Consider the following 81,335-nt stretch of genomic DNA (forward strand, 5'->3'; position numbering starts at 1 on the left):
CCGCAGCTGCAGGGCTGGTAGCGGTGAGCTGCTGGGCAAGGGCGTCGAGGGCGGTGGCGACGGCAGTGGGGTACTCGGCAGGAAGAGGGAACTCCTGGAGTTTCGTACCAGTGAACTCATACCTGTCAGACCATGGGTGGACACTGACACGCGCACCCTCATCACCAACCGGGTCTCCCCCCTTGGGATAGCTCACCATGCGAAGCCAGAACCCAGCCGTAGAGCTGTTCAGCAGCCCGAGCAACTGCAGGTGCTCCTCCTCACTCGCCCCCTCCCGCAACTTGATCACCGGCGCGGTCTGCTTGAAGACTTTGCCGCCGCGATCCAATACGAAATGATTATGCGTTGATACAAACGGAAAAGCCAGACCAAACGGGGCGGCGTAACGCTTCGGGAAGAACATACTGTGATCAAACCAGCGCAAACCACGCTCAGCGGGCGTCTGCCCGAAATCCATACGGCGACGAAGGCCAGTTCGGTTTCCCCACAGAAAACGCTGCTCTCGAACATTGAGCTGACGTGCATTTCCCTGCGGATCATAAGGAAAGAAGGTGCAAATCGGCGCGTCGATCCCATAGTCTCGAACGCCGTCTCCGAGCACAACAGGTACACAGGAAGAACCCAGCGAAAGCGTCTGTGCCGCTACCTCGGGTAGGTAGAAGGCGTCATCCATACCGGTGTGTGTAGTCCGCCCGATAGCATCACTGTGAGAACCAAGTACGCGGGTAGACGTTTTCCCCAATTGCTCAACCATCTCAAGACCGCCATCGGCCAAGATCCATGGCTGCTTGCCGAAATAACGACCACGCTCCAGGTCATCCACCGAAACCCACTGGCTCAGCGAGCCTGGCTTGTCGATCTGGTCCATGATGGCCTTCCAGACAAGCCCGTCCTCGGCGTTCTCCGGCGCAGCAGGCTCTCCCTGCACACTGCGTACGGTCCGAATCACCGGCGATCGGCCGCCTCCACCCCTCTGCTTGCCGATGAGGATTACCGTCGGCGTGCCATGCCCGGGGATGTAGGCGCCGGATGTGTCGATGACTTCAGTCAACTCAACCGCATGTCCAAAGAAGCCCTCAATGAGCTTCGTGCCGAACTCACGCTTCATAAATGAGTTAGCAGTGATCTGCCCGACCGCGCCGTATCCCCTACCTTCAGCATCTCCGCGCTTGGCCAATTCGAAGAACCGCTGAGCGAACGGAACCGACAGCGCGTATGCACCCGCGCATGCCGGATAAAGCTCTCGATACAAATCGTTGAGCTTCTTGTCCTTCACGGTGATGTAAGGCGGGTTCCCCACCACTACGTGATACCGCCCCGGCCGCAGGATGTCCGGGTACTCGTGCACGTCCTCCGTGGCGTACTTGAACTCGGCCAACTCGTCCACGAAGTCCTCTTCCACTCCACCAAACAGGTTGCCCTGCTGGGAGCGGCGGGACTTGATCAGCGAGTCTCCTACCGCCAGATTCACCGGCCAGTCGTACTGCGCCGCCCCCGCCAGCGTCCGGACACCACTCACAGCCATAGCCGCGACCAGCAAACGGAACCGAGCAATGGCCACAGCGAACGGGTTGACATCGACCCCGTGCACCGATTTCAGCGCAGCCGCTACCCGCTCATGCACGTCCTTGCCCGGCTGTCCCTCCCCCCACAGCCGCACCAGCCGCCGGAACGCCCCCAGCACAAAGTGCCCCGACCCACACGTAGGGTCGATCATCTTCAGGCCCTCGTACCCGAACTCCCGCACCGCAGGATTCATCGTGCGGTCGAGGATGAACTCCTCCACGAACTCCGGCGTCTGCAACAGCGCGTACGTCTTCCGGGCAGCCTCGCTCAGATCCTGGTACAGGTCGCCCAGGAACCGCGTGTCCCAGCCCTCCGTGCCGTCCTCGTTCAGCGGATCGGTGAAGTCGTGGACCAGGACGCCCGCCTCGTCCCGCTGCCGCCAGAACTCGACCAGCTCGCGCGCACCGTCGTGCGACAGCGGAATCTGGTACAGCGGGTTGTGCCGCTTGTCGAAGAGCAGGCGGCCGGCCTGGCCCTGGCCCAGCTCGTCGAACGCCTTCTCCAGCCAGCCGCGGTAGGTCGGGTTGTCGTCCGACTCCACGTACGCGTCGTACCGCGACTCCGCCAGCTCGCGCCGGTCCCCGTCCGGCCCCGTCAGGTACGGCTCCGGGATTAGCCGGTTGTCCTCGCAGAAGCGGACGAACACCGTGCCCAGCACCCACGCCACCGCGACCTGCGTGACCCGCTCGTCCAGCCACGAGGTCCACGTCGCCGCCGTACGCCCCAGCTTGCGCGCCTGGTCGTACTCGGCCCGCAGCCGCGCGCCGACCTCATCGAGGGCCTTCACCTGCTTACCGAGGTCGGCCTCGACCGCCTTGACCTGCTGCTTCAGGTCGTCCAACAGAGCCTTGCGGTCGATCACTTCGCGTCTCCCTCGACACCACTTGCCACAACCTCGCCGGACCCGCGGTGGGCGTTGCCCACCCACGTGTCCGGAAGCTGGATCCACTCCCCCAGGCCGGCCTGGTACGGCACGGCCACCTGCCCGAGCCGGGGCTCGCGCGAGGGGTCACTCTGCGGGACCAGGAGCCACAGCCCCCGCCCACCCCGCCGGGCCGCCGACGCCAGCCGGTCCAGGACGCCCATCGCGTCGTACCGGGCGAACACCCCGGCCTCCGTCAGCAGGACAGGCCCCGCCCCACCGCCGCCACCGTTGCCCAGCAGCTCGACGATCCGGGGCTCGACCGAGCCCCACGCCGTGCGCGCGTACTCCGCGAACCGCACCGCGCCCTTGGAGCCCGGCTCGGCGGCGTCCGCCTTGAGCAGCGTCTCCCAGGTCGGCTTGGTGCCCGGCGTGACCTGTCCGTGCAAGGCTTCCAGGAACAGCTCGGTCACCGACAGGGCCTGTGCGCCCAGCCGTTCGGCACTCAGTTCCCGCACCGCGTCCCGCACGAGCTGCTGCCGTACGGTCAGCACCCGGTACCCGTCCCGGCGGGCCGAGGCGAGCAGCCGTTCCTCCGCGCGCACCGCGCCGGCGAGCTGCGGGTCGTCCGCGTACCGCGTCACCGTGCCCGTGCGCGTCGACTGCCGCCACGCGCCCGTCGTGAGGTAGCTGGATGCGTCGTCCACCCGCGTCGGCAGGTAGCGCAGGGTGCCCGTGTCCTCGCGCATGCTGAGCGACAGCTCGAAGCCGGCGTCGCGCAGTGCCTTGGTGAGCGGGCCGCCGGTCGGCAGTTCGTGCGTCGTGCCGCCGCGTCCGTCCGGGACGACCAGCTCGGGGAAGCGGGCGCGGACCCGCTCGTGCACGTCCTCGCCGGTCAGACCGGGCTGCCGACCCTCCGGAACGCCCGGGATCCAACGGACGAGGCCGGCCTGGGTGAGGCGCAGTGCCCGGACGAGCGACAGGTCGCGTGGGTAGATTTCCAGGCGCGGAGTGGCGGCGGCGTTCACCGACGCGGCGGCGGCCAGCTCCACCATGCGCCGCTCGTCCCAGTCGACGGCGCCGGGCGGGACCGTCAGGGCGCCCAGTTCGGCCAGGACAGTCGCGGCCGTCGGCAGGGTGTCCAGCCGGGCGAGCCGGTCGGCCGTCTTGCCGAGGCGGGTCGCGTAGTCGAGCAGGCCGGGCGCGGTGGGGGTGTCCGGGGCGTCGTTCTCGCGCACGTCGAGGGCGAGCAGGCCGGCGCCCAGCGACTCGTCGGTCGCCTTGCGGTTGGGCTGGTGCTGGAACTCGGCCTCCTGCGGCACCAGTTGCTCGATCTCGACGACGGCCCGTACGGCCGCCAGGGCCATCGCGCGCCGCTGCTCGCGTCCAGCGAGGTGCGTGCCGCGGCGGACGGCGAGGGCGTCGGCGATCTCCACGGCGGAGGCGACGCGCCCCATGCTCACGAGCAGGTCGATGATCTCGTCGCGCAGTGCCTGGACGGCGGGCTCCGCCTTCCAGCGCCTGCGCTCCTCCTTGAGCATCTGCGGGATGCGGCCGTGGCTGAGGCCGAGCGCGTCGGCGACGTCCTTCTGCTTCGGCCAGACGCCGATGCCGGGCAGGACGCCGTGCTCGTCGGGCAGGCGCAGCAGCAGCCGCACCATCTCCGCCTTGTTGCGGTTGGAGCCGTTGTTGTTGACGGCCGGCACGAAGACGGTGGCGAGGGTGTCGAGGCTGACGGAGCGCAGGGTGCGGGCGGACAGCGCGCCCGCCGACTCGCCCGTCGCGAGCTTGCCGACGAGGGCGGACTCGGCGGCGGTGAGCTGCTCCAGCTCCTCCTTGGCCTCCGCCCGGCCCTTCGGCGTGAGCGGGGAGACGGGGATCTCGCGCAGCCGCTCGCCCCACCCCCTCTGCCGCTGCTGGACCTCGTTGCGGGTCTTGGCGCCGAGGCCGGGGGCGTTGACGAGCTTGCGGCGGCTGTAGTCGAGGAGTTCGCCGACCGTCGTGATGCCCAGGCCGTAGAGGAAGGACTGGGCGGCGGGCGTGAGGCCGGAGACGGTCAGCGGGGTGTCGCGGGTGACCTCGGCGGCGAGCCGGTCGCGCTGCTGCTCGGCGGTCTCCGGCTCGGCGTCCGCGATCCCCGCGGCGACGCCCTCGGCGGGTGCGGTCCCGTCGGTGGGGGCCGCGTGGCGGGTGCGGTGGCTGGAGGGGACGGTCTGCGAGGCGTCGAGGAAGACCTTGCGCCAGGCGTCCCGCATCGGCTTCAGCTCGAGGAACCGCTTGCCCGCGTCGCGGTGCAGGGCCTTCTGGAAGAAGGCGACGAGCCCGTCGCGCACTGCCGGGTCGAAGGCCTCGGCCGCGATGGTCGGGTACGGCCACTCCTTCGGGTCGGTCATGCGCGGCAGGACGCTGCCGTCGCCCCACTTGGGCAGCTCGCCGGAGGCCATCTGGTGCAGGGTGACGGCGACGGCGTACCGCTCGGCGTGCGAGTCGTACGAGCCGCGCGTGATGACGTCGACGAAGGGGTCGAGGTAACCCTCGGTGCCCGCGTCGGTGTTCTTCGCCGGGTAGCCGGCCAGCGAGAAGTCGATGAGGACCAGCTCGCGGGTGCGGTTGGGGCGGATGCGGACGGCGATGTTGTCGGGCTTGATGTCGCGGTGCCAGACGCCCTCGCCCTCGAGGAAGTCGACGGCGCCGAAGAGGTAGTCGCCGTACGCCTCCAACTGGTCGACCTGGAGGCGGCCGTGCTCGCGGAGCTGGCGGGCGACGGTCTCCTCGCGGCGGCGCGGGCGTGCCGCGCCCTCGGCTTCCTGGCCGCCGTCGTCGCGCTCGTCGCCGACGTACTCCAGCGCCAGGACGGTGCGGCCGCCGATCTGCAGCGGCTCGGGCTCGACGAGGCGGATGATGCCGGAGTGGGGGCGCAGGTGGCGCATGGCCTCGGCCTCGCGGACGAGGATCTCGCCGCGGCTGTCGGAGAGGGCGACCTTCAGCACGGCCAGCGGACGCGTCCTGCGGGTCTCCGCCTCCAGGTCGCGCACGAGGAAGGCGCGGCTGGTGGAGCCGGTGCCGAGGCGGCGGCGGACCTCCCACCGGCCGGCGAGCACGTCGCCGGCGACGGCCTCCAGCGGGTCCTTGTCGACGGTCGCTCCGGTCTCCTCCTCGGCGTGCCCGTCGAGGGCCGCGGCGGGGGTGGTGAGGGAGTCCTCGACGACCTCCAGCAGTTCCAGGAACTCGTCGACGCTGGAGAGGCGCTGGCCGGGGCGGTAGGCGGTGGCGGCCTGCACCAGGAAGTCCACGTCCTCGGAGAGCCCGTCCACCAGGGAGCTGGGGCGCAGGCCCTCACCCGCCTCCAGACGGGCCAGCAGCTCGGCCTGGCTGGCGGCCGGGGCCTTGCCGGTGACCAGCAGGTAGGTGAGGACGCCGAGCCCGTACACGTCGAGGTAGACCGGGTCGGGGTTGAGGGCGGTGAGTTCCGGCGCGAGGTAGGCGTCGGCGTCGTCGGACAGGTGCATGGCGGACAGGGCGGTCGGCGCGAACCGGGTCATGCCCTGGCCCTGGGAGGAGTCGCCGCTGCGCTGGGTGGCGATCTGCCAGTCGGAGATCTGCAGCTGCGGAGTGAGCCAGGCGGCCTCTTCCCCGACCGCCTGCCCCTTGCGGCCTCGCGGCCGGGGGACGACGTGGACGGAACGGGCGGCGAGCGCGCGGTGGTGGATGCGGCTGGCGTGCGCGGAGCGCATCGTCTCGGCGAGCTGGCGCACCAGTGCCATCCGGCCGAGGATGTTCAGCTTCTCGCCGTACTGGACCAGGTACTCGTCCAGCTTCAGGGTGTCCGGGTGGTAGTCGAAGACCAGCGCGGGGCCGGCGGCGTGCCCGGAGGGGAAGTACTGCTTGAGCTGGACGACGCCCGGGTGCTTGAACCGGCCCAGCACCGCGGCCTCGCGTCGGGCGGCGTTCTCGACGGACTGGCGCAGGGATGCGTCGGAGCCGCGCTCGCTGAGGTAGATGCGCACGCGCGCGGCCTCGGGCAGGTCGCTGTGGCGTGCGAGGTAGTCCGCCCAGGTGGGCCCGGAGTCGAAGGACTTCCGCTCCAGCTCGTAGGGGCCGACCTTGTACTGCGCGTCGCTCTTGCGGATGCCGATGCTCTTCAGGGCCGCCGCGACCTCGCGCGAGCCGATCGCGGTGATGCGGCGGCGCTCGTCGCGCGGGGGCTGCTTGAGCATCTCGACCAGCTCGTCGACGGTGTAGACGCCGTTCTGGTCGTGGGCGGGCAGCCGCACGCGGAGGCTGTTGTCGGTGAAGCAGACGGCCTCGGCGACCCAGACCCGCCTGGCGCCGGTCTGGGCGAGCAGGCCGGCCAGCTCCTTGGCCTTGCGGTTGACCAGGTGCAGCGGGTTGCCGTGCGTGCGGCGGTAGCCGCCGGGCGTGGTCTGCACCCAGGTGCCGTTCTCGGAGGTGACCGAGCCGTGCCAGTCCTTCAGCTCGATCATGCACAGGCCGCCGGGGGCGACGACCAGCAGGTCGACCTCGCGGACGTGGCCGGTGTTCGCGGTGAAGGTGAAGTTCGACCAGGCACGCCAGGGGTCGGAGTCCGGCAGCTTCTGGCGGATCGCCTCCAGGCCGCGGCGTTCGTGTTCGAACTCTGACTCGGTGACCGTGACCCACCGGCCTTCCCGCATGCCTGTTCCCCGCTCCTCGTGTCCCTCAAGGGCCGCCGTTACCCATGGTCAGACCCTCGCTGCGCATCCTAGTGGTTGCATGTGACATGAGAAGAGGCGGTGAAGGACGGGACTACAGGACATACGGCCCGCATGATCACAATGGGATGTCGCGCTTCATACAGACGTATGGCGATGACGAGAGTCCAGTTCTTCGCATACCTGATGAAACCACCCCAAGATGACCTGGCCGCGCGAGTCGAGGACCATCCCGCTCCCCACTGTCGTGCACGCGCATGACTCGGAGAGCATGCGAGACCTCCGCACAGTCGTCACTCCCGGGCTCCTGGCAGTCGCCCCTGCACCGCGGAAACTCGTTGACGCCCCGACGTGTACGAGTTCCGTCATCCGCCCTTCCTCTCCACCTGAGGAAGACTAGGGTCACCGTCAGGCACATCGGCAAGGGGAGCCGATGCGGGCAGCGCCAATGGGGGAACAATGGCGAACGACACCAGGACCGACGTAAACGTCCGCGGACTGTTCGACGACTTCGGTGCCTTCCGCACTCCGACGAGCGCGGACTTCGGCTCGGTGCTGACGAACGGCATCGTCACCCCTGACGCCAACGTTCTGCTCAATCTCTACCGTTACACCGAACAGGCGCGTGCCGACCTCTTGGCAGCGCTCGGCGCCCTGGGTGATCGCTTATGGATTCCCCACCAGGTTCTGGTGGAGTTCTGGCGGAACCGGGAGACCACGATCTCCGACGCACGGTCGACCAGCGCCAAGGCCGCCCAGGAGATGAGCGGCCACTCGGTGCAGGCGGTGCAGACACTGCGCACCTGGGCCAACCGGGTCGCCTTGAGCGACGACGACTTCGACGACCTCCGCGATCGGTTGAGCGAGGTCTTCGAGGAAGTCCGAAAGAAGATCAACGAGGTCGGCGAGGGCGAGTGGCAGCACATCGAGCATGACACGAGCACCGATCCGGTGATCGCCAAGCTGGAGCCGTCACTGACCGGCAGGGTAGGGGCTCCCTTCTCTCCGGAAGACCACACCTCGTTGACCGCGTTGGGTCAGAAGCGTGTCGCCCAGCGCGTTCCACCCGGTTACATGGACGCCAAGAAGGACGGCGACGGAGCGGTCGGGGACTTCTTCGTGTGGGAACAGCTGCTGCGCGAGGCATCCCGTCGTCAGTGCGACGTCCTGTTCGTGACCCCGGACGCCAAGGAAGACTGGTGGCGCAAGGAGCGGGGCCACAACCGCGGCCCGCGCCCGGAGTTGACGGCGGAGCTCCGGGCCCGTGGCGGAGGCCGACTCTTCCTTCTGTCACCGAAGCAGTTCCTGGAAGTCGCCGCCCCCGTTCTGCGGCTCAGTCTTCAGGCCGGTTCCGTCGAGGACATCGAGCGGGTCGAGCGCATCGAAGCAGGGGCCACTTACGGCGGATGGACCTCCGAGGCCCTTGAGGCTCTTTTCCGCGGGTTGGCGTACGAGGGGTACACCAACCGCGTTGACGTCATCCGCTACGCGGCAGAATCAGGCGGCCACGTGGAAGCCGACTTGGTCTACGAAATCTGCGACTACGACGAAGATCGAACTCTGAGAGGCTTCACCAAGCCGATCACCCGGATCAGCCGCAAGCTGCAAAATCAGGGGTTGATTCCGGACTCGGCGGTGCCCGTCCTCAAGACTGAATACAGGAACGGCCCGGGGCCTGCATCGGGCTTCACAGTCCACCCGCTCCTCGTCCCCCTCATCAACCATGCAGGGGACGACGAGGAGTCGTGACGCGACGCCGACGCTCGGTGTGAGCATGCCGTCCCCTGCGCCCGTTCTCGCGCCGCCGCGTCCGCAGCCGGCCCGAGAACCGCTCTCGCACACACCCCAGCAGTGGCCGAAAAGCATGAGCGCGAAACAGTGGTGCACTACCGTCGCTTCCGCTGCGCACCCTCCCGGAGGGTACGTCTGCGGTGTTCGGATGCCGGTTCCCGGCTGTGACTGACGAGTGGTTTCCGCCGCGTGTCGCACGCGGCGTGATGCGGATGCCCGGAAGGGCGGTCCCGCCATTCCCAGCTCACGCCGAGGAGTGGACATCCATGAACCCCGTCGAGTACACGCCTGCACGTCGTCACCTGCTTCGCGAGATCCTGGTCAATGTCGCCGCGGTTGTCGTCACCCAGCTCGTGGTGACGGCCCTGGTGGCGGCAGCGCGCCTGCTCTTCTGACGCAGGCCAGTGGCGGGCCCGGAGAGCCCGCCACTTCGCGTCCGTCCGCATGCCTCAGAACAGACGCAGATCGGGTGAGTGCGGGCCCACGTTCTGGCTTCTCCTGCGGGAGCGCCGCCCCCGGCGGGGCCGGGGCAGGTGCGGCACGCGTGCTTCCTCCGGCAGGTTCTCCCAGGTGGGGCGCAGCCCGTGCACCTGGAGCCCGCCAACCATGTCCTTCAGGTAGCTCCGGGTCTCCTCGTCCGTGGAGTAGAGCACCGTTGCCCGGCTCGCCCGGGTCATCAGCACGTGGTAGGCGTGGCGGACCAGCCGGGCGAACTCCTGCTCACCGACGCTGCCCGCCTTCACCTTGGGGTCGAACGAGCCCGGTACGGCGACCCGCTTGACGCCGGACTCCGGGTCCTTGCGCTCCTTGCCCCGTCGGAACACCCACCGGCCGTCCCGACGCACCATGTCCTCACCCAGGATCACACCGCACCAGTCCCACTCAAGACCCTGAGCCGTGTACACACAACCGATCTGATCAAGCCCTCTCTCGTGCACGGACCAGATCTTGGACGGCGGCGCCCCGTTCTCGCAGACCGCGTCGCTGTCCGCGTTCCACGGTCTGTGCCAGTCGCCGATCCGCACGTCGGCCTCCAGCCGTCTCTCCTTGCCGATCGGCTTCGTCCAGGGCCAGCAATACCCCGCGACGAGACGGGCGGACGCCCCGGCCAGCGCTTCGGTGCGGATGATCCGTTCGAGTTCCTCCGGGCTGTCCGCCACCTCCACGTGCATCAGTCCGTCCGGCGTCCACTGCTCCGGTTCCTCGTCCGCCACCCCGAGTACGGCGCGCACCCAGCGGATGTAGGCGTCGCTGCCACCGCAGCGGAACTGTTCCCGGAGTTGGTACCGGACAAGACCGGCGCCGTACCGTTGCGCCGCGTTCTCGATCAGCTCGACGGTGCCGACCTCGTTCGGCCGCACGGACTGCCCCTCGTCGAGGACGAACACCGTCATACGGGACGCGTCGAGAAGCTCGTCGACCTGGGGTTTGGTTCCCTGGTGCTCGGGCTTCCAGAAGCGGTTGGTCGAGCGGTCCCGCAGGCGGTGTGCCTCGTCGCAGATCAACACGTCCAGCGGCGGATCCGGCGGGGTGACGAAGTTGCTGAAGTAGGTGAAGGTCTCCTTGAACTCCCGGTCCCCGTAACCGACGTGCTCCTGGATCGCCCCGTTGAAGGCTCTGCTGCCGCTGGCGTACTTGACCGTGTGGCCGCCTGCCTCCAACTCCGCCTTGATCTGGAGGCCGATGGCGCTCTTCCCCGTACCGGCACCACCGGTGACCAGGAAGACCACGCGCCGCTCGTCCGGCACGAGGGCGGGGCGCTGCGGATCCGGGAGGACTTTGGCCGCGGTGTCCAGGATCTGGTCGGCGACCTTCTTCTGCCGGCCGCGCAGGGTGAAGACGGTGTCCTCTCCACGGGAACGGATCATGGCGTCGAGCAGAGGTGTGTTGCGTAAGCCCATGTTCTGCAGCAGTAACTCGGCCGCGGACGCGCAGCCTTCGTCGGCGAAGTGCTTACGGAGGTCGGAGATCAACTGCTCGCGTCGGTCGTTCGTGTAGACGCGGGCGTAGGCACCGGTCGGAGCGTCCACGTCGACCAGGGGCCGGACCGAGGCGTCGGTGGCGTTGTGCAGGTAGGCGAAACCGCCGCATTCGAAGTCCAGCCCGTGCAACGGTCCCCTGTCGCCCGTGAACGCCTCGTAGTACTCGCGCAACTGCAGGGCGGGGTGCTTCTTCCTGCCCATTCCCGGTACGTGCACCAGTTCCGCTGTGGCTCGTTCCACTCTGGTCACCATCGACCAGCGCTTCAACTCGACCAGTTGAACGGACAGGCCACTCTCCTCCGGGTGGTGGCCCACGAGGACGACGTCGATGAGCCTGGGGTCGCCGGGGCGGTCGGCCTCGTCGAGGGTGGCAGCGCAGTCGACGATCATTTCCACGTTTCCGCGCCCGGCGGCGACCAGGTCTTGCGCGAGGCTCACGAGGCTCTCGGCCCACGCGGAACGTTCCGACAGCGAGGCGTCGGCGCCTCGGAAGTGCCGCCATCTGGCTGCCAGGTGGGGCACCATACGACGCCTTGAGTTCAGGGTCAGCAGATCCTGTGCTGCCAACCTCATGAGGAGCATGGACACGAGGTGGATCCCCCAGGGCACGAGTGACTCGTGCGGGTGGGGGCGTGTCCTCGTGGGAAGCCCGTCGGGCCGCAATCAGTACCCGGGATCTTAGGGAGACCAGCCGCCTACGGACGACGACGACACCGTGGTCGACGCGAAGCGTAGCCATCATGGCCGGATCGTGTGCTCCGTGGCGAGGGGTCCCCCCGTCACACCACGGAAACCCGCTGCTCCCTTCGGCCACCGACCAGTTCCCGCAGCTTCTCTCGCGTCTCCGGGTCCGTCGAGTACACGATCGAGGACGTCCTCCAGCACGTCTGGGTCGCCGGCCCCGGCGCCGCCAACCCCGGCGAGCTCCTCTCCAGCCCGCTGACCCCGCTCGATCGTCGCCAGGCCCAGGCCCTCGCGATCGACCTCGCCCGCCTCAGCACCCCCACCGAGGGCGGCTTCTGCACCTTCCAGCCCGTCGTTGAGGGCGGTTCCTGCCCGTTCAACCTCGACTGCGAGAACTGCGACAAGTTCGTCATGTCCGGCGCTGACCTGCTCTACTGGCGCCGCAAACGCGAACAATGGCACTCCATCGCCGAACGCGCCCCCGACGACGCCACTGCCGACTACCTCCACGAGGCCTTCGCCCCCACCTCCCGCGCCATCGACGGCCTGGAGAAAGCCCTGGCCGGACTCGGTCTGCTGGACGATGCCCTCGCGCTGGATCTGCGGCGTCCCCAGGACTACTTCCAGCGCCTGTGGAGCATCGGCTTCCGCGCGACCGAGCTGGCCCGCGCCGCCGATGACGACGACAACCTCGACGAGGACGAGGAGATCCCGGCATGAGTGAGCAGATCCCGCCGCCCCGGACGGCCGCCGCGCTCCAGGCCCGCCGCCAGCGAACCCACGCCAAGGTCGATCAAGTCCGCACTGCTATCGCAGAGTTGAGGCGACAGGAGAGCCCGTCACGGTCGCTGCAGTCGTCCGCCGGACGGGAGTTTCCCGCACCTTCCTCTATGAGAACTCCGACGCCCGCGCACTCGTCGCCGACGCCGTCAACCAAGGCAGCATCACCCGGAGCCGAACCGGCAACTGCCCCAACCCTCAGGACCAAACCCCTTGGCGAGAGCGGACTTTGAACGCCGAGGACGCCCTCAAGGCCGCGTACGCGGAGATCCGCAGCCAGCGAAGCTGGATCGCCCACCTCATGGGTCAGGTCCGCGACCTCGAAACCAACTGGAGCGACGAATCGATCGAGCGGATCACCACCGAGAACACGAACCTCAAGCAGCGAGTCCGCCAACTTATCCAGGACAAGCGCACGCTCGAAGAACGCCTCCAGGCAGCCCGTTCCAACGGCCGCTTCCAGGACCGCCGCATCTCCCAGCTCGAAGCCCCTCAATGCCGGACAGGCACCATGAGCCGACATGGTGGCTGCGTAGGTGAGATGCAGGAACGAATGTTGGCGAGTGTTGGCAGCGGTTCCTGGCGCAGGGGGCAAGGAATGTCGGCCGGAAGCAGAAACAGTCGAAAGGTCGCACACCGATGCGACGCATCCATCCGGGGAGTCCGGGTCTGCAACGTCCGCCCCACCGGCACCGTGGGCCCTCAGATCGAACTGAAAGCCGCCATCGAGGCACCGGCGTCCTCGTCGCGACCACCTGAGCCGAGCGGGCCGGGCTCAGCAGTCGTAGCGGTGGGTGTACGGGGTCTCCGGGCAGATGCGGCAAATAAAAAAGTACATGCCGCCGAGGTCGCCGAGGGCCATGCCGTGCCCGAACGCGTCGAGGGCGCCGGGGTCCGCCTCGGCCCGCCAGGACGGGATCGCGTCCTCGTCCTGGCGGGGGTCCCGGTCGTCCAGGGGGAGCCAACGGCCCACGCCCGGTTCGGTCGCGGTGATGCTGAGCAGGTGTTTCATGCGGGTGCCGCAGCATGCGCAGTCGGGCCAGTCGGGCGGCTGAGTCCACCCCGGGTAGCCGCCGACCTTGCTCTGCTGCGTGGTGGCCACCTCGAAGTAGTCGTAGCCCCGTTCATCCTTCAGGGCCTCGAACCGCTCGTCGAGCAGTTCGCCGAGCTCTTCCGGCAGGTCCCAGTTCGGGTACTCCACAGCTGGTGTGGGGGACACCGTGCAGGGACGCGGCCGGTAGTCTTCCTCCACGGTGTGCGGGCGAGGCGGTTCGCCGGCAGCGGCGCCGGCGGCTGTCAGCGCCGAGTTGCGCCAGTAGAGCCGGGGGTTGGCCGCGTACTGGTCGTCCTCGTGAACGAGCGGGCACCACAGGAGCTGCAACAGGTCGGTGCCGGCGGGAAAGACGAGGTCGGGCACGTGCCGTGCGTACAGCTGGACCACCGGGACCATCGCGACCGGCTCGGGCCCGACGGGCGCGCTGAGCGGCTTGTAGTGGCCTGGTTCGGCGCACATCGGCCAGGGTTCGTCGGCCGGCCACAGCAGCGGCCCGCCGATGGAACTGTCATCCGGGCCCGGCTGCCCGGCCCGGGGGTAGAGGAGGATGACCTCGCGGACCGTACCGGTCAGCTCTGGAAAGGCTGCCTCGACCTCGAAAGGGATGGGCGCCAACGGCCGCGGCCCGGTCCGCCGGGCTTGAGCACTGTCCTGCTGCGTGTGCCCGGATGGCATGGGTGCCTCCTGCTACTGGTGGTCGAACACCACCGACCCTAGCCTGCGTCACCAACAGCCGACGGTCCCGCCCTTACCCCCGGTGCACCGCCTCCAGCCCGTCGGCGAGGGCTGACCAAACATTGGGCTTCGGCAGCACCCGGTCCCCCTAATCGTGTAGAGCACATTCATGGTCCCGAAGCAAGAACCCAGGTGCTCTCGTAACTCGGCGACATCGCTTTCCCGGGGAACGGAACGTCCTCACCGCTGAGAGACAGCTGCTCTCAATACTCGGATCTGGCACAGATCTTGGGGAGCCGTCACGGCGAGTCACCGATGCGGCATCTTCCACGCCCTGGACGACGTGCTCGGCCTGTATCTGCCCTGCAGGCGGTCCGGGAGGAGACGGTGAGGGACACCTGGGGGCACGCTAGGCTGCGGTTCTTCGGCGGATGGGGGCATGGCATGTGGCAGCGGGGGATATGGGTGGTCGTACTCGGCGCGGCCCTGGTGGTCCTCGCCGGCTGCGGTTCCAAGACCGCCGAGACCGATGCGGAGGCGACAGATGTGGCCACGGCCGCCGCCTGGACGCTCGCCGCTCCGATTCGCATCGACGGCGTCCGTGCCGCCGACGGCGGCCGGTCTCTGGTAGTCAATGCCGAAGTGCCCGACGGGGCACGCGACTGCGTGCGCAGCCTGCGCGGTGAGCTCGACACCGTCGAGCACGGCACGGTATACGTGAAGGTCACGTACGAGACCCGTTCCCAGGACCAGGACTCCGGCTGTACCGGCACGCGGCGGGTCAAAGCAACGGTGAAGCTGGGCGAGCCCCTGGGCTCCCGCAGGGTCATGGTGAACAGCATGGACGTGTACACCCCCGTAGGTGCCACGCCACCCGCCCTGCGGCAGTGCGGTGAGAACGGCTGCGACCCCACGCCGCCGCGTTGCACCTCGTCCTCGTACCGACAGGCGGTCAACGACACGGACATCCCCAAGCACACGAGCTGGGAGGAACGCGGCTGCGACGACACGTGGCTGGTGCTGGACCTGTCGACCCGGATGGGGCCGGCGTGCGGTGACGCCGGTGACGGATGCTCCTCCTCTGGTGTCTCCCAGCGCTGGTTCTACCAGGCCGAGTCCTCGGGCTGGCGGCCGGTCGCCACGAACGGCGATGCGGGGTGCGGCGGGATCCACAAAGTCCTGCCGGAATTGCCCGAGCACCTCTGTGCGTCGCTGCCGCGTCTCGACCGCGGCTGATCCCCCGAACCTGCGGCTGCTTGGTTACTGGAGCAGGATCAGATCATTTTGCGGAGTAGTTCGAATCCGGCCCGCCCGTAGAGCTGCCTTTTGATCTTTTTCGTCCGACGGCTCTCGGTTCGAACGACCAGTGACCCGCCGTGACGGCTCCCCAAGATCTGTGCCAGATCGCAATACTCACCTACAAAGTCAGACATGGCGAACATGCACGCCACGTGAAACACCAGGTCGAGGCTGCAAAACTCGCTGATGAGGTCGGAAAAGTCGAGTGCAACCCCTCCGGGCAATGGGCGTGGCTGGAACCGGAGACCGGGCTGCCGATGGTGGCGGCGATGGCGGATCTCCTGGAGAGGAAGACGGCGTGAACGAACAGGAGCTGAGGTCACGGCTCGTCGAGCGACTGACCGACAGCGGACATCTGCGAACCGGGCCCTGGCGGGAGGCCGTGTCCGCGGTTCCGCGCCACGAGTTCCTGCGTGGCGGCTTCTTCCAGCAGGTCGACGGCTCGACGCCGACCGCCTGGGCCCCGGTCATGCCGGACGACCTGCGGTGGCTGGAGGCGTGTTACGACGATGCCTCCCTGGTGACGCAGGTCGCCGGAACGATCGTGCCCGGGGACGTCCACGGGGAGATCATGCGCGCCCCCACGTCGTCCAGCACCATGCCCGGCCTGGTGGTGCGCATGCTCGAAGACCTCCAGGTCGACGCCGGCCACCGTGTGCTCGAGATCGGCACGGGCACCGGCTACTCCACGGCTCTGATGTGTCACCGACTCGGCGACGATTCGGTGACCTCCGTCGAGGTCGACGAGGGCGTTTCCGCCCGCGCCCGCATCGCGCTGGGCCAGTGCGGGTTCGCACCGAACCTGATCGTCGGCGACGGTCTTGCCGGGTACGAGAACGGGGCCCCCTACGACCGGGTGATCGCCACCTGCGGGCTCCTCACCGTCCCACGCGAACTGATCGAGCAGACCCGTCCCGGTGGGACCATGCTCGTCACCCTCGGCGGTTGGCTGTACTCCTCCGAACTGGCCAGGCTCACGGTGCACGAGGACGGCACGGCATCCGGCCGCTTCCTCGGCGGACACATCTCCTTCATGCTCGCCAGGCCACAACTGCCGCCGCCCCTGGGGCTGCTCCCCGATCTCGACGAGGGCGAGGAGCGACATGCGGTCCTCGGCGCCGACGTGATCGACGACTGGAGCACCCGGTTCGTCGCCCAGCTCGCCGCGCCACGCGCTCAGTGCGTCCGCCTCACCCGCGAAGGCCGCACGGAACACCTGTTCCTCGACGTCGACACCGGCGCCTGGGCAGTGCTCCGGGAGTACGACGGTCGGTGGACGGTCCGGCAGGGCGGGCCGTCCCGCATCTGGGACGCCGTCGAGGCGCACGTCACCCGGTGGCGCGGCGCCGGGGCGCCGCCGTTGGAGGAGTTCGAGATCACCATCAGGTCCGGACAGCCGGCGGTCACCTGGCCGGGCCGCTGACCCCTGTCCCACGCATGCGCTCCGCCTCACGAGCACCGCGGGGCGGAGCGCCTCGCTGTGCCGGCCACGGCCTCGGCCGAAGGTCGCGCTCTCACCACATCGGAACCGGTCGGGCTCGGCGTCCGGCAAGAACTGCGAAGCGGCGGTGCGCTGTTCTCCGTCCCGCGTCTCTCGCCCGTACTGCCGCGTACACGGCCGCGCGCCGCCACGGACGACTGTCCGGCGTCGGCGCGTCACCACTGGTCACGGTGTGCCACAGGGCGCCACCGTGAGTGCATGACCGCAACTCAACCACCCCTCACCGCCCACCTTTTCGCGATGCGCTTCAGCTCCACCCCGCGCGGCGCCCGCCTGGCCCGGCGACTGTGCGGACACCGGCTCGACGCCTGGGGCATCCCCTACGGCAGTGACGCGCACGACGTCGTCACGCTCGTCGCGGCGGAGCTGTGCGCGAACGCTGTACGCCATGGGCATGTCTCCGGCCGGGACTTCCACGTCCTGCTCACCGCGGACCCGGCCACGGCGACCGTACGGATCGAGGTCAGCGACACCCGGGGTGAACGACTCCCCGCCGTCCCGCCGGACAACGGCTCCACCACCGACGCCCTCGAGGACTGCGGACGCGGCCTGCTCCTCGTCGAGGCGCTCGCCGACCGCTGGGGCTGCTCCCCACGCGCTGGAGGCGGGCCGGGCAAGACCGTATGGGCCGAGTGCACCGCCCCGGTCTGACCTCGACGACATAGACCGTCCAGTTCACGGCGTCCGGCTGGACGCACCGAATCCGTACCGGCGAGACTGATCCCGAACCACATCGAAGACGACTTCGGACGCTCGACGGGGCGAGGGCGAGAGCCAGGTGCCGGACGTACGACGGATCGCGGAAGTAGCGCACGCAGCGGGGTGCGGTGCAGGCGCGTGCTCGCGCTGCAGGCCGCTCAGGAAGTCGATGGCGGCGCGCGCCAGGGTCGCCACGAGGCGTACCTTCGGGTCGTTCTCCGCCGACAGCAGCCGGGCCGTGGGGGCACCTCCCGGCGGCCAATCCATCTGCGGGACGACCGGTTCACGGGCGGCAGCCGTGTTGAGGCAGGCCAACGCCTGGTCCACCCGTACATCGTTCTCGGGTTCCTGGTGGCGCTCCTTCCCCTGGTCGCCACCGCCGGACCCAGTCCGGCCCTTCTGAAGCGCCCCGCCGAGCCGCTCCTGGCAAGCGGCACCCCGGGACGCTCAGGAGCCCGCTCCGAACACCTCGATCTCGCAGCGTGCCGCACCGCTCCGGGCGATCCTGGCATCGCACGTCAGTAGCGGTACGCCCAGGGTTTCGGCCAGCGCGACGTACTGCGCGTCGTACGCGGACAGGTTGTTCGAGAGGTCTTTGGCGCGCTCCCAGAGGATCAGCGTCTCGTGTCGGTCGATGGCGAGGTCACGGTAGGTGGCCAAGGCCTTGCTCAATTGCCTTTCGGTCAGCTTCGGCTCGCCGCCGCGCCGACCGCGCGCCAGGCCGAGCAGGGCGGACATGATCTCGTAGTCGATCAGGTGAGGGGCGGCGAGCCGGTCTTCCTTCGCCACGCGCTCCCGAACCTGGTGCCCGGTCGGCCCCGCATCGGTGAGGAAGAACACCAGCGCGGAGCAGTCGGTGACGATCAACGGCCGGACCTCGCGTCGTCGATCGCCCCGAAAACGTCCGAGGGGCTCAGAACGGCGCCTGCCTGTGCTTCGGCACGGGCGGCGGCTTCGGCCAGTGTGGGCCTCTCCGCCTCACCGACGAGCAGATCAAGCGCGTACGCCTGGAGAGATTTGCCCGTGCGGGCCGCGCGCGCCTTCAGTATGGCCAGCGTGTCGTCCGGAACGTCGCGGATCGTCAAAGCAGTCATGCAGGCATTTTAGCTGCATCAGCTGCATTGTGCAGCACGAAGGTGAAGCGCGAGCAGAACAGTCGAGTGATCAGCACCTGCCCAGGAGAGCGGCCGTGCAGGTGATCCGACCGGTCGGCCGGCTGCACGGGGTGGCGAACGGAACGGGGGCGTCATGTGCTGCGCCGGTACTGAGCCGGTCGGCAGAGGGCCATGACGTCCCGAGCCATCCGGCACCCGACCACCGAACGGTCCCGGGCTCACCGCCGAGGTGGCTGCTGCTGATGTCTCCATGGCAAGGACGCCGAGCCATGGGCCCGGTCACCGGTCCGAGGGTCTCGCCCCGGAGTCCCCGGGCCGGACCAGCCCCGTCTCGTAGGCGAGTACGACCGCCTGAGCCCGGTCCCGGAGGGTCAGCTTGGCGAAGATGCGGGCCACGTGGGACTTCACCGTGGCTTCGCTCAGGGTCAGTTCGGTGGCCAGTTCGGCGTTGGACAGGCCGCGGCCCAGCAGGGTGAGGACTTCCAGTTCGCGCGGGGTCAGCGCGGCCAGGTCGGTGGGTACGGCGGGTGTGCGGGCGGGCTGCGAGGCGAAGCGTTCGACCAGTCGGCGGGTGATCGACGGGGCCAGCAGGGCGTCGCCGGTGTCGACGAGGCGTACGGCCGCCGCCAGGTGCTCCGGGGTGACGTCCTTCAGCAGGAAGCCGCTGGCCCCGGCGGACAGCGCGGTGTAGACGTAGTGGTCCAGGTCGAAGGTGGTGAGGATGAGCACCCGGCAGTCGGGGAGCCGTTCCAGGATGCGGCGGGTCGCTTCGAGGCCGTCCATGTTCGGCATGCGGATGTCCATCAGGACGACGTCCGGTTTGAGTTCGCTCGCTGCCGCCAGCGCTTCCTCGCCGTCCGCCGCCTCCCCTACGACCTCGATTCCGCGGGCGTTCAGGATCAGCCGGAAACCGGTTCTGATGAGGGTCTGGTCGTCGGCGACGAGGACGCGGGGAGCGGGCCCCGCGGCGGCCGCCGTCATGGGCGGTCCAGGGGGATGCGTGCCCGCACCCGGTAGCCGCCGCCCAGTCGGCGGCGGGCGTCCAGGTCTCCTCCGTACACCGCGACCCGCTCCCGCAGACCGAGAAGTCCGCGGCCCGTGCCGTCACCGTGTCGCGGGGCGGCCGGGGTCGAGACGGGCCGCGCGGGCGCGGTGCCGGTCAGCACGCTCGGGCCGGTGTTCAGCACCTCCACCCGCAGGGCGTGGTCCGCGAACCGCACGGTCACCTCGGCCTTGCCGCCGTCACCGTGTTTGAGGGCGTTGGTCAGCGCCTCCTGGACGATGCGGTAGGCGGTCACGTCGACGCCCTCGGGCAGCGGGCGCGGCTCGCCGGAGATCCGTACCTCCACGCGCAGTCCGGCGAACGAGATCCGGTCGACGAGCGCGCCGAGCCGGTCGAGGCCGGGCTGCGGCGCCGGCCCTGTGCCGTCCTCGTCGCCTCCCACTCCCTGGACCAGGTCCTCGTAGTCCGTGTCCTCGCCGCTCTGCGACGGCGCCAGCAGGCCCAGCAGGTGCCGCAGGTCGGTCATCGCCCCGCGCCCCGCGTCCTCCACGGCCCTCAACGCCGCCGCGGCCTCGTCCGGCATGGTGCCCAGCACCTCCCTCGCAGCCCCGGCCTGAACCACCATGAGGCTGACATTGTGGCTGACGATGTCGTGCAACTCACGGGCGATACGGTCGCGTTCGGCCGCCACCGCGGTACGGGCGGCGCTCTCCCGTTCCCGCTCCAGCAGCCAGCCGCGTTCTCCCACGACGGTCCGACACCGGCGCCTGGTGCGCACGAGCGCCACCGCCAGCCATCCGGCGGCCGCGCACGTCACTGCCAGCGCCGCCACCAGGGCGTCCGGCTCCCACTCCCACACGACGGTCACCTTCGCAGAACGGCGTCCGATCCGCATCAGCCTGTGGATCCATGGCGCTGCATCCGGAGGATGAGGTGCGCCTCCGAGTGCCGTCCGGAGGGCGATGTCCACGCACGCGTCTTCGCCTAGCGTCCCGTGCATGGTCACTGAGGACAGCAGCGGAGAGGCCGTCGTACGACTCGACGGTGTACGCAAGGAGTACGGCGGGACGACGGCTCTGGACGGGGTGTCGCTCGAGATCCGGGCCGGGGAGGCGGTCGCGGTGATGGGGCCCTCGGGATGCGGCAAGTCCACGCTGCTCAACATGATTTCCGGCCTGGACCGTCCGACGGGCGGCACGGTCCTCGTACATGAAGAGAACGTCGGGGCGCTGAGCGAGAAGGGCCTCGCCCTGTACCGGCGGCGGCGGATCGGCATGGTCTTCCAGTTCTTCAACCTCATCGACGACCTGTCCGCCCTGGACAACGTCACCCTGGCCGCGCAACTGACCGGCACCCCGGCCCGGCAGGCCCGCCGCCGCGCCCTGGAACTCTTCGAGGAGCTCGGCATCGCCGACCGGCGGAACGCCTATCCAGCCGTACTCAGCGGCGGCGAACGGCAACGCGTCGCCGTGGCCCGGGCCTTGATGAACCGCCCCGCCCTGCTGCTGGCCGACGAGCCGACCGGCGCCCTCGACAGCCGCTCCGGCGAGCAGGTGATGGACCTGCTGCTCGACCTCAACCAGATCGGCCAGACGCTCATCCTGGTCACGCACGACGAGCACCTCGCGCGGCGCTGCGCCAGCAGGCTGGTCCTCCTCGCCGACGGCCGGGTGGCCGGCGAGCACACCCTGGAGGCGTCCGCATGAGGGCGGTGTGGCGGGCCGCGCAGGCGGCCGTACGGCGGCGCAGGCTGCAGACGTTCGTCATCTGGCTGGTCACGTTGACCTCGACCGGGGCGATCGTGGTCGCGCTCGGCCTCGTCGACTCGGCGTCCGCCCCGTTCGACAAGGCGTTCGCCGAGCAGCGCGGCCCGCACGTCGTCGCCGCGTTCGATCCGGGGAAGGTCTCGGACGCGCGGTTGGCGCGGGCAGCTCGCGGGCCCGGGGTGGACGCCGTTGCCGGGCCCTTCGCGCAGGCCGCGCTCGACCTGCCGAGGGACGGCGTCCACGGCCTTCCCGGCGCGGTCACGGTCGTGGGCCGCCCCGGTCCCGGAGGCCCGGTGGACCGGGTTGACCTGTGGGCGGGCCGCTGGGCCACCCGGCCCGGTGAGATCGTCGTGAACCGGCAGTCGGACTGGACGCCGCACGACCTCGGTGAGCGGATCAAGGTGCCCTCCGGGCCGACGCTGACCATCGTCGGGTTCGGCTTCGAGATGAGCCGCACCGCGGACGCCTGGGTCGCGCCCGGGCAGATGCCGGCCCTGCACCCGACGGCCACCCAGATGCTGTTCCGCTTCACAGACGCGTCCTCGGAGAGCCGGCTCCGCGCGAACCTCTCCACGGTGACCGCGGAGTTGCCCGAGGACGCCCTCACCGCCTCCCAGTCGTATCTCACGCTCAAGAGCCAGGTGGGGAGTTCGGCGCGGGCCTACGCCCCGTACCTGATGGCGTTCGGGGTTCTCGGCATCGTGGTGGCGGTGCTCATCGTCGGCAACGTGGTGAGCGGCGCGGTGATCTCCGGCTTCCGGCACATCGGCATCCTCAAGGCCCTGGGGTTCACGCCGGGGCAGGTCGTCGCCGTCTACCTCACGATGGTCTCCGTTCCCGCGGTCGCGGGCTGCGTGGTCGGCACCGTCGTCGGGAATCTGCTGGCGCGTCCCCTTCTGCAGTTCGTGTTCATGGGGCCGGACGCGGGCATGTTCCACCACAGCGTCGGCATCGCGCCCTGGGTGAACGTGGTCGCGCTGCTCGGCATGCCCGCCGTCTGCGTGCTCGCCGCGCTGGTTCCGGCGGCGCGCGCCCACCGGCTGTCCGCGGCGCGGGCGATCAGCGCCGGCAGCGCCCCGCGCGCCGGGCGGGCGCTGGGCATTCAGCGCCGGCTGGCGGGCAGCCGGCTGCCGAGGTCGGTGAGCCTGGGGGTGGGCCTGCCGTTCGCCCGGCCGGGCCGCAGCGGCCTCACGCTCGCCGCCGTCGTCCTCGGGGTGGCCACCGTGACGTTCGCGACCGGCCTGGGAACGACGATGACCAGGTTCGGGAACGCGGGGCGGGACGACTTCCAGGTCACGGTGTACGCGGGCAGGGCCGGCCACGGCAAGGTGATCGAGCCGGAACACGGGGACCTCGCGCTGCAGTCGCTGCTGCGCTCGCTGCCCGGTGCGAGCGGTGTCACCGCGAGGGGGGTCGCGGAGGCCCGTATCGCCGGCTCGGTGCGGTCGGTGTTGCTCGAGGGACGCCGCGGTGACCGGCCGCAGTCGGGCACCGTGCTTGTCAGGGGCCGGTGGACGAGCCGTACCGGCGAGGTCGTGGCCACCTCGGCCTTCCTGCACCGGCACGGCCTGCGGGTCGGTGACCGTCTCGTCCTGGAGAAGGGAGACCGCCGGGAGAACGCGGTCGTGGTCGGTGAATGCATGGAGACCAACGGCCAGTTGGTCTTCGCCGAGTGGTCGACGTTGACGGCGCTGTCCCCGGGTGAGAAGCCCATCGCCTACCTGATCTCGTTGCGCGGCGGCGCGGACGCGAGCGCCTACGCGCGTGCCGCCAGGACCGTCGATTCCGGGGTCGACCCGGTGCCACAAGGCCCGAACACCACCACCCAGACCATCGTCGGCTCCGCGGCGCTGCTCACCGCGATGCTCACCGTGGTGGCCTCACTCGGCGTCCTCAACACGGTCGTCCTCAACACCCGCGACCGTCGCCGCGACCTCGGCATGCTGAAGTCGATCGGCATGACGCCACGGCAGGTGACCGTGATGGTCGTGACGTCGATGGCGCTGCTCGGCGCGGTCGGCGCCCTACTCGGTGTTCCCCTGGGCATCGCGGGCTACGGCCTGGTGGTGCCGCGGATGGCGGACGCCGTGGACATCGTCCTGCCCGCCTTCATGACGGACGTCTGGCGGGCCGGCACCCTGGCTCTCCTGGCCGTGTCGGGCGTCGCGATCGCGGTTCTGGGCTCCTTCGTCCCGGCACGGGGCGCGGCACGTCTCACGGTCGCGGAGGCGTTGCGCAACGAGTAGGACTCCTGCGGTGGGCTGAGCCGTGTGCACCGGACCTCGGAAGAGGGGACGCGGGAAGCTGCCGAAGAGTCTCCGCGGCCTGAGCTGAGGGGGTGGCCCGTGAGGCGATGCAGCCGCCCGGCGACACGGCCCCCGCTGCGGCTACTTCAGCTTCCACTCGCCCGTCTGGTCGGCGAAGCCGGAGTCCATGGTGAACTGGACGGCGTCGAGCTTGGAGCCCTTGGGGACTTCGAAGACGATCCAGCCGAGGCCCTTGGCGCCGGGCTTGAGCTTCAGGCTGGAGGACATGGACGGGCCGGCCGTGATGTCCGCGAAGGTGGAGTCGAACTGCTGGCCCTCGCTGTCGGCGACCTGGGCACCGTTGGACGGGCTGTCGCTGTAGACCGCCTTGCCGGTGTTGACGAGCTGGAACTGCACGCCGACGAAGCGCTTGCCGGCGTCGGGCTCGGTGAACTCGTCGGCCGGCTTGCCGGGGTCGGCGATCTTGACGACCGTGACGTCGAGTTGGCTGCCCTTCTCGAAGCCCTTCAGGGTGAGGGTGTCGCCGACCTTGGCGGCCTCCGAAGACTTCCCCTTCTTGGCGTCCTTGCCGTCCTTGCCGCCGTCCGCCTTGGCGGCGGCGTGGTCCTTCGGCTTGTCGACGACGGTGCTGCCGGTGTCGCAGGCGCTGATGGTGAGCGCGCCGACGGCGACGGCGACGAGGGCGGCGGCGATTCTGGTACGGGCGTGCATGGTCCCCCCAAGGACAGAGCTGTGTGGATCACGGCGCACCCCCACCGGCTGTCAGCGAGCGGAGGCTCACGGATGACAGTACGAGCACCGCGTTGATCGTGTCAACAGATTGACCAGTCGAGGGCTGCGTTTACGTGGGCACGGTCATGGTGATGGTGAACTCCGTGAACACCGGCAGTGCGGAGCCGTTCTCGCGGCACGCCGAAGCACCGCTCCTGTCGGCTGCGGGAGCGGTGCCTGCGTAGAGGGGCCGAGGGGCCGTGAGCCCGTTCGTGTCGGTGCGCTGAGGGGGCTCAGCCGTTTGGCTCCAGGGCGCCGTTGGCGAGGCCGTCGCGGGCCAGGGCGGCGGCGTCGCGGCTCAGCTCGGCGATCCTCCTCGCCCGCTCCTCGAACTCCTGGAGGGCACGGAACGCCGCCCCGTAGCGGCGCTGTTCCGCGATGTCCATCTGGGGGACGCGGGCGCCCTTGCCGTCGAGGCGGAAGGTTCCGCTGGCGCTGGTGGACCGGCGCGTGTTGGCTGCGCTGCGCAGGAACCCCTGGAGGAAGTCGGTGTCGAGCTGATCGCTGATCGACACCGGCTCGGCGCCGCCGTACTCGACGAGACCGGCGCGGGCGAGGTCGGCGACGCCGACGGAGGGGCCGTCAGGGGCACTCAGGCGTCCCCCGGCGCCCAGGGCCGGGAGAAGTTCGGCGAGTATGCCGACCTGTTCCGCCAGCTCGCTCCGCAGCTGCTGGTACTCGGCCACGTAGTCGCGGTGGGACTCGCGCACATAGCGGCCGGGGGTCAGATCCACGACGTCGTCGAGCAGTTCGATGAGAGCGACGTCCGTCGTCTGGTCCGGCCGTGGGTCCAGGGGGCCGTCCGGATCGTTCCGGGTCAGGTCCACCATACGGACGCTGGTGGCCGCGTCGCCGAGGGAGAGCGGCCGGTGCAGTTGCCAGATGTGCACCGGCAGGGCGTGCGAGACGGCCGAGCCGGGCGGCAGGGCCGTGACCTGGGTGAGGATGCCTCGGCGTACGAGTTCGGCGCGGATGCGGCGGCCGGCCTTGCGGTAGGCCACCGAGGCGGGCATGACCATGATGACGCGGCCGCCCGGAGCGGTGTGCGCGTACGCGTGCTGCAGCCAGGCGAGTTCGCCTTCCGCCCGGGACGGGATGCCGAGTTCCCACCTTGGGTCGAGCAGGAGCTCCTCACGCCCCCAGTCGGTGTCGCCCACCGGAGGGTCGCAGACGACCAGATCGGCTTTGACCTCGCTCCACCGGTCCTCACGGAGAGAGTCCCCGGCGGTGATGTCGGCGCCCGTCCGTCCGGTGAGGTCGGCGCGCAGTTGCGCGAAACGGGCGCTGCGGGCGTCCACCTCCTGTCCGATCCGCCGCGGTCCCCGCTCGGGTCCGACGGCGAGCAGCAGGGTGCCGATGCCGCAGGCCGGATCGAGGACGGTCGTGTCGTCCGCCACCTCGCCGGCCAGGTGCCGAACGGCACGGACGATGCGAGGAGAGGTGACCTGGTCCGAACCGGCCCTGCGCACGGAGTCGGTGAAGCGTTCGGCGAGGGCGTCGACCACCTCGCCGGGCGAGCCGCTGTCCGCCAGGCGCCGGGCCAGGGTGACGGCGTCCTTCGGCAGGGCTTCCGGCCGCTTCGTACGGGCGCCGGCGAGTACCGTGGCGACGTCGGCGAGCGCGGTGACCATGTCGTCGCCGTACGCTCCGCGCAGCACCTGCCAGAGTTGCACTTCCTCCGAGAGGTCCTGGCCCTTGCGCTGCTTGTCCAGCCAGGCCTTGACCTCGGCGAGATCGAAGAGCGGACTGTTGGCGCTTCCGCCCGTCGGTGCGGGGAAGTCGTCGTACCGCCGACGCCAGTTGGAGACCGCTGCCCGGGTGACACCCGCGAGCCGCGCGATCTCGGAGCCGGTGACGAGAGGACCGGCTGGTGGGGCGGCGTTGTCCGTCATGCAGCCACCGTACACGGCGCCTGTTTTTCGCATCAACGGAAAAGTGGTTGACATGGTACACATAGGGCAAAGATGTCCTCACGTGTACCTCAACGGCTCCCCGGAGGAGCTGTCGTACGGCGGCCGTTCTCACCTCACCGCGTGCTCAGGAGGGCCTCTCTCAGCTGGTCGGCGTCCATCGCCACCAGGCGCGGCACGCGGTCGTTCCATTGTGCGGCCAGGTCGTCGACGGATCGTACGACGGCTCGGCGTATCCGGCGGGCGGCGACGGTGAGGACGATGGCAGCCAGCGGTCGCAGGAGTCGGCGGCCGCGCAGGGAGACCGTGATCTGTATGTCCCATCTGCCGTCGTGCCGGGACGGCCGGGGTACCGCCCGCACGTCCGCCCGGACCCAGCGGTGGTCGAGCCTGGCCGAGGCCGGGGCCGAGGGTGGGATGCGGTCGCTGTCCGCGGCGGGCCACCAGTCGTCCAGCCGCACCCGGGCGCGGCCCGCCATCTCGAACAGCTTGAGTGGTGCCGCGCCGCCTCGTGTCCGGCCGGCGATCTCGACCAGGGCCGGACGGTCCGGACTCTTCAGCGTCACGTCCAGTTCCGTGGCCATGTCGTCCTCGGCGACGGTGAGTTCGAGGTGAACTGCCCGGCGGTGGTCCCATTCCCCGACGGTGATCCGTGCGGTGCCGCTCGGGTCGGCGGCCTTGTCCTTCCTGGTGCCTTCCGCGTCCGCTGCCGCCTTCCCCTCGCCGGCCCCGTTCTCGATCACGTAGACCGAGCCGGGCCGCAGGTGCCGCCCCTGGATCAGCCGGATGTCCCGTAGCACCTGGCCGTCGGACAGTACGAACCCTTGTTCGTCCACCCGGCACTCCTCCACCAGGGTGCGGATCACGGTGACGGCGTCGACGAGCCAGGGGTAGGGGACCGGTTCGACGACCACCGTGTGCTTGACGGAAAGCATGTCAGCCACCGACGCGCAGGGCGCCCAGCAGCATCGGAAGGAAGATTCGAAGGGTCATCGCGGCTCCCTGTGGCTGGTCGCGGCTCGAGCGTTCTTCGACCGGGCGGGGTCAACTCCTGTGGGGCAGGATCAGCAAGGCGTCTCCGACGGGGCGTTCGCCGGTGGCGTCGGACGGCTGGTTGAGCACCTTGCCGCCGATCACCATGGTGGTGGATCCGCCGCCGTCCAGGTTGATCGCGTCGCGCAGTCCGAGTGACCTGGCGATCTCGGCGCTCTCGGTGATGCTGAGCCCGAGCGCGCCGGTGCTGCGTCCGTCGGCGGTGACGAGCACGGTCCGTCCGGCGGTGTCCACTCCGGCGAGCGTGCGCGGGTTTCGCTTGTGTACCCAGCCGTAGTAGAAGCTCGGGTCGCCCGGACGCACCATGCCGTCGGTGGCCGGTGTGACGTGGAGCCGTCCGTCGCGGACCAGTTCGGGGCCGCCGTTCACGATGTCGGTCCTGGGTGAGGGCGTGACCGGGTGTCCGCGTCCGTCCAGCAGCGTGGCCTTGATGTTCAGGTGGTCACCGACCCGTGCGAGGGCGGTCAGCTCGGCGACGCGCCGGCCGGTCGCCTGCACGGACCTGCCGCCGGCCGGCAGCGGTCCACCGCGTGGCGTGCGCAGTTCCACGACCCGGTCGTGGGCGTCCAGGACGGCTTCGAGTCCCTCGCCTGCGGGGGTGCGCTGCCCGAAGTCGGGGGTGAAGGCGACGAGTTCGTCGGTGCTGGTGCAGGTCACGTCGTGCAGCGGGAGCGCGGTCGGGATGTCGTGTGCGCCGCCGCCGCAGTTCCTGATCAGGCCTGGTACGCGGTTGACGCCGCTCAGGCTCAGCGAGGTGCCCCGGCCGGTGACGCGTCCTTGCCAGGTGAAGCGGGTGATCTCGGTCCGGCGGCCGTTGGTGTGCGTGACGAGGCCGGGGCGTCCGCTGACCGGTTCGCTCAGCAGGCGGCCGTCGTAGACACCGACGCCCGCCGGGTCGCCCGGTGCGCCCGCGAGGGGGTCGAGGACGAAGAACCCGGCGTTGACCGCCGCGGTCGCGCCGGCCGTGTTCGCCAGCTCGCTGGTCCTCTCGCGGTGCTCCAGGTCGGGGCCGTACGACGCCTCCAGGCTTCCGTGGAACCGGCGCGGGTCGACGGTGAGCACGTCGACGCGCCAGGGCCCCCTGTCCGTGCGGTCGCCGTCCCAGCCGGTGTACACCGCCGATCCCGCGTACCCGGCTGCCTTCAGCCGTGCTTGTTCGGAGGCCGCGTCGGACTGCGCGCCGAACGAACCGACCCGGACCCGCCATCCGAGGGTGCCGCCGGCGTAGTCGGCCGTCTTCGATGTCGTCACCTGCTCGACCCGGGCCTGGAAGCCGTCGCGCTGGAGGCCGGCGGCCAGTTCGTCGGCGCTCGCCCTGTCCTTGAGGGCGGTCGGCGGTGCGTCGGGGTCCGGTGAGGTCTCACCGCCCGGAATGGACACCTCGACCGTCCAGCGCAGTGCCGAGTCGGGGGCACCGCGCACGATGCGGGTGAGGGTGACACCCGGCTGGAGGGTTGTCGTCGTGCGGGTCTCGGAGAGGTCGGACGGTCCCAGTGGCAGGGCCCGGGCCTGCCGAAGCGGCTGTGTGGCCGGGGACGCCTGCGCCGGGAGTGCCCCCATGGTGACGAGGACGCCGAGGGCGACACCGGCACCGCACAGTCTCTTCTTCATCCGCAACCGCCTGGAAGCCTGGGCCCCACCGACTCGAAGGACCGACTGACTCGAACATGACATTCGCACCCGTCGGCGGATCATGTTGCCAGCCGTGCGGGCGACACGAAAGCCCGCCGCTCGCGCCCGGGGCGACGGCCCGGGCCGGAGCGCGCCGGGCCGGGCGGTCCGGTGCGCTGCCGGGAAGCCGGCGGATGGGTCGAGACATGGGCGGGCTCCTGAAGAACAGCGTGAGGAACGGTGGGGGGTACGACGGGAACAAGGGGCGATCCGTCCGCTGAAACCGCAGATCAGTATGGCATTAGGGGCAAATACCCCAACATCCCCGGGTGCGCGGGACGTTGGGGCCTGGACAGGACCGGCGTCGTCCTCTCCAACCGTGCCGACCCGGGGCTCAGGTCTCCCTCTCCGGCACGTAGTCGGCCTCCTCGAGACCGAAGGTCCAGGCGACTCCCTGCCGGGCGGTCCGGGTGCTCGGCGGTACCCGCAGCCAGTAGGTGCGGCGGGTGCCGTCGGGCTCCGGGGTGGAGTTGACCACCTCGACCATCACCAGGGGCTCGTCCCCCTCCAGTTCGATGCGCCACAGCACGCCCGCCTTGTCGCGCTGGACGGGTTCGGCGCCGGAATCCTCCAGGTAGCGCTCGTAGCCGTAGTGCTCCAGCATCACGCGGCGCAGCTCGGCGTTCTCCTCCTCGCGTATGCGCGCCGGGGTCAACTCTCCGAGCTCGACAAGGAATTCAGCGGGGATCGGCATACCGCGCCAGGCGTGCAGCGCGAACCCGTCGGGGAAGGCGAGCGCCGGTCCGTCCCCGCGGTCGAGCCGGCCGGCCTCGTCCCGGTGCAGCTCCACGGGGCGTTCGCAGACGACCGCGGCCCTCTCGTACGGCCACCACCAGCCCGCGGCGCGGGCGACCGCGGCGAGTCCGCCGAGTGCCTCCGCGCCGACCTGGCCGTCGAAGGCCGCCAGCCAGGCCGCGTCGTGCTGGCCGAGGACCGCGTCGAGCAGGACGAGCCGGACGACCTGCTCGTCCTCGAGCGCGGTGGTCGAGGCCTCGACCACGCCGGTGCGTATGCGTTCGGTCAGCGCTACCGTGCCGTCCCACAGTTGGGCGCCCGTCAGGGCCCAGTGCGCGGCCCAGCCGGCCGGTCCGAGCCGGTCGAGGACGCGCTTCCGCGCGGCCGCCCAGGGCCGGGTGCGCACCGCGTCGCGGACGGTGCGGCCGGCCGTGCCCTCCGCCGTGAGCCGCGCGGCCACGGCCACGCCCTCGCTGGGCGAGCCCGCCCAGATGATGTGCTCCGGCTCCGGCAGACCCGCCAGCCGGTAGGCCAGGCGCACGCCCTCCTCGGCCGCCGGGCGGTCGGCGGGGCCGGTCGCCGCCGCCACCTCGCGCCACATCGCCGTCGTGTCCACCTGCACGGTCGTCCCGCGCGCGGTGTCGAGAACAGTCTCGTGCGCGGTGTCGTGCGCGGTCTCGCTCACGGTTTTCGTCGGTGTCGTCATCGTTCCGCTCTTCGCTGTCCCAGTCCGGCCGTCTCACGGCGCCGTCCGAACGCGCCGCCTCAATCCGCTGTCTGTACGTGCCGCTTCAGCGCGCCGCTTCAGCGCGCTGCCTCAGTCAGCCACGACGCGCACCGCGCCGGGCGCGTACTCCCGCTGCCGCACCACGCGGTACCAGCCCTTGGGCAGCGGTATCGCCGCGTGTTCCTCGTGCACCACCCGTCCGCCGTCCGGGAGATGGAGGTAGGACGCGCCGAACGGTCCCGCCTCCCTGACCAGCGTCCCCGGTCCGATCACCGCGTGAGCGTGTCCGGTGACCTCGCCGAGAGCCAGGACGAGCCTCCCCCGCGCGTCCCTCGGCTGGTGCGGCAGCCGCTCCGTGCCCGGCGGCACGGCCGCCTCCGCCACGGGCACGATCAGGACATCCCCCTGCCGGTACATACAGGTCTCCCTTCCCCGTCGGCACCTCACCGACCGATGTCCACGACGCTACGCGGGGGGTCTGACAACGCCTCACAGCACAGCTCCCGGCCCGGCCCGGGACCGCCGATGTCAGAGCCGCTTGGTACAACTCTTCGCGAACAACGCAATGCGTGAGAGCCCCAGGAGGCCAGCGTCATGTCCAACGTCGAGCATCTGAAGGAACTGCACGGCCTCCCGGCCTTCGACTTCGCGCAGTTCGCGGGGAAGCGGGAGCTGCCGGAGGCGGGCGACGCGGCCTGGTGGCTGGCCGTCGAGCCGTACGCGGACCCGCCGGGGGAGAGCTTCGGTGAGCTGTGGGACCGCTTCCTCGGCTCCGTCGACCCCGCCGGGGTGCGGGCCATCATCGTGGGCCAGTGGGGTGAGGCGTACGAGGACGACTCCAGCAGCATCGTGCGGCGTCTCGTGGACGCCCGTGACCGGCTGACCGCGCTCCGGGCCGTGTTCATCGGGGACCTGGAGATGGAGGAGTCGGAGATCTCCTGGATCGAGCAGTCCGATGTCACTCCGGTCCTCGACGCGTATCCGCTGCTGGAGGAGTTCGGCATCCGCGGCGGCACCGGGCTGCGTTTCCCGGCGGTCCGCCACGAGCACCTGCGCAGGCTCCGCTTCGAGGCCGGCGGTCTGCCCGGCGAGGTCGTGCGCGGTGTCGCGGCCGGCGAGTTCCCCGCCCTGGAGCACCTCGACATGTGGCTCGGCGTGGAGGCGTACGGCGGCGACTCGGGGGTCGCCGACCTCGCCCCGATCCTGGCCGGGGGACGTTTCCCGGCGCTGCGCCATCTCGGCCTGCGCAACAGCGAGATCCAGGACGAGATCGCCGCCGCCGTCGCCGGGGCTCCCGTCGTCGCCCAGTTGACGTCGCTCGACCTGTCCCTGGGCGTGCTCACCGACGACGGCGCGACCGCGCTGCTCGGCGGTCAGCCGCTCACCCATCTGACCCGGCTCGACCTCCACCACCACTTCCTGAGCGAGTCCATGGCCGATCGGATCCGCGAGGCCGTCGGCTCCAGCGGTACCGAGGTGGACGTCTCGGACCAGCAGACGCCCGACAGCTGGGGGGACCAGGAGTGGCGGTATGTCGCGGTCTCCGAGTAGTCCGGCACCCGCCGCCGGCCTGCGGTTCGCCGTCGTCGGCAATCCCGGCAACAGGCGGACGACGATGTTCGCCGACGCCGTTCGCGCGGCCGGCCACCCGGCACCCCGCGTGCTGGCGTGGCGGGACGTGCTGCATGGACGGTACGCCTTCTCGCCGGGTGAGCTGGTGCGGATCGACTCCCCCGGCGAGGACGCCGAGGTCGACCGGTTGCTGCGGGACACCGACGACCCCACCCGGGTCGAGGGGACGGCTCTGTGGCACCGCCGGTTCACCGCCGCGGTCCGGGAGCTGACCGCCGCGGCGCGGCAGGCGGGCGCGGTGACTGCCGCCGACCCGGAGGACGTCGCGGTCATGTTCGACAAGCGGCGCTGCCATGCCCGGCTCGCCGCCGCGGGCGTGCCGGTGCCCCCGGCCCTGACGGGTCCGGTCGGCGGCTGGTCCGGGCCGGACGGTCTCCGGGAGCGGCTGAAGGCGGCGCGGATCTCACGCGCGTTCGTGAAGCCGGCGCACGGGTCGTCGGCCTCCGGTGTCGTGGCGCTGACGCTGGCGGGTCCGGGCCGGGTCAGGGCGACGACCTCCGTGGAGACCACGGCCGACGGCCGCCTCCACAACTCCCTCCGGGTGCGCCACTACACCACGGAGCCGGAGGTCGCCGCCCTCGTCGACGCGCTGGCCCCGGACGGGCTCCATGTCGAGCGGTGGCTGCCGAAGGCCTCACAGGGCGGCCGGGCCACCGACCTGCGGGTGGTCGTGGTGGCAGGGCGCGCCACGCATGCGGTGGTACGGACCAGCCCGCATCCCATGACGAATCTGCACCTCGGTGGCGCCCGCGGCGACCTGGACGCGGTGCGCGCGGCGATCCGGACCGCGGGAGGCCGTTTCACGGACGTGCTGGACATGGCCGAACGGGCGGCCGCGTGCTTCCCGGGCACCCTGTGCGTCGGCGTGGACATCCTGCCGGCGACGGCCTGGCGCCGCTTCACGGTCGGCGAGGTGAACGCCTTCGGGGACCTCCTGCCCCGCCTCACCGGCCTGCCGGGCAGTGGCGCCGAGGGCCTGGACACCTACGCCGCACAGGTCGCGGCCGCACCGGCCGTCGTGCGGGCGGCCGCACGGACCGAGGCACCGACCACACGGACCTCGGCGACGGCCCCCGCGCCGGCCGTCATACGGGACGCCGCACGGACCGACGCGCCAGACGCCGCCCAGGCCGCCGGACGGACGCCCGCACCGGCCGCCGCCCCGGCCCTCGCCCCGGCCCCGGCCGCGGCCCCCGCACGGCGAGCACGACGCAAGGAGCACCACCATGACCGCAGCGCTTGACATGAACGACATCGTGGGGGGCCACGACATCCTGTTCGTCACGCTCGACACCCTCCGCTACGACGTGGCACAGGAGCTGGCGGCGGCCGGACGCACTCCGCATCTGGCCCGGCACCTGCCCGGCGGAGCCTGGGAGCGTCGGCACGCCCCCGGCAGCTTCACCTACGCCTCCCACCAGGCGATGTTCGCGGGCTTCCTGCCGACGCCGGCCGCGCCGGGTCCGCATCCTCGGCTCTTCGCGGCCCGTTTCGCGGGCAGTGAGACCACCGCGAACGGCACCTTCGTCTACGACACCCCCGACCTGGTCTCGGGCCTGGCCTCGGTGGGCTACCGCACCGTGTGCATAGGCGGCGTGGGCTTCTTCAACAAGCAGGGGCCGCTGGGCTCCGTCCTGCCGGGGATGTTCCAGGAGAGCCACTGGCGGCCGGAGTTCGGGGTGACCTCATCCACGTCGTTCGAGGCCCAGGTGGACTGCGCGGAGCGAGTCGTAGCGGAACTCCCCGAGGATCAGCGGCTGTTCCTGTTCATGAACGTGTCGGCCCTGCACCAGCCCAACTGGTTCCACCTCCCAGGGGCCGGCCGCGAGGCGGGTGACACGCGGGCCACCCACGCCGCGGCGCTCGAGTACGTCGACCGGCACATGGGACGGCTGCTGGCCGCCGTCGCCGGCCGCCGTCCGTGCTTCGCCGTCGTCTGCTCCGACCACGGCACGGCGTACGGCGAGGACGGCTACAGCGGCCACCGCATCGGCCATGACGTCGTATGGACCGTGCCCTACGCCCACTTCCTCGTCGACGGAGACCGATGACCATGACCGTCACCAGCGCCGAAGCGGTGATCGCGCCCAGCGCCGTCCGCCCGTACCAGCAGTACGTCTACGCGTATCCGCACAAGACCGCGTACCGCCCCCTCGCCCGGGAGCGGGCGTCTCTGCGCGCGCTGTGGGCGGACGAGCCCAAGGACGCGCTCTCGCTCTACTTCCACATCCCGTTCTGCGAGGTCCGCTGCGGCTTCTGCAATCTCTTCACCCGGATCGGGGCGCCGGACGGCCTGACCACGGCCTACCTGGACGCGATGGAACGGCAGGCGGCCGCGGTGCGCGAGGCGCTGGGCGAGGGGGCGCGGTACGCCAACGCGGCCTTCGGCGGCGGCACTCCGACGTTCCTCAAGGCGGCCGAGCTGGAGCGGCTGTGCGATCTGGCCGAGCACGGTCTGGGCGCCGACCTCGCCGCGATCCCGCTGTCGGTGGAGGCCTCGCCCGCCACCGCGACCGCCGACCGGCTGGCGGTGCTGGCCGCCCGCGGCACCACGCGGCTGAGTCTGGGCGTGCAGAGCTTCACCGACTCCGAGGCGCGGGCGGCCGTACGCCCCCAGCGCCGGGCGGACGTCGAAGCGGCCCTCGCCCGGATCCGCGACGCCGGCATCCCCGTCCTCAACATCGACCTGATCTACGGCATCGACGGCCAGACCGAGCAGTCCTGGACCCGTTCCCTCGACGCCGCCCTCGCCTGGCGGCCGGAGGAGCTGTACCTCTACCCCCTCTACGTGCGGCCGCTCACCGGTCTCGGCCGGCACCGCGGCTCGGCGCCCGGCGGCGACGCCGACTGGGACGAGCAGCGGCTGCGGCTGTACCGCCACGGCCGCGACCACCTGCTCGCGCGGGGCTACCAGCAGGTGTCGATGCGCATGTTCCGCCGCGCGGACGCCCCCGCCACCGGCGGCGAGGACTACGCGTGCCAGAGCGACGGCATGGTCGGCCTCGGCTGCGGCTCCCGCTCGTACACCTCCGCACTGCACTACTCCTTCGACTACGCCGTCGACATGCACCGCATACGCGGGATCATCGACGACTACACGGCACGCCCCGCCGACGGCTTCCGGCACGCGGACTTCGGCTGGGAGATGACCGCGGACGAGTCCCGGCGCCGCCATCTGCTCCAGTCACTGCTGCAGGCCGAGGGCATGCCCGTCGCGGACTACCGGGCCCGTTTCGGCAGCGAGCCCGGCGACGACTTCGCCACCGAGCTGGACCGTTTCCGCGAGCGGGGCTGGCTGGACGGCTCCGCGGGCCCGGAGCTGCTGCGGCTGTCCCCGGAGGGACTTGCCCACTCCGACGCGCTGGGGCCCGAGTTGTTCTCCACCGCGGTGCGCGAACGCATGGCCGCGTACGAACCGAAGTGACGGAGCGCGCATGGACCTGACGATCCTCTACCGCGGCCCGCTGGCGTCGTGCGACTACGACTGCCCCTACTGCCCCTTCGCCAAACGCCGGGACAGCCGCGGCCAGCTCACCGCGGACCGCGCCGCGCTGGAGCGTTTCGCCGCCTGGGCGGGGGCGCAGCGCGACGACCGGCTCTCCCTGCTGTTCACTCCGTGGGGCGAGGGCCTGGTGCGGTCCTGGTACCGGCGTACGCTCGCGGAGTTGAGCCGGCTCCCGCACATCCGGCGGGTGGCGATCCAGACCAATCTCAGTTGCCGCACCGACTGGCTGGACACCGCCGACCTGGACTCCCTCGCCCTGTGGTGCACCTTCCACCCCGGGCAGACGCCCTACGACCGCTTCCTTGCCAAGTGCCACGACCTGGCCGCGCGCGGTGTCCGGCACAGCGTCGGCGTCGTCGGCCTTCCCGAGCACCTGGAGCAGGCGCGCCGGCTGCGCGACGACCTTCCCGGCCACGTGTACCTGTGGGTCAACGCCGCCGAGGGCCACACCTACACCGACGCCGAGGCCGACCGGTGGACGGCCCTGGACCCGCTCTTCCCGTACAGCCGCCACCCGCACCGCAGCGCGGGCCTGCCCTGCCGTACGGGAGAGTCGGTCATATCGGTGGACGGCGAGGGCACGGTGCGCCGCTGCCACTTCGTCCGCTCGGAGCTGGGCAACCTGTACGACGGCTCCTACCGGCGGGCCCTGCGCCCCCGCCCGTGCCCGCTGGCCGTGTGCGACTGCCACATCGGCTACGTGCACCTGGAGACGCTGCCCCTGTACGACGTGTTCGCGGGCGGCGTCCTGGAACGGATCCCCGCAACGCCGCCCGCGGTGCAGCGCCTGACACCGACGCCCCGGTAGCGGGCGGCCCCCGAGGCCTTGTCAGGCAGGGCGGCCGGGTGCCCGGTCGAAGTCGTCGTCGCTCATGCGCAGGAGTGCCCAGCCGGCCCCGGCGAAGCCGGCCGCGGCGACGAGCAGGCCGATGCCGGCCGCGACGTGCCCCGGCATGAAGGGATGGGTGAAGCCGCCCAGGGCCAGGGCGATGCCCGCCCAGGCCGGCGCGGCGCCGCTGCGCCACAGGGCGAGGCCGAGCAGCAGCAGGCCGACGACGATGCCGATGATGAACAGCAGGCCGCCCGTCAGGGCCAACGGGTCCTCCTCCAGGGCCTTCTGCAGCGCGGCCACGGTCGGCACGTCGAGGCCGCGCTTCGCCGTCATGTAGGCGAGCAGGTCGCCGCCCTGGTTGAGGGGGAAACCCGCCAGCTGACCGAGGAGCGCGAGGAGCGCGCCGGCGGTGGTGAGCCGGGGCGCGCCCCGGCGGGACACCCAGATCACGGCCAACGTCGCCGGGATCAGCAGGACCAGGAACGGCACACCGAGGTACTGGGTGACGCGGGCCTGGTCGAGGTGGCCGGTGTAGGCGGTCACGGTGTCCTCGAAGGACGTGCCTCCGTCGACGGGGCTGAGGATGTAGCCGAGCCCCATGCCGGTCATCGGCAGCGGGGCGACGACGGCGAGCAGGACGCGCCAGAACCCTCGCATGTCTTTCCGCGGCTTCGGCGGCCGTGTCGGGGTCGGCCGGCTGCCGGTGTCGGGGGCGGTGTCGGGCTGCATGGTGGAACCTCCGGTCGGTACGGGAAGGGTGAGGGTGGGTCAGCTCGCCTGCGGTGTCTTCGCCGACCGGCCCGCCACGAGGTACGCGAGGGCCAGGCCGGTGCCGGCGGCGCTGAGGACGAGGCCGATGAGAGCGCCGTCCCAGCTCCGGACGAGGGCGACGACCGCGCCGACCAGGTTGAGCGCGCCGACGGTGAGCACGGCGGGCGCGGCCCAGGCGGCGGAGCGGAGCAGGGCGATCGCGGTGACGACGCCGACGACGCCGAGCAGGCTGATCAGCCAGGCGGCCGGGGCGGGGATGCCGTTTCCCCCGTCGTCGAGGGCGATCGGCAGATTGAGCAGCGACATGGCGAGGGTCGCGACGGCGGCGGAGCAGCGGACGGTCCTCATGACGGCCTCCTGGATGCGGCGTTGGCCGGACCAGCGTCCGGCTCGCCCAGATCCCCGGCCCAGGGTTCGCCTTCCCGCGTCGGCGCGGTCGCGTCCGCCGCCTGACGCCCCGATTCCCGGGCGGATCGGGAAGGTTTCCCGCGCCTCCGGGAAACACGGCCGTTGATGACGGCGGGCGCGGATCGGGATACTCGACGCATCGACACTTCGCGCGGACACCGGACCCGGGACGGCAGCCGATGGGCCGCCGCGTCACTGGCGGCTGTCCTCGTCGGGGTGGGCTTCCTGCTGTGGTGGGCGAGCACGGGGCGTCCGATGCCGGACTCAGGTGGGTCCCCGGCCTGGGTGGAGCCGCTGGTCACGATGATCGCCTACGGGGTGGCGGGGGCCCTGCTCATCGACCGCCGTCCGGACCTGCCGTTCGGGTGGCTGCTCGCCGGGGCGGCCGTGCTGGTCGTCGTGCGGGTGCTGGTCCTGCCGCCGGCGTACGCGGCCGTCCTGGACGGCGACCGCGGTGTCCCGGCGCGCTGGGGACTGACGGCCGGGACCCTCGCCTTCGCGCCGGTCGCCGTGCAGGGTCTGATCAACATCCGGTTCCCGTCAGGGCGACCGGCCGGGCGGTGGAGCGCGGTCCTCGAGAAGGTGCTCGTCGCCTGCACCGTGCTGGTGATGGTGGGCGGGCTGCTCGGCGGCACGACCCTGCGGGACGCCGAGAACGGGGTGACCGGGCTGTCCCACCCGCTCACCGGCGGGAGCGCGGCCGGCCGGATCGCCGACGCGGCGACTCTCCTGGCGCCCGTGGTGGTGCTGCTCGGCCTGATCGCGGGCATCGGTGTCGTGGTCCGGTTCGCCCGGGCCGAGGGGGTCGCCCGCCAGCAGCTCAAGTGGCGGGCGGTCGGCGTGGTCGTGGCACTGGCGCTGTTTCCGCTCGCCGTCACCGAGCAACTGCCTTCGCTCACGGACAGCGTGGACACGGTCGTGTTCGTCCTGACCCTGGCGGTCCCCGTGCTGCGCTACCGGCTGTGGTCCATCGACACGGTCCTGCGCCGCTCCCTGGTGTACGGGGCGATCACCGCCGCCCTGGTCATCGGGTTCGCCGTGCTGACGGGGCTGGCCACCCGCGTGGTCTCCCGGCAGGTGGCGGCCCCGGTCGCCGCCGCGGCCGTGGCACTGTCCTTCGTGCCGCTGCGCGACCGCACGCAGCACCTGGTGGACCACCTCTTCTACGGCGGCCGCCAGGATCCGTACCGGACGCTGCGGGACCTCGGGCAGCGGCTGAACGCCGTCCCGGGCGGCGACGCGCTCGGCTCGTTCGCTCACGCGGCGGCGTCCGCGCTGCGGCTGCCGTACGTGGCCGTCGAACGCGCCGACGGTACCCGCGTCGCGTCCTACGGGACACCCGTCGAGCCGATGGAACGCCGGCCTCTGCCGTACGAAGGCCAGGTCGAGGGCTTCCTGGTGGCGTCGGCGCGGCGCGGCGAGGAGGGCTTCGACGACCGCGACCGCGCCCTGCTCTCCGACCTCGCCGGTCAGCTCGGTCTGGCCCTGCACACCTGGACCCTCACCGCCGAGCTGCTGCGGTCGCAGCAGCGCCTGGTCGCCGCGCGGGAGGAGGAGCGGCGGCGACTGCGCCGCGAACTGCACGACGGCCTGGGTCCGGTGCTCACCGCCGTCGGCCTCACCCTGGACGCCGCCCGCGCACGGCTGGAGACCGACCCGGCCGCGGCCGACACCCACATCGCCGAGGCCCGCGAGGCCGCCGCCCAGGCGCTGGCGGACCTGCGCAAGGTGGTGCACGGGCTGCGCCCGCCCAGCCTCGACGACCTCGGGCTGGCCGGGGCGCTGCGCTCGCAGGCAGACCGGCTCACGGCGGGCTCGCCGCTGCGGGTCACCGTCGAGGCGGGCGAACTGCCCGGCCTGCCGGCGGCGGTGGAGGTCGCCGTCTACCGCACCGCCGTCGAGGCGATCACGAACGCGGTGCGCCACAGCGACGGACGGCGGTGTCGCGTACACCTGGACGTCTCCGCGCGCGAGTTGGTGTTGCGGGTGGGCGACGACGGTACGTCCGGCGGTCCGTGGCTGCCCGGGGTCGGCGTCACCGCGATGCGCGAACGCGCCGCGGAACTGGGCGGACGCTGTCAGGCCGGCCCCGGTCCCGAGGGCGGCGCCGTCACCGCCTGGTTCCCGCTCCCGGAGACGCCATGATCCGTGTACTGCTCGCCGACGACCATCCCCTGGTGCGCCAGGGGATGCGCGCGGTCCTCGACGCCGTCGGCGGCATCGAGGTGGCCGGTGAGGCCGGGGACGGCCTCGAAGCTGTCCGCGGGGCCGTCGAGCTGCTGCCCGACGTCGTCGTGATGGATCTGCAACTGCCGGGACTGCACGGCATCGAGGCCACCCGGCAGATCCGGACCCGGGTGCCGGACGCGGCCGTGCTGGTCCTGACGATGTTCGAGGACGACGCGACGGTCTTCGCCGCCGTCCAGGCCGGTGCGCTCGGCTATCTCGTCAAGGGGGCCGACGGAGCGGACATCGTCGCCGCGATCCACGCCGCCGCGGCAGGGCAGCCGGTCTTCGGCGCCGCGCTGGCGGGGCGGCTGCGTACGTGGTTCGTGTCGCCGCCGCCGCAGGACGGCCCGTTCCCCGAACTCACCGCACGGGAGCGGGAGATCCTCGACCAGCTCGCGGCCGGGCTGTCCAACGCCGAGATCGGGCGGCGCCTGCATCTGTCCGGCAAGACCGTGGCGAACAACGTCTCGGCGATCCTCGCCAAACTGCACCTCACCCAACGCAGCCAGGCCATCGTCCGGGCACGCGACGCCGGTCTGGGCCGCCCACGCTGAGAACTCCCCCTCCTCCAGTCCGGTTCAGCCCTGTTCCGCGGCGCTCGCGCCGCGTCGCGCCAACGGGCGTGTCCCGCCCAGCCGCAGTCTCGCCCCGGCCGCCTCGGCGCGGCCCCGGTCGGCGAGACGGTCGGCACCGCACTCCTCCGCCAGTTCGACGCCCTCGTGCAGAAGCCCGGTCGCCCGGTCCGTGGCGCCGACGCGGCCGAGTTCCGCGCCGAGGTCGATCAGGGCCTCCGCGTACGCGTGCCGGCTGGGCGATCGGCGCAGTATCTCCACCGCGCGCTCGCGCAGGGACAGCGACTGCCCGTCCTCGGCCACCGCCGCGCTGAAGCTCAGCGCCTCACCGATGGCGGTGGGTGTGCCGTAGCGCTCGGCCCGCCGCAGCATCTTCGCCGTGAGGGCGCGGGCGCGCGCGGGGTCCTCGTCGGCGACGGCGAGGGCGAGATGTCCCGCCCAGGGGCACCAGGTCGGGTTGACGATGCCCTTGGCATCCAGCCGCGCCCCGGCGGCGGTGAGTTGTGCCTCTGCCTCCTTGCGCAGGCCACGGGCGAGAAGCAGCCGTCCGTAGACCGTCTGGGAGTCCGGGAAGACCACGGCGTTCAGGTACGGGGGCGCGAAGTCGTACGTTCTGGCGACCCGCAGCGCCTCCTCCACGCGGCCCCGGGACAGCAGGACGTCCACGAGAAGCCCCACCGCGTACCACCGGGCGGGCACCCGGTCGCCGACCCGCTCGGCCAGGCGCACTCCCTCACGGGCGCACTCCTCCGCCTTGACGAGCATCCCGCGCCGGAGCCGGACCAGGCCGAGGAGGGTGAAGCCGAAGGAGAGGTGGGCGCCGCTCCAGCCGACCTGCTCGCACTCGGCGATGGCCGAACTGAACAGTTCCTCCGCGCGGTCGCACTCGTCGGCGTACATGTAGCTGAGCGCGGCCACGCTCGGCAGTTCGAAGCCCCAGTCCGGGTCGGTGTAGCTGAGGCCCATGGCGCGCCGGGCGACGTCCAGGGTGTCCGTGGCCGGCTCCCCGCGCAGCGTGGCGTCCCAGGTGCGGATGCACAGCAGGGCCCGCTCCTCGATGGCCTCGCCGGGCAGCTGCTCGACGAGCCGTGCGAGTCGGCGGGAGCGGTCGGACGCCTGCTTCTCGTGGGCGTCGAAGACGAGCCACAGGTAGTGCGCGACCTGCATGCGCAGCCGTGCCCGCGGGGACGCGGACCGGGCCACCTCGGCGCCCGCGACGGCGGCCGCCTTGGCGAGTTCGTCGTTGTGCGCGAAGACCTGGGCCAGCCGGAAGGTGGCGTTCTCCCGCAACTCGGGGTCCAGGAAGGGTTGTTCCAGGGCGGCGGTGAGGTGGTTGACCGTGGTGGCGGGGGCGGTGAGCAGGGCGGAGCAGCCGAGTTCGTGGAGGACGCCCGCGCGGTCCTCGGGCGCGGGAGGTTCGCGCAGCGCGCGTTCCAGGCAGCGCCGGGCCGCGTCGGGCGCGCCCAGACGGAGGTTCTCGCGGGCGGCGGCGCGCAGTTGCCGGACGGTGTTCGGGTCGCCCTCGGGGTGGGTCTCCAGCAGGTGCCGTGCGGCGGCGGTGATGCCCAGGCCTGCGTCGGCGACCGCCCAGGCGGCCTGACCGTGCAGCGCGGTGCGCGTGGTGGGCGGGATGGCCTGGTACACGGCGGTGGCGATGAGCGGGTGGATGAACTCGAGGGTGCGGGTGCCGGTGAGGATGCGGGCGACCCGCAGCCGGTCCACGGCGGCCTGCGCCTCGGCCGGGGGCAGTCCGGCCACGGTGGCGGCCAACTCCGCGGAGATCTCGGTGCCGAGCACCGCGGCGGCCCAGGCGAGCCGGACGGCGGCGTGGCCGAGCCTCTCCAGGCGCTTGACCAGACCGGTGCCCCGTGCGCTCGCGGCGAGTTCGCCGAGCAGGGAGGCCGATTCCGCGTCCGGGGCGAGGCCACGGTCCTGGACCCTGGCGATCAGCTCGACGGCCTCGTAGGGGTTGCCGCCGGTGACCAGCCAGCACTCACGGCAGAAGACGTCGTCGGCCTCCGCTCCGAGCGAGCGCCGCACCAGTCCGGCCACCGCCTCCGGGCTGAGGGCGTGCAGCGGGATCGGGCGTGCGCTGCGGCCGTCGACCAGTTCGCGGAACGTCTGCGCCTCGGCGGGCACCTCGTCGGGGCGGTAGCCGATGACCACCAGGATGGGAAGTTCCCGTGCCCGCACCGCGAAGGCGGCGAGCCAGGCGAGGGACTCCAGGTCGCCCCAGTGGGCGTCGTCGAGGACCATCACGACCGGTGCGCGGCGCACGGCCACCTGGGTGACGACCCAGTCGAGTCCGTCCCGGACGCCCTGCGGGTCCGGGCCGGCGGTATCGGTCTTCTGGGCGAACAGGCCGACTGCCGGTCCGGCGATCTCGTACCAGCCGCCGAAGATGTCGCGGCGCTCGGTCTCGGTGCAGGCCGCGAGGACGGGCTGGAGCAACTGGCGTACGACGTGGAAGGGGACGGTGTGCTCCTGCTCGCTGCCCCGGGCGGACAGCACGGTGCAGCCGCGGGCCGCGGCCATGCGGCGGATCTCGGCCAGTACGGTCGTCTTTCCCAGTCCGGCGGCGGCGCTGAAGAACAGCAGCCCGCCCCGCCTGCCTTCGCCGTTCCCCTCGCCCGCACAGATCCCGTCCACCGCTTTCCGAGCGGCGGTCACCTCGTTCTCGCGCTCGTACAGGGGCTTCCCCAGCCGATCGCGTCCGTCCACGATGGTGGTCCTCTCGGTGCGCTGGCGTTCCGACACTCCGTTACCCCTGATCTGCCGGTATGCCGGGAAGCCTAGCGAAACGCACACGCAGACTGCACAGTTGCGTGCGAATTGGTTGCGGGCGGCGGCGAAAGGGTACTCACGCCAGGAACTGACGCTTCGTCATGCGTCCGGGCGTCCGGAAACAGCGCGTCCACGGGGGCCGCCACGTCAGCGGCCGAGGCCGCGGGTGCCTTGTCGGCCGAGGTCCTGGCGGTCGAGTGCGGGTCTGCCGGTGTCCGAAAGTGCTGGGGGCGAGCGGGAACGCAGCCGCCCGTGCCGGCCGGGGGCCCGGCTCAGCGGGCCGGAGCCTCGGCCGGGCAGGGCTCGGTGGGGCCGGTCCCGGCCGGGGCGAGGGCGGGGGCGGTCCGCCGGGAGGAGGTGGTGATCACCGTGAGGCTGGTCAGGGCGAGGAGGGTGAGGACCGCGAGCATCACGGTGTACGACGCCAGCGCGGACAGGGCCGCCAGGACGGCGGGCAGCAGGAAGCCCGAGTAGCACAGGGCGTAGTAGACGCCGGTGATGCCGGCCATGTCGTCCGGGGTGACGATCCGCTGGATCTCCAGCAGGCCCGAGACGACCCCGATACCGTAGGCGGCCCCCAGCAGGACGGCTCCGCCGAGGCCGAGCCAGGGCGAGCGGACGGCCGCGTCCGCCGCGCAGACGGCCATGCCGCAGGCCATGAGGATCATCGACACGATGATGCCCCGCGCCGAGTCGAGCGAGTCCAGGCGCTTGGCGAAGGGCTGGACCAGCGCCCCGGTGCCGAGGGTGCAGACGGTCAGCAGGGTGGCGTAGGCCAGGGCCCAGTTCCCGATCCGGTCGCCGACCAGCTGGGGGGTGACCGCGTAGGCGACGGCGGCCGAGCCGAAGACCCACGGGGCCATCGGAAGCACCACGCGCAGGAAGCGGCGGTGTCCGGCGGCGGGGACCTTGAGGTCGGCCCACAGGCTGCGGACGACGGCCGGCCGGGTACGGGTCTCCACGGGGCGCGCCAGCAGGAACAGCGTGGGCACGGTGACCAGGACGTGCACCAGGTACGGCGTGATCATCGGCCAGGGGCCCCACTGGGCCAGCGCGCCGGCCACCCCGGCGCCGAGGCCGAAGCCGAGGGTCAGCGAGAGGGAGGCGCGCCGCGCCCCCGCGCCGGCGTCGGCCGCCGGGTCGTGCGGCGCCTGGGAGAGCTCCTTGACCCAGCTGGTCCCGACCGCCATCGCGATGCCGACGGCCAGGCCGCTGAGGAAGCGGCCGACGTAGACGGGGACCTGTCCGGCCACTCCCCCGCACAGGACGGCGCTGGCCGCGAGCGACGCCGCGGTCGCGGCGGTCATCAGCGGACGGCGGCCGTGGCGGTCCGAGGCGGCTCCGCCCACCAGCAGTCCGGGCACGAGTCCGAGGACGTAGGCGGCGAGAAAGGCGTCGACCGTGACCGCGGAGTAGCCGCCGAGGCGGCGGTACATCAGCAGCAGCGGGGTGAACTGGTTGCCGCCCCATCCGGAGCAGAACATGGCAGCCGCCGCCGGCAGCCACGGCCTGCCCCTGCCGGACGGTACGGCGGGACGGCCGGTCGGCCACCGGGTGGTACTCATGGCGGTGCTGCTCCTTGCTTGCTCACGTGCTGTCCCCCGGGGATGCAGGGGGTACTGCCGGAACACCTTCCGGCGACTTGTCCCGGACTTCGCAGGTTTCTCCTCCCGAGGCCGGTCCCGGGCGGCTCAGCGGCCGGTCGCGCCGCGGTGGGCGTCCAGATGGGCCCGCAGGGCGCCGGCGAACCCCGCGTCGTCGCGGTCGGCGATCCGCTCCACGAGCAGGGCGTGCTCGCCGATCAGCGGGGCCAGGCGGCCCGGCTGCGGCTGGAGGAGCTGCACGGCCATCCGCCGCTGGCGGTCGCGCAACGTCCCGTAGAAGCGCTCGGCGAGGTCGTTGCCGGAGGCCGCCACGATGGCGTGGTGGAACGCCTCGTCCGCCTCCGCGAAGCCCGCGACGTCGGCCCGGCCGGCGTGCTCCCGCTGGACGTCGATCAGGCCGGACAGCCGGCTCACCAGGTCGGTGAGCGGTTCGGCGCGGCGGGCGATGCGGCGCACCGCGCTGCTTTCCAGCGCCTCGCGCAGTTCCAGGACGTCCTCGGCCTCGCCCGGTCCGACCGGTACCACCACGGCTCCGCGCTTGGGGAAGAGCTGCAGCAGCCCCTCGGCCTGGAGGCGGAGGAACGCCTCGCGGACCGGGGTCCGGCTGAGCGAGGCGCGTTCGGCGATCTCACCCTCGCTGATGAGGCTCCCGCCGGGGAGCTGCCCGCCGATGATGAGCTCTTTGGTCAGGTCGTACGCACGCTCCGCGGCCGGTACACGGGCGGCGGAGGAGGTGGCGGGTGCGGTGGGCATACCTCAACCGTAGCAGACATAGATACAAGCTTGGATACAAGACAGCGATCCGGCCGCGGCACGAAAGCCGACGGCCTCCGGGGCAGAAGCACCCCGGAGGCCGTCACGATGTCGTCCCGATGTCGTCCTCGTGTCCTTACGCGGCCGTGCTCAGCTCCGGCCGGCCGGCCACACCTCGGCCCTCCGGGCGCAGCACCGTCGTCCCGGCGCTACGGCGACGGCGGAGCACCATGCCCGCCCCGATCGAACCGGCGATGATCAGGCCACCGGAGACGAGGGCTCCGCGCGCCCCGGCGAGCTGCATGAGCAGCCCCAGGGCGGGCGGACCGCCGAGGCCCCAGGCCGTGCTGATCGTGCTCCACACCCCGAGCACGCGTCCGCGCAGGTGGGCGGGCGGATCGGTCTGCAGGACGGTCGTGCCGGCGGTGTCGGAGACGGACTCCACCACAGCCATGGGCAGGACCAGGACCAGCAGCACGGCCAGCGAGGGTGAGAGCGCCGCCACTACCTGGAGGAGACCGCCCGCGGCGGCCAGGGTGCCGACGATCCGGACCGAGGGGCGGCGCAGCCTGGCCCCGAGGACCGCGCCGAGGATTCCGCCGACGGCCAGCACGGTGGAGACCGTGCCGAACGCCCCGGCGCCGCCGGCCAGCGGGCCGGTGACCAGCACGGCCAGGGTGAGACCGTAGTTCCGGCCGAACACCGCGCTGACGCCGGTCACGCCGGCCAGCGCGATCAGCTGTGGGCGGCGCAGGAAGAAGGCCACGCCCTGCCGGACGGTCATGTCCTGATCCGCCGCCGGGCTGCCCCGCCGGGCGGGTCGGCCTTCTCCCGTGCCGCCCGCCACCCGGCGGGTGGCGTTCCTGACCGGGCGCAGGAACGGGATGACCGCGGCGACGAAGAGGAAGGACAGGGCATTGGCGCCGTAGGCTGCCGCGGTGCCGAGGAAGGCGACCGTCACACCGGCGAGCGCGGTGCCCGCCAGCCGGCCCGCGCTGTGCACGAGCGAGCCCACTCCGATGGCGGACGGCACGTCCTCCGTGGGCACGAGGTCGTTGCCGAGCAGGGCGCAGGCGGGAGCGTCGATCGTGGCGATGAGGCCGGTGACGGCGGCCAGCACCATCAGGATGGGCAGGTTCAGATGCCCGAAGGCTACGAGGACGGCCGTCACGAGGGCGACACAGCCGAGCAGCGCCTGACTGACGGCGGCGGTCAGCTTGCGCGGCAGGCGGTCCACGGCGGCGCCGCCCAGGAGGCTCACGAGGAGCGCGGGGGCGGCCTGGACGGAGATCGACAGGCCCGTGGCCGCGGCGGACCCGGTGATCTTGAGGACCAGCAGGTTCTGCACCGTGAGCTGCATCCACGTGCCGGCGTTGGAGACGAAGTTCGCCAAGGACCACCAGCGCATGCTGCGGTACCTCAGTGATCGCCACGGCGAGGTGGACGCGGGCGCCGGCGGACCGGCGGCGGGCTCGGCAGGAGGGGGCACGGAGACAGCGGAGGAAGAAGGCACAGAAGAAGAAGGCACAGTGCTACTCGAGGACGAGCCCCACGGACTCGTGGGGGGATCGGCAGGAGCACGGGAACACCGTGCTGCGCTGCGCGGTCGCTCCGTCGGCTCAGGCGGGCTGCCGTACCCACGGGTAGCGCCCGGGGAGTCCCCGGGCGGGTCGTGGTGCGGCGCGAACCATCGTGGCAGACGGGCTTCCCGGCCGCTGTGGCGCAGCTCGCTCCCGGTCCACCAGGGAGTACAACGCCGCCCTGCCCGGGCGGACTTGCCCCACCTGTGCCCTTGCTCACAGCACCCGTGGCCGGCCGCTCCGGCCCAGCCGCGACAGGGGCGGCACCCTGGCCCGGTACGGGGTACCCGGGAGGCGGCGCTTTGCGAAGCGCCCAACCGGAGACAGTCTCATGGCCTTGGAGGAGCCATGGCGAACATCAGCCCCACGGACCTGCAGAAAGCGCTGTCCGGCGCGGAGTATCCGGCCGACACGAAGCAACTCGAGAAGGTCGCCCGGGACAACCACGCGTCCAAGGACATCACGGAACGCATCTCGCACCTCGGGAGGAAGAAGTTCGAGAACCCGGCCGAGGTGAGCAAGGCCGTCTTCGAGAACGAGTGACCGACCGGAGCGCGGCGGCCGAGCATCTGCCCGGCCGCCGCGTCGTGCGCCCGGCGCCCTTCCCGGCCCCGGATTCCGGCGTGCGGTGAGCGCCGCGCAAGAGGGTCGACTCCCGGTCACGTCACCGTTTCGTATGACATGCGCATGACATAAGCGCACTGGCGAGCGCCCACGTGCCGCCGGACCGGTCCGTGTCACATCCGCAACACGCAGAACGCGCGGACCCGTTGACTCGTTTCAATGATGATCATAGAGTCCGACGCCGACGGCCTCGGCCCGCTCCCGCGATCCGGGTCTCCGTATGGATGCGTCCGCCCTTCGCCGCTCTGACGGCGGGTCAGAGGCCGTGCTCGACCGCACCACCTGCACCGCCCCGTACCTGACACTCCGGGAGCAGCAAGTGAACAGACGTCGCACGGCCGTCGCGGCCGCCTCGGCACTCGTCACCACCTTCGCGCTGACCACCGCGCTCGCCGGCCCCGCCACCGCGGTGCCCGGCTCCGCGGCCCAGCCGGCCGCGGAGCAGAACCGGACGGGGGCGGTCGCCACCGCGACCGACCCCGTCAGCCATGAGGAGAACGACCGCGTCCCGAAGGGCTCGCTCTGGACGCAGCACTACTTCCCGTCCTCGGACGGCTCGGACACCGAGCTGCACGCCGACGTCCTGCTGCCCGAGGGACTGGCCCCGGGCAAGAAGGTGCCCGTCATCCTGTCGGTCGGCCCCTACTTCGGGCACTCCGGGCAGACCGATCCCGAGGGCTGGAAGCACACCGGCCCCTCGTCCCGCTTCCAGGACTTCATAGAGGGCACCGACCTGTTCGCCCAGGGTTACGCCTTCGTCATGGTGGACCTGCGCGGCTTCGGCGGCTCCACCGGCTGCCTGGACTGGGGCGGTCCCGGCGAGCAGGCCGACGTCAAGGCGGCCATCGACTGGGCGGCGAAGCAGCCGTGGAGCACGGGCGCGGTCGGCATGTACGGGAAGTCGTACGACGCCGTCACAGGCCTGATCGGCAACAACCTGAGCCAGAAGGCCCTCAAGGCCGTCGTCGCCCAGGAGCCGGTGTGGGACATGTACCAGTACATCTACTCCAACGGAGTGCCCCGCCCGAACGTCACCGGCACCGCCAACGCCTACAACTCCATCGCCACGCTTCCCCAGATGGCGGACGACGACCCGCGCTACCTGGCCAACGCCCAGTGGGAGAAGGCCCATCCGGAGTGCCTCACCCAGAACTCGGCCGGATACAAGATCGCGGACCAGTGGGACAAGCACTGGACCGACCGTGACCTGGCGAAGATGGCCAAGGGCACCAAGACCCCGCTGTTCGTCACCCAGGGCTTCATCGAGAACAACACCAAGCCCGAGGAGATGCAGGAGTACCTCGACAACCACGTGGGCCCGGAGCGCGGTTGGCTCGGCCAGTGGGAGCACGTGCGCGGCGGCGACCGCACCAAGGACGGGCGCCTGTCCATGGGCCGCGAGGGCTGGTACGACGAGACCCTCTCCTACTACGACGAGTACCTCAAGGGCATCAAGCCGAAGGTCAAGTACCCGGCCTACGTCGTGGAGGACTCCACGGCTGCCTGGCGCGCCCAGAACACCTGGCCGGTCGTGAAGCGGTCCGTCACGCTCCCGCTCGGCAACGGCTCGTACCTGGACGACGGCGGCGCCTCCGGCCGCGCGGCCCTGGCCGCGTCCGGCGAGACGACGCCGCAGACTCTCGGCAAGCCGTCCGACGGCAAGTGGGACATGGAGAACGCGCCCGCGACCGAGCAGGCCGCTCCCCAGGGCCTCGCGCGTGGTCTTGCGAAGCAGCAGAAGGACGGCAAGGTCACGTCGAGCTTCTTCGTGTGGTCGCAGCCGGTCGGACAGCCGGTGCGCCTCACCGGTACTCCGCAGCTCTCCCTGACCGCCAAGGGTGAGGGCAACGTCATGCTCAAGCTGTACGACGTCGCCCCGAACGGCAAGGCCGTCATGTTCGACGAGCAGGTCTCCGTGCTGCGTTCGGGCCGGATGACCGTCGATCTGAAGGCGACCGACTGGACCCTGGCCGCGGATCACGTCCTGGCCGTGGAGATCGGCTCCATCCAGACCGGCTCATGGCGTGCCACGCCGTCCGGCCAGACGATCGAGGTCAAGGGCGCGCAGCTCAGGCTGGCCCTGGACGACCCGGCCCGTGACACCGCCACCGCCGGTGCCCGTTCCCCGTTCCTGGACACCTACCTGCGCCAGTACACGGTGAACCTGCCCGCCGGCCCCGCGTCGTTCACGGTGACCCCCGGCAACCACCTCTGAGCCGAGCCGCGACACCTGACGAGGGCCCCAACCACTATGGTCGGGGCCCTCGTTGGCGTGTCGAGACACGCGTACGTCAGTCGCGCGGCGGTGTGGGAAACAGATGGGGACGCCAGTGGTCGTGCTGGGTGCCTGGCGTGACGCCATCCGGCCGGCACCCAGCGGAACACCGTGCCGGTGCCGCAGGACAGCGACCACCCGGAAGGCACCCGGGACGGCCTGGGCCTGTTCTTCACACCCCTGTCCTGCGGCGGCGGCTACCTCGGGCGCGGAGGAAGCGGCTTCGGATATGTCATCCGAGCAGCGACGACCGTGGACGGTCGACGCACTGTCACCGTCTCCGCGCACAGCCGCTCCGCGGACCCGCGGACCGCCGCCCGTCAGGAAGACGCACTGCGCGACCTCGTCGACCACGCCCTGTGCCGCACCACCTGAAGGCCGGCGGTGGGGCGTGTCAGCCCAGGCCGTGCAGCCGCTTGTACTCCAGCGTGTAGGCGAGCTTGCCGGGCTTGGCGTCGGAGTACGGCTTGCTCAGCTTGTTGAACTCGCCCTTGGTGGCCGCGCTGCCGTCGTTCCACCGGTCCAGCGCGCCGAGTTCGGCGGCGGTGAAGCCGCTGTCGACGACCGTGCCCTTGGGCAGCGCCGCCATCGCCCCGGTCAGGGACCTGACGGTGGCGAGGTAGTTGTCGAGGTCGTTCGGGTTCCAGCCGGCCAGGTCGATCGGCTTGGCGTCGCGGACCCAGCTGCCCCAGTAGAACTCCTGGAACGGCAGTCCGTTCTGCGCGTAGCCGATGTCGCGGCCGAAGTAGAGCAGGCTGCGGTACCTGTCGTCGGTGAAGTTGGCCAGGCCCACGCCGGTGGGCAGCTTGTTCACCGCGACCTGCTTGCCCTCGGGGTCGCGCAGGTACACCCACTTGTGCGCCTTCATCTCGTCCCAGAAGGCCTGGCGGGGCAGGTTGCTCAGGTTGGCCTGCACCCGCAGCCGGACGTGCAGGTCGGGCCCGCCGTCGGGGGTCTCGTAGAAGGAGGTGAGCGTGTGGTGCCCGTCGGTGAGGAACGGTTCGCCGCCGGGTCCGATGACGACGGTCTTCATGGCGGCGACGCTGTCCGCCGTCTCCGCCCCTACGGGGAGTTCGCACGTGAACGACGACGGGTCGTCAAGTCGAGCTCGGGAGGGGACGTTTGCCGAGGCCGACCGGCCGTCGGCCTCGCACCAGTCGTCGAACTTCTTGTTGACCGCGTCCTTGCCGAGGGTGTAGCGGCCCAGCTTGTAGTACACCTCGTCGAAGCCGAGCGACGGCTGGGTCGGGTGCACGTCGCCGATGCGGACGTCGAGCAGGTCACCGGGCCGGGCACAGAGGTACCGCGAGAACGGCGTGCTCCGGTTGTCGTGGCCGCAGAACGACGGACGGGTGCCCGGAGCGCCGGGTGCGGCCGCGGCGGCAGGCGCCAGTGCGGCGACGCCGGCCCCGGAGACGGCGAGGGCCACTCCGAGGGCCGAGGCCCGGCGGGACGGAGATCCGAAGCGCATCACACCTGCTCCTTGCGGTATGGGGAATGTCGACGGCCAGCGTGTGGCCGATCGCCCAATGCACCGGATCGTCCCGGTGACGTCCGGTCGAGCCACAGGTGAACAATTCACCGCCAACCGGCTTCCGCACCGCACTTCCTGGCCGGTTTCCACGCACGCCACTCAAGATCCGCCGTACCTGGTTCAAATTTTCCCCACCACGAAGATGTTGCGAGCATGTCAACACATCCCTTACGTTTACGCGCGTCAACCCAACCCGCACGCCGAGGAGTTGACGGAGCGTGCCCGGTCCTACTGACCCCCCACCGCGACCGGCGCCCGCCCACCGCCGCCCACAGCTCCGACGCCCCACCCCGACCGTCGTCGGCCGAAACCACGGCCACCCCGGCCCGAGCGCATCGCAGTGTCCCTCCACACCTCTGGGAGCACCATGCCTTCAGCCACCCCCTCGCGGTTCAGACCCGGCATCACCCCCACCGGCCCCCGCCGGACGTTCGCCCGTGCGGCCGCACTCCTGGCCGCCGCCCTGACCCTGCTGGTCCTGCCGGGCACCGCCTCGGCGACGGCCGCCGGCACCGCCGGGACCTCGTCCGGGACCCCGGTACGGATGACGCACCCGGACCAGGACCACGCCGGATCCGGACTCCAGCGCCTGGGCGCGGGGTCCCTGGCGGCCGCCGCCCCGCTCGCCGTCAGCACGGGTCCGGCCGGACTCGACGTCAGCGGTCACCAGGGCAACGTCGACTGGACGTCCGTCAAGAACAAGGGCGCGGCCTTCGCCTACGTCAAGGCCACCGAAGGCACCACGTACACGAGCCCCTACTTCTCCCAGCAGTACACCGGCTCGTCGAACGTCGGACTGATCCGCGGCGCCTACCACTTCGCGCTGCCCGGCAACTCCAGCGGTGCCGTGCAGGCGGACTGGTTCGTGAGCCACGGCGGCGGCTGGTCCGCCGACGGCAAGACGCTGCCGCCCGCGCTGGACATCGAGTACAACCCCTACGGGGCCACCTGCTACGGGCTGAGCCAGAGCGCGATGGTCACCTGGATCCGCGACTTCAGCAACCAGGTGCGTGCCAAGGTCGGGCGCTACCCGACGATCTACACCACCACCGACTGGTGGACCACCTGCACGGGCAACAACAGCAGCTTCGGGGCCACCAACCCGCTGTGGATCGCCCGTTACTCCTCCAGCCCCGGTACGCTGCCCGCCGGCTGGTCGGCCCAGACGATCTGGCAGTACGCCGACTCCGGAACATTCCCCGGCGACCAGGACACCTTCAACGGCACCCTCGCCGACCTCCAGGCCTTCGCCAAGGGAGGCGGCTACAACCCTCCGCCGACGGCCGGTTGGCCCACGGTGAAGCAGGGCGCCTCGGGTGAGCGGGTCAAGTCCGTCCAGTACCTGCTCAACGCGCACGGTTCCGCGCTGACGGTGGACGGCGCGTTCGGGGCCGGGACCGACTCCGCGGTGCGCTCGTTCCAGTCCTCGCACGGCCTCGCCGTGGACGGCGTCGTCGGACCCGCCACCTGGCAGGCCCTCATCGTCACCGTGCAGCAGGGTTCGTCGGGAGCCGCGGTCCAGGCGGTGCAGAGCCAGCTCAAGGCTCATGGTGCCTCGTTGACGGTCGACGGCGCGTTCGGCCCCGGGACCGACTCCGCGGTGCGTTCCTTCCAGTCCTCGCACGGCCTCGCCGTGGACGGCATCGTCGGCTCCAACACCTGGCAGGCCCTGGTCGCCTGACCTTCGGGCGTCGTCACCACCAGTCACCCGTAGTCACCCAAGGAGGAGACCTCCATGAACCCGGCACGACACCCGCAGCGAAGCATCGACCGCCGCACCCTGTTCCGGAGCGCGGCGGGCGTGACGGCCGCGCTCGGCGTGGCCGCGGTCACCGGCGTCGCCACGGCGGGCACGGCCTCGGCCTACGGCTGGAGCCGCACCCTCCAGCAGGGCGCCTCCGGCTCCGACGTGGTGGAGCTCCAGATCCGCGTCGGCGGCTGGGCCGCGAACAGCGCCTCCCAGACGTACGTCGCCTGGGACGGCTCCTTCGGCCCGGGCACGGCCGCCGCCGTCCAGCGCTTCCAGTCCGCCTACGGCCTGAGCGCGGACGGCGTCGTCGGCCCGCAGACCCAGAGCGTCCTCAACAGCCTGGAGACGAGCGACGGTTCGACCGCGCACTTCAACTTCAGCGAGTTCTACTCCAAGGACGGCGCCGGCTTCAACAACGGCAAGGTCGCCGCCGCGACCGTCAAGGAGAACGTACGCCGGCTGATGTACAAGCTGGAGGCGGTGCGCAAGAAGGCCGGCAACAGCGCGATCACCATCAACTCGGGCTTCCGCAGCATCGCGCACAACGCGGCCTCGGGCGGCGCGTCCAACAGCATGCACCTGTACGGCGTCGCCGCCGACATCGTGGTCTCCGGGCACAGCACCCTGCAGACCTACCGGATCGCCGAGACCTGCGGCTTCTCCGGCCTGGAGGCGTACACGAACTCGTGGCAGCACTGTGACAGCCGCGTCCAGTACCCCTCGTACGGCTCCGGCTCCTGGTGGTGGGAGAGCGGCGTGGCGTGACCCGCCCGCGCCCACCGCACCGGGCCCGCCCGCGCCGTCATGGCACGGGCGGGCCCGTCCGGTCGTGGCCGGTGTCCGGTGAGCCGCCCATCATGCGCAGCATGTCCGGCCCGCCGGTCCGCCGGAACCGGAGCAGAAGCAGCGCGGCGAGGAGGAGGAAGGCGATGTTGAGCCAGGTGGTGTAGTTCCAGCTGACGCCTTCCATGGGGAGCCTCGCGCCGGCCTGGTCGGGGATCAGGCCGAGTCCGCCGAAGACGAATTCCACGACATAGCCGGCGACGGCCATCGCGAGGTAGAAGGTGCCCAGCAGGAAGACCGCCATCCGGGCGCCGTAGTACTTCCGGTAGATACTGAGGATCGGCAGGATCAGCAGGTCGGCGAAGATGAACGCCACCACGCCGCCGAAGCTGATGCCTCCCTTCCACAGCACCACCGCCAGCGGCACGTTGCCGATCGAGCACACGAACGAGGCGATCGCCACCAGTGGGCCGATGGCGGGGCCCCACAGTTCGGCGGCGAGCGGGTGGCCGTGGAAGAAGAAGGCGCGCCAGAAGGAGTCCGGGACCCAGGCGGCGACGGCGCCGGCGATGAGCAGGCCGACGACCAGGTCGCGCAGGATCGCCGCCCACTCCATGACGAAGACGTGGCTGACGGCGGTGAGGCCCTCGCGGGAGACCAGGCGCCGGGTGAAGGACCCCTCGCGCCGCACGGACATGTCCATCGCCGCGTGCCCCTCCATGGACCCGGCAAGGCCCCGTTCCGCCTGTTCACGGGCCTGGCCGAGCAGCCTCTCGCGCAGGAACAGCCGGAAGAGGACGGCCAGCAGCACGATCATGACGGCGCCGCCGGCGAACTCGGCCGCGGTGAACTGCCAGCCCATCAGCAGCGCGAGGATGACGCCGAGCTCGACGACGAGGTTGGTGGAGGCGATCTCGAAGGCCATCGCCGCGGTGAAGTCGGCGCCCTTGCGGAACAGGGAGCGGGCCAGGGCCACGGCGGCGTAGGAGCAGGACGAGGACGCCACGCCCAGCCCGGCGGCGACGGCGAGGGTGCGGGGCCGGTCGTCGCCGAGCAGTGCGACGACGGTGGACTTGCGGACCACGGCCTGGACGACCGCTGAGAGGGCGAAGCCCAGGATCAGGGCCCAGGTGATCTCCCAGGTCATGGACCCGGTGATCGACAGTGCGTGCAGTACGGCGTGCATCTGTGCAGCTTCCCCGCACGGCGTGGCGGTCGGCCGGGGGACACGCCCGCCGTCGGGGCCGGGCTATGGAGCGTTCGTCACCGGCGGTGGACGCTGACGGCGTAGCCGCCGCCCTCGTAGGGGTCGGCGTCCCAGGTGGCGAAACGGTCGACGAGGGTGAGGCCGGCCGCGGCGCAGCAGTCGTCGTACTCGGCGAGCGTGATGCCGGGCGGCACGGGCAGGTGGGCCTCGTCCAGGCCGAAACCGGCGACCAGCAGGCCGCCCGGACGCAGGACGACGGCCAGGCGCTGGATCACCGCGGCCTCGGTGCCGGCCGCGAGCAACGGGAGGATGTTGCCCGCGGCGACCACGAGGTCGAAGTCCGCCGCGATGCCGAGCCGGTCCGGCTCGAACGCGGCGAGGTCGGCCTGGAACCAGGGCAGCTCGGGCGCCTGCTTCCGGGCCACCGCCAGCATCGACGCGTCGAGGTCCACCCCGACGCAGTCGTACCCGAGCTCCGCGAGCCGGATCATGACCCGCCCGGTACCGCACCCGGCATCCAGCACCCGCGCCCCGGCAGGCACAAGAGCGGTGCAGAACCGCGCCTCACCGTGGACGTCCTTGCCACTGCGGGCCAGGTCCGCGAACCGCGCGGCGTAGTCGCCACCGGACGTCCCCCCGGTCAAGTCCCTCCAACGGCTCATGCGGCCCACTATAGGTCGCCCGCGCCTCGCGGAAGTCCTGGTGGGGGTCGGATCGCCCGGCGGCCGGCGGAACGGCGGCGCGGTGAGGCGCCGCCGTGTGATGCCGCCGGGTGGTGCCGTGGTCGTTGCCCGTGGTCAGGTGTATACGCCCAGCTCGTACAGTGAGTAGCCCCAACCGGTGCCGCGTTGTGTGCAGTTGATGCGTACGTAGCGGCCGGTGCCGGTGAGGTCGAGGTCGTCGACGCCGCCGTTGCCGTCGGTGATCTGGCGCAGGGTCTGCCAGTTCTGGCCGTCGTTGGACGTCTGGATGGCGTACGCCTTGGCGTAGGCGGTTTCCCAGACGAGTTGGATGTGCCGGAAGGTGGTGGGGGCGCCCAGGTCGACCTGAATCCACTGGGGGTCGCTCCAGTCGCTGGCCCAGCGGGTGTCCGCGCGGCCGTCGACGGCGTTGGCGGCCGTGCAGGGGCAGTCCCCGCCGGACGGCTGGAACGAGGAGGCGGTGGCCGTCCTGCGCAGGGCGACGTTCGTGCCGTCGATCACCGGTGGGACCACCCTGATCGAGCGCGACTGGACGCCGACGTTCCCGTGGCCGTCCGTCGCCTTGACGTAGATCTTCCAGACGCCGGGGCGGTCGGGTGCCGTGAACTTCAGCCGGCCCGAGCCCGCGCTGCTGAAGCGGAGGGAGTTCAGCTGGCCGCTGCCGTCGAGGTACATGCTGTTGTCCAGGACCTCGTACGTGATCGCGTCGCCGTCGGGGTCGGTGGCCTGGACGTCGAGTGTCACGTCCCGTCCTGCCTGCACCGCGGCCGGGTCGCCCTGCACGCCGATGTCGGACAGCACGGGCGGGGTGTTGTCGCGGGAGGTGTCGCCGCCGTAGGCCTTCTTCACGGCGTAGTAGGAGAGCCGTTTCTGTCCGGCGGGCAGCAGGTTGAACCAGATGCCGCCGAAGTCGTACTCCGTGCCGTAGTGGAAGAGGGTGGCGCCGAGCGCGACGCCGCTGTGGCCGGTGACGCAGTTCCACGCCTTGGTGTAGCCCGCGGCCTTGGCCTGGTCGTTGGGCTCCGCCGGGACTCCGTTGGCGTCGTTCGGCACCTCCCACTCGCCGGCCGGGCCGGACTCGGTCACGATGTACGGCTTGTCGTAACCGCCCTGCTGCCAGGCGGACCTGATGTCGCAGACACCGTTGTAGGAGTTGACGGCGTACAGGTCGAGGTCGGGTGCGTTGCGCTTGAAGTAGGGCCAGGCGCCGACCCACGCGTCGGTGGAGGTGACCGGGTGGTTCGGGTCGATGCCGTGGATTCTGCGGGCGACCTCGTTGACGAAGCTCGTATAGGCGTCCCGCTGCCGTTCCAGCTGGTCGCCGCCGTAGCAGTTCTGCAGGCCGAGGACCGACTCGTTGCCCACGTCCCACATGAGCACGCCCGCGTTGTCCTTGTAGGTCCGCACCCAGTTCGTGAACTCGTTGAGCATGTTGTTCTTGTACGTGGTGTCGGTGACGTAGTCGACGCAGCCGCCGCTGCCCGGACCTCCGCCGGGCTGGAGCCAGAATCCTGCGACGACCTTGATGCCGTGCGCGGCCGCGGAGTCGAACAGCGGCTTGCTGCTCGCGTCCGTGCCCCAGGTGCGGATGGTGTTGACGCCCATGGACCTCAGGTCCGGCAGATAGGTGTCGGCGGAGGCGGCGGACGGGCCCCAGGTCAGGCCCTTGATCTGGTACGGCTTCCCGTCCACGGTGAGCTGCCAGTTGCCCTTGGCTCCGGTCACCTTGACGACGCTGCCGGCCGCGTGGGCCTGCGTGGCGGGCAGGGCGGTGAGGGCGCCGAGGGTGAGGAGGCCCGCGGTGAGCGGTGCGGTCAGACGGCGGACGCGACTTCGTGACATGGGGGGGTCTCCGATGCGCGGGTGGTGGGGGGAGGTCGGGTGGCCCGGCCGTGTGGGGGTCCGGCCGGGCCACCCTGCTTCGGGGTGGCGCCTTCAGGGTGCGGTTCAGGGAAGCCGGTAGTCCCCGTTCAGCGCGGCTCCCGCCTCGGGGTGCGTCTCGTCGTAGCCGCGTGCGTCGCACTGGAGGCCGCCGACGATGCAGTGGCCGACCATGGCCGCCTGCGTGGGCGCGTCCCAGGCGTTGAAGAAGTCGTAGTGGTAGGACCAGGCGGCCCCGCTCGACAGCCTCACGCGGGACATGTCGCCGTTGACCGGGAACGCCATCTTGAACTCGATCATCGGCAGCGCGACCGGGTGGTCGGCCGGGCACATGTTGTCGTTGGTGCCGGGCTTGACCACCGGGTAGGCCATGTGGCTGCGGTGGTCAGGGGTGTCGAGGTACTTGCCGTCCCAGCAACTGGGCGCCTGGAAGCGGATGTTGAGCTGTACGTCGGGCCTGTTGGGACAGCTCGCCGGGAAGTCGACGTTGAAGTAGCTGTCGCCGCATTCCCAGCCCTCGACGAAACCGGGGCTGTTGCGGAACTCCTGAGCGCTCTGCAACGGGTTGCCCACCACGAAGCGCAGCCCCTTGGGGAAGGGCCGCACGCTGGTGTAGTCGGTGACTCCCGCCTTGTAGTAGATCGTCTGCGGGCCGACCGGCAGTACCGCCTTGTCGCCGTTGTAGACGGTCGGCACCCAGTAGCCCGACCGATCGCCGGGCGCCTTGCAGGCGGTGCCGCCCGCGTCCAGTGACGCGGCGGTGCTGTACGCGTCGGTCGTGGTGTTGCCCATGAAGGTGTGGTCGTGCGACTTGCCCGGCTGCTGCGGATAGACGATGGGGTCGTCGGGCCTGGTCCGGGTGACGGAGCAGTTGGCCTGGAACTCGTGGAAGTAGCGGTGCGGCGGGTTCGCGGTGGACGGGGTGACGCCGGTGACCGGCGGGACCGCCGGGATGTAGCCGTCGCCGTTCGCGTCCTCGGCCGAGAAGGCGGTCGACGCGGCCATGGCGTGCCCGGAGTGGCCGGCCGCGAACGACGTCGCCGCCTCGCTGCCGGGGGCGGGCGGCCCGGCACTGGTGGCGACGCCGGCCACACCGAGCGACGTCATCAGCAGGGCTCCGGCGATCAGCATTCCTGACAGGGCTTTCGATCTCCGTGGCATGGAGACCTCCTGAAGGCAGGGGGTGAGAAGTGGGGGGTGAAGAAGGGCGAGCAGGCACGGCCTGACGAGATGTCACGAACGTCGTCAGCGGCGGGCAAGCGCTCTCCTGCCCTGGGAGTGTTGAGTGCTTGACGCGCGGGTGTCAAGGCATGCCGCAGAAGGATCAGCGCCGCCCCGCCCGTCCTCATTTCCTGAACACCACCCCACCTGCGGCGGGCACCCGTCCCGTCAACGCTTGAAAAGATTCCCGCGTCCGGGGACTTGCCGACCCCTCTGCCTCATTAGTTAAATCAAGATGTGAACTAAGCAATGCAGGCGTGTAGTTGAGCTTTCGCACGCCGTGACACAGCCCCGCCCTCCTCGCGAACACTCACCCCACATCGCATCCGCAGGGACCCGTATGAGACTCAGATCCCTGGGTGTCGCGCTCGCCGCAGTGGCAGCGCTCGTCGCCCTTCCCGCCACCGACCTTCCGGCCGCCGCCGCGGCCGGCACCCCGCTGCCCCAGGGCAAGGCCGCCGCGCCGTCGGCCGACCGGAGCGCCGGCCTCGCGGCCGCCTGCGGCACCGGCAACGCCGCCCTGGGCAAGCCCGCGACAGCCTCCTCCACCGAGAACGCGGGCACCCCGGCCTCCGCCGCCTTCGACGGCGACCCGGGCACCCGCTGGTCCAGCGCCTTCTCGGACCCGCAGTGGGTGCAGGTCGACCTCGGATCGGTCCAGAACCTGTGCAAGGTGGACCTGACCTGGGAGACCGCCTACGCCAAGGAGTTCCAGATCCAGGCCTCGGCCAACGGCCAGAGCTGGACCACGCTGAAGAGCGTCACCGGCGCGACCGGTGGCAGCGCCTCCTACGACGTCAGCGGTTCGGGCCGTTACCTGCGCATCCACGGAACGGTCCGCTCGACCGGCTACGGCTACTCGCTCTGGGAGGTCGCCGTCCACACCGAGTCGTCCGGCGGCGGCACCCCGCCCGTCCAGGGCGGCGGCGACCTGGGGCCGAACGTCATCGTCGTCGACCCCTCCACCCCCAACCTCCAGCAGAGGTTCGACCAGGTCTTCGCCCAGCAGGAGTCCAACCAGTTCGGCAACGGCCGCTACCAGTTCCTGCTCAAGCCGGGCACCTACAACGGGATCAACGCCCAGATCGGCTTCTACACCTCGATCTCCGGCCTCGGCCTCAACCCCGACGACACCCAGATCAACGGTGACATCACCGTCGACGCGGGCTGGTTCAACGGCAACGCCACCCAGAACTTCTGGCGTTCGGCGGAGAACCTCGCCATCAGGCCGTCGCACGGTGACGACCGGTGGGCCGTCGCGCAGGCGGCGCCGTTCCGCCGCATCCACGTCCAGGGCGGCCTCAACCTCGCCCCGAACGGATACGGCTGGGCATCCGGCGGGTACATCGCCGACTCGAAGATCGACGGCACCGTCGGCCCGTACTCGCAGCAGCAGTGGTACACCCGCGACAGCTCGGTGGGCGGCTGGACCAACGGCGTGTGGAACATGACGTTCACCGGGGTGCAGGGCGCGCCGGCGACCGACTTCGCCACCGGCTCGTACACCACGCTCGACACCACGCCGATCTCGCGCGAGAAGCCGTTCCTGTACCTGGACGGCAACACCTACAAGGTCTTCGTACCCGCCAAGCGGACGAACGCCCGCGGTGTGTCCTGGCCGGCCAACGCGGGCACCTCGCTCCCGCTCGACCAGTTCTACGTGGTCAAGCCGGGTGCGACCGCAGCCACCATCAACCAGGCGCTGTCCCAGGGCCTCAACCTGCTGTTCACGCCCGGTGTCTACCACCTCGACCGGACCATCGACGTGACCCGCGCGAACACCGTGGTATTGGGACTGGGTCTCGCCACCCTCGTGCCCGACAACGGCGTCGACGCGATGCACGTGGCCGACGTCGACGGCGTCCGGCTCGCCGGATTCCTGATCGACGCGGGCGCCGCCAACTCGGACACGCTCCTGCGGGTCGGCCAGCCCGGCTCCTCCGCGGACCACTCCGCCAACCCGACCACGGTGCAGGACGTGTTCGTCCGGATCGGCGGCGCGGGCCCCGGTCTCGCGACCAACTCGATCGTGGTCAACAGCAACAACGTCGTCATCGACCACACCTGGCTCTGGCGCGCGGACCACGGCAGCGGCGTCGGCTGGAACACCAACCGGGCCGACTACGGCCTGTGGGTCAACGGCAACGACGTCCTCGCGACCGGCCTGTTCGTCGAGCACTACAACAAGTACGACGTGTACTGGAACGGAGAACGCGGCCGGACGATCTTCTTCCAGAACGAGAAGGCCTACGACGTCCCGAACGCCGCCGCCATCACCCACGACGGCATCGTCGGCTACGCGGCCTACAAGGTCGCCGACTCGGTCAACACGCACGAGGCCTGGGGTCTGGGCAGCTACTGCAACTTCACTGCCGACCCTTCGATCGTCCAGGCCCACGGGTTCCAGGTGCCGGTCAAGTCCGGCGTCAAGCTGCACGACATCCTGGTGATCTCCCTCGGCGGCCAGGGCCAGTACGCCCACGTCGTCAACAACACGGGCGCGCCCACCTCGGGTACGAGCACGGTGCCGTCCAAGGTGGTCCAGTTCCCCTGACCGGGACGGATGATCGGCCCGGACCGGCGCCGGCGTGCGGCGAGTCACCCACGGGTGGCTCGCCGCACGCGTGAGCGGAAATGCTGTAGCCGCCGTCACCGCCGGGCCGGGGCCTCACAACAGCCGGACCCGCCAGGCCAGTACGCCGCCGGAGACGCCGGGTCGCAGCTGCACACGCACGCGCAGGGCGGTGGCGGTCACCGGGTCGAAGGAGACGTCGTTGAACGTGCCGGTGGCCGTGCCGTACGCGGATGCCCCGCTCACCGGCTGCCAGGCACCCGCGGGAGTCCGGTACTCCAGCCGCCAGGACCGCGGTACCCGGCAGGCGCCGTGGCCCGTGTCGTCGTACCAGTACACCGACACCCCGCTCGCGCGGACCGGCTCGGCGTACTCGTACCGCACCCACTCCTCCGTACCGGTCCGGTCCCACCAGGTGAAGCGGGGAATGGATTGGTCGTAGGAGTCCCGGGGCGCGGCCGTGGCGTTGATGATCAGGGCCTGTGGGCTGTCCACGCCGCTGAAGGACGCGGTGCACGCGACCCACTCATGGGCCCGCCGGCCCGATCCCGCCGTGGGAAAGGCGGTGATGCGCAGCCGTGCGGCGGCGGACGGGATCAGCGTGATGTGCTCGACCGGCTCGGTGGTGCGCGCCGGGCCCTGCTGGAGCGGCGCCGCCACGTTCTCGTCGTCGGCCTGCCAGGTGGGTACGCGGCGTGCCCTGGCCTTCATGCGGACGGGGGTGCCGGTGTGGGTGAACGGGTTGGCGGCGCGGGCGCGGGTGCGCTCCAGGGTGAGGGAGCGGGCGGGGTCCTTCTCGTCCAGTACCAGGGCGTAGTTCCACGGCGAGGCCGGGCGCACCTCGTACTCGGGCCAGTCCTCGGTACCGGCCAACCGCGACCAGTCCTCCTCGATCTGCAGGGAGTAGGTGAGCGGACCGTGGTCGACGGAGACCGAGTCGCGGTTCGCGCCCCAGGTCCGCACGTTGGTGCGCATGGGCAGGTACAGCTCCACGGTGTCGCGGTGCTGCCAGGAGCGGTCGAGGACCAGGTAACCGCCGCTGCCGCGGGCCTGCGCGGGCCGGCCGTTCACCCGCACCGAGGGGGCCCGGCACCAGCCCGGTACGCGCAGGTACAGCGGGAAGCGCACCGTCCGGGGAGTAGACAGGGTGAAGGTGACGGTCTCGTCGAACGGGTAGTCGGTGCGCTCGGCGATGGTGACCGTGGTGCCGTCGGCGACGTCGGCGCGCACCGAGGACTCCGCGTACAGCGAGGCGCACAGGCCGCCGTCGGCGCTGGCCAGCCAGAGTTCCTCGGCGTAGTAGGGCCAGCCCATGCCGTAGTTGTGCGGGCAGCAGCGGTACTGGTGGATGCCGCGCAGGTACGCCTGCATGGCGAAGCGGTTGTCGAACTGGCCGTGTGTCTTGGGGACGTTGTCGAGCTGGACGCCGTTGGCTGAGGTCGCGTAGTGGATGGCCTTCTGCAGCGGGTCGAGGGCGGCCGGCAGCATGTTCAGGGCCAGTTCCTCGCAGCGGTCGGCCCACACCGCGTCGCCGGTGATGCGGGTGAGCATCTGGTGGCTGTGCATGAACTCGACGATGCCGCAGGTCTCGAAGCCCTGGCGGGGGTCGTGGTAGCCGTCGCGGGCGTTCTCGTCCCCGGCGAAGCCGCCGCCGGGGAACTGCCCGTACCGGCGCATCACGGTGTCGTAGACGCGGTAGGTGGCGTCGCGGAAGGCCGAACCGCCCGCCAGGACGCCGTACTGGGCCGGTTCGCGGAAGCCCTGGGCCAGGTTGACGTTGTGCCAGGTCGGTATCGAGGTGGTGTAGTCGGCGCTGTGGGCGTGCAGGGTGTGCACCAGGTCGAGGAGCCAGGAGTCGCCGGTGCGGTTGTACAGCCAGTAGGCCGTGTCGATGGTGTCGCCGCAGCGTGCGGAGCCCCAGCCCTGCCCGAACAGCGTGCCCGGCTGGGTGTGGAGGTACTTCAGCCAGCCCTGCAGGGCGGGGACGACCCGGTCGTCGCCGCTGTACTCGTGCCAGGTGCGCAGCGCGTCAAGCACCGGCATGTACGGCCAGAAGTCCGGGCCGCCGTTCAGCGCCGTGCGCAGGGCGGCGGGGCCGAAGAAGCCGTCCGGCTGCCGGGTGGCCAGAATGCGGTCCATCCAGGCGCGGGTCAGCTCCAGCGTCCCGGCGTCGCCGGTGACGTAGGCGAGGTCGCCGAAGCCGCGCAGCCAGTACGGCAGTTCCTCCCAGCCGTCCCGCTCGGGCACGGCCCAGCCGCTGGTGGCCGGGGACAGGTACTCGGAGATCTCCGGCATGCGCCCGCCCAGGCCGCCCAGCTGGAGGTCGAGCTGTTCGCGCAGCCAGCCCTTGGGGGTGATGCTGCCCGGGGGAAGGCGCAGGAAGGGCTCCTGCCGTAACGGGGCCCGGTTGGCCGGGTACCGGCTGAGGGCACGGGCGGGGCCGACGAGGTGCACCGGCGGCCGGGGCGCGCCGGCCTGCGCGGGCAGAGCCGCCGTTCCCGCCAGCGCGGCGCCACCGACGACGGCCAGTGAGCGGTTGAGGAACGTACGACGTTCCATGCGGACGTCCTTCCTGAACTGTCGAAGGTGGGACAGGGCGGTGGGACGACGTCCGGGAGCGCCGGCCGGCGACGTTGGCGGAGGGACGGGGGACGACCGGCGCGCGCGGAACGCCCGAGGCGCCGCACGGACATGACGTCAGCGCGCCTTATAACGTTGCAGAGATTTCCGCCGACAGGAATGACAGCACGCGCGAGCAGTCGTGTCCAGACCTTGAACGGCCTGCGATCACCGCTGACTTGGCGGTCTTCCCACCCGCACGAGGTCGGCCCGCATCCGTTGGGCCCGGGGTCTGGACAGGGTTGTGAGGGCCCTGCTTTCATGCTCCCGCGCCGACTTTTCCAACGTTATACAAGAACGCCTCCGACGCGCTTCCCCCTGTGCCGCCCGGCGCGGGGGGTCCCCTTCGGCGCAGGTTCAGGCGTGGAGAATTTCCGTTACGGAAAGGGTGAGCATGAGCCCAGGCAGACTCCGAGTACCCTTCCTCGGCCGACTCGCTGCGTTGCTGCCGCTGTTGCTGGGCGCCGCGTTGCTGGTGCCGGCCCAGGTCAGTGCCGCACCGGCCGCGGCGTCCGCTCCCTCCGCCGAGGCCGACGACCTCGGTCTGCGAGGCGACTACTACCGGATGTCCAGCATCTCGGCGCTGGACTTCGCGTCGTACACCGGCACCCGGATCGACAACTCCCTCTACGTCGACGACCTGCTGCCCACGCTGCGCGCCTACGCCGGCACCACGGACAACGTCGCGGTGCGCTGGACGGGCCGGCTCCAGGTGCCCGCGGACGGCGCCTACACCTTCTACATCAAGGGCGACAACGGCTTCCGGATGTCCCTCGACGGGGCCAGTGTCATCGACCACTGGACCACCGACTGGGACGTCCAGACCACGTCCGAGGCGATCACGCTGAAGGCCGGTCTGCACGACCTGGCCGTCGACTACAACCAGGGCAACGGCGGCGCCTACCTGCACACCGAGTGGTCGGGTCCGGGCTTCTCCCGCCGGCCGCTCCCCGACTCGGCGCTGCACCTGCCGGCCGGGTTCTCCCCCGCCGACGCCAAGGGCACCGTCGCCTCGACCGGCAGGACCGCGACGATCGAACTGCCCTCCGCCGTCAAGGCCGTTCCGGCCGACGCGGCCAAGCACCTCGCGCTGGTCTCCGGAGGCACCCTGTGGTCCGGCACGGTGGCCAAGGACCCCAAGAACGCCTCCAGGCTCGTCATCACCGCAGGCAAGGACGACACCCCCGTCTCGCTCAACGCCGATGTGCGGATCAGCTATGACGGAAAGGGCGGCATCACGACCGCCGGTGGCGGACCGGGGCCGTTCTCCGTGGTGGCGCGGAACGACTCCACCTGGTACTTCGCCACCAAGTGGGCCAAGGACGTCTCCGCCAGGAACGCCCTGCCCGAGTACCCGCGGCCGCAGTTGACCCGCAGGAACTGGCAGAACCTCAACGGCACCTGGCAGTTCCAGGCGACCGAGCAGGGCGCCGCGCTGCCCACCGGGAAGCTCTCCGGGAAGATCCTGGTGCCGTACCCGATGGAGTCGGGCCTGTCCGGCGTCGCCAAGCACCACGACTGGTCGCTGTACCAGCGCACCTTCACCGTGCCGAACGGCTGGAAGGTGGGCTCCGGCAACCGGCTGCGCCTGAACTTCGGCGCGGTGGACCACGAGGCCTGGGTCTACGTCAACGGCAGGCAGGTCGCCCACCACACCGGCGGATACGAGGAGTTCGGCGCCGACGTCACCGACGCGCTCGCCGGACGCGGGGCGCAGACCCTGCTGGTGAAGGTCAAGGACACCACGGACGACAGGTACGCGCTCGGCAAGCAGTCCGCCGACCCGAGCGGCATCTGGTACACACCGACCTCCGGCATCTGGCAGACCGTCTGGATGGAGCCGGTCCCCGAGACGAGCGTCGACTCACTGGTGCTCACCCCGGACCTGGCGGACAAGTCGCTCTCCGTCACCGTGCGTCCCACCGCCGGGACCTCGCCGACGGCGAAGGTCACCGCCACCGCCTACGCCGGCAACAAGGCCGTGGCCTCGGTCACCGGCCGGGCCGGTACCCCGCTGCGCCTCCCGGTCGCCAAGCCGCACCTGTGGAGCCCGGACGACCCGTACCTGTACAACCTCAAGGTGACCCTGGACGGCGGACGGGCCGGAAAGGACGAGGTCGGCTCCTACTTCGGCATGCGCTCGATCGAGGTCGCCCCGGTCGGCGGCGTCAACAAGATCGTGCTCAACGGCAGGCCCACCTTCGTGATGGCCACCCTGGACCAGGGGTTCTGGCCGGACGGCCTGTACACCGCGCCGACCGACGAGGCCCTGAAGTACGACCTGGTGGAGCACAAGAACCTCGGCTTCAACGCGGTGCGCAAGCACATCAAGGTGGAGCCCGCCCGCTGGTACTACTGGGCCGACCGGCTCGGTCTGATGGTGTGGCAGGACATGCCGAGCCGGATGACGGCCGCGGCCGGCACGCCGGAGACCCAGACGTTCATCGACCAGGTGCACACGATCGTCGACCAGCACATCAGCAGCCCGTCGATCGTCATGTGGACGATGATGAACGAGGGCTGGGGCGAATGGAGCAAGGCCGCCACCGGTGAGCTCGCGGACGCGGTCAAGAAGCAGGACCCGTCCCGTCTGGTGGACGCCCACTCCGGCGTCAACTGCTGTGCCTCGAAGGGCGATTCGGGTCGCGGTGACATCATCGACTTCCACGACTACCACGGCCCGGCGAACCCCGCCCCCGACGCCGGCCGGGCCTCCGTGGACGGGGAGCACGGCGGCTACTCGTACGTCGTTCCCGGCCACATCCTCGGGACCGCCGGCGGTCAGGACTACGGTGACGCCGCCACCAGCACCGAGGAGCTGACCAAGGCGTACGTGGAGAACACCAGGAAACTGGTCCAGCGTGCCTCCTGCGGCCTCTCCGGCTCGGTCTACACCCAGGTCACGGACGTGGAGGGCGAGCTCAACGGCCTGCTCACCTACGACCGCAAGGTGGTCAAGGTCCAGCCCGGACCGGTGCGGGAGATCAACCAGCAGGTGATCGCGGCCGGTTCCGCCGCGGGCGGGGCGAACGTCCCGAAGGGCACCCCCGGACTGGCCGGGGTGTCCTGGTGGCCGCTGCACCAGCAGTCCGGCACGACCGCCACGGACGTCGCGGGGCGCCACGACGGCACCCTCAAGGGCGGGGCGGCCTGGACCACCGGCCCGAACGGCGGCGCGGTGCTGCTGAACGGCAGCACCGGTCACGTCGACGCCGGCGCGCCCGTCCTGGACACCGAGAAGGGCGACTACTCGGTGGCCGCCTGGGTCCGCCTCGACGACAAGGGGCACTTCAGCACCGCGGTGTCCGTCGACGGCGACCGGAGCAGCGTCTTCTACCTGCAGTACTCCCAGGCCGACAAGCGGTTCGCGTTCAGTTTCTCCGGCGCCCGGGCGCTGGCGAACAGCATCGGCGAGCCCGAGGCCGGGAAGTGGTACCACCTGGCCGGCAGCTACAGCCACCAGGACGGCGCGCTGCGGATCTACGTGGACGGCACCCAGGCCGGTTCCACCCGCGCCTGCAACGGCGAGGTGCCCACCGGAAACCTGGTGATCGGCCGTGGCAAGTACAACGGCGGCCCGGTCGACCACTGGGCCGGCGCCATCGCCGACGTCCACGCCTACGACCGCGCCCTGAGCGGCGCCGAGGTGGCCTCGCTGGCGGCCGGCGAACCCACCGCGCCCGCCAGGCGGTGACGGCGGCGGGAGGCTCCCGGTCCACCCCGGGGGCCTCCCGCCCCGGCCCGCTCCCTCACCGATGACGCGCCCCATTCCACCCGCGGCCCCGGCGGCGACCGGACGACCTCGTCGTCCGCGCCGTGCCAGAGCAGTCGCCCCACCACGCAAGGAGTGCAACGACCATGACCAGCCCTCGCAGATCCCGTCTCGTGGCCGCCGTGTGCCTCGCCGCCGCGGCGGCCCTCTCCGCCGGCTGCTCCAAGGAGGAGGGCACCGGCGCGGCCTCATCCGACACCAGTCAGGGCGCCCAGGTGGTGCAGTCGCCGTCCGCCGGCTCCTCGGGCTCTGGCTGCACCTTGGATGCCTACGGCGCCACCAAGATCGACCTGAAGGACGCGGTCGTCGGCTTCTCGCAGTCCGAGAAGGAGGCCAACCCCTTCCGGATCGCCGAGACCCAGTCCATCAAGGACGAGGCCGCCAAGCTGGGCGTCAGGAAGCTGCTCACCACCAACGCCCAGTCCCAGCTCTCCAAGCAGATCAGCGACATCAAGGACATGCTGGCCCAGGGCGCGCAGCTGCTCATCGTGGCGCCGCTGAACTCCGACGGCCTGGAACCGGCGCTGCAGGCCGCCGCCGCCAAGCACGTGCCCGTGATCACCGTCGACCGCAAGCTCAACGCCACCGCCTGCAAGGATTACGTGGCCTTCCTCGGCTCGGACTTCGTCGAGCAGGGCAAGCGTGCGGCGGACGCGATGATCCAGGTGACCGGCGGCAAGGGGAAGGTCGCGATCCTGCTGGGCGCGTCCGGGAACAACGTCACCACCGACCGCACCAAGGGCTTCGTCGACCAGCTCAAGGCCAAGGCCCCCGGCCTGGAGATCGTGGCCCAGCAGACCGGCGAGTTCGCCCGCGACAAGGGCCAGCAGGTGATGGAGCAGCTCATCCAGTCCAAGCCGGACATCACCGCCGTGTACGCGGAGAACGACGAGATGGGCCTGGGCGCCGTCACCGCGCTCAAGGGAGCCGGCAAGAAGCCCGGCAAGGACGTCAAGATCATCTCTATCGACGGCACCCGCAACGCGGTGCAGGCACTCGCCGACGGCCAGTACAACGGGGTCATCGAGTCCAACCCGCGGTTCGGCCCGCTGGCCTTCGCCACCGCGCAGAAGTTCTTCGGCGGCGAGTCCATCCCGGAGAACGTGATCATCTCCGACCGCGCCTACGACGCGTCGAACGCCAAGGACTCCCTGTCCGGAGCCTACTGAGACGCCCTCGGGCCGCCCGGGCCGCCCCAGGAACTGCCGTCACAGGCCCTGGACCGGGCGGCCCGCTCCCCGCTCACCGACCCACGGAAGGCCTGAGCCCATGGCACCCCCCGAAGCGGCAGTCGCCGCACCGCACCCGGACGCGGACGGCGCCGCGCCCCCGACGGTGCTGGAGGCCGTCGGCGTCGGCAAGCGCTTCGCCGGCGTGGTGGCGCTCGACGACGTCTCCCTGACCCTGCGCCGCGGTGAGATCCACGCCCTGGTCGGCGAGAACGGCGCCGGCAAGTCCACCCTGATCAAGGTCCTCACCGGTGTGCACCGCCCCGACTCCGGGGAGCTGCGCCTGGGCGGGCGGCCGGTCTCGTTCGCCCGGCCGCACGAGGCCCAGCGGGCCGGCGTGTCCACCATCTACCAGGAGGTCAACCTCGTCCCGATGATGAGCGTGGCGCGGAACATCTTCCTGGGCCGCGAGCCCAAGAACCGCCTGCGCCTGATCGACTTCCCCCGGATGCACCGGGAGGCGGCCGAACTGCTGGCCGGCTTCGGGGTCACGGCCGACGTGCGCCGCCCTCTCAACAGCCTGGGCGTGGGCACCCAGCAGATGGTGGCGCTGGCCCGCGCGGTCTCGGTGCGGGCCCAGGTGGTGGTGATGGACGAGCCGACCTCCGCACTGGAGCCGCGCGAGGTGGAGACGCTCTTCCGGGTCATCGAGGAACTGCACAGCCGCGACATCGCCATCCTCTACGTCAGCCACCGGATGGACGAGCTGTACCGCATCTGCGACCGGGTCACCGTGCTCCGCGACGGACGGCTGGTGCACACCGGCCCGCTCGCGGACACGGACCGGATGCGGTTGGTCTCGATGATGCTCGGCCGGGAGGTCGCCGAGGTCCGCCGGCACGGCGTCACCGGCTTCGGCGGCGAGCACGACGCCGCCCGCGAACCGGTGCTCACCGCCGAGAAGCTGAGCCGCCGCCACCTGCTGGAAGAGGTGTCACTGGAACTGCGTCCGGGGGAGGTTCTGGGCCTGGGCGGCCTGCTGGGTTCCGGGCGCACCGAGACCGCCAAGGCCCTGGTCGGCGCGCTGCCACTGGACTCCGGCACGGTCTCGGTGGCGGGCAGGCCGCTGCGCCGCCTGTCCCCCGCCGCGGCGATCCGGGCCGGCGTCAGCCTGCTCTCCGAGGACCGCAAGGCCGAGGGCATCGTGCCCGGTCTGTCGGTGCGGGAGAACATCGTCCTGGCCGCCATGCCCCGCCTGTCCCGGGCCGGTGTCGTCTCCCGCAAGCAGCAGGACCGCATCGTGGAGATCTTCATGAAGCGGCTGCGGATCAAGGCGTCGGGGCCCGAGCAGAAGGTCGAGGAGCTCTCCGGCGGCAACCAGCAGAAGGTGCTGCTGGCGCGCTGGCTGTGCCTGGAGCCCAAGGTGCTGCTGCTGGACGAGCCCACCCGAGGGATCGACGTCGGCGCCAAGGCCGAGGTGCAGACCCTCATCGACGAACTGGCGCAGGAGGGGCTCGCGGTGCTGCTGATCTCCTCCGACGTCGAGGAGCTGGTGGAGGGCGCGGACCGGCTGGTGGTGCTGCGCGGCGGCGCGGTGGCCGGTGAGCTGGCCGGCGACCTGGTCGGCGAGGCCGAGCTGCTGGACGCGCTGGCCGCGCACACCCCCGAACCCGAGCCCGGGCCCGAACCCGAGCCCGCCGCCGAAACGCCGCACACGTCATCGCACATGGACGAGGAGCAGGAATGACCCAGCTGTCGCCGGCACTGGGACGGAGCACGGTCCGGCTCGCCGCACCGGCCTGGTTCCAGAAGTACGGCGTCTACACGGCGGTGCTGGTGCTGCTCGCCTTCAACGCCGCGTTCACCGAGCACTTCCTGACCGTGGCCAACCTGCGGACCCAGCTCGTGCAGGTCTCCCCCGTCGTCATCGTGGCGCTCGGCATGGCGCTCGTCATCGGCACCGAGGGCGTGGACCTGTCCGTGGGGTCCGCGATGGCACTGGCCGCCGCGCTGCTGCCGCTCTACCTCGGCTACGGGCTGGTCCCGGCGCTGCTCGTGGCACTGCTGGCCGGGGTCTTCGTGGGCGCGGTCAACGGCACCCTGGTCGCCGTGGTGGGCCTGCAGCCCATCGTGGCCACCCTGGCCCTGTTCGTCGGCGGCCGGGGCCTGGCCCTGGTGATGGCCGACGGGCAGCTCAAGCAGATCGCCAACCCGGACCTGCTGGCACTGGGCAGCGGGGAGGTGTTGGGCATCCCCGTGGTGGTACTGACCGCGGGCGTCCTGGCACTGGCGGTGGCCGGGGTCGTGCACCGCACCACCTTCGGCCGGCAACTGGTCGCGGTGGGCGGCAACCGGGCCGCCGCCGGACTCTCCGGGCTGCCGGTCAAGCGGGTCCTGATCGGCGTCTACGTCCTGTGCGGCGTCCTGGCGGCACTCGCCGGCGTACTGGCCACCGCCCGGCTGACCGCCAGCGACCCCTCCGCGCTCGGCAACCTCATGGAACTGTCCGCGATCACCGCGGTGGTCGTCGGCGGCACACCGCTGACCGGCGGCTCGGTGCGGGTGCTCGGAACCGTCACCGGGGCGCTGCTGATGCAGCTCCTGCGGGCCACCCTGGTCAAGCACGACCTGCCGGACTCCACCGCGCAGATCGCCCAGGCCGCCATCATCCTCGTCGCCGTCTACGTCGCACGGGAGCGTCGGTCCCGATGAAGTCACTCACCAGCCCCCGGCAGTCGCCGGCCGCCCTCCGTCCGACGGCGGCGGCCCCCTCCCCGGCCACCGGCCAGGAGCGGATCACCGAACTCCTGCAACGGCACGGCGCCCTCGCCGTCCTGGTCGCGGTCGTCCTGGTCTCCTCGTTCGTCTTCCCGTCCTTCGGCACGCTCGACAACGCCCAGAACATCGCCGTACAGGCGTCGTTCATCGCCGTCGTCGCCCTGGGCATGACCCTCGTGATCATCACCGGCGGCATCGACCTCTCGGTCGGATCGGTGTTCGCGCTCGGCGGCGTACTGGCCGCCTGGGCCTCGCAGTACGGCATCTGGGCCGCGCTGCTGCTGCCGCTGGCCGTCTGCGGGGCGATCGGCACCCTGAACGGGCTGCTGATCGCACGGGCCGGCATGGCCCCCTTCATCGTCACCCTGGCCACCCTGCTCGGGGCCCGCGGCCTGCTCCTCGCCCTGACCGACGAGGGCGCCACCACCTATCTGGTGCCTCGGGACTCGGCCTTCGCCGAACTCGGCCAGGGCACGGTGGGCGGCTTCGGGTATCCGGTGCTCGTCGCGCTGGCGCTGTTCACCGCCGGCGGGGTGGTGTTGCAGCGCACCTCGTTCGGCCAGTCGCTGTTCGCCGTCGGCGGCAGCCCCGACGCCGCGACCCTGATGGGACTTCCGGTGGCCCGCACCCGGGTCCTGGTCTACACGCTCAGCGGCCTCCTTGCCGGGTTCGCCGGCGCGCTCAACGCCGCCCGGCTGTCCTCCGGGGTCACGATCATCGGCGTGGGCATGGAGCTGGACGCCATCGCCGCGGTCGTCATCGGCGGCACCCTGCTGGCAGGCGGCGCCGGCTCGGTGAGCGGCACCCTGTGGGGAGTGCTGCTGCTCGCGGTCATCCAAAACCTGATCAACCAGATAGGCTCGCTCAATTCGTCCTACCAGTCCGTGGTCAGCGGCGGCTTCCTCATCGTGGTGGTCGTGGCCCAGCGGTACCTGGCGCGGGCACGCCGCACCTGATGACAGACGCCGTGCCGCAGGACCCGTCGCTGTCCTGCGCCCGGCCCGACAAGGAGGGAACGCCTTGGGCGTCAGCCTCAAGGACGTCGCGCAGCGAGCGGGAGTGTCCATCAAGACCGTCTCGAACGTCGTCAACGACTATCCGCACGTCACCCCCGCCATGCGGGCCCGGGTGCAGCAGGCGATCGACGAGCTGGGCTACCGCCCCAATCTCACCGCGCGCCACCTGCGCAAGGGCCGCACCGGGATCATCGCGCTGGCCGTCCCCGAACTCGGCAACCCGTACTTCGCCGAGCTGGCCAGCGCGGTCATCGACGCCGCCGCACGCCACCACTACACCGTGCTCCTCGACCACACCGCCGGCCTGCGGGAGAAGGAGATGCTCGTCTGCCAGGGCTTCCGGACCCATGTGATCGACGGTCTGATCCTCTCGCCGATCGAACTGGAGAACGCTGACCTGCGCGGCCGCACCGACACCTCGCCGCTCGTGCTGCTCGGCGAGCGGGAGTACGACGCCCCCTACGACCACATCGCGATCGACAACGTGGCCGCGGCCCGCAGCGCGGTCCGGCACCTGGTCGGGATGGGACGGCAGCGGATCGCCTTCCTCGGAGCGCGGGCGGAGAGCGCCCGCCAGCCCGCCCATCTGCGCCTCCAGGGGTGGCGTGAGGAACTGGCCGCCGCCGGGCTGCCGCACGACGACTCGCTGGTGGCCCCCACCGACGGCTACGGACGGGCGGACGGTGCGCAGGCCATGGCCCTCCTGCTGGACCGCGGCGTGCGGCCCGACGCGGTCTTCGCCTACAACGACCTCCAGGCGATCGGCGCCATGAGGGTGCTCGGCGAACGCGGCCTGCGCATCCCGCAGGACGTGGCGGTCGTGGGGTTCGACGACATCGAGGACGGCCGCTTCGGGGCGATCACCCTGACCACCGTCTCCCCCGACAAGCAGGCCATCGCCCGCCAGGCCGTCAGCTGCGTCATCTCCCGGCTCACCGGCTCCTCCGACACCGAGCCGCGCCGGCTGCGTCCGGGCCACGACCTGGTGGTACGCGAGTCGACCCTGGGCCGCCAGCGCTGAGCCGGCCCGCTCTCCTCCTCCCATCCCCGAGGACCTTCATGCCACGACCCGCCCTGCGCTGCTCCCCCTTCGGCGCCACGCCCGACGGCACTCCGGTGGAGCGCTGGCGCCTGGACTCAGGCCGAGGCGTGCGCGCCGAGGTACTCACCTACGGCGGCATCCTGCACGCCTTGGAGGTGCCGGACCGTGACGGAGTCGCGCGCTCGGTCGTCCTGTCGCTGACCGGCATCGAGGACTACGCCGGCCCGAGCCCGTACCTCGGAGCCCTGGTGGGGCGGTACGCCAACCGCATCGCCGACGGCCGCTTCGCCCTGGACGGCCGGGCGCACCAGGTGCCGGTGAACGACCGGGGTCACGCCCTGCACGGCGGCCCCGACGGCTACGACCGGCGGATCTGGGCCGCCACGCCCGTGGTGGGCGCGGGCTTCGCCGGGGTGCGCCTCACCCTGCGCAGCCCCGACGGAGACATGGGCTTTCCCGGAACGCTGGACGTCACGGCCACGTACGTCCTCGACGCGCAGGGCACCCTCTCCCTCGACTACCGGGCCGTCACCGACCGGCCGACCGTGGTCAACCTCACCAACCACGCCTACTTCAACCTGTCGGGCGCACCCACGGTGGCCGACCACTTACTCCGACTGGACGCGGACCGGTACCTTCCGCTGACCGACGAGGGCATCCCGCACGGGCCGAGCGCGGCAACAGCGGGCACCCCCTTCGACTTCACCCGCGCGCACACCATCGGCGCCCGCCTGCACGACCCCGACCCGCAACTGCGGGCGGCCGGCGGCTACGACCACTGCTGGGTGCTGCGCCCGCCGTCGGACGGGGAGCTGCTGCGGCGTGCGGCCCGGCTGGAGGATCCGGTGAGCGGGCGGACCCTGGAGGTGTGGACCACCGAACCGGGCCTCCAGGTGTACACCGGCAACCAGCTCGACGGGACACTCAAGGACGCGGCGGGCAACCGCCACGAGCGGTACGCCGCCGTCTGCCTGGAGACCCAGCACCTGCCCGACTCCCCGAACCACCCGGAGTACCCGAGCACGGTACTGCGCCCGGGCTCCGTCCTGACCAGCCGCACCGAATACCACCTGGCCCCGCCGGAACGGGCGTGCTGAGCGGACCGTGGCCCTGTTCAGCGAGCCCGGGATTCACGGAGTAGCGGGGCGGATCGTCGGCCCTGGGGGCTCTGGGACACGTCGTGGTGCGCGTCCGGCTGGCCGGCTGAGGCGCGGCGTGTCCGGAACAGGAAGTCGGCCACGCGCGCGTGGTCCGGTTCCGGGGGGAGCGGGGTGTGCCGCAGGGCCTCCTCGGTCTCGGCCGCGAGCCGGGCCATGCGGGTCTCGACCTGTGCCCAGGAGACCTCGCCCCGCTTCACCGCGAGCAGGGGCTCCCGCTGGTCGCCGACGTCGATGCGCAGCTCGCCCGTGCGCAGCAGGTCGCGGGCGGTCATCAGCAGGCGGAGCAGGTGCATCGCGTGCTTCCAGCGCGGGGAGCCCGTCGTACGGACGTCGGCGTCGAGCTTGCGGCGCTGGCCGAGGGCGTAGCGGGTGAAGGTGTCGTGGACCTGCCGGGAGAGGAAGGCCCCGCGCAGGTGCAGCAGTTCGCGGCCGGTGTCGTCCACGTGCTCGACCAGCGGTGAGTGCAGGCACTCCAGGATGTTGGGGTTGGCGCGGAGCGCCAGTGCGCAGAAGCGTTCCAGCTCCCAGCTGAACTGTTCGGGCCGCGGACCGTCCACGTGTGTGGGCGGCTTCTCGAAGCGCCAGAACAGGGAGGTGGGGGCGAGGAAGACGCCCCGGCGGTCCGTGTCACTGCCCTCCGTCGCCAGCCCGAAGGCCCGCGAGCCCATGACACAGGCGTAGATGGTGTGGTCGCGTACCAGGTCCTCGGGCTGCATGCCCAGGAGCGTACGCGGACCGCCACGTCGGGCTGATCGAATTTCCCTCCACCTCGATCGGCTCGGCGGGCAGCGGCCGGGCCGGGCAGCGGCGGGACTCCGCGTATCGCTCCGGACCTCCGCAGGTTGTCCGTTCCGCCCGCCGCCCGTGGCCCGGCGAGGGGCGGAACGGCGGACGCTAGACCTGCCCGGTGAGGTGCTTCCTGAGTGAGGCGATGACCGCGGGGGCCTCCGCCGTCAGGTAGAAGTGGCCGCCGGGGTAGACCTGGAGGTCGAAGTCGCCGGTCGTGTGGCCGCGCCACGCCTCGGCCTCGGGCATCGACGTCTTGGGGTCGCTGTCGCCCGTGAGGACGGTGATCGGGGCACGGACGGTGACGTCGGGCGCGCACCGGTAGGTCTCGATCGCCTCGTAGTCGCTGCGGATGGCGGGGAGGATCATGCGCAGGATCTCCTCGTCGCCGAGCAGCGCGGTGTCGGTGCCGGCGAGGAGCTTCAGCTCCCGCACGATGCCCTCGTCGGAGAGGCGGTGCACGTTCTCGTCGCGGACGGTCGACGGCGCGCGTCGCCCGGACGCGAACAGCCGGACCAGCTCACCGCCGTCGGCCTCGAGGCGGCAGGCCACCTCGAAGGCCAGGGTGGCGCCCATGCTGTGCCCGAAGAACGTGGTCGGCCGGGCCTTGAGGGCGGGGCCGAGGGCGTCGTAGAGCTGGTCGGCGAGGGTGGCGATGTCCGTCGGCGACACCTCCTTGCGCCGGTCCTGCCGTCCCGGGTACTGCACCGCGAACACCTCGGCGACCGAGGACAGTTGGGCGGACACGGGGAAGTAGAAGGACGCCGAGCCACCCGCGTGCGGGAAGCAGTGGAGCTGGGTGGAGCGGGAGGGGGCCGGGTGGAAGCTCCGGGCCCACAGACTCGCCTCGGTGGACGTGGGGGTTGTCACGCTTTCCTGGACCTTTCGTGAGCGCCGGCCTGGTGCCGGCGGTGTTGCGTGCGACGGGTTTCGGCGTGTACGGGGGCGGGGCCGCGGGCCGCCGAAGCGGCCCGCGGAGTGGGTCAGTTGAGACCGAGCTCGTCGTCGAGGAGCGCGAACATGTCCTCGTCGGACGCCTCGTCCAGGTCCTCTTCCTTCGAGGAGTCGCCGCCGGAGGTGTCCGTACGGCCAAGATCGGCCCACTTGGTCCTGAGGACCTCGATCCGACCGGTCACCCGACGGTGCTCCTCCGCGTCGTCGAGGCTGAGTCCGGCGATCGCCTTCTCCAGCGCGTCGAGCGCCGAGAGCACCGAGCCGGCGCCCGCCGGGTCGTCGGTGACGAGCTGTCCGCGCACGTACCGGACGACGTCGGCCGGCGTCGGGTAGTCGAACAGCAGCGTGGCGGGCAGCCGCAGACCGGTGGCCGCGTTGAGCCGGTTGCGGAACTCGACCGCGGTCAGCGAGTCGAAGCCCAGCTCCTGGAACTGACGTTCCGCGCCGATCGCCGCCCCGTCCCGGTGCCCGAGCACCGCCGCCGCCTGTCCGCGGACCAGCTTGAGCAGCGCCTCCTCCTGCTCCTGCGCGCTCAGCCCGGCGAGCTGCCGGGTGAGCGTGTCCGCGGACTGCGCCGCGCCCTGGGCCGCGGTCCGCCTCGCGGGCACCCGGATCAGGCCGCGCAGCAGCGCGGACACCTCACCGCGGGCCCGCAGTGCGGCGAGGTCCAGCCGGACCGGCAGCGCCAGCGCCCGGTCGCCCGCGACCGCCGCGTCGAACAGGGCGTGGCCCTGCTCGGCCGTCAGCGGCGGCATCCCGGAACGCGCCAGGCGGTCGGCCTCGGCGTCCGAGAGGGTGCCCGTCATACCGCTGTCCTGCTCCCACGGGCCCCACGCGAGGGACACGCCGGGCAGGCCGTCGGCGCGGCGCCGCGCCATCAGGGCGTCCAGGAACGTGTTGGCCGCCGCGTAGTTGGCCTGACCGGCACCGCCGAACACGCCGGCCACGGACGAGTAGACGACGAACGCGTCCAGGTCCAGGCCGCGGGTCGCCTCGTGCAGGTTCCACACCGCGTCCGCCTTGGGCCGCAGCACCGTGGCGAGGCGCTCCGGCGTCAGCGAGCCGACCACACCGTCGTCGAGGACACCTGCCGTGTGGACGACCGCCGACAGCGGCCGGTCCTTCGGTGCCGCCGCGACCAGGGCGGCCACGGCCTCCCGGTCGGCGACGTCGCACGCCCGCACGGTGACCTCGGCGCCCATCTCCTCCAGTTCGGCGACGAGCTTGCCCGCGCCGTCCGCCTCAGGACCGCTGCGGCTGGCGAGGAGCAGGCTCCGTACGCCGTGCGTGGCCACCAGGTGCCGGGCGAGGAGCCGGCCGAGGCCGCCGGTGCCGCCGGTGACCAGGACGGTCCCGGTGGTCCGGAGGACGCCGGACGTGCCGTGCGCCGCGGTACCGGAGGCGGGCTCCGGCTGTGCGGTGCCGGTGCTGGTGCCGGTGTCCAGCCTGGCGAGGCGGGCGGCCACGATCTCGGTGCCGCGCAGCGCGAGCTGCGGTTCCTCCGCGCCGGCCGTCAGGGCCTCGACGAGCCGGGCGGACGGGGCCGTCGCGGCCGGGTCGAGGTCGAGCAGGCCGAAGCAGCCGGGGTTCTCCGTCTGCGCCGACCGCACCAGGCCCCAGACCGCGGAGGCCGCGAGGTCCGCGGTCCCGCCGCCGTCCACGGCGACCGCGCCGCGGGTGACGAACACCAGCCGCGAGGCCGCGAGCGCCTCCTCGCCGGACCACTGCTGCACGAGCGCGAGCACCCGTGCGGTGACCTCCCGGACCGCGCCGGGCAGGTCGTCCCCGTCGGCCGGGCCTCCGGCGACCGGGACGAGCACCATGTCCGGTACGGCGGCCTCGGCCGAGGCCGACAGCGCGGCCAGGCCCGCCGCCGTGCCGACCGTGAGTCCGGTGCCGGTGAGGGCGTCGGTGAGGCCGAAGGGGTCGTCCCCGACGACCGCGACCGACGCGGGCCGAGCGGCCCCGGTGTCGGCCACCGGGGTCCAGTCGACGCCGAACAGCGTGTTCTGGTCTTCGCCCGCGGACTGCAGCTGGTCACCGGTGACCGTGCGGGTGACGAGCCGGTCGACGGTGACCACCGGCGCACCGGCCGGGTCCACCGCGTTCACCGACAGCGCGTTGTCGCCCGCGGGTGCCAGCCGCACCCGCAGCGCCGAGGCGCCGGAGGCGTGCAGCGCGACGCCCTCCCACGAGAACGGCAGGGCACCTCCCCCGTCGCCCTCCTCGCCGCCGGCTGCGGACAGCATCGTGGCGTGCAGCGCGGAGTCGAGGAGCGCCGGGTGCAGACCGAACTCGGCCGCCTCACCGGTGCCCTCCTCGGGCAGGGCGACCTCGGCGAAGAGTTCCTCGCCGCGGCGCCAGGCCGCGCGCAGGCCCTGGAAGAGGGGTCCGTACGCGAATCCGGCCCCGGCGAACGCCTGGTAGCAGTCCTCGGTGTCCAGCGGCTCGGCGTCCCGCGGCGGCCAGACCTCGGTGCCGAGGCCCTGGTCCGGTGCGGTGGCGCCGGGGGCCAGGACACCGGCCGCGTGCTGGGCCCACGCCGACTCGTCGGCGCCTTCGAGGCGCGAGTACACCCCGACCACGCGCCGGCCGGAGTCGTCAGGGACGGCGACGGCGACCTGTACCTGGAGGGCCCCCCGCTCGGGCAGGATCAGCGGCGCGGCGAGGGTCAGTTCCTCGACCCGGCCGCAGCCGACCTCGTCGCCCGCGCGGACCGCCATCTCCAGCAGGGCCGTGCCCGGCAGCAGGACGGCGCCCATGACGACATGGTCGGCCAGCCACGGGTGCGAGGTCAGCGACAGCCGGCCGGTGAACAACACGCCCTGTCCTGCGGCGAGTTCGACGGCGGCGCCGAGCAGTGGGTGCTCGGCGGAGCCGAGACCGGCGGCCCGGACGTCACCGGTGGCGGCGGCCCGGCCGGTCGGCCAGTACCACTGGTGCTGGAAGGCGTACGTCGGCAGGTCGACGCGGGTGGCGCCGGTACCGGCCAGCAGATCCTGCCAGCCGCCCCCGATCCCCCGCGTGTACAGCGCGGCCCGGCCCAGCAGGGCGGTCGTCTCCTCGTCGCGGCCCTTGCGCAGGACCGGAATGGTGACGGTCTCGTCGCCGGTCAGCGACTCCTGGGCCATCGCGGAGAGGACTCCGTCGGGGCCCAGCTCCAGGAACGTGGTCACGCCCTCCTCTTCGAGCGCGCTCACCCCGTCGGCGAAGCGGACCGCCTCACGGACATGACGCACCCAGTACTCGGGCGAGCACAACTCCTCAGCCGTGGCCAGGGAACCGGTCAGGTTCGACACCACCGGGATCACCGGGGCCGCGAACGCCAACCCCTGCACCACAGACCGGAACTCGTCCAGCATCGGGTCCATCAGCGGCGAGTGGAACGCGTGCGACACCCGAAGCGTCGTGGCCTTGCGGCCCTCCGCCTCGAACCGCGCCGCGACCTCCAGTACGGCACCTTCCTCACCCGAGACGACCACTGAGGTCGGCCCGTTGACGGCGGCGACCGACACCTCGTCGGTGAGGTACGGAATGACCTCGTCCTCGGTGGCCTGGACAGCCACCATCGCACCACCGGCCGGCAGCGCCTGCATCAGACGACCACGAGCCGCCACCAGACGCGCGGCGTCCTCCAGCGAGAACACCCCGGCCACATGCGCCGCCGCGATCTCGCCGATGGAGTGACCGGCCACGAACTCCGGCCGCACACCCCACGACTCCACAAGACGGTAGAGAGCGACCTCAACCGCGAAGAGCGCGGGCTGAGTCCAACCGGTCTCATTCAGCAGACCGGCATCCTCACCCCACATCACCTCCCGCAGCGAGCCCCCCAACTCACCGTCCAGGACAGCGAGAACGGCATCCAGAGCCTCCGCGAACACCGGGAAACGGCCATACAGCTCACGACCCATACCCAACCGCTGCGAACCCTGACCCGAGAACAGCACCGCCGAGCGGCCGGACGCCACCGTGCCCGACACCGCTGCCGGATCGGTCGTGCCCGCCGCCAGGGCGGCGAGGGCTCGGACCGTGTCCTCGTGCTCACCGGCCAGCACCACCGCACGGTGGGCGAACAGGGAGCGGGTGACGAGCAGGGAGTGGGCCACGTCGGCCGGGCGCGATGCCGGCTCCTCGGTGACCGCGGCGAGCAGACGGGCGGCCTGGCCGCGCAGCGCCTCCGGCGACTTGCCGGACAGCACCCACGGCACCACCGCGG

Annotated in this window: 57 protein-coding genes and 2 pseudogenes (1 of these 59 running past the window's edge); 29 read left to right on the plus strand and 30 right to left on the minus strand. The window is 71.4% G+C overall.

All coding sequences use genetic code 11. The features are described 5' to 3' along the window. Window positions 1-2,428, minus strand: the 5' portion of a protein-coding gene (gene pglX, locus ACIOWN_RS22855) for a BREX-2 system adenine-specific DNA-methyltransferase PglX (protein WP_401983219.1). It extends 1,232 nt beyond the left edge of the window; the window shows 2,428 of its 3,660 coding nt (coding positions 1-2,428); the start codon lies at window positions 2,426-2,428; the stop codon falls past the left edge of the window. Further along, window positions 2,425-7,101 carry a BREX system serine/threonine kinase PglW gene (gene pglW / locus ACIOWN_RS22860; protein ID WP_401983220.1) on the minus strand — a complete coding sequence of 1,559 codons (4,677 nt, stop codon included), beginning with the start codon at window positions 7,099-7,101 and terminating at the stop codon, window positions 2,425-2,427. The genes pglX and pglW overlap by 4 nt, the downstream gene beginning before the upstream one ends. Window positions 7,102-7,578: 477 nt before the next feature. Here pglW and ACIOWN_RS22865 point away from each other — a divergent pair, with 477 nt between their 5' ends. Together ACIOWN_RS22865 and ACIOWN_RS22870 are read left to right on the plus strand one after the other, a co-directional pair. Further along, complete coding sequence (locus ACIOWN_RS22865) at window positions 7,579-8,868, plus strand: PIN domain-containing protein (protein WP_401983221.1); 1,290 nt, start codon at window positions 7,579-7,581, stop codon at window positions 8,866-8,868. A gap of 308 nt (window positions 8,869-9,176) precedes the next feature. Then, the gene (locus ACIOWN_RS22870; protein WP_401983222.1) at window positions 9,177-9,305 is read left to right on the plus strand and encodes a DUF6408 family protein; all 129 of its coding nucleotides are present in this window, start codon (window positions 9,177-9,179) and stop codon (window positions 9,303-9,305) included. Between the two features lie 54 nt (window positions 9,306-9,359). On the opposite strand, the gene ACIOWN_RS22875 is transcribed toward ACIOWN_RS22870, so the two are convergent. Beyond that, window positions 9,360-11,330, minus strand: a complete 1,971-nt coding sequence (locus ACIOWN_RS22875) for a DUF2075 domain-containing protein (protein ID WP_401983223.1) — start codon at window positions 11,328-11,330, stop codon at window positions 9,360-9,362. A 315-nt stretch (window positions 11,331-11,645) separates the two neighbouring features. Between ACIOWN_RS22875 and ACIOWN_RS22880 the strand changes: the two genes are divergently transcribed. After that, window positions 11,646-12,296, plus strand: a complete 651-nt coding sequence (locus ACIOWN_RS22880; protein WP_401983224.1) for a hypothetical protein — start codon at window positions 11,646-11,648, stop codon at window positions 12,294-12,296. Window positions 12,297-13,131: 835 nt separating this feature from the next. On the opposite strand, the gene ACIOWN_RS22885 is transcribed toward ACIOWN_RS22880, so the two are convergent. After that, a complete protein-coding gene (locus ACIOWN_RS22885) occupies window positions 13,132-14,085 on the minus strand; it encodes a hypothetical protein (protein ID WP_401983225.1) in 954 nt (317 codons plus the stop codon). Between the two features lie 444 nt (window positions 14,086-14,529). Here ACIOWN_RS22885 and ACIOWN_RS22890 point away from each other — a divergent pair, with 444 nt between their 5' ends. From ACIOWN_RS22890 to ACIOWN_RS22905, 4 genes and pseudogenes are all read left to right on the plus strand, one after another. Beyond that, window positions 14,530-15,321 (plus strand): hypothetical protein, encoded by a 792-nt coding sequence (locus ACIOWN_RS22890; RefSeq protein ID WP_401983226.1) that lies wholly within the window; start codon window positions 14,530-14,532, stop codon window positions 15,319-15,321. Window positions 15,322-15,584: 263 nt separating this feature from the next. Continuing rightward, window positions 15,585-15,686, plus strand: a pseudogene (locus ACIOWN_RS22895) (ATP-grasp ribosomal peptide maturase); the annotation flags it as partial. Beyond that, on the plus strand, window positions 15,683-16,807 hold the full coding sequence (gene tgmC, locus ACIOWN_RS22900) for an ATP-grasp peptide maturase system methyltransferase (RefSeq protein ID WP_401983227.1): 1,125 nt from the start codon (window positions 15,683-15,685) through the stop codon (window positions 16,805-16,807). The pseudogene ACIOWN_RS22895 and the gene tgmC, both read left to right, overlap by 4 nt. A gap of 276 nt (window positions 16,808-17,083) precedes the next feature. Beyond that, the gene (locus tag ACIOWN_RS22905) at window positions 17,084-17,536 is read left to right on the plus strand and encodes an ATP-binding protein (protein WP_401983228.1); all 453 of its coding nucleotides are present in this window, start codon (window positions 17,084-17,086) and stop codon (window positions 17,534-17,536) included. A 151-nt stretch (window positions 17,537-17,687) separates the two neighbouring features. Here the strand turns inward: ACIOWN_RS22905 and ACIOWN_RS22910 are convergent. From ACIOWN_RS22910 to ACIOWN_RS22930, 5 genes and pseudogenes are all read right to left on the minus strand, one after another. Continuing rightward, window positions 17,688-17,908, minus strand: a pseudogene (locus ACIOWN_RS22910) (ABATE domain-containing protein); the annotation flags it as partial. A 123-nt stretch (window positions 17,909-18,031) separates the two neighbouring features. Then, the gene (locus ACIOWN_RS22915; protein ID WP_100571489.1) at window positions 18,032-18,451 is read right to left on the minus strand and encodes a type II toxin-antitoxin system VapC family toxin; all 420 of its coding nucleotides are present in this window, start codon (window positions 18,449-18,451) and stop codon (window positions 18,032-18,034) included. After that, window positions 18,448-18,678: a FitA-like ribbon-helix-helix domain-containing protein gene (locus ACIOWN_RS22920; RefSeq protein WP_401983229.1), complete on the minus strand. Its 231-nt coding sequence runs from the start codon at window positions 18,676-18,678 to the stop codon at window positions 18,448-18,450. The genes ACIOWN_RS22915 and ACIOWN_RS22920 overlap by 4 nt, the downstream gene beginning before the upstream one ends. A 300-nt stretch (window positions 18,679-18,978) precedes the next feature. Beyond that, window positions 18,979-19,680, minus strand: a complete 702-nt coding sequence (locus tag ACIOWN_RS22925; RefSeq protein WP_401983230.1) for a response regulator — start codon at window positions 19,678-19,680, stop codon at window positions 18,979-18,981. Next, a complete protein-coding gene (locus tag ACIOWN_RS22930) occupies window positions 19,677-20,597 on the minus strand; it encodes a sensor histidine kinase (protein WP_401983231.1) in 921 nt (306 codons plus the stop codon). Before ACIOWN_RS22930 ends, ACIOWN_RS22925 begins: the two co-directional genes overlap by 4 nt. 103 nt (window positions 20,598-20,700) lie before the next feature. Here ACIOWN_RS22930 and ACIOWN_RS22935 point away from each other — a divergent pair, with 103 nt between their 5' ends. Continuing rightward, entirely contained in the window at window positions 20,701-21,408 is a 708-nt protein-coding gene (locus ACIOWN_RS22935; RefSeq protein ID WP_401983232.1) for an ABC transporter ATP-binding protein, read from the plus strand. After that, the gene (locus ACIOWN_RS22940) at window positions 21,405-23,714 is read left to right on the plus strand and encodes an ABC transporter permease (protein ID WP_401983233.1); all 2,310 of its coding nucleotides are present in this window, start codon (window positions 21,405-21,407) and stop codon (window positions 23,712-23,714) included. The genes ACIOWN_RS22935 and ACIOWN_RS22940 overlap by 4 nt, the downstream gene beginning before the upstream one ends. A 141-nt stretch (window positions 23,715-23,855) precedes the next feature. Here the strand turns inward: ACIOWN_RS22940 and ACIOWN_RS22945 are convergent, their stop codons facing one another. From ACIOWN_RS22945 to ACIOWN_RS22970, 6 genes are all read right to left on the minus strand, one after another. Next, window positions 23,856-24,446, minus strand: a complete 591-nt coding sequence (locus tag ACIOWN_RS22945; protein ID WP_401983234.1) for a DUF4352 domain-containing protein — start codon at window positions 24,444-24,446, stop codon at window positions 23,856-23,858. A gap of 293 nt (window positions 24,447-24,739) precedes the next feature. Continuing rightward, window positions 24,740-26,398: an N-6 DNA methylase gene (locus tag ACIOWN_RS22950; protein ID WP_401983235.1), complete on the minus strand. Its 1,659-nt coding sequence runs from the start codon at window positions 26,396-26,398 to the stop codon at window positions 24,740-24,742. 134 nt (window positions 26,399-26,532) lie between these two features. Then, the gene (locus ACIOWN_RS22955; RefSeq protein ID WP_401983236.1) at window positions 26,533-27,351 is read right to left on the minus strand and encodes a hypothetical protein; all 819 of its coding nucleotides are present in this window, start codon (window positions 27,349-27,351) and stop codon (window positions 26,533-26,535) included. A gap of 109 nt (window positions 27,352-27,460) precedes the next feature. After that, window positions 27,461-29,080 (minus strand): phosphodiester glycosidase family protein, encoded by a 1,620-nt coding sequence (locus ACIOWN_RS22960; protein WP_401983237.1) that lies wholly within the window; start codon window positions 29,078-29,080, stop codon window positions 27,461-27,463. 394 nt (window positions 29,081-29,474) lie between these two features. After that, window positions 29,475-30,476, minus strand: coding sequence for a DUF6745 domain-containing protein (locus tag ACIOWN_RS22965; protein WP_401983262.1), 1,002 nt, complete (start codon window positions 30,474-30,476; stop codon window positions 29,475-29,477). A 216-nt stretch (window positions 30,477-30,692) separates the two neighbouring features. Next, window positions 30,693-31,019: a hypothetical protein gene (locus tag ACIOWN_RS22970; RefSeq protein ID WP_362351121.1), complete on the minus strand. Its 327-nt coding sequence runs from the start codon at window positions 31,017-31,019 to the stop codon at window positions 30,693-30,695. Between the two features lie 177 nt (window positions 31,020-31,196). Here ACIOWN_RS22970 and ACIOWN_RS22975 point away from each other — a divergent pair, with 177 nt between their 5' ends. The 5 genes from ACIOWN_RS22975 to ACIOWN_RS22995 are packed head-to-tail and all read left to right on the plus strand — an operon-like array spanning window position 31,197 to window position 36,547. Next, window positions 31,197-32,153 (plus strand): STM4015 family protein, encoded by a 957-nt coding sequence (locus tag ACIOWN_RS22975; protein WP_401983238.1) that lies wholly within the window; start codon window positions 31,197-31,199, stop codon window positions 32,151-32,153. Further along, entirely contained in the window at window positions 32,134-33,477 is a 1,344-nt protein-coding gene (locus tag ACIOWN_RS22980) for an STM4014 family protein (RefSeq protein WP_401983239.1), read from the plus strand. The genes ACIOWN_RS22975 and ACIOWN_RS22980 overlap by 20 nt, the downstream gene beginning before the upstream one ends. Window position 33,478: 1 nt before the next feature. Then, complete coding sequence (locus tag ACIOWN_RS22985) at window positions 33,479-34,285, plus strand: STM4013/SEN3800 family hydrolase (RefSeq protein ID WP_401983263.1); 807 nt, start codon at window positions 33,479-33,481, stop codon at window positions 34,283-34,285. Beyond that, a complete protein-coding gene (locus ACIOWN_RS22990; RefSeq protein ID WP_401983240.1) occupies window positions 34,282-35,658 on the plus strand; it encodes an STM4012 family radical SAM protein in 1,377 nt (458 codons plus the stop codon). The genes ACIOWN_RS22985 and ACIOWN_RS22990 overlap by 4 nt, the downstream gene beginning before the upstream one ends. Window positions 35,659-35,668: 10 nt before the next feature. Next, window positions 35,669-36,547, plus strand: coding sequence for an STM4011 family radical SAM protein (locus ACIOWN_RS22995; protein ID WP_401983241.1), 879 nt, complete (start codon window positions 35,669-35,671; stop codon window positions 36,545-36,547). A gap of 21 nt (window positions 36,548-36,568) precedes the next feature. Here ACIOWN_RS22995 and ACIOWN_RS23000 read toward each other — a convergent pair whose 3' ends face one another. Both ACIOWN_RS23000 and ACIOWN_RS23005 read right to left on the minus strand, forming a co-directional pair. Then, complete coding sequence (locus tag ACIOWN_RS23000) at window positions 36,569-37,228, minus strand: hypothetical protein (RefSeq protein ID WP_401983242.1); 660 nt, start codon at window positions 37,226-37,228, stop codon at window positions 36,569-36,571. Between the two features lie 111 nt (window positions 37,229-37,339). Next, window positions 37,340-37,690 carry a hypothetical protein gene (locus ACIOWN_RS23005; RefSeq protein WP_401983243.1) on the minus strand — a complete coding sequence of 117 codons (351 nt, stop codon included), beginning with the start codon at window positions 37,688-37,690 and terminating at the stop codon, window positions 37,340-37,342. Window positions 37,691-38,005: 315 nt separating this feature from the next. Between ACIOWN_RS23005 and ACIOWN_RS23010 the strand changes: the two genes are divergently transcribed. Next, the gene (locus ACIOWN_RS23010; RefSeq protein WP_401983244.1) at window positions 38,006-39,895 is read left to right on the plus strand and encodes a sensor histidine kinase; all 1,890 of its coding nucleotides are present in this window, start codon (window positions 38,006-38,008) and stop codon (window positions 39,893-39,895) included. After that, on the plus strand, window positions 39,892-40,533 hold the full coding sequence (locus tag ACIOWN_RS23015) for a response regulator transcription factor (RefSeq protein ID WP_362351099.1): 642 nt from the start codon (window positions 39,892-39,894) through the stop codon (window positions 40,531-40,533). Before ACIOWN_RS23010 ends, ACIOWN_RS23015 begins: the two co-directional genes overlap by 4 nt. A 24-nt stretch (window positions 40,534-40,557) precedes the next feature. Here ACIOWN_RS23015 and ACIOWN_RS23020 read toward each other — a convergent pair whose 3' ends face one another. The 4 genes from ACIOWN_RS23020 to ACIOWN_RS23035 form a co-directional block, all read right to left on the minus strand. Beyond that, entirely contained in the window at window positions 40,558-43,272 is a 2,715-nt protein-coding gene (locus ACIOWN_RS23020) for an ATP-binding protein (RefSeq protein ID WP_401983245.1), read from the minus strand. A gap of 335 nt (window positions 43,273-43,607) precedes the next feature. Continuing rightward, entirely contained in the window at window positions 43,608-44,900 is a 1,293-nt protein-coding gene (locus ACIOWN_RS23025; protein WP_362351094.1) for an MFS transporter, read from the minus strand. A gap of 126 nt (window positions 44,901-45,026) precedes the next feature. Beyond that, window positions 45,027-45,692, minus strand: a complete 666-nt coding sequence (locus ACIOWN_RS23030; RefSeq protein WP_401983246.1) for a GntR family transcriptional regulator — start codon at window positions 45,690-45,692, stop codon at window positions 45,027-45,029. Between the two features lie 136 nt (window positions 45,693-45,828). Next, a complete protein-coding gene (locus tag ACIOWN_RS23035) occupies window positions 45,829-47,100 on the minus strand; it encodes an MFS transporter (protein WP_401983247.1) in 1,272 nt (423 codons plus the stop codon). A gap of 520 nt (window positions 47,101-47,620) precedes the next feature. On the opposite strand from ACIOWN_RS23035, the gene ACIOWN_RS23040 reads away from it, so the two are divergent. The 3 genes from ACIOWN_RS23040 (at window position 47,621) to ACIOWN_RS23050 (ending at window position 50,546) form a co-directional block, all read left to right on the plus strand. After that, a complete protein-coding gene (locus ACIOWN_RS23040; RefSeq protein WP_362351086.1) occupies window positions 47,621-47,815 on the plus strand; it encodes a DUF2795 domain-containing protein in 195 nt (64 codons plus the stop codon). Window positions 47,816-48,215: 400 nt separating this feature from the next. Next, the gene (locus ACIOWN_RS23045) at window positions 48,216-50,111 is read left to right on the plus strand and encodes a CocE/NonD family hydrolase (RefSeq protein WP_362351083.1); all 1,896 of its coding nucleotides are present in this window, start codon (window positions 48,216-48,218) and stop codon (window positions 50,109-50,111) included. Between the two features lie 177 nt (window positions 50,112-50,288). Then, the gene (locus ACIOWN_RS23050) at window positions 50,289-50,546 is read left to right on the plus strand and encodes a hypothetical protein (protein WP_362351080.1); all 258 of its coding nucleotides are present in this window, start codon (window positions 50,289-50,291) and stop codon (window positions 50,544-50,546) included. Window positions 50,547-50,565: 19 nt separating this feature from the next. Here the strand turns inward: ACIOWN_RS23050 and ACIOWN_RS23055 are convergent, their stop codons facing one another. Then, entirely contained in the window at window positions 50,566-51,642 is a 1,077-nt protein-coding gene (locus tag ACIOWN_RS23055; RefSeq protein WP_401983248.1) for a ParB-like protein, read from the minus strand. 430 nt (window positions 51,643-52,072) lie between these two features. Between ACIOWN_RS23055 and ACIOWN_RS23060 the strand changes: the two genes are divergently transcribed. Beyond that, window positions 52,073-53,386 carry a GH25 family lysozyme gene (locus tag ACIOWN_RS23060; protein ID WP_401983249.1) on the plus strand — a complete coding sequence of 438 codons (1,314 nt, stop codon included), beginning with the start codon at window positions 52,073-52,075 and terminating at the stop codon, window positions 53,384-53,386. Between the two features lie 54 nt (window positions 53,387-53,440). Further along, window positions 53,441-54,220 carry a D-Ala-D-Ala carboxypeptidase family metallohydrolase gene (locus ACIOWN_RS23065; RefSeq protein ID WP_362351071.1) on the plus strand — a complete coding sequence of 260 codons (780 nt, stop codon included), beginning with the start codon at window positions 53,441-53,443 and terminating at the stop codon, window positions 54,218-54,220. A 37-nt stretch (window positions 54,221-54,257) separates the two neighbouring features. On the opposite strand, the gene ACIOWN_RS23070 is transcribed toward ACIOWN_RS23065, so the two are convergent. From ACIOWN_RS23070 to ACIOWN_RS23085, 4 genes are all read right to left on the minus strand, one after another. After that, on the minus strand, window positions 54,258-55,424 hold the full coding sequence (locus ACIOWN_RS23070; protein ID WP_362351069.1) for a permease: 1,167 nt from the start codon (window positions 55,422-55,424) through the stop codon (window positions 54,258-54,260). Between the two features lie 77 nt (window positions 55,425-55,501). Continuing rightward, window positions 55,502-56,107 (minus strand): class I SAM-dependent methyltransferase, encoded by a 606-nt coding sequence (locus ACIOWN_RS23075; protein WP_362351067.1) that lies wholly within the window; start codon window positions 56,105-56,107, stop codon window positions 55,502-55,504. Window positions 56,108-56,242: 135 nt separating this feature from the next. Then, complete coding sequence (locus tag ACIOWN_RS23080; RefSeq protein WP_362351065.1) at window positions 56,243-57,988, minus strand: discoidin domain-containing protein; 1,746 nt, start codon at window positions 57,986-57,988, stop codon at window positions 56,243-56,245. Between the two features lie 105 nt (window positions 57,989-58,093). Beyond that, window positions 58,094-59,188, minus strand: a complete 1,095-nt coding sequence (locus ACIOWN_RS23085; RefSeq protein WP_401983250.1) for a DUF1996 domain-containing protein — start codon at window positions 59,186-59,188, stop codon at window positions 58,094-58,096. 400 nt (window positions 59,189-59,588) lie between these two features. Here ACIOWN_RS23085 and ACIOWN_RS23090 point away from each other — a divergent pair, with 400 nt between their 5' ends. Next, complete coding sequence (locus ACIOWN_RS23090) at window positions 59,589-61,802, plus strand: discoidin domain-containing protein (RefSeq protein ID WP_362351060.1); 2,214 nt, start codon at window positions 59,589-59,591, stop codon at window positions 61,800-61,802. Window positions 61,803-61,916: 114 nt separating this feature from the next. Here the strand turns inward: ACIOWN_RS23090 and ACIOWN_RS23095 are convergent, their stop codons facing one another. Next, window positions 61,917-64,379 (minus strand): beta-L-arabinofuranosidase domain-containing protein, encoded by a 2,463-nt coding sequence (locus ACIOWN_RS23095; RefSeq protein ID WP_401983251.1) that lies wholly within the window; start codon window positions 64,377-64,379, stop codon window positions 61,917-61,919. A 454-nt stretch (window positions 64,380-64,833) separates the two neighbouring features. On the opposite strand from ACIOWN_RS23095, the gene ACIOWN_RS23100 reads away from it, so the two are divergent. The 7 genes from ACIOWN_RS23100 to ACIOWN_RS23130 all read left to right on the plus strand — a co-directional run bounded on the left by ACIOWN_RS23100 (window position 64,834) and on the right by ACIOWN_RS23130 (window position 75,313). Further along, entirely contained in the window at window positions 64,834-68,133 is a 3,300-nt protein-coding gene (locus tag ACIOWN_RS23100; RefSeq protein ID WP_401983252.1) for a LamG-like jellyroll fold domain-containing protein, read from the plus strand. A 164-nt stretch (window positions 68,134-68,297) separates the two neighbouring features. Beyond that, the gene (locus tag ACIOWN_RS23105) at window positions 68,298-69,380 is read left to right on the plus strand and encodes an ABC transporter substrate-binding protein (RefSeq protein ID WP_362351051.1); all 1,083 of its coding nucleotides are present in this window, start codon (window positions 68,298-68,300) and stop codon (window positions 69,378-69,380) included. 100 nt (window positions 69,381-69,480) lie between these two features. Beyond that, entirely contained in the window at window positions 69,481-71,127 is a 1,647-nt protein-coding gene (locus ACIOWN_RS23110; protein ID WP_401983253.1) for a sugar ABC transporter ATP-binding protein, read from the plus strand. Continuing rightward, window positions 71,124-72,092, plus strand: coding sequence for an ABC transporter permease (locus tag ACIOWN_RS23115; protein WP_362351045.1), 969 nt, complete (start codon window positions 71,124-71,126; stop codon window positions 72,090-72,092). The genes ACIOWN_RS23110 and ACIOWN_RS23115 overlap by 4 nt, the downstream gene beginning before the upstream one ends. Continuing rightward, a complete protein-coding gene (locus ACIOWN_RS23120; protein WP_362351042.1) occupies window positions 72,089-73,114 on the plus strand; it encodes an ABC transporter permease in 1,026 nt (341 codons plus the stop codon). Before ACIOWN_RS23115 ends, ACIOWN_RS23120 begins: the two co-directional genes overlap by 4 nt. 64 nt (window positions 73,115-73,178) lie before the next feature. Further along, window positions 73,179-74,195 carry a LacI family DNA-binding transcriptional regulator gene (locus tag ACIOWN_RS23125; protein WP_401983254.1) on the plus strand — a complete coding sequence of 339 codons (1,017 nt, stop codon included), beginning with the start codon at window positions 73,179-73,181 and terminating at the stop codon, window positions 74,193-74,195. Window positions 74,196-74,233: 38 nt separating this feature from the next. Beyond that, window positions 74,234-75,313: an aldose epimerase family protein gene (locus tag ACIOWN_RS23130; protein WP_401983255.1), complete on the plus strand. Its 1,080-nt coding sequence runs from the start codon at window positions 74,234-74,236 to the stop codon at window positions 75,311-75,313. Window positions 75,314-75,330: 17 nt separating this feature from the next. Here the strand turns inward: ACIOWN_RS23130 and ACIOWN_RS23135 are convergent, their stop codons facing one another. The 3 genes from ACIOWN_RS23135 to ACIOWN_RS23145 form a co-directional block, all read right to left on the minus strand. Continuing rightward, on the minus strand, window positions 75,331-76,092 hold the full coding sequence (locus ACIOWN_RS23135) for a DNA polymerase beta superfamily protein (protein ID WP_401983256.1): 762 nt from the start codon (window positions 76,090-76,092) through the stop codon (window positions 75,331-75,333). 178 nt (window positions 76,093-76,270) lie between these two features. Next, window positions 76,271-77,032 carry a thioesterase II family protein gene (locus ACIOWN_RS23140; protein ID WP_401983257.1) on the minus strand — a complete coding sequence of 254 codons (762 nt, stop codon included), beginning with the start codon at window positions 77,030-77,032 and terminating at the stop codon, window positions 76,271-76,273. 113 nt (window positions 77,033-77,145) lie between these two features. Next, window positions 77,146-81,335: SDR family NAD(P)-dependent oxidoreductase (locus ACIOWN_RS23145; protein WP_401983258.1), on the minus strand; the 4,190-nt coding region annotated here is incomplete at its 5' end.

It is taken from the genome of Streptomyces sp. NPDC087787, from assembly GCF_044743035.1.
Classification (GTDB): Bacteria; Actinomycetota; Actinomycetes; order Streptomycetales; family Streptomycetaceae; genus Streptomyces.

Bases quoted from the DNA above. Each gene is read 5' to 3' on its own strand.
- ACIOWN_RS23030 (WP_401983246.1), bottom strand. From the start codon at position 45,692: ATGCCCACCGCACCCGCCACCTCCTCCGCCGCCCGTGTACCGGCCGCG.
- ACIOWN_RS23025 (WP_362351094.1), bottom strand. From the start codon at position 44,900: ATGAGTACCACCCGGTGGCCGACCGGCCGTCCCGCCGTACCGTCCGGC.
- ACIOWN_RS22920 (WP_401983229.1), bottom strand. From the start codon at position 18,678: ATGACTGCTTTGACGATCCGCGACGTTCCGGACGACACGCTGGCCATA.
- ACIOWN_RS23005 (WP_401983243.1), bottom strand. From the start codon at position 37,690: ATGAGGACCGTCCGCTGCTCCGCCGCCGTCGCGACCCTCGCCATGTCG.
- ACIOWN_RS23120 (WP_362351042.1), top strand. From the start codon at position 72,089: ATGAAGTCACTCACCAGCCCCCGGCAGTCGCCGGCCGCCCTCCGTCCG.
- ACIOWN_RS22980 (WP_401983239.1), top strand. From the start codon at position 32,134: ATGTCGCGGTCTCCGAGTAGTCCGGCACCCGCCGCCGGCCTGCGGTTC.
- ACIOWN_RS23035 (WP_401983247.1), bottom strand. From the start codon at position 47,100: ATGCGCTGGTGGTCCTTGGCGAACTTCGTCTCCAACGCCGGCACGTGG.
- ACIOWN_RS22940 (WP_401983233.1), top strand. From the start codon at position 21,405: ATGAGGGCGGTGTGGCGGGCCGCGCAGGCGGCCGTACGGCGGCGCAGG.
- pglW (WP_401983220.1), bottom strand. From the start codon at position 7,101: ATGCGGGAAGGCCGGTGGGTCACGGTCACCGAGTCAGAGTTCGAACAC.
- ACIOWN_RS23110 (WP_401983253.1), top strand. From the start codon at position 69,481: ATGGCACCCCCCGAAGCGGCAGTCGCCGCACCGCACCCGGACGCGGAC.
- ACIOWN_RS23065 (WP_362351071.1), top strand. From the start codon at position 53,441: ATGAACCCGGCACGACACCCGCAGCGAAGCATCGACCGCCGCACCCTG.
- ACIOWN_RS23055 (WP_401983248.1), bottom strand. From the start codon at position 51,642: ATGCGCTTCGGATCTCCGTCCCGCCGGGCCTCGGCCCTCGGAGTGGCC.
- ACIOWN_RS23090 (WP_362351060.1), top strand. From the start codon at position 59,589: ATGAGACTCAGATCCCTGGGTGTCGCGCTCGCCGCAGTGGCAGCGCTC.
- ACIOWN_RS23095 (WP_401983251.1), bottom strand. From the start codon at position 64,379: ATGGAACGTCGTACGTTCCTCAACCGCTCACTGGCCGTCGTCGGTGGC.
- ACIOWN_RS22870 (WP_401983222.1), top strand. From the start codon at position 9,177: ATGAACCCCGTCGAGTACACGCCTGCACGTCGTCACCTGCTTCGCGAG.
- ACIOWN_RS22965 (WP_401983262.1), bottom strand. From the start codon at position 30,476: ATGTGGCGCGAGGTGGCGGCGGCGACCGGCCCCGCCGACCGCCCGGCG.
- ACIOWN_RS23085 (WP_401983250.1), bottom strand. From the start codon at position 59,188: ATGCCACGGAGATCGAAAGCCCTGTCAGGAATGCTGATCGCCGGAGCC.
- ACIOWN_RS22945 (WP_401983234.1), bottom strand. From the start codon at position 24,446: ATGCACGCCCGTACCAGAATCGCCGCCGCCCTCGTCGCCGTCGCCGTC.
- ACIOWN_RS23060 (WP_401983249.1), top strand. From the start codon at position 52,073: ATGCCTTCAGCCACCCCCTCGCGGTTCAGACCCGGCATCACCCCCACC.
- ACIOWN_RS22925 (WP_401983230.1), bottom strand. From the start codon at position 19,680: ATGACGGCGGCCGCCGCGGGGCCCGCTCCCCGCGTCCTCGTCGCCGAC.
- ACIOWN_RS23105 (WP_362351051.1), top strand. From the start codon at position 68,298: ATGACCAGCCCTCGCAGATCCCGTCTCGTGGCCGCCGTGTGCCTCGCC.
- ACIOWN_RS23100 (WP_401983252.1), top strand. From the start codon at position 64,834: ATGAGCCCAGGCAGACTCCGAGTACCCTTCCTCGGCCGACTCGCTGCG.
- ACIOWN_RS23115 (WP_362351045.1), top strand. From the start codon at position 71,124: ATGACCCAGCTGTCGCCGGCACTGGGACGGAGCACGGTCCGGCTCGCC.
- ACIOWN_RS23070 (WP_362351069.1), bottom strand. From the start codon at position 55,424: ATGCACGCCGTACTGCACGCACTGTCGATCACCGGGTCCATGACCTGG.
- ACIOWN_RS23015 (WP_362351099.1), top strand. From the start codon at position 39,892: ATGATCCGTGTACTGCTCGCCGACGACCATCCCCTGGTGCGCCAGGGG.
- ACIOWN_RS22985 (WP_401983263.1), top strand. From the start codon at position 33,479: ATGAACGACATCGTGGGGGGCCACGACATCCTGTTCGTCACGCTCGAC.
- ACIOWN_RS23040 (WP_362351086.1), top strand. From the start codon at position 47,621: ATGGCGAACATCAGCCCCACGGACCTGCAGAAAGCGCTGTCCGGCGCG.
- ACIOWN_RS22975 (WP_401983238.1), top strand. From the start codon at position 31,197: ATGTCCAACGTCGAGCATCTGAAGGAACTGCACGGCCTCCCGGCCTTC.
- ACIOWN_RS22950 (WP_401983235.1), bottom strand. From the start codon at position 26,398: ATGACGGACAACGCCGCCCCACCAGCCGGTCCTCTCGTCACCGGCTCC.
- ACIOWN_RS22970 (WP_362351121.1), bottom strand. From the start codon at position 31,019: ATGTACCGGCAGGGGGATGTCCTGATCGTGCCCGTGGCGGAGGCGGCC.
- ACIOWN_RS23135 (WP_401983256.1), bottom strand. From the start codon at position 76,092: ATGCAGCCCGAGGACCTGGTACGCGACCACACCATCTACGCCTGTGTC.
- ACIOWN_RS23130 (WP_401983255.1), top strand. From the start codon at position 74,234: ATGCCACGACCCGCCCTGCGCTGCTCCCCCTTCGGCGCCACGCCCGAC.
- ACIOWN_RS23080 (WP_362351065.1), bottom strand. From the start codon at position 57,988: ATGTCACGAAGTCGCGTCCGCCGTCTGACCGCACCGCTCACCGCGGGC.
- ACIOWN_RS23000 (WP_401983242.1), bottom strand. From the start codon at position 37,228: ATGCGAGGGTTCTGGCGCGTCCTGCTCGCCGTCGTCGCCCCGCTGCCG.
- ACIOWN_RS22990 (WP_401983240.1), top strand. From the start codon at position 34,282: ATGACCATGACCGTCACCAGCGCCGAAGCGGTGATCGCGCCCAGCGCC.
- ACIOWN_RS22995 (WP_401983241.1), top strand. From the start codon at position 35,669: ATGGACCTGACGATCCTCTACCGCGGCCCGCTGGCGTCGTGCGACTAC.
- ACIOWN_RS23010 (WP_401983244.1), top strand. From the start codon at position 38,006: ATGCCGGACTCAGGTGGGTCCCCGGCCTGGGTGGAGCCGCTGGTCACG.
- ACIOWN_RS22885 (WP_401983225.1), bottom strand. From the start codon at position 14,085: ATGCCATCCGGGCACACGCAGCAGGACAGTGCTCAAGCCCGGCGGACC.
- ACIOWN_RS22890 (WP_401983226.1), top strand. From the start codon at position 14,530: ATGTGGCAGCGGGGGATATGGGTGGTCGTACTCGGCGCGGCCCTGGTG.
- ACIOWN_RS22955 (WP_401983236.1), bottom strand. From the start codon at position 27,351: ATGCTTTCCGTCAAGCACACGGTGGTCGTCGAACCGGTCCCCTACCCC.
- ACIOWN_RS22935 (WP_401983232.1), top strand. From the start codon at position 20,701: ATGGTCACTGAGGACAGCAGCGGAGAGGCCGTCGTACGACTCGACGGT.
- ACIOWN_RS22865 (WP_401983221.1), top strand. From the start codon at position 7,579: ATGGCGAACGACACCAGGACCGACGTAAACGTCCGCGGACTGTTCGAC.
- ACIOWN_RS23075 (WP_362351067.1), bottom strand. From the start codon at position 56,107: ATGAGCCGTTGGAGGGACTTGACCGGGGGGACGTCCGGTGGCGACTAC.
- ACIOWN_RS22930 (WP_401983231.1), bottom strand. From the start codon at position 20,597: ATGCGGATCGGACGCCGTTCTGCGAAGGTGACCGTCGTGTGGGAGTGG.
- ACIOWN_RS22905 (WP_401983228.1), top strand. From the start codon at position 17,084: ATGACCGCAACTCAACCACCCCTCACCGCCCACCTTTTCGCGATGCGC.
- ACIOWN_RS22960 (WP_401983237.1), bottom strand. From the start codon at position 29,080: ATGAAGAAGAGACTGTGCGGTGCCGGTGTCGCCCTCGGCGTCCTCGTC.